We start from the raw sequence: 115,343 nt of genomic DNA, 5'->3' as shown, positions 1-115,343 counted from the left end.
ATTCGCAACGTGTTTCCTTGAAGATTTTCGTCCTCGCCCACGACCAGTGAATTAGCATCGGGGTAGAATTTAAAAAACTGCGACCTCAACCGATCATCGAGCGGCTTTGGACAAACACTGCATCTTCATCGGGCAATGCCTTGCCGTCGCGTTCTTCCAAAGCTTTTGCACGCTCAAGTTCGGCTTCAAGCTCATGCAGCTTCATTTCGCCGGATGCTTTCTGGATTTGCAAATCACGGATGGAATTCATGAGGTTTTCGCGCCGTTGACGGGCCGCACGTGCAAAAGTGGGATAGGCAAAATGGTTGACATCGGTAATACCGGATTTGCGCTCTTCATTAACAATCTGCGCTTCCAACTCGCTTGCCATACGATTGAACTCGCCCATCATCATATCAAGTTGAGAAATCTGGCGACGTTTTTCGCGCACCTGGAACATCTTCAACCGAACCACACTTTCACGCGGTTTCATACGCAATACTCCTTGACTACCGTGAACAAAAACACGTTCACACCTTGATACTCATACACTCACCGGACAAACGGTTTATCTCCATTTGTTAAAGGAACCATGAACGCTCCCCGAAGAGATGGCAGGTTTGTTCACGGCTTTCCTCACCCGACGCTTATAACGAACGAAATCGGGCAGGATTTTTAACCATTTGTTTACGGTCTTTGAGCACTATAGCGGATGTCCCTTAAAGCTCGGTAAACAAAAGGCCATTTTCCAACACAAAAAAGCCTTTTTTGAAACCGGAAACAGTGAGTCTGTTGAATCGGTTAGAGCAATTTCTTAAAGTAAAAATTAAGCATATCTGTTCAGTTTTTATCACCTTGAATCAAGGTAATACAAGGTTTTTTTCACAAAATTTTATTAACTTCTTGCCAACGAGAATCATATTTTGTTAACCATTTTGATGCAGATTGGTTAAAGAGGCAACGAATTGTTCTGAGTGCTGCCGAAATGTAAAATCATGGTTTCGGTTAAAATCATGATTTTATGGTGTTTTTTAAATCAACTGTGCACGTTCATGGCGCAGTTGTTTGCATTGACCGCGATAACGCCTGATTCGGCTAGTGGAAAGGGGATATAGGATATGCGCGTTTTATTGATTGAAGATGACCACGCGACAGCGACAAGCATCGAGCTTATGCTCAAATCGGAAAGCTTTAACGTCTACACAACAGACCTTGGAGAGGAAGGTGTAGACCTTGGTAAATTATATGATTACGATATCATTTTGTTAGACCTCAACCTGCCTGATATGTCGGGTTACGAAGTTTTGCGCACTTTGCGTCTTTCCAAAGTCAAAACGCCAATCCTCATTCTTTCCGGCATGGGCGGCATTGAAGATAAAGTGCGCGGCCTTGGCTTTGGCGCCGATGATTATATGACCAAGCCATTTCATAAAGATGAATTGGTTGCCCGCATTCATGCTATTGTTCGCCGTTCGAAGGGACACGCCCAATCGGTGATTGCGACCGGTGACCTTGTTGTCAATCTTGATGCAAAAACCGTTGAAATCGGCGGTCATCCGGTTCATTTGACTGGCAAAGAATACCAGATGCTCGAACTTCTCTCCCTGCGCAAGGGAACAACTTTGACCAAGGAAATGTTCTTGAACCATCTTTATGGTGGCATGGACGAGCCGGAACTAAAAATTATCGACGTTTTCATCTGCAAACTGCGCAAGAAGCTGGATGCTGTTTCCGGTGGCGTCAATTACATCGAAACTGTTTGGGGTCGCGGTTATGTGCTGCGTGAACCGACAGAAGAACCGATGCGCGAAACTGCTTGATTTTTCTTAAAAATTTGGTTTCACGACAGATGATTTGAATAAATGCGCCGGAGACTTTTCCGTTTTTAAAAAAAGTCTTCGGCTTTCTTTTTTGCTTCACCTATAATGTTTCACCTATCATATTGGTGCACCATCATTTTTTGCCGGTGTTAAGGCTCTGTTTTCCGGCACCCAAATTTCTGCCTTTGCCTCAAGTTCCCGGCTATAAATTTTTCTGTTTTTTATCACTCATTATCAATCCTGCTTATCAATAAGGTGATCTTCCGCCTAAAGAAGGAAAATCCCTTTAATCAATTCTTATAAAAACTCAGAAGTTGTTTAACGATCCGGCATTTCCAAACTGGAGTTTTAAAAAAACGCGTGAAAGCACTCTTCAAATCAATTTTTAAGTGGCAATTGTTCAACGGATGGAAATTGCTTGGCTGTTCCAACTTTTAAAACGCAAGTTTTAATACTGGAAAAGAAAAATGCTTGAAGCTTTTTATTCATTCGCAAACGCAGCTTTGGAGATCGAACCAAAAGAAAAATTTGATAGGCAAAGCAAAAACCATTCGGCACGGGAAAATTATTTCGCCCTCGCCCGGCTTAGCGCCCGTCAACATCTGCTTTTTTTCTACAAGAAAAGGGGAATGATAGCATGAGAGAAAAACGTTTTGCCCATGCCGATTTTTTAACCGGCATGTTTTTTAAAAAAACGGTATTTTGCAAAAACAGTGCAAAATGCGATACAGAAATGTCCAAACAGTTCTCTTGTCAGCCGACTGTAAAAGTGATGATTTCCGGCTGGGCCTGAACACCGATTGTCATATTGGCCATTTGTGCCAAAAGCAAAGTGTAATAAAATTGTACGCTATGGGCATCAATCGGTTCTTCAGGAACCTGACCATTATATAATTCAAGGAATTTCGGCGGCACACGCAACATTTTTCCGCTTACCTTGAGTTGGAAAGCGCGTTTACCATTTTCTTCGCCGATCTCGACGACAATATCGCCACCGCGTGGAATGGAAAGGTTAGCCACCAGAACAAGATTGAGCAACAGCTTCACTTCATTCTTTGGCAAAAGTAGACGCGGTGCCTTCCAATCAAGATTGCCTTTTTCGTTTTCCATGTAATTTTTGGCAACTGTTTCGGCATCACCGCTATCAATCTCGCTTCCGGCTGATCCGGCCGCACCGAAAGCAATGCGGGCAAATTGCAATTTTGACGATGCATTGACCGCCGACATGCGGATGAGTTCTATGGCATCTTCCTGTGCGTCACTTTCGTCATAAAGTTCGACACCGTTATTGATTGCCCCGACAGGTGAAATAAGGTCGTGGCAAATGCGGCTGCATAACAATGCGGCAAGATCGGCGGGGCTCAAAGTGACAGCTAAAGGCATAATGAAAAACTCCAAAAACTACGTTTTGGCTTTGCTCTAAATCAAAACCCTTAAGATTCCATGGACAGAACTTAAAAAAATATGAACCGTTGAAAATTACATTTATCCCCATATTCTCCGGCTTTTTGCAAATTATCCCGCCTATTTTTAAGCGTTTTTATGGTTTTTAAGAATTTAAACAACTTTGCCCGTTAGAATCAGAAGAAACCGGGTCTTTGCATCATGAAAGACCCAACCATTGAGTGACCAGAAGAGGTGAAACACTATGACCGGTTCCATCCGTATTCAGTGGCGTAAAGTCGTTTTTCTCTTTGCGTTGGCTTTGTTTACAACATTGTTCGCAATTGGCGGATTGACCCCGTTGCAAGCTCAAACCCAACAGCAAAACGGGCGCTATACGGCTCAGGAAATTATCGATTCCGGACATCGCTTTTTCGGCGATGCTGCCGGCAGTATGGCCACCGCAATCGAAAAAGTATTTGCCAAATATGGATTGCCGAACGGTTATATCCTCGGCGAAGAAGGTTCCGGCGCCATTATCGGCGGGCTTACCTATGGTGAAGGCACGCTTTACACAAAAAATGTCGGCGATCACAAGGTTTTCTGGCAGGGGCCGACAATCGGCTGGGATATTGGCGGCCAAGGCTCGCGCTTGATGATTCTTGTTTACGAGCTTGACAGTGTCAACAATCTTTGGGGACGTTATGCCGGTATTTCCGGCTCTGCTTATTTTGTTGCAGGTGTGGGCTTTCATGTGCTTAAGAAAGGAAATATCCTTTTGGTACCGGTCAGAACCGGTGTTGGCGCACGTTTGGGGGTCAATATCGGTTACCTGAAATTGACACCGGCAGCCACCTGGAATCCGTTTTAAACATTTGTCGGGCATCCGAGGCCTTTTATGCTTATCCAGTCGGTACTGTTTTTCATTCTTGGCATAGCTGCCACGACACTCGTTCTAATCCTGCTTGCTCCGGCAATCTGGCGGCGCGCGCTTTATCTTGCCCGCAAACAGATCGCGCAGGGTGTGCCGCTCTCGCTCACCGAAATCGAAGCAGATAGAGATTTTTTGCGTGCAAAACAGGCAGTAGAACTCGTCAAGCGCGACGAAAAATTCGAGCGTCTTAGCGAAAAATATGCAAGTCAAAAGCGCGAACTCGATCACGCAAAAGAAGAGCTTTGGCGCCTGAGCGGTGCCGATGAACGCGCAAACTTGTTGTCGGAACAATTGGCAGACGGGCAAGAGGAACTTGAAACCGAAAAACAGCTTGTTGCCACACTCGAAAGTAATAAGGGAAAGACCGTGGAGGAAATTCGCGACCAATTGATTGAAGAGCGTAAAGCCCGAGCGGCAAACCGTATCGAGGACGATGAAATCAAACGTCTGGAAGATGAAGTTGCAACTTTGAAAAGCAAGCTTGCCGAAGCAACACGAGACTTGCAGCAAAACAAAATCACCAAAGCCGATATGGATAAGCTGCGCGAAGAGATCATGGATACTGCGGCAAAATTTACGGCCAACGTTGCAATATCGGAAGGTGCATCTTCTCCCATTCCCGACCTTGTCAAACAGGCTCGCGGCAAAAAAAGCCTTGCCGCCCGCATCAAAAACGATTTGAAGGCAGAAAAACAAAAACAGAATAAAACATCTGCCCCCAAAAAGCCTGCAAAACGCAAAACTGCAACAAAAGCCAATAAAACCGGAAAGCCAGAATAGCCCCAAGCAAATAGTATGAAACAACCAAACAAAATCGTTTCAGAAAGATAGCGCCTCATCGCGCATCTGAAGCTTAGTTTGTTCGCCAAGCCTTATGACTATTTTGTTTATGTTTTCCAAACCGAAAGCTCAAGTTCTGCGAGAAGCCATAAAATCTTTGCTTGAAACAATTTCAGGCTTGAATTCCGGTTGCGCTCGATGATTTCCGGCACGCTCCCCAATTTTATTGTTGTGGCCTTTTCGTTGTTGAAAACTTTTGTTACGCTATTTTGGAAAACCGGCTTTCCGTCAGCAGAAAGCCTTCAATTCTTTGCTCGTGATGGTTTTGAAATAAAATCCACCCCGACTGATGTTTCAAAAGTGTCCAATTGCCGAAAAAACAAAGCACAGCGCTTTGAAAACGTCATGGCGTAAGCTTTTCCCCATTTGCCAAAAGCGCCCGAAGGCTCGTTTTAAAAAACCGGAAGAAGCAGTTTTTTCAGATAATGAAGCCTTTTGTTACACTTCAAGGAAGTCTGCATTAAAAAATTACGAAGGTCCGGATTTATAAATATCAAAACCTTCTGTTCAGCTAGCCGGCTTTAAACTTTGGCGAACTGTTTTTAAAAAAATGCGTAGGCCACAACTGGTACGCATGCAGCCGCATTTTTGTGAGGAGATGTTCTTCCCCACCCGAAACCGGCAATGATTGGAGAGAAAAACTGTGAATCAAAGCCGATATGTTTGCCTTGAACACTTTTCCCCTTATAGCCTAAAGCCGACAAAATGGTATAAACGTAAAGCCGGACAGGTAGCGGCAATAAAACGGCAAAACCACCTTTAAAGGGTGATCAAATAGGGATCGGCAGGATGCTTGAGAAACTATTTCACTTGAAAGCAAACAATACGCGCATCGGCATTGAAATCGGCGCCGGTCTTACAACCTTCCTCACTATGTCCTACATCCTTGCTGTTAACCCCACCATTCTGGGGGCTGCCGGAATGGATAAGGGGGCGGTTTTTGTTGCAACCTGTATTGCTGCCGCAGTCGGCTGTTTCATCATGGGTTTGCTTGCAAATTGGCCGATCGGCATGGCGCCCGGTATGGGGCTCAATGCATTTTTTGCCTATTCGGTTGTCATTACTATGGGCTATAGCTGGCAACAGGCTTTGGGAGCGGTTTTCCTTTCGGGCATTGTCTTTCTTGTTTTAACAGCAACCGGCGTCAGACAATGGCTGATTGCCGGCGTGCCGAAGTCGTTGCGCAGTGCCATCGGCGCCGGTATCGGCATGTTTCTTTCTATTGTGGCATTCCAGAGTGCGGGCATTATCATCAAGAATGATGCCACTCTGGTGGGGCTTGGCGATGTAACCAAAGCAGGTCCTGTGCTTGCCGGTATAGGGCTTTTTATTATTGTTGCGCTTGATGCTTTCAAAATACGCGGCGGCATTCTGATCGGCATTATCGCTGTAACCATTCTCTCTTTCATCTTTACCGACGACGGCTATAAGAGTTTTCAAGCGCTTGTTCATTCGGGCGGAATTGCGCTTCCTCCTTCTGTTGCACCGACCTTTTTAAAGCTTGATATTGTGGGCGTATTACATACCGGTATTTTCCATGTGCTTCTGGTTTTCGTACTGGTTGAAATATTCGATGCCACCGGCACACTTGTGGGCGTTGGCAAACGCGCCGGTCTTATTCCCGATGATAAACCTAATAATCTCGGGCATGCATTGTTTGCCGATAGCACGGCCATTCTTGCCGGCTCCCTTATCGGCACCAGTTCGACCACCGCATTTGTTGAAAGTGCCTCCGGCGTTGCTGCCGGCGGGCGCACAGGGCTCACGGCAATAACTGTTGGTGTGTTTTTCCTGCTTGCTCTGTTTTTTGCACCCGTTGCGCTTTCAATCCCCGCCTATGCCACCGCACCGGCATTGATTTTTGTTGCCTGTCTGATGATGCGTGAATTTGCCGAAATCAATTGGGACGACATTGTCGAGGCAGTTCCGGCAGCACTCACTGCACTTTTGATGCCGTTTACCTATTCCATCGCCAACGGCCTTGCCTTCGGATTCATCAGCTATGCTATTTTGAAAACAATTACGGGAAAATGGCGCGAGGTGCACCCTGCAACGTGGATTATCGCTTTCCTCTTCATCATACGTTTTCTGATTGAAGGCGGAGTGTTCTAGAAAGACTGTGCCGCTCATCCCTTATTGAGACGGGGGATTCCAAAGGGTCGATGCCCTCTCCCCTTCTTTGCAATAGAACACTTGCCGATTGTAACCTTTTCAGCCTTTCCGGTTGTCAGGCAGAAAGCGCAGGTTTTTATTCGAGTGCTTGGTCTTTTCCATGCTTTTGCTTTTCATCCATTCATTGAACAGCCTGCCCGAATTCTGAATTCAATAAAGCTGAACAAATTTTTTTGGGACCAAAAGCGGGCCTCAAAATTTGCGGCCAATGTTTTGTTGAATAAGCGATTTCATCGCCTTTCCTTTCACACTGGATAAAGACATGTGTGAGGAGAAAATCATCAAGCGGAATTGAAAAGACAAGCCCAATCAGAAAGACGCTTTTGAGACGAATAAATTCATTACGCGATAAATTTGCTAAATAATAAATTTGTTATCCAATAAATTTACTATCAGATAAATTTGTAGCCCGATAAATTTTTTAGGGAATAAAAAAGACCGGTATGAAACCGGTCTTCTTCTTTATGTCTAATCGTTCGGTCGGCGATAGCAAAGCTGTTCTCACTTGCCACAAAATTCCCGGATCAAGCCGATAATTTTGTCCTGATCGCTTTCCGGCAAATAAGGATGCATCGGCAAGCTCAAAACGTGATCGGCGGCATGTTCTGAAACCGGCAGCCCGCCTTTGGCTTGCGGGAAATGACGGTAGGCTGTCTGCAAATGCAACGGCTTGATGTAATAAATCATGGATGGAATACCGGCATTTTTGAGGTGCGCCTGAAGCCCGTTACGGTCTTCGACAACGATTGTGTATTGGGCAAAGGCCGAGCGCGACCCTTTTTCGATTTTCGGAGTTTTGACAACGTCTTTCAGACCGTCGCTATAACGTTTGCCGATAACGGCGCGTTTTTCCATCTCGTCTTCAAGAATATCGAGTTTCTGCAACAAAATAGCGGCCTGAATGGTATCAAGACGCGAGTTCAAGCCGATGCGGACATTGTCATATTGGGATGAACCTTTGCCGTGGAAATAGATTGAACGCAAACGTTCGGCAAGGTCATCATCATCGGTAAACATTGCGCCGCCATCACCATAACAGCCGAGCGGTTTTGCCGGATAGAAGCTGGTTGCGCCGACATTGCCAAAAGCGCCGCACATGGCATTTTCATGTTTTCCGCCAATGGCTTGCGCCGCATCCTCAATAACAAAGAGATTTTCTTTGGCAGCAATTGCCGAAATTCTATTAAAGTCGGCAGGAAGACCGAAGAGATCAACAGGAATGATCGCCCGTGGTGTCAGGCGGCCTTCTTTTTTGATCATTGCAATGGCTTCTTCAAGTTTTGCCGGATCCATATTGAAAGTATCGGGCAGAATATCGACAAAAACCGGTTCTGCACCGGTCAATGCGACAACTTCGGCGGTTGCAGCAAATGTAAAGCTTGGGCAGAAAACAGCATCTCCCGGTCCGATATTTTCAGCCATAAGGGGCATCAACAATGCGTCAGTGCCGTTCGAGCAGCCGATCACATGTTTGACGCCGATATAATCGGCCATACGTTTTTCGAATTCTTCGACTTCCGGCCCGAGAATATATTTGCCACTTTCAATCACATGGGCAATAGCCGTATTGATTTTATCTTTAATACGCGCCCTTTGCGCTCCAAGATCTATAAATTGCATATTCACTCCGTTGCTATCAATTGTTTAGCTGGCCGAATCATTCACTGGCACGGCTTGCCTAACATAACGCCTTAGACGAACAATATGTAATCAAAGTTCTATGACGCATGTAACAGCTTTTTACATTATTTCTTTGCCGTATCTTTATTTTTTGGCTGCGTTTTACCAGCAATTTCCTTTGCTTTATGATGGACACTGCCGGCAGTCAGAATACGCAGAACGGCAATGGCCTCATCGCCATTGGTGCGGGGTTCTTCGCGGGTTTCGATGCAGTGCAGGAAATGCTGCAATTCGCGGGTGAGCGGCATTGCTTCCTCAACCGGAATATATTCCGGCTCGTCTGCGGTAAATGCCCATTGATTATTATCCTGCCAAACCTCGAAACGATAAATGGCAAGCTTTCTTCCCCACGGCTCGACATCATCAAACACGGCCATGGCTTTGGTGCCAACCACCGTCAAACGACGTTCGCGATAGGGATTGAGGCGGGAAGCAAAAAGGTGGCTACGCATGCCATTGGGAAACTTCATATGGACATGGGCAAAATCGGACAAGTTGTCGATAATCGCCGCGCCCTCGCCATGAATTTCCGACGGTTCACATTTTGTTATAGCCAGAATCATTGAAAGGTCGTGGGGCGCGAGATCCCAAAGTGCATCACTTTCGGTATGGAATTTGCCAAGCCCGAGACGGTGGGCATGAATATAGCGCACTTCGCCCAATGCCCCTTCATTGACAAGTTCAAGCAATTTTTCAAATGCCGGATGGTAGCGCAAAACATGCCCCACCATAAAAATACGCTTATGTTCCTTTGCAATGCGCACTTCACGCTCTGCATCCTCGACATTGAGCGCAATCGGTTTTTCAACCAGCACATCCTTGCCGCCTTCTATCGCTCTGATAGCGTTTTCCGCGTGAAACTGCGGCGGCAGTGCCAGAACCATTGCATCTATGTCTTTACGGGTAAAAATCTCGTCAACGGGGATTGCCTCGACATCGTGTTCTGCTGCAAACCCTTCCGCACGATGAACATTCACGTCGGAAACGGCTGCGAGCGCTCCCAGACTTTTCAAGGTACGTATGTGATTGCTCCCCCAATAACCACATCCCAAAACTGCTACGCGTGGAGCCATTGTCTATGCCTTATCCTTATTGCTGAACTAAAAAGCAATATCTTATCTGTTCAATATCGGTCATGAACGCCATTGACAAGAGAAAAGCTCAAAAACGATGCTTGACAGAGTGGGATTGAACCCCTTATATCGCCGCCACGGCTAAATGTTTTTTAAAAAGACATTTTTTGTGGCGGAGTAGCTCAGTAGGTCAGAGCAGAGGAATCATAATCCTTGTGTCGGGGGTTCAAATCCCTCCTCCGCTACCAAAGCCGCCGTTTTTCCCCTTTTTGATCGTTTTCCGCTTAATCGCTTTTAATAGCTATCCGCTTGATCGCTTCCTTCATAACGATAAAGTCTCTGGTGACGGCTTTCGTTTCGGGAAACAGGTTTTTTTGATTTTTTAAAAAATTTGGTCCCGAGGTGCTGCCTCCAATGCTTGCTGTTTCAACTTAAAAAACGCCGCGACACCGTACTTTTTGCTGATTAAAAGCACAAAACCGGTCGCCGTGGCACATCAAGATTTCATCCGCTTTATGGGGAAAGCAGCGCGTTTAGCAAAAAAGTGGCGCAGTTATTGAAGAAGTAGCGTGTTAAGCGAAAAATCTGAACATTAAGCGAAAAAGCAGCGCGATTATTTGTCTCCAGCACGAGAAAGTCTATTAAATCCGGCTAAAACGTCCTTTTAAAAACTCTCTTAAAAAATCCGTTCAACTATTCAAAAAAGCGTTATTCTTTTTTGAATAGAAAAATTGCCGATATTTTCTTTCCTCATCAATTTTAAGTAATCTTTGTATCATTATGGGGCAAATCAACTGGTTTTGATATTTCCCGTTTGAAGCTTTCCGCCATTTGTGCATTGAGGCACTATTCACTACCTTTCTTGCAATTATGCGATTTCCGGCTTGTTTCCCTTCTGTCTATCGTTACTTTTGTTAAGCTTTTAAATCAGCTCATCCGGTTTTCTTGAAAAAAAGGCGCGTGTTGAGCTTGAAACCTTAAATTTCGAGATTCTTGAGATTATCTTTCATAAAAAACCGGCAAAATGAATGAACCAATCGGGATGGCCTTATTGTTCTGTTTCTGCTGCTCTCATTTTCTGCCCACCCCCCATGTGACGGATTGTGATTCGGTTTGTTTTCCTCGTTTGTCGTCAAAAATATGCGCTTCGGGAGAAAAACCTTTGACCTTTCATTTTCTCCCCTATCCCCTTATTTTCCCGATTTTCTCTCTCCACCGATTTCTAGCTATTTTTTGACCTGTTTCCGTCTGACATATGATTCTTCCAGAGAGTGGTTTTCTTCAAAAATAAATTGTCAGAAAAGAACGGTGCCACGGCGGAGTTAAATTTTTGGCATACGAAATATCAAAGCGGTTTTCGCGCCATTTGGCCGTTTTCTTGCGGTTTTTGTTTAAAATTATTTCCATTCAATAGTTTTGCGGAATTAAGCTTGGTCCGGCCGATCAAGCCCTGTAAAGGCAATTTGTCTTGATTAAAGCCCAAGAGAAAAGACAATTTTTATTGGAGTGTCATGTTTATTGCCGGTTAAAAATGGCATTATTGTTAAATGTGGGGTAAAAAACCCCCATTGATTGACAAAATGGCGATCATTTTGCCAAGGCGAAAAGAATGACCGCAATTTTTACCTGTTGCGCCTGATAATAGAGAATATTGATGAATCTTTCAGATATTGAAATAGCCCGTCAAGCAACCAAACTGCCTATTTGTGACATTGCCGCCAAGCTTGATATTCCTTACGAGGATATTGTTCCTTATGGTCATGACAAAGCAAAAATCAGCGCAAAATACATCGAGACGCTCAAAAACAATAAAAACGGCAAACTCATTCTGGTGACTGCCATTAACCCGACGCCGGCAGGTGAAGGAAAAACCACAACAACAATCGGTCTTACCGATGCACTCAACCACATCGGCAAAAAGGCTGTCGCATCGTTACGCGAACCATCCTTGGGCCCGAATTTCGGACAAAAAGGTGGAGCCGCCGGTGGAGGACGTTCGCAAGTCATTCCGATGGAAGACATCAATTTGCATTTTACCGGTGACTTTCATGCGATCACATCGGCCAATAATCTTCTTGCTGCGATGGTGGATAACCACATTTATTGGGGCAATGAACAGAATATCGACTCCCGCCGAATTACATGGAAACGCGTTGTCGACATGAATGACCGTGCGCTTCGTGACATTGTTCTTTCCCTTGGCGGGGTAAAAAACGGGTTTTGCCGCCAAAGCGGTTTCGATATTACGGTAGCCTCCGAAATCATGGCAATTTTCTGTCTTTCCGAAAACCTTGCCGATCTTACGAAGCGTCTCGGTAAAATCATTATCGGTTACCGTTACGATAAAACGCCCGTTACCGCTTCCGATATTCATGCAGAAGGTGCAATGGCGGTTTTGTTGCGCGATGCATTGGCACCAAATCTGGTGCAGACAATCGAACATAATCCGGCTTTTATCCACGGTGGGCCTTTTGCCAATATTGCCCATGGCTGCAACTCGGTCATTGCAACAAAAACAGCGTTGAAGCTTGCCGATTATGTGGTCACGGAAGCGGGCTTCGGTGCTGATCTTGGAGCCGAAAAATTTTTCGACATCAAATGCCGCAAAGCCGGATTGGAACCCGACGCAACCGTCATTGTTGCAACAATCCGTGCGCTGAAAATGAATGGTGGCGTTGCAAAAGGCGATCTTGCTCATGAAAACGTTTCGGCATTGAAAAAAGGCACCGCCAATTTGTTGCGCCATATTTCTAATATGGAAAAATACGGTGTGCCGGTCATTGTGGCAATTAATCATTTCAATTCCGATACCGATGCGGAAATAGACGTTTTAAAGAAAGCTGTTGCCGAAACCCACCATCAGGCCATTATTTGCCGCCATTGGGAAAAAGGTGGTGAAGGTGCCGAGGAACTGGCGCGCACTGTCGTGCAGATGATTTCCGAAAACAAAAGCAACTTCCACCCGCTCTATGCCGATAACTTGTCATTGGAAGAAAAGATCAACACCATTGTGCGCGAGATTTATGGCGGGCGCGGTGCCGATATTCCGGCCAATATTCTGAACCAATTGAAGGCCTGGGACGAGGAAGGCTATGGAACTTTACCGGTCTGCATGGCAAAAACGCAATATTCATTTTCTGCCGACCCGAAATTGTTGGGTGCACCGGAAAATTTCACCATTCCTGTACGCGCGGTCAAACTCTGTGCCGGTGCCGAATTTGTTGTGGTGATCTGCGGTGATATCATGACCATGCCGGGGCTTCCCCGCCACCCTATGGCCGAAAAAATCCATCTTGACGAAAACGGTAATATTGAAGGTCTTTCGTAACCCCCTCAACCATTTTCATAAAAACTTTCATACCGTCGGCTTATATATTTGGCTGACGGTTTGCGCATCTTTATAAAACACGACTGCTCACGGCTTTAAAACGCCCGAATGCGCAAGGCCTTATAACGCTCAAATGCTTTAGATTTTTTGGATTTACCTGATTTCAGGCTGCCTTTCCTCATTTCAACGCAAAACGTTCAGGTTTTGCTTTTTTTCGGCTGCCTTTGCCTTCAATAGCTTCTATAAACGCCATCGCGCGGGTCTCATGGCGTTGCCGTTCCCGCGTCTTATTCTTCCGTTCCTTCGCTTTTCTATTCGTTCTCCTTCCCGTTCCTTCATCCGCCTGTTTTCGCCTTGTCGTTTCTCCCCTATCAATGCGGCGCGCCTGTCCTGATCGGCTTGTGCCTTTTCCACGCCTAGCTGTTCTGCCACCCTTCTATTCCTTGGTCTCTCTATCTCTTTGCCTTACTGTCCCTTCATTCATTTGTTCCTTTGCCTTTCTATCCTTTGCCTATCGCACCGTGTCTGGCCCGAACGGCTTTTGCCTTTTCCTGTCTCCCCTTCTGTTTGACACTTTCAAATTTTACCCGCAGGTCCTTGCCTTTGTCCTGCGCCTTTCTTGGTGGCATTTGCTGTTTTTCGACCATGGGAATGATTGCGACACTTTAACCGGACAATAAAAAACCCCGGTTGGAAACCGGGGTTTTGTTTTTGGCTTTGTCAACAAGCAATCAGGCTTGCTGAACATTATCGCCGGACTGTTTGTCGGGTGCGGATTGAGCTTCCGGTGCATCGCCGCCATTTGTCGGCTCTCCACCAGCAGTTCTTCCGGCACGGTTTCCGCTAAACAGCCTGTAGAACATCGGGATAAAGAAGGTTGCAATACATGTTGCAGCCAACATACCGCCGATAACACCGGTACCAATTGCGTGACGGCTAGCGGAACCGGCACCGGTGGATCTTGCCAAGGGGACAACACCAAGGATAAACGCCAAAGATGTCATCACAATCGGACGGAAGCGAAGACGTGCTGCAGAAATCGCCGCATCAATAGCCGATTTGCCGCTTTCACGCTCGAGCACAGCAAATTCGACAATCAAAATAGCGTTTTTCGCAGCGAGCCCCACAAGTGTAACGAGGCCGATCTGGAAATAGACGTCGTTGCTCAAGCCCCTTAAATAGGTGAATGTCAACGCGCCGGCAATCGCAAATGGCACAGCCGTCACAACTGCGAAAGGCAGGCTCCAGCGTTCATATTGCGCAGCCAAAATCAGGAACACCATAATGATACCGAAGATCATAGCAGTTGAACCGGCACCACCGGCCACAACTTCCTGATAGGCCGAACCTGTCCAGGCGATCTGGTAGGTATTCGGCAAAACTTTGCCGGCAATATCCGTCATGGCCTTGATCGCATCACCGGAGGTAAAGCCGGTACCCGGATCACCCATGATCTTGGTGGCATAGAAAGCGTTGAAGCGTTCCAGCTGATCCGAACCGGTAATACGCGTTGTTTGGACAAGCGTGTTCAACGGGATCATGCCGCCGGAATTCGACCGCACAAAGACCTGCTTGATGTCTTCCGCACTTTTACGGAACTCGCCTTCAGACTGGATTTTAACCTGATAGTTACGTCCATAAAGGGTGAAGTCATTGATATAGATGTTACCGAATGTTGCCGAAAGGGCATCGTAAATCGAGTTGATCGGCACATCCATCGCACGGGCTTTGACACGGTCGACATGGAAGTCATACTTCGGCACATTCGGGTCAAAGGTTGTGCGGACATTCTTCAATTCCGGACGCTGGTTGGCAGCCTGAACGAGTTTCATCGTCATCTTATAGAGGTCATCAATCGAGCCACCGGCACGGTCCTGCAGATACATTTCAAAGCCGCCGGTTGTCGAAAGGCCGGTAATCGGAGGCGGGTTGAAAGCAATGGTGACACCGTCCTTGATGCCTGACGTCATGCCGATCACTTGCGGGGCAATCACACGCGCATCATCCTTCGGATCGGGTCTGTCTTTCCAATCCTTGAACATGACAAACATGGCGCCCGAACTTGTCTTCAAACCACCTGAAAGCAGGTCATAACCGGCAAGCTCTGCAATGTTTTCGACCGCAGGGTTCTGCTTGAGAATTTTATAGGCCTTGTCAACCACACCTTGCGTTCTTTCAAGCGAAGAAGCCGAAGGCAGGAACGAAACCGCAAGCACATAGCCCTGATCTTCATCCGGAACGAGGGAGGAAGGAACCTTCTCGAACATGAAGACAGCAAAGACACAAACCAGCACGAAACAGACAATGCCGTACCAGAATTTATGGACGAAGAAGCTGACGCCCGAAACATAAAGATTGGTGATCTTCTGGAATGTCTCGTTAAACCAGCGGAATGGTGCAATCGGTTCGCTATGGCGCGGCTTCAACAACAGCGAGCACAAAGCCGGTGTCAATGTCAAAGCAACAGTACCGGAAATAACGACTGAAATCGCAATAGTAACAGCAAATTGCTGATACATAACACCGGCCATGCCGCCCATGAATGACACAGGAATGAACACGGCGCACAGAACGAGCACAATAGCGATAACCGGCCCTGTAACCTCGCTCATCGACTTGATAGCAGCATCATGAGGCGAAAGCTTTTCTTCCGACATAACGCGTTCGACGTTTTCCAACACCACAATCGCGTCATCAACCACAATACCAATGGCAAGCACCAGCCCGAACAGTGTCAACATATTGATCGAGAAGCCGAGCACGTAAATGCCCGCAAACGTTCCGATAATAGATATTGGCACCGCGATGATCGGAATAAGCGTCGCTCGCCAGTTCTGCAGGAAGATGAACACAACAACGATAACAAGCAGAATGGCTTCGATAAAGGTGTGTACAACTTCCTCGACGGAAACCTGAATGAACTTGGTAGTATCATAAGGTACCGAATATTCGATCCCCGGAGGGAAGGCAACTTTCAATTCATCCATACGTTTCTTGATCGACTGCATGGTGGCAAGCGCGTTGGCACCAGGTTGCAGGAAGATCAGGATCGGCACCATCGGGTTGCCGTTCAAATTGGATTCAATGAAATATTGCTGGGTACCGAGTTCGATACGCGCAACATCTTTCAGACGCAGAGAAGCACCTGTGTCATCCGAACGCAGAATAATTTCGCCGAATTCTTCTTTTGTTACAAGACGGCCTTGCGTCGTTGCCGAATAGGTGAAAGCACCATTGATATCCGGCTGTTCACCAATACGACCAACAGGATACTGGTTATTCTGTTCCTTGACCGCATTGATAACATCGGTCGGCGTCATATTATATTGGGCAAGCTTGTCAGGCCGCAACCAGATACGCATCGAATAATCAACGTGTCCAAGAACCTGCGCATCGCCGACACCGGGAATACGTTTCAAATCGTCAACAACGTTAAGCAATGCGTAGTTGCCGACATAAATCCGGTCATAAGCGCTTGTTGTCGAACGCATGGCAACAAGGCCAAGGATGGATGAAGACCGTTTATCGGCAACAACACCAAGACGTTGCACTTCTTGCGGCAAAGTTGTCAAAGCACGCTGAACGCGGTTGTTGACGTTAATGGTTGCCTGATCAGGATCAGTCCCGAGCGCAAAAGTAACAGTGATCTGCAATGTACCGGACGCGTTGCTGATCGATTGCATATAGATCATGTCTTCAACGCCGTTGATCTGCTGTTCGAGAGGAACAGCCACGGTCTGGGCAACTGTTTCGGCACTGGCACCGGGGTACTGCGCCGAAACCACCACCTGCGGTGGCAACAAGTCAGGATATTGGGCAATCGGCAATATGCGCATACACATAAAGCCGGCCAATACGATGATAATGGATATAACCGACGCGAAAACCGGTCGGTTAATGAAGAAACTATAGCTCATTGTGCGGGCCCCGAAGCTTTTGCATTGCCCCCGTCAGGTGCCTGTTGTGGCGCATCGTCGGTGACATTGACCATCAGGCTTTGCCCCTGAGGAATACGCATCAGACCCTGTTCGATATAAACCTGGCCTTCGGTGACAACTTCCTCTCCGTCACGAAGCCCCTGAACAACCTTGTTTTTGTCTTTTTCATCGAATTTGACACTGTCAATCAGCCAGTCGCCGTTTTGCATTTTACGCACGGCTTTGACCGGACGTTGCTCGACAACCATCAAACGGCCAGTCGCCTTTTGCGGCTGTCCATTGGCGGCGGCCGGTGCGGCAGGTTGTGCACCTTGCGGAGCATTCTCGCCGGCTTTCGGTGCCTCGGGCTTTTTCAACAGATAGACAAACTGGCCACCACTGTTTTGGACCAGAGCGGATTCCGGAATGGTCATGGCATTGGCCATTTTGATACCGGTAACTGTTACGCGTACAAACATACCCGGAACCAAACGACGATCGGGATTGGCGATAACCGCACGGGCACCCAAGGTTCCTGTCTGCTTGTCAATTGTCGGTGAGGTAAAATCGACCGTACCTTGTTCGGGATAATCAACCCCTTCACCAAGACGGACAATAACTTTCAGATTATCAATCTTTTCGCCGCGTTGCTGCATTTCGTCCATCAAATGGCGAATCTGGTCATATTCACCATCGGCAAACGAGAAGTTGACATAGATCGGGTCAAACTGAGTGATTGTGGTGAGCAGACTCGATGACGGGTCGGTCCCGATAAGAGAACCTTCCGAAACAGCCTCGCGACTTGTCAGTCCACTGATTGGCGCTGCCACTTTTGTGTATTCGAGGTTAAGTTCGGCGGTGCGCAACTCGGCTTTTGTCTGCATCAATGTTGCTTCGTCGGCATCGCGCTTGGCAAAAGCCTGATCGCGCAATGAAGTTGACTGGACTTTTTGCTTGACCAGTTCCTCGGCACGGTCGGCATCACGAACCGACTGGTCGTAATTGGCTTGCGCCTGCGCGACCTGTGCGCGTGCCGAAGCGACAGCAGCCTCGTATTTGTCCGGATCAATCTCGAACAATATTTCGCCCTGCTTGACTTCCGAGCCTTCAACAAAGTTGCGGTGCAAGAGAATACCACCGACACGGGCACGGACTTCGGTTTCACGATAGGCAACAACACGGGCTGCATATTCGTAATTTAACGGAACCTCTGCCTGATGAATAACCTTGCCGCTTGCCTGCGATGGAGGCGGCATATGCTTTTCCTGTTTGCCACAGGCAACGAGTCCAAAAGACAGCACGCCGACAACAAGAGCGGCCGATAATTTCCTTAATAGTGTCATAGGATGTCAGACCTTGATATTTTTTTCGTGTCCGGTAAAATATACATACATGGATGTTTGTAAATAGCCAATCAGCTAATAACCACTTAATAGCAGCAATAATAAGGCGTCACAACCGGCAGAAAACACTTAATTGAACATTTTTCAATCAAGATTTCGCGTTTTTCAAGACAGGATTTCCTGTTTTTTTAAAACAGAATTTTATGTTTAAAGTGTGATGACGGGACAAAAAGGGGAAATAATATGCGCCGGACAAAAGCCGAAGCGAGCGAAACACGTGAATCGATCCTTGATGCGGCAGAAATGGCTTTTTTAACCAAAGGTGTTTCCAAAACTTCGCTCAATGAAATTGCCGAACGGGCTGGCGTCACGCGCGGCGCAATCTATTTCCATTTTCGCGATAAACCGGCCATTTACAATGCAATTATCGACCGCATCAAATTTCCGCAAGAAGACCTTATTGATGAAGTAAGCCGCAATGATTCGATCAATCCGATTGATGTATTGGAAAAATCGGCTTGTGCTTCGCTCAGCCGTTTTGCTGAAGACGAGCACCAGCAGCGTGTCATGACAATTATTACTTTGCGTTGCGAATATGTCGATGATTTTTCGCAAATGATATTACGCTTGAGGGAAGCCCATGACAGCATGCTTGATCTTTTTACGCGCATGCTCTACGTGGCGCGAAGCCGCGACATGCTTTCCGATGACTGGGAACCGGAAGATGGCGCGCGCGTGCTTGTTTGTGTGGTGGGCGGCATTCTTCATGAATGGTTGAATTCGGCAAAAAATTTCGATCTTAATGCACTTGGTACAAGATTGATTCTAAGCCAGACAAAATCTTTCCGGAAAGATTCCCGACAGCTCATGGGATGAAGCGCCTTTAACCCTTGCACCCCCTGTCCTTAAACACAAATGTGCCACGCCATCAAAATTTCCAACTTCAAAACAATCCCCCTACTCTATAGATAAATTACTACGCTTTTTAAAAATCATACTGGCTTATAAAAATCGTCGCGCTTTTTAAAAAGCAAAGCAATCACCCCATTTCCCGTTTTTTGCCATCCCCCCCGTTTCCGGCTGTTTCACTCGACACTTTTTTTGAGTGCCCCTTAGTTTTCGGCTTTGCCATCAAAAAAGAGGTTATCGGAAAAACACTTTTCTATTTTTTCTTTTACTTAAATCCCGCTGCATCGAAATGTGACAAAACAAAAATACCGCTCTTTGGGCGAGATTTGTTCACATGGCTTTCAAGTTTCCATGAACCGGAGTTTTTCAAAACCGGAATTTTAAAAATATACGCCGATCACGACCGTCGGCCATTTGCCGACCATTTTTTGCCAGACCAAAAAACGGGAAAAAGCCCTCGCGGGAAACAGCTTTGGCAAAAGTCATCCTTGTTCATTGCACTATCACGTGACTCTTTCAAAGGCAGAATGAGTTAACTTTGTAAAGCATGATTGCAAATTCGCGAAACGCAACCGGAAAGCCGATCTGCCAGATAGGCCAATATATCGACAAAATGAAATATCGCAAAAGGCTTATTGGACAAAACGGGATGTAGGCGTGAGCGGGATGTCACAACTGAAAGTAAAATGTGACGGAAAAGAAAAATAGGATTTATAGACAAACCCGATATAAAGGCAGCGCCTTCTTGGATACGCTGCCTTCTATCTTTTCAGATTCTCGTTTTCAGCGCGTGCGACGCTCTTTGACATAAGCAATCAAACCGCTTGTCGAACTATCGTGGCCGTCGGCACTTTCATGTCCGGAAACCATGGGTAACAATTCATTTGCGAGTTCCTTACCCAATTCCACACCCCATTGGTCGAAGGAATTGATGTTCATGAGTGTGCCTTCAACAAAAACCCTGTGTTCATAAAGTGCAATCAACCGCCCCAATGTGAAGGGGGTGAGCTTGTCATGGACGAGCGTCAGTGTCGGACGGTTACCGACAAAGCTTTTGTGCGGGGCTAGCTTTTCGGCCTCCGCTTCACTCATGCCGCCTTTCATCAACATTGCTTTTGCTGCTTCTTGGCTGCGACCACGCATCAGTGCTTCCGATTGGGCAAAGCAGTTGGCAAGAAGCATATCATGCTGGTGGCGCAAGTTTTCTTCGTGCCCGTTCACAGCAACAATGAATTCGACCGGAATAATATCGGTTCCCTGATGCAAAAGCTGGAAGAAAGCATGTTGCCCATTGGTTCCGGGCTCTCCCCAGACAACAGGGCCTGTCGGCATTGTAACCGGTTTGCCGTCAATGGTCACATGTTTGCCATTCGATTCCATGTCGAGTTGCTGGAGATAGGCGGGTAGACGCGACAAACGATCCTCATAGGGAATGACAGCGCGTGTCGGATAACCGCAGATGACGCGATTATAAAAACCGATAAGCCCCAGCCGGACGGCAAGGTTTTCAGAATAAGGTGCTGTGCGGAAATGTTCATCCATTGCATGGCCGCCAGCGAGAAACTTTCTGAAATTTTCCGGCCCGATTGCCATCATCACCGAAAGGCCGATTGCCGACCAGACGGAATAACGCCCGCCAACCCAGTTCCAGAAGCCGAAAACACGCGACGGGTCAATGCCGAAATCAGCCACCTTATCAAGCGCAGTCGAAACTGCGGCAAAATGTTTTGAAACGGCCATCTCGCCCAGTTTTTCAGCAATCCACTGGCGCGCAATATGCGCATTGGTCATGGTTTCGGCTGTGGTAAAGGTTTTTGAAGAAACGATAATCAGTGTTGTTGCGGGGTTAAGCCGCGACAATGTATCGGCAATATCGGCGCCATCCACATTGGAAACAAAATGGCTATCCGGCCCGTCGTGATAGGGCTTCAAAGCAAGCGTTGCCATTTTGGGCCCAAGATCGGAACCGCCAATGCCAATATTGACAACATCGGTAATTTTACCACCATGTTCGCCTTTGAAGGCACCGGAGCGCACCCCTTCACAGAATTTTTCCATATGCGAGAGAACCGACTGCACATCCTCGACAACATTTTTGTCGCCAAGCATGATTGTGCTCCCCTTCGGCGCCCGCAAAGCAACATGAAGAACCGCACGATTTTCGGTCAAATTGATCGGCTCGCCGGAAAACATCGCCTCTCGCCGCTCCTTCAAACCGGCAGCATCGGCAAGATTATCAAGAAGCTCCAAGGTTTTCGCCGTAACCCCGCATTTGGAAAAGTCGAACAGCAAATCATCTAGCCGCAATGAAAAGTGCTCGAAACGCTGCGGGTCATTTTTAAAAAGTGAGCGAATATCGCCAAGCTCCGGATCTTTTGCATGGGTTTTCAATGCGTTAAAAGCGGCGCGGAATTTTTCTTCGTTGCGGAACATGGCAAGCTACCCTCCATTGTGTAAATAGAATTTAAGATGAAACACATTGAAGTGAAAGAGGTAAAATTGCCTTTATCCATTTCGCGTGAAAGAAAATTTAACGGGCCTTATAGTGCACCATTATCAACGGCTTTTCTGGCGGCTTGCGATGATGCCGTTTTTAGCCGGAACCATTCGCTAAATTGAAATCAGATAAATTTTAAACAGCCTCTTTCAAAGCCCGACATTGTCTTGTTTCAAATGTTAAAAACCGCAGAGCGTCAAAATGCGGCAGCGTCCGGTAAAATGACCGGTATTCACAAACAACCTTCAACACATACCAACATTGGCAAGATACGCAAACATTCGTAAGATAGGTAAATTGACGAGACCGGTAATAAGTTGGCAAAAGAAATTTCTTCTTGCAGCTATTATCTTGACCACGCGTTTTATTTTTTATCGTTTGATTATTATGAACACTCGTTTTAGCGGTGCACGATTTAGAAAAATTGGTGTCCTTTTATAAAGCAGGCGCATCACCGCCGATATTTGTTTCTCTCGTGTGACGCTCGTCATTCAGCCGGTTGTTTTGGCATTTTGTGCGGCATCAAGTTCCTCCTCAAGTTCGAAATCCTCTTCGGCTTTCGGGCGGATAAAGCGGCCAAGCAAGAGATAGGTAACAGGTGTGACATAAAGCGTTGCAATGGTTGCAAGGCCAAGCCCGCCGACAATGACAAAGCCTAAAGAAATTCTCGCTTCCGCACCCGCCCCGCTTGCAAGGATCAGCGGTACACCGCCAAGAATGGCGCAAATCATTGTCATTGATACCGGCCGCAAACGTATATTGGCAGCATTTTCCACCGCCTCGCGCAAGGTCTGATTGCGGTTTCTGAGCTGATCGGCAAATTCGACAATCAGAATGCCGTTTTTGGCCATAATGCCGACAAGCAGCACCAGCCCGATCTCGCTATAGACATTCAGGCTTACCCCGCTCACCATCATGGCAAAAACGGCACTGCCAAGGCCGAGCGGCACTGTTGCCATGACTATGAGGCCGGAAATGAAACTTTCAAATTGTGCGGCAAGAACAAGAAGAATAATGACCAGAGCAAAGCCGAAGACGATAATAAGGCCGGAAGAGGTTTCGCTCAATGTGGCAGCCTCGGCAAGCGGGATGATATAACTTCCCGCAGGCAATATGGGTTTTGCAAGTTCAAGCGCCTGCTCAAAAGCTTCACCGAGGGCAAAACCCGGTGCAAGACTTGCCGTCAAGGCGATAGAGCGCATACGCGATTCCCGCCCGAGTTCAGGCGGAACCGGCTTTTCTTTAACCGTTGTCACCACCGACATCGGCACGAAACGGTCATCTGCCGTTTTCATGAAAATATTTTCAAGATCGGTCGGGTCATTAACGGGTGTGCTATTCGACACAAGCTTCACATCATAGGAGCGGTCGCCAATATAGACCGAGCCGATCTTGCGCCCGTCAAGCATGGATTGCACGGCATTGGCAAGGCCGGTAATGTCAATACCGAGATCGGTTGCCCTTTCACGATTAATGTCGATGAACAATTGCGGCTGCGTTGCTTCAACACTTAAGCGCGGCTGCACAAAACGCGGGTCCTCCTGCATTTTCCTGACAAGTTGATCGGCAACCGGCTGGAGTTTGGCATAATCGGTGCCGAGAATTGCAAATTGCAAGCCCTGTCCTGCCCCCCTAATGCCAAGCGAATTGCCTTCCGCCGCAATGACACGCACAGCCGGAAAACCCTTCATTATTTGATTGATTTCCTGAACAATTTCCTGCTGGCTGCGGTGACGCTCGCCCCAGGGAGCAAGATTGAGCATGAGAAAACCGTTATTGGACGAGCCGAAAGTGCCTGATACCGAATAGGTATTGATGATTTCGCCCCTTTCTTTGAACGGCAAAAGCGCATCCTCGATCTTGCGCATTTCATCATTGAGATAATCGACAGAAATTCCTTGTGGCCCGTTGATGCGCAAAAACACCTGTGCGCGGTCTTCCGACGGGGTCAATTCCTGCCGCAAGGTGAGGTATCCACCCGCACTTAGGATAACAAAGCCGATCGAAAGCAAAACCACAATCCACGGATGGTCAAGAGCACGGTGCAAGCTGCGGGCATAGAAATTCTGTAATGCATGGGCAAATTTCAAAAGCAATGCCGGTTTGGAATGCCCGTTGCTTAAGGCCTCCTGCCCTTTGTTTTCCTGATTATTCCGGCTTTCCTCGCTGTTCCGGTTTTCCTCATTATCGGCAATGGCTCCGGCAGGCTTTTTGACATCTTTCAGAAATCTTGAAGCAAGCATCGGGCAAAGTGTCAAAGCCACAATTGCCGAAAGCAGAATGGCAATTGCCAGCACAAAACCGAATTCACGGAAAAGCCCGCCCGCTTGTCCCGGCAAAAAGGAAATTGGTACAAAAACCGCAACAAGCGTCAGTGTTGTGGCAATCACGGCAAAAAACACTTCTCTTGTGCCGATGACGGCCGCAGCTCTCGGCCCTGCCCCGAGATTGCGGTGACGCACAATATTTTCCAGAACCACAATCGCATCGTCAACCACCAGACCGGTCGCAAGAACAAGCGCAAGGAGGGTTAAAATATTGACCGAAAAACCGGCAAGATAAATAGCGGCAAATGTGCCGATCAAGGCGACAGGAATAGAAAGGGCGGGAATGAAAGTGGCGCGCAAATCCCACAAAAACAGAAAAATGATAACCACAACGCTTAAAACCGCAACAATAAGCGCCACCTCGACTTCGTGAATAGCGCCTTTGATGAAGCTTGCATCGTCACTTGTAATGGTAATATGCACGCCTTCAGGAAGTGTTTTGTTGAGATTGTCAACAGCCGCTCTTATCCCTTCGGAAATATCGAGTGTGTTTGATTGGGCCTGCCGCACAATACCAAGCCCGACACCGGGTTTTCCATTGACCCGCACAATCGAGGTTTCCACATCCGGCCCCAGAGTGACATTGGCGATATCACCGATACGCACACGGTTGTTGAGATAGACGTTCTCGAATTCTTCCGGCGTGGAGATATTGGCGGTTGCTCTCACCACCAGCGCCTGACTGGAACTTCTGAGCGAACCGGCCGGCGCATCAAGTGCCATATCGGAAAGTGTTTTCGTGACATCGGCAATGGTCAGGCCGTAACTTGCAAGTTTCGCCGGATTAATGTCTATTCTGAAAATCTTGTCACGGTCGCCATTGACCTGCACATCCGCAACACCGGAAACGGCCGAAAGCGTGTCGACGATCTGGTCTTCGGTCAAAACCGTCAAATCATCAACACTCATTGTTGTTGACGTCACGGCAAGGCGCATCACCGCGTCGGCATTGGAATCGGCCTTGATGATGCGGGATGAATCGGCATCATCGGGCAAATCATTGGTGACACGCGAAATGGCATCACGAATATCGGCTGCCGCCACATTAAGATCAACACCGTCATTAAATTCGACCGTTACCCGCGAACGGGCAAAAGAAGAACGCGATGATATGGTTTTGACACCTGAAACACGCGCCACCGCATCTTCAAGCTTCTGGGTGATTTCACGGTCGATTGTTTCAGCCGCCGCGCCATCAAAATCGGTTGAAACTGTCACCACCGGCCGGTCGACATCCGGCAATTCACGCACATCAATGCCCTGAAGTGCGGCAAGCCCCGCCACCATGATGAGCACATTGAGCACAAAAGCCGAAACCGGCCGGCGGATGAAAAGCGCAACCAGCCCGCCTTTATCCTTTTCGCGATTCTTTTCGCGCTCGCCGGATTTCTGAAAAGCGTCCGCCATTACCGGCTTGCTCCGTCAAGAGTTTTCTTTTCGTATCCCTTCACTTCGTGAGGTTCACCGGCGGCTTTCTTGGTTTCATCCGAGGTCGCTTCTGCTGCTTTTTCATGGTGTCCAATATTGCCGCCGGATTGAGCAGAACGATTATTCTGATTGCCGAGAGAAGCGCTTTTTCCCGCCTCTTTCACCCCTTCATCCGGCAAAATATCGACGGTACTTTTATCTTGCAGATTTTGCACACCCTTGGTGACAACAAGATCTCCTTGATGAAGTGCACCTGTGACCAGCACCGAATCCGCATTGCGCTGGACAATGCCGACACGCACATGTTCGACAATACCACTTTTCATTGGACCGTTTTTCACCCGCCAGACATAGGCACCCTCGGCGTTCCACTGGATTGCAAGCGGGTCTACTGCCGGATAAGGGTCACCCGGAAAAGCAAGCGACACAGAAAAAGACATGCCCGATTGAAGCACACCGGAAGCATTATCGACTTCCGCACGAATGCGCAAAGTGCGGCTTTGCTCGTCGATCATATTGTCAATGGCGCTGATGCGGCCGACAAATTCTTCACCGGGGCGGGCAATAGATGTAGCTTTCACTTTTTGGCCGATTTTAATGAGCGGGGCAAAACGTTCCGGCACCCAGACGTCGATCAGAATATGGTCGCGATTATCAATGCGGGCAATTGTTGTATCGGATGTCACGTAATTTCCCGCGTCAACCGGTAAAATGCCGACAATGCCGCTTACCGGCGCGCGGATTGTGCGCCGATCAGCTGCAAGCTCGGCATCGCGCAGGGTGAGCCTTGCCTTGTCGAGTGCAAGTTTTGCCGACAATTCCTGCACTTCAGTTGCTGTATTGGAGGCGCGCAACTTGACCGTTCTTGCCATGGCCAATTCCGCATCATCGACTTCCACCTTGGCGCGCTCGACAGCGATTTCTTCATTATCGGAATCAAGCTTTGCAACCGGATCGCCGACATTGACGTGCATTCCCGCACTCACATAGAGCTTGTCCATCACGCCGCTAGACCAGGGGGTGACGGAAACCGTTGCAAGTGCCCTTCCCGTGCCGATGGCACTTAACCGGTCATTGATCAGCTTTTGGCTTACCGGTTTTACAACGACCTCGTTTATTTTCGAGGTCGATGTTGAGGTGTGCCCGGCATTTTTTCCGTTCTTTAATCCCTGCCAGACAAACAGGCCGACGATAACGAGAACAATAATGACGATGATGGTAATTTTCGACGGGCGTTTCATCGCGCTGCTTTCATCAAAGGATGAGAAAACCGGACAGATTATTATCCGATACTGTTTTTTGTCACTCTGTTTTTAAGTTCTTCTACAAATTTTAACGTTCATCAAAGTTTTAACGTTCATCAAAGCCGCATCAAACGGGTTACAAAAGTCTTTAATGACGTTTTTACCCAAAAGTCTTTAATGACGATTTTTCATTGTATTTCATGCAAATTTGCGTTTTTTCGTCCAGTTAAATTTCGGTAATAATTCCAACCGGAAAATAACCAATTGGATAAGCGCAAAAAACAATTTGTTCTTAATCAATGATTTTTATAGACTGGATTTAAAATGCGGGTTTTATAAGGCAGCACTGACTCGTTATCGGTCAAAAACTGACGCGACATTTCGCTAAAAATGCCGCTCGTCTGAAGAGGTTGAATGACTAACGAAGGAATAACCGGCGAACCGGCGCCTATAACAACGGGTATGTCGCTTGATCGCGAACATGAGAAAATACCCTTCTATCGGCGTATGCGTGTCCGGCTGTTATTGCTCATTACGCTTTCGGTTTTCATCACGGAAATTATGGTTTTCATGCCCTCTATTGCCAGCATGCAACAAAGCTGGCTTGGAGACCACCACCAGTCGGCCAAAGCCATCAGCATGATTCTGGCTTCAAGCCCCGAAATCACCCTAAGCCCGAATTTGCAAAAAAATGTTCTGACCGCCACTGATGCCTTGGCTATAAGCATTATCAGAAATGACGAGAGAATGAACCTTGCCACTTCGCCGGACTTGAAAAAGGTCAATGAAACTATTGATCTTCCCGATTATAGCGAAACCAAAGCTTTGCTTGATTCTCTCACAACGCTCTATTTCGGAGGCAGCAATATTTTGCTTCTTCGCGGTCCTATCGAAGGAACAGACATCACGCTTGAAGTCACCGTTGCCGACAGGAAATTGCGGCAGGCGATGATCGATTTTTCGTGGCATTTTGTTGTAATCTCTCTCACCATCGCAATTGTCGCAGCAACGACGATTTACTTGATTGTCCATGAACTGCTGGTGCGCCCATTGCAGAATATCTACACCAATATGCTCGATTTTGTGATAGAACCGCATAATCCCAGCAAAATTCTGGTGCCCGAACCCCGCAGGGATGAACTCGGTATGACGCAAAAACGTATTTCGGTTATCGAAAGCGAATTGCAAAAAAGTTATGCCCATCAGAAACACCTTGCCAATCTCGGGCTCGCGGTTTCCAAAATCAATCATGATATGAGGAATATTCTCGCTTCCGCGCAATTGATGTCGGATCACCTTGCCGACGCAAAAGACCCGATGGTGAAGAAAATTGCTCCGAAACTTATCCGCGCTATCGACCGCGCGGTCATTTATAGCCAGACCGTTATCACTTACGGGCGCACGCAGGAAGAAGCGCCAAAGCGTAAAAAACTTCTCCTTCATGACCTTGTGGCCGATCTCCTTGAATCGCTCACCCTTCCCGGTTCCGATCAGGTGGAATTTGTTAATGAAGTACCGGTTGATATGACAATCGACGCGGATGAAGAACAGCTCCACCGCGTTATCACCAATTTATGCCGCAATGCTGTTCAGGCAATGCTGGAACGGGAAGACAGTGCGAAACTTCAAAACAAACTCACCATCAGCGGACACCGTATTGACAATGTAGCAGTTATCGATGTTGTAGATACCGGCCCCGGTCTGCCGGCAAAGGCCAAGGAACACCTGTTTTCACCATTTCAGGGTTCAACCAGCCGCAACGGTTCGGGCTTGGGATTGACCATATGTGAAGAGCTCGTCAACGCCCATGGCGGCAAAATTACATTGATTGACGAAGAGCGCGGCGGCGCGCATTTTGAAATCCGCATTCCCGATCTTCCCTCGCATGGCGAAGATCGACAAAAGAATGAAATAACCGCCTGATCAAGCTGTCGGATAAGAGTGACGCTTAACGCACGAGTTCTTTCAATTATTCACGCGTATTCACGAGACGTTTTCCTGAAAAGGTTATTCACCAAAACGAATTCCAATTAACGAACATCAATTGATGCCATAAAGCCAAACAAGCTGGCAAAATTTCGCGTGTAAAAAATTTTCAGCTGACCTTTTATGCTGCCTTTCAACAGGCATCTCGGCAGGCTGTTTCAACCGATATCTTCCGTAGACATTCAGGCAATGCATACCCACCGTTTTGAGCGGAGTTTCCGCCTTTCAAGCTTTTCCGAGCGTCTTTTTTGAAAATGCACGGTTTTCGAGTAAATACCGGTTTTTTTTAAAAAAATTCGGCTTTATAAAATTTTCTAAAAATGCGGTTTTGTTATTAAAGCAGTTTTTTTTAAAACCTCTTGCTTCTCCTCAACCGTTGTTTTTTTAGCTCCCTTCATTTTGAACATAAAAATTTCCGACAGAGATTTTCCGGTTTCAAAGCGCTTAGCCGCAAAATTCGCGTCACAAATGAACAAAAAAATAAAATCTTCTCTTGCATTTCTTTCGCGAACCAATTAGGAAACCGCTTGTCAGTCAATTGAAGATGTTCAAATCCGGATGTCGTTGATGGAACTGGCTGGAAACATCATTTTGGTGTTTTTCAAAAGTGCACCCGTAGCTCAGCTGGATAGAGCACCAGACTACGAATCTGGGGGTCAGGAGTTCGAATCTCTTCGGGTGCGCCATTTAAATTTTGGCATTTCACTATAGCTTCCAAACACCAAACTTTTCCATTTTTTAAAAATAAACACCAGTCTCTACTATTTTTTAAAAATATGTGAGGGGAATTGCTTTTGATTGATAATGCTTTCAATCAATCATGATTTGAAACCATCCTTCAAATTTCCTTCGAAAGCCTGGCCATCTGAAATTCTGTGGTCTTTCTGTTTTAAGGTAGAAAAACAGCATTTTGTTTATTGTATTTAAAACCAAACGAGACTGATCAATCGCACTCATCATGAGTGCCTTTAAGTGGATGTTCCCCCTTCCTTTTTATGAAGCTCCTGATCGAAATGGAAGAACCGACTGACGTCGGTGCTATAATTTTTGCTTTGCGCGATCTTGAGTGCTTCCGTGCAGTCCATCGACGTAAATTGCGAGCCTTTGTCGGTGTTGGATATGTCGGGTTTACCCTAACGTAAGAGCCTCTTCGACTGCATCTATTGAGAAAGCATTTTCCATTGTGATTGATAGTCTTGATGATAAAACCCTTCGGCTAAACCAGTCCACAAAACCACGCGGATAAACAAAACCACGCGCCATCGGAATATAGCTCATGTCTATCGCCCAGACCCGATTAGCGCGTGTTACTGCCAGATGCCACAGCAGCTAGGGATAAACTTGGTGACTGGTTGCCGGCTTCAAGGTAATAGCCCGCCGGTATATTGTTTCTATACTCTTTTTCTTCATAAGCTTGGCAACATGCAGTCACGTGACTTCATCGCGCTAAAGTCACCACCATGAATGTATCTCGTCTTTAAAGGGTTAAGTCTTTGCCCAAGTACAACTTTATTTTGACAACGCCTCTAAAGGCCATGAAAATAACTCAGAATTATGGGTGATATGTCACATGACACCCTAGTCGTTCACAAAGCTTTTCGCTTTTTTTTACCATAGCCGGTTTTTCTTGAGACGACGTCGCAGTGGTTTGTTGACAAGCGGTGAGGAATAGACCTGAAACGATGAAAACAAATATAGTTATTGCAAAGTTTTTCATTTTAACATCATTCCTAATAAAGACAATTTTTCTACATGCTGAATAATTAAAAACCAACCGATAACAACTGTTTTACTTTAGCGAGTTTCTAAAACTAAGAGCGCAATTAGCTCCTCTCGAATAAGTATCCAGCCTTGTAATTTTGCCGTGGTCGTCATAGAACGCGCGGGTTTCACAATAAGCTAACTCATATCCTGTAGGTGTACTTTTTTGAAAAGATTGTTCCCAGTATATATATTTTTCTCCCTTTTTATTTTGTGCGGCATGGAATGGGCCTAACCGGTTGATGATATTTTCAATAGGTTGCCCACGCCATTTATCTTGAATTTCCTGACTAAAGTTCAGAGAAAGCCAACAGCCACTCAGCATAAAGACGACACATAAAAGAGATAGAAGTTTTCTCATTGAATCTTCACCTTGGATTATTTTTTGATAATATCATTTTCATGCATGAACGCCACTTGTAAGAACTTTCGCTTTTTATCTCATTGCCCTTATCGGCATCAGTAATGCGCAAAGCCTCACTTTTAAGGCTCGAACAAACGCATTGCGCACTCGACAAATACCATAACCGTGGGCAGAATACTGAATTCTACTTGTTATTTCTTTTCAATTGGCGTCATAAGCCTCAAAACAGTAATTAACGCTCAATGCCAAACAACCGCCAACCTTTATCCCTAACCGAATGATCAGCGGTCGTTTTTTTCATTTCAATTTCCTCAAAAAATATACGAATTGTAAAATACAATTTATACTTTTTTAATAAGCGCCCCTTGCCTCACAAATGGGAACTTTTGGATTACGAAAATTTTTACAAGACTTTATCGCTCTGGTTCCACTCTTTGGAAAATATCCTTGATCTTCCATACAAAACCTTTGTTTAAAGTAGATATTCAGTCTAACATTTTGGTCGAGTTTCATATCATCTGGATAACGTTCGTCACATTTGTCATATGCTTCAGATATTTCTTTTGGTGTTGCGCCTGGCTTTTGATACCATGCGGCACCAGATAGTGGGGGGCCGGGATCTACATAACCAGGCTCAAATACAGTACCACAACCACTAAAAACACTTAATGAAGACAAGCATAGTAATGTAATAATTTTATTCTTCATATTTGTTTCCACATTTTAAAATTAGCGTCCTTGAGCTTTGATAATTTTAGATTTTGCATAACCATAAGTAGCCCCACAATCACTCTTTCCAAGACCATAACAACTATGAACAGAGTAGTGTTTGCCATCAAGATCAAACATACCGCCAATCGCTTTTAATTGGTTATAACCTTCGGGTGCCTCATACATTGTTGCAGGATTGCCACCAATGAGCCCACCGACAAAATCATACTTATGACGTTGCAGCTCAACACTATATTTGTTTCCATTACTTAATTTATTTAATAGATCTGCTGTTTTTTCACGCATTGGCAGCAGGTCCATAATAATGAACATTAGCATCGGATAAAACGCCTGTCTCACCACCTTTATCAAGTGCTGCTTTTTCCATAGCATCCTTTAGATGCTCTTCTCCTTTTTCCTGCACTTTATCTATAATGAACGGTCTGATCGTCACATTCTCTCTAAAACCGTTACCGACTTTGAAGGCGGCAATGCGCTCACTCGGCTAACTTCCATTTCCACATCAGCCGCGAAGGTTGCATCGATATTTTCGCTCTTTTCATGTTTTGCAATGTTTTTGAGACCAAGTCTGACTATTGGTGTTAATTCAAGAAAACTCCCACTTCTTTGCGATTAACCAAGCACACTGGCATGCATTTTCTACGAATGAGAAAAGAAGTCGTTAATCAGCTATCGGGATCTAAAAAATGGATAAAGATTGCGAAACAAACATCAACAAAAGATAAACAAATGATTTTGTAGAAATATTATAGTCTTGATACCGAGCCGCAACGTTTTTTACGACTTCATAAATTTCATAGAAAGAATGAAAGACAAGCTTTTATAGACCTTTTGCTCAAGCACTGGTCATTTCTTTCCTAAAATAGACCTCGATGCTATCCCTATCCAGACAAGCACTTAAAGTGCTTGAAGAAGAAATGACCTGCACCTCATCTCCAAGCCGTGAATAACTTGCGCCTTCTTTCAATCAACTGTTCAACATTGAACGTAATGCGCCTCACTGCCGCATAGAAATGGCAAGTCTGTTCATTCCATTCATGAGCGATATTGCAAATGTAAGGTCTGATATTTCTTTGTCACTAAAGACCTTTTTTAATGCCTCGTATGACTCGTCATCGGCGTGGCTTGTCGATATGTTTGTTAACTGCTCGGCCCAGTTCAGCGCTGCTTGTTCTTTTTCAGAAAATTGGTCACTCACACGCCAACCGGCCACTTCGGATATGCGGCGCTGTGTTTCACCAGCTTTTAGCAGGGAATTTGTATGGAGATTGAGGCAATATGCGCATCCATTGATTTGAGAAACTCTGAGATAGACCAGTTCAATCAATTTTTGTTCGACTACGCTTTTCTCAAGGGCGACTTTCACGGCTCTAAAACCGCTCATCAGTTCCGGTGACAAGTCAAAATATTTCAATCTGAGATTTTTCATATTCTCTTCTCCTTATTCTCATTATTGTCTGCAAAATATATTAATAACGAAAGTGCAAAACAAACTATAAAATTAAAATTAATCATAATTTTTATACTTTGAAAAAATGACATACCTATAATAAATAATATTAATATAAATATATTCGCAATGTTAATGAATTTGTTCTTTACGTTGATAATATATGATAAAGCGATGACTGCCTCTAAAACTGTGACCACCCAGCCAATAACAGGAATCATGTTTTCCGGTGCCCAGGGACACAGTATTGAGACATGTTTAAAAAATTGGGTCATCGAGCCCCATGAAACACCTGTTTCACCGAAATGACCCCAAAAACCGAAACGGTCAAATACAGCCGAAAGATAGCTGATAGCTAAACTTACTTTAGCAAAATATATTCCCCCTTTAGCAAAAAATATGCCCCGCCTTTGCGTAGACGATTTGCCAAAGTCAAACATGCGTCACCATTCTCAAATTCTGTGAATGAGACAATGTCGCAAACCCTTTGCCTGCGATAGGGACATATCGGGACAATTTGATAGTGACATTCGAATTTTGGTTTCGAACACAAAGAATGCATTTCTATGGGTCGTTCTTCAAAACAAACGTAAAATGTGTTTCTTATGATTTCTGACTTGGAGCGCTGTCATGGAAATTGTAAATCCACATGCCGCCGATCCGGATATTTATCGACACTTGGCATCGCAAAATAACATAGAGAGAAGTGGCTCCGGCTGGTTGAACAATTTAGCATGTTTTTAGCGGTATTCGTGACGCGTTTAAGCAGCATTATTATCTGTGGTCGTATCGACGTAAAACTTGTTCAGGGCTTGTGGTCAAGAAATGAAGGTGGGCATCGGCTTTTATAAAAATTCAACCATTGGATAAAACCGGGGCATGACCTAAAGCCACGGCTTTGCCCGCATGAAGATGAACCTCCTTATATTTGACAGAACACCAAAGAATTGACGGATCGTCAAAGTCGCTCGAAAAAATATTGTTCCGCTGTTTTTTCCAGCCTATCAAATAGTGACAACGGCCTCTAAAAGAATGCCTGTTCCTCCAAGCGATGCCGATAAACCGGATTGTGACGAGCTGCGGATCGCCTCGTCATGATAATCTTTTATTCAAGGCATTAGAGGCAAAGGAAGGCCGGAAACTCACTCTCACGAATGTCTCAAGTTTTTTCGCTCTTCTGTCGTCGGTTTGACTATCCTATGTCAATAACTATTGATTTCTTTCATCAATTGTTATGAATGATGATTTCTGACGGTTAGGAAACGAATGTCAAACGAGCTTATAAACATAGACGAGATCGGCACAAGCTATTCGCCTAAATCGTCTCGTACAGGAATTGGTGATAGCCTCTACCAACAGATCATTTCATTAATCGACAGTGGTACTTTTGAAATAGGAAAGCGCGTTCCCTCGATCAGGGCGCTTTCGCTTGAAATGGGGGTGGGGAAAAATACCGTAGAAAGCGTATATAGCCGCCTCATCGGAGATGGTTATCTCGTTTCCAGAGGGCCTTCCGGCACATATGTTGCAAACCGGTCCCTCGCCCATGCAAGCGTACGAACGAAGACTGCGACCAATTCTTTTAAACATCGGTCCATTTATGCCGAAGGAACGACGTTTAAAAAGCTCCAGATCGGTTTACCTGCCATCGATTTATTTCCCGCAAAATATTGGAGTAGTCTTTCAAAGCGAAAGATTGCTGAAACGCATAACTCGTTATTTTATCCCCATTCGACAGGGCTTAAAAAGTTAAAAGAAAGCATCACACGTTATGTGGGACTGTCCCGTGGAATCGTTTGCGAACCCGATCAGGTCTTCATTACCAGCGGCTTTCGCGGCGCTTTAAATTTGCTCATGCAAGCTCTTGGTAAACCGGAAGACACAGTATTTTTAGAAGACCCGTGTTTTCCGCCCACTTTGGACATTGTTAGAAGCTCGGGTGCACATGTTGTCGCTGTTCCTGTCGATCATAACGGAATGCAGATTTCTGATGCTTTAAAAAGCCATCCCGACGTTAAATTTATCATCGTCACAGCCAATCATCAAAGCCCTCTCGGCTACGTTCTGGGAGACGATAATCGAAATACATTATTAGATTGGTCTGAGAAAAATGGTACATTTATCATAGAAGACGATTACGATAGCGAATTCCGATATGATAATAAACCGCTGCCGGCTCTCGCTAGTCTCAATAATCATACAAACGCCAATATGATCTATATTGGTAGTTTCAGTAAATTAATTAATCCCGACTTACGGTTAGGCTATTTTATTGTTCCAAAGTATATGGTTCCGAAAATAACGGATTTTTATCAGAGATGGATAGATGGATTTCCAATATTAACCCAATCTGTATTATCCGAATTTATGGATTCTGGTAATTTTGCCAAACATTTGAACAAAATGAGGCTTAATTATAAAAAACGACAAATATTTTTACAAAATGCATTGAATAGATATGTTTCCGATATATTCCATGTAAAAAATTTCAATCACGGACTTAATACATTATTGCTATTAAAGAATTGTTTTAAATGTAACGATCTGGCATTAATGAAAATCGCACAAAAAGAAAATTTTGGAATTGGATGCATTTCAAACCGTCAAATAGAAAGAAGAGATTTGAGCGGATTAATATTATCCTTTTCTAATTTGAAAACCCAAGAAGAGGCCTATAAAATTATCTCGGATTTTAATCAGGTCATTAGACCAAATGTTTCTTCTAAATAACGTATTTCTATAATTCAATATATTTTACATTTTTGATTTGTTTAAAGAAGCTTATTCCACTTGACGTTTTGTCAGATTGTCGTTGCAATTAAACAGCATTTTCGAGACTTTCATCTGTCAAAGTGGCTTGTTTTCGAGAACTTCGTAACCTCATCGGAAGCGTTTCAGGCTTAAAAGCATGACTTGATAAAAATACTCCCTTGCCCTGGTCATTCATGACTTTCATTCATCGTTCAAATGAACAATTATGCCTTTTTCGTTTTTGAAAGCTCGATTATACTTGCACTCAACAAAAATAGGAAAGGCGCTAGAATGGACATAACACGTCGACAGTTTGCTATCGCCTGTGGTGCAGCTTTCATGGTTAGCCCGACAATTTCGGCAAGAACACAAGCCACAGCTATGAAAAACCCTTTAATCCGTCTTAAAACCGGCCGGATGATCCCGACGCTTGGCATGGGAACATGGACACTTGCAGCAGGCCAAAGACCTCTTAAACAAGAAGAGGAAGCGCTTGCAACCGGTCTTGATCTTGGCTTGAACCTCATTGACACTGCCGAACTTTATAGCTCCGGTAAAGCTGAAGAAATGGTTGGCCGTGTGATCAAAAAGGCCGGAACGAAACCATACGTGGTTTCAAAAGTCATGCCGTCGCACGCAACAAAAGCCGAAGACATTCGCAATGCTTGCAAAAACAGCCTTCAGCGCTTGGGTTTAAAGCAGATGGATCTTTATCTTTTGCATTGGCGTGGCGGAATTTCAAACCTCAAAACCGTGGTTGATACATTTGAAGAATTAAAAAGCGAAGGTGCCATTGTCGATTGGGGCGTTTCCAATTTTTCCGTTAACGACATGAATGATCTTTTCAGCCTTGAAAAAGGCGACCAATGCGCAACCAATCAGGTGGAATATTCACTTGTTGACCGCACTATTGAAGGAGGCCTTCTCGATTGGTCAAAAAATAACGCTATGCCGATTATGGCCTATTCTCCACTTGGTTCGGGCAAAACCCCGCTTTTGCAAAATGCGGTTTTGAAAGATATTGCGCAAAAACATCAAATGAGTGCTGCGGCCGTCGCAATTGGCTGGACAATCAGAAACAATTTTACCATTTCCATTCCCCAATCAGGTTCGCCCGCACATTGCCGTGAAAACAGTGCCGCACTTTCTCTTCATCTTGATGAAGAAGATCTTGCACGACTTGATAAGGCTTTCCCGATTTGAACAAGAAGGTTTCCCGTTCTGGACAACAAAGTTCAAGACAAGAAGGTTCAACATGTCTCTTGATCGTCGTTTTATGTTGAAATCTGCTTTGGCACTGTCTCTTGCCGAGATTTTTTCGCTGTCCAATGCTTTTTCACAAAATACAGAAAATTCGGCGGGGAAGACTTCAAATTCATCCAAAGCGGAAACAGTCAACGATAGCCCCGCAACAAAAACGGAAGCCGATGTCAAAAAACTTAAAATCGGGGTTATTGGCGCCGGCTCGCTTGGCGGAACCGTTGCAACCCTCCTCGTCAAATCCGGCCATTCGGTGATGTTTTCTTCGCGCCATCCGGATGAGTTGCGACGCTTGACAAACCCGCTTGGCGAAAAAGCTTCAATTGGCACTCCGCGCCAGGCGGCACAATTTGGTGATGTTATTCTTGTTGCAGTGCCGTTTTCAGCCTGGCCAGAAATCGGCAAAGATTTTGCCGCCGAAATGAAGGGAAAAATTGTTATTGATGCGACAAACCCGCCTTTGTGGGGAGGAGATTTAGAGCCTCTTTCAATTGAAGCAAAGAAAAATGGCATTGCCGAAACGGTTAAAAAATATGTGCCGGATGTGCGCCTTGTCCGTGCTTTTTCGGCAGTTGACGCCACAGTCATTGAAGATTGTTTCAATAAAAGGATAGAAGCTGTTGGTATGCCGATCGCTAGTGACGATGAAAAAGCGTTGGACGTTGTAGCTGAGCTTGTGCGCGAAACCGGTTGCGAACCTGTCATGACCGGAAAACTTGAAACAGCGCATATTTTTGCCCCCGGTGAGCCGGGGTTTCGTGCTCACCTTCCGGCAGATAAATTGCGAAAACGCCTTGGCCTATAATGATAAACAAACTGCAACATATATTTGAACGTCTGTTCGCGCTAAAAGCGCATGAAACAGTTGCCTTTTTGGGCGGCTTTTTCACGCTTTTTCTCGTCTTTTGCAGCTATTTCATGTTGCGGCCGGTGCGGGAAACATTCGGCATTGCCGGTGGTGTCGATCATCTCTCATGGCTTTTTACTGCCACTTTTTGCGCCATGTTTCTCGTTGTGCCCGTTTTCGGCTTTATCAGCCAGAAAGTAAAAAAGACCAATCTCTTTATCTATTCGACGCTTCTTTGTAGCCTTGTGATGCTCGGCTTTACGATAAGCCTTTATTATAATAGCGGCAATGTCTGGGTAGGGCGGGCATTCTTTGTCTGGGTTTCGGTTTATAACCTGTTTGTTATTTCCCTCACGTGGAGCTTTTTGGCCGAGGTTTTTACCAAAGAACAGGCACAGCGCCTGTTTGGCCCCCTATCGGCAGGCGCAAGTCTTGGCGGCATAACCGGCCCGCTGATAAGTGCATTTATGGTTGAAAAAGTGGGCTATGCCGGCCTGCTTTTAATTTCGACAGCGCTGTTTTTATCAACGCTTTTTCTCTGGTTTTTGCTTGTGCACTGGCGAAGTGATTTCGGCCGCGGCAAAGACGTGAAACAAAATATTCCCAGAGTGACCGAAACGGAAAAAGAAAACGGTGAAACCTATTCCGGCATATGGATTGGCTTGAAACTCATCGTAAAATCGCCTTACCTCCGCCAAATTGCCGTTTATGCCATTTTCACTTCGGCCGGAACCACCTTTCTTTATTACGCGCAGGCGCGCCTTGTTCAGGCTACCTTTAGCAATCCCAATGAACAGACACAGTTTTTTTCCATTATGGATACGGTTGTGCAAACCTCGTCCATTCTTATCCAGATGTTCGTTACCGCCCGCCTTGCAAAAAAATTCGGCGTAACATTCTTGCTTGTGAGCTTGCCTGTCATGATGGTGCTCCTGTTTGGACTGCTTGGCATATTCTATTGTTTTCCGATTTTGGCAATCGCAATGATATTGCGGCGTGTGGGAGAATATGCACTTGCCCGCCCTGCCCGTGAAATGCTCTTTTCGGCAGTTGATGAAAATTCGCGCTTCAGTGCCAAAAACGCCATTGATACTTTTGTCTATCGCGGGTCAGATGCATTCTGGGGCTGGGTTGATACGCTTATCCGCAACGTTGTCCAGCCGCCGGTCATTATGCTGCTTGCACTTGTTTTATCCTGTCTCTGGGCAATTTCGGGAAAGAAAATCGGCAAGCGTTACGACGAACTTTAAAACCGATAATGCTAAAAAATATTCAACAAGCCTGGAACAAGTGCTCACAAACTTATGCCTGAAAGTGGCGGCGAGAATGATGTGCGCGTCTCATAATATCCGGTCATAATATTCAGCCTCGTTTTTTAACTGCATATCGAGCCTGATTTTTCAACTGCCGCGATAGGTCGAATAGCTCCACGGGCTTACAAGAAGCGGCACATGATAATGGGCGATGTTATCCGCTATTGAAAAGCGGATGATGATTTCATCAAGAAAAGGCGGATTATCAAGTTTTGCGCCTTGGTTTAAAAAATAGGCAGCTGTGAAAAAGTGCAATTCATATTGCCCTTTTTCCATTGCCTTTTCATCAAGAAGCGGTTTTTCCGTTCGCCCGTCCTGATTACTCTTTGTTTCAACAAGCAATTTTTTGACGACGGATTGCGTTTTTTCGTCCGCCAAATGCGTTTCTTCGCCCATTTCATGAGGTTTGTTTATTGTCCTGTTATTTTCGTTTTCCGGAACATTTTTCGCGCAAAGCTTGTAGAGCTGAATTTTGACGCCGGAAGCCGGTTTACCGGATGCCGTATCAAGAATATGGGTTGTCAAACCGGTCATGATTTATTCCTCGCTATCGATGAGATCTTCAAGCCGCAAGCGCGCAATGCGGAAGATTTCCGTCAACGCTGTGGCTTTTTCTTCCTCTTTATCATTGTTCAGCCGCTTTTTCATATTGGCGAGAATGGAATATTTGTCATGGGCTTTTCCGCCATGCCCCCGCACGGCAATAATAAAGGGGAAGGAAAATTTTGCCCGATAGGCTTCATTCAATTTCTGAAATTGATCGAATTCATCTTCGCTTAAACGATCAAGCCCTGCCCCTTTTTGTTCTTTTTCCGATTGCGCCGTCAATTTTGATGAACGGGCAAGTTTACCCGCAAGATCGGGGTGAGCCAAAATCAACCTGTCTTTCAACTCTTCCGGAGCTTGTCGAACCGCTTCGACCATGGCTTCATAAAGCGCATCGAGATTTTTAAATGGCCGTTTTCCTGCAACACTTTCCCCCACCCAAGGGGAATGCTCGAAAATGCCGCTTAAACAACCAATAAAAGCGGTGGTTCTAAGAGTGTTCAATTGTTCAATTTTCACGGGGTCTTTTTTCCTTAATTTGTTTGCCGGTATTTTTGTGTTCTCAATTTTGATATTTTGCTCAATTCCGTTTTTTAAAACGCAAGTTCGCCGAGCCTTTCCGTCATTTATCAAAATCCGGCAACCGGCTTATTTGCCAAGCCTCGTCTTGATAAAAATATTCTTCAAGATTGTTTTCGACACCACCGCGATCAACCACATAGAAATCGCTTGTCTTGAAAAGTGCCAGAAGCGGAAAATGCCAAACATTTTTATGATAATTAACGCCGACACGTGGCGGACAATAAAAGGCTTGCGGGGCGGAAGGTTTGCCCCCGTCATCCTTTGCCACAACAACGAGAAACGGATTGTCGCCCACTGGCAAAAATGCCTGCGAGCCATAAGGGTGACGCTCCATCATGTCGATGATTAAGGGAAAGCTGATCGGCAGAGACCGGAAGACATTGATGAGAACGCGCGGCTTTTCCCCCTCCGCTTCAACCTTTGCAAGATCATGAAAACGGGTTGCCCGCCCCTGATTGATCGGGATCATAACCGGATTTTTCTTGGGAGTTGAGCCTCTATTATTTTCTTTACCCATTTGGTCGGGCGAAATTGTTTCTTCCCTCACGTCGATTACATCGCCAAAAGGAGAAAATTCGGCTTTCCCGATTTTTAAAACGGCAAGCTCGTGCAATTGTTTTTTATGATTTTTGTGCTCGGCCATTGTATCCTGTTCTCCGGTTTTCTTTAGTCTGTTTCAAGCTTACTTGGCCGGATGCACTTTTTGCCAATGGCGGGCAATATCAATACGCCGCGCAATATAAACCGACTTTTTAGCTGCCACATAATCGAGAAATTTTTCAAGCGCTTTTGCCCGCCCCGGATGGCCGACCAGTCGGCAATGTAAGCCGATAGAAAGCATTTTCGGCGTGCCTTTTTCGCCCTCTTCATAAAGAACATCGAAACTGTCTTTCAGATAGTTAAAAAATTGTTCGCCGCTGTTAAAACCCTGCGCGGTTGCAAAGCGCATGTCATTGACATCCAATGTATAAGGGATCATGAGAAACGGCTTATCAATGCCTTTCACCCAATAGGGAAGTTCATCGGCATAACTATCTGACGAATAGATAAAGCCCCCCTCTTCCATGGTAAGACGCAACGTGTTGATCGACGGTTTTCCCTGATAGATTCCATATGGGCGTTCGCCCGTTAGTTCTTTCTGGATGCGTACCGCTTCGCGAATGTGAAAACGCTCTTCTTCTTCATCAACATCCTTATATTCAAGCCAACGAAACCCATGGGTGGCAATTTCCCAATCGGCCTCGACCATGGCTTTTGCAACAGCCGGATTGAGCTCCAAAGCCTTGGCCACGGCAAAAACTGTAAGCTTCATATTTCTTTCGGTAAAAAGCCGGTAAAGCCGCCAGAAGCCGACACGCGCCCCATATTCATACAAGGATTCAATATTGAGGTTGCGCTGCCCTTCCCAAGGAATTGCACCAACAATTTCGGATAATAAATATTCGGAGGCCTTGTCGCCATGAAGAATATTGCTTTCTCCCCCTTCTTCATAATTGATGACAAATTGTACCGCTATTTTTGCCCCGTCCGGCCATTCGGGGTCTGGCGGGTTCGGCCCATAGCCATAAAATTCACGGGCGCGATAGTCTTTTAGTGATTGCATGGATTTTCTTCCCCAAACAACAAAATTGAAAACACTGTCCGGAAGTCGAATGGAATTTCCGCATCTGAACAGTTGCTGAAAATATGAAAAGCAAGAGCCATGCCACTTAACTTTCGGGGCATAATCGCGCCGATATTTCAGGAAAAATTTTTGTGCGTGATTTTCCATTCCGGCAGTGCTTTTTATCTGCCCGCTTTCATCCTTTCCTCCAGTGCTATTTATGGGAACTTAATGCCCTTCCGGTGTTTCACGTGTTATCGGAGCCCCACTTAATTGCGGCGCACCGCACTGATTGTTTCCGTTCCTTTATTGAACCCCGTACGAAATCAATACTATTGAACGAGTGACGAACTGACGAAAAAATACAAAACAAATCGGAAAACAAGCAAAATAGAAACCTATTTATACGTTCTAACCAGTGGGTTATGCTTGAAATAACAGCAAATTATATTTGATTTTGCCTAAATTTTAATCTTGACAGTTTTTTGCCTTATATTTAGCCTTTCAACCACCGGCATAAAGCGTATTGCGGGTCGATCGGGTCGATCCGGACAGAAAGTGTCATCCCCGCTTTTAAACCGGCAGCCAAGGTTCTTTTAAAAGCCGGAGCTTGTTCCTTGGCCTGCCAATAATGGGGAATAGACATGCCAGAAAATAGCGAAATAAATCTTGCCAAGCTTGAACGGCAGGCAAAATACGATCTTGAATGTTTGAACTATCCTGCTCGCCAATGGGTAAAGCCGAAGACATATCACGGCAATCCGGTGAAGGATGTTGTGATTATTGGCGGCGGACAAAGCGGTTTGACATTGGCGCTACAATTGCGGCGGGAAAGCGTTACAAACATTGCCATTCTGGATAAAAATGAAGCCGGTTTTGAAGGGCCATGGCGCACTTACGCCCGCATGCATACATTGCGCACACCGAAATATGTGACGGGGCCTGATCTCGACATTGGCAGTTTGACAGTGCGTGCCTGGTGGGAAGCGCGTTTCGGGCATAAATCCTGGGAAGAGCTTTATAAAATCCCGACCAATCTTTGGGCAGAATATCTCGACTGGTTGAAAAAAGTTACCCATATAGAGGTGACAAACCGGACAATTGTCACCGATATAGAGCCGGTGCAAGAAGATGTTTTTGCAGTTCATATCGAAAGAAACGGCAAAGCCGATATGATCTACACGCGCCTTGTGGTTTTAGCGACCGGTATCGAGGGCAGCGGCCAATGGGTTGTGCCGAATATGTTCAAGGATGCTCTTGACAAGAAGGTTTATGCCCATACGGCCGAAGCAATCAATTTTGACAAGCTTGCCGGCAAGCGTGTTGCCGTTGTGGGTGGTGGCTCGTCTTCTTTCGACAATAGTGCCACAGCTTTGGAACATGGGGCAAAATCGGTAACGCATTTTGTCAGACGTTCCATTTTGCCGACAGTCAACCCTTACCGTTTTATGGAATATAGCGGGTTTTTGCGCCATTTTGCCGATCTTGATGACGACAAGAAATGGCAGTTCATGAAATATCTCTTTGATGTCAACCAGCCGCCAACACAGGATTCCTATTTACGGTGCACAAAATTCGACAATTATGAATTGAAACTTGCAAGCCCCATTAAAAGCTGCCGGATGGATGGTGAAAAGCTTGTTCTTGTCACACCGCATGAAAGTGATGAATTCGATTTTCTGATTGTCGGCACAGGCTTGATTATCGACCTTAAAACGCGGCCGGAAATTGCCCGTTTTGCCGATAAAATCGAAACCTGGGGCGACCATTTTACCCCGCCAGCGGGCGAAGAACATGCGGTGATTGCAAGCTGTCCTTATCTTGGACCAAACTTCCAATTTCAGGAAAAGGTGAAAGGTGAAGCGCCTTACCTCAAGCGCATTTTCACTTATACTTTTGCCGGTATGCCAAGCCTTGCCGCATCGGCGGGAATTTCGGCTTTGAAATTCGGCGTGAGAAGACTTGCCTATGGGGTGAGCAGTGAACTGTTCTGCGAAGATGCCGATTATCATTATGAACTTCTGAGATCATTTGACGAGAAGGAGCTCACCGCACCCCAGCCTGTTGCAATGGGAAAAGCCGGTTAAAAACCCTTGGGCGACCGGATAAAGTGGCTGTTGCCAAAACCGGCTTACCCGAAAAGTAACTGAATTTTTTCATTTTTCTTTGAATATCATTGAGAATCGCGCCCGTTGTGGCGCGATTTTTATTGTTCTTATGTTTGATTTTTTAAGCCCTGAATTCACTCTTCCCCCGCTCGAAAGTCGAAAGCAATATTAAGAGAATTTAGATCAACCCGTGCGAATTTTAAGAACGCTTAATAAAAGCGCAGAGACTGCACCGGAGCCGGTCAATAGTGTTTTTTCAAATCATTGATTTTATTTGATCTTTTTATTCTTTCATTTTCTTATTTGTAAAATTGCATAAAATTTAATCAATAAATAAAACCGCCTAATTTTTAAGTTTTTTCTCTTGTTTTCACTTGTTGTTCGTGTAAATCTTGGGTCGTCGGAAATAAAACCGGTTTTCTTTCTTAAAAGAAGAAAAGAAACATCTTCAAAGAGAGAGAATAAGGTTTTCCGGCAAATACAGGATGACACTATAGGTTAAAAAATACGCTTGGTTTCGTAAGTTGAATATCTATACGCCGCCTTTCTTGTGCTGATTATCCGGTTTTCAAAAAAAAATTAAACGGATAATACCCGACAGCACAAATGGCAAAACCGGAATTTGTTCATAATGCCCGTTCGGTTTTTAGGGTTTCTTTTTTTAAAAAACCGGAATGCTTTTTAAGCGGGAGAGGAAAAGTTCATGCAGGCGAAATGTCGAAACAACAGCGACAATGCTTTTTATTCCTTCCCTCGCACCGGCTTTTCACGGGACCTCACTTTTTGCCCCGAAGGCCAAAAGACAATTGCAGCGTCAAAAATACTGCGCCTCAAAAAGGCGGATATAAAAAGTTTTATTCGCAAGCAATTCAAACAAGCATTTTCGAGTTTTAAACACGCTTTCCAGACTTTTAAACAAGCTTTTCCGATTGCTAGTTTTTCATCGGTCAAATTTTCTTTTAAAAGTCTTTTTCCAAGTAGTCTTCTTTCATCTAGTCTTCTTTCATCAAGTCTTATCTCGGCAAATCTGACACTTCTTTTGTTTTCTCAAACGCTTGAGGCCAAAGAGGTTCAAAAGGCCCCTGACAAAGTGCGTTTTCAACTCGACTGGTTACCCGGTGGCGATAAAACCGCGATTTATGTTTGTGTGAACAGAGGCTTTTGCAAATCCGAAGGGCTTGATGTTGCCATTGAACCCGGGCGTGGCGGCAATGACGCCATTACCCGCATTGCTGCCGGAGTGAGCGATGTGGGGGCAGCCGACATCACCGCGCTGATGGCCGCGCGTGTAAGCGCAAATGTGAAGGTGAGCGCGGTTATGGCAATCTTCAACAAAACGCCGCATGCGTTTTATGTGCTTTCCGATAGCCCCATTCATTCAATTGCTGATATAAAGGGAAAAGCCGTTGCCACCTCGCCTTTTACCGCTTCCAACCTTTTCTTGCCGCCTTTTCTGAAAACCCAGAATTTATCCATGGATGATATTGCGCTTACAAGGGTCGATTCCGGTGCTTTAGGGCCGATGTTGATAACCGGAAAGACCGATGTGATTATTGCGTGGCTCACCGATTATACGCGCTATGAAGAACAGGCGAGAATTGCGCATAAAGAAATCAGATCCTTTCCGTGGGTGGAAAGCGGACTTGATCTTTATGGCAGTTCGCTGATTGCCGCCGACAAATTCATTTCCGAACGCCCCGAGGTTCTTACCCGCTTTATCAAAGCCTATCGCCAATCAATCATATTCATGCATGAACATCCCGATGAAGCGGTCGATGCGGTGATGGAAAGTGTTCCCGAACTTGATCGGCAGAGTGTTAAAGGGTCGCTTCAGGATACATTGAAGCTCATTTACAATGACGAGACAGATCAATACGGCCTTGGCACTTACCGCCGCGACAAGCTTCAACGCACATGGCAAAAAACGGCCGAAGCTTTAAACCTCGACCCGAATGCGGTGACCGCTGAAAGTGCTGTTAAAACCGGTTTTTCCGAAAATCTGGAGGGCTTCAAATGACAACAAGCCAATTGCAATCCGTAGAAATGAAAACCGGCAATGCGATTTCTCCCCCCTCTATCCGTTTTGAAGGGCTAAGCCAGTTTTTCACAACATCAACAGGGCGAACAGAAGCCCTTCACAACATTAGTTTCGATGTTCGCTATCATGAATTTCTTGCAGTATTGGGTCCTTCCGGTTGTGGCAAATCCACGCTTTTGCGGTTGATTGCCGGACTCTTGAAACCAACACAAGGCAAGGTGGAAGTTTTCGGTATGCCGGTTACGGAGCCGCGCGAAGATGTCGGCATTGTTTTTCAACGCCCGACATTGCTGCCATGGCTCAATATTGTGGACAATATTACTTTTCCCATCAAACACAAATTCGGCAAGGTCAATTCCGCCGATATTGATAAGGCCCATGAACTTGTGCGCATGATCGGGCTTACCGGTTTTGAAAAACGTATGCCGGATGAATTGTCGGGCGGTATGCAGCAGCGTGTCGGCATTGCCCGTGCGCTTCATCTCGACCCTGATATTTTGTTGATGGACGAACCGTTTTCCGCCCTTGATGCATTAACCCGCGATGAAATGGGTTTTGAACTTTTACGAATTTTTTCCGACCGGCCTAAAACCGTGATGTTCATTACCCATTCTGTCAATGAAGCTGCCATTCTTGCCGACCGTGTGCTGGTTCTCGCCGGTCGTCCGGGAACCGTTTTAACCGAACTCGACGTGCCGCTCGGACGGCCACGCAACGCCGAAACTGCAAACCAAAAGGTGGTCCATGACTTCGCTCACACCCTCAGAAACCTCCTCATCAAGCCCAAGCTCGCTTAAGAGGAAGAAGATAAAGCTGTTTCACTTCTCCTCGCTGCTCTCTGGCTTACCGGCAGTGTTGCTGATTGTGGCTATTCTTGTGATCTGGCAAATAGCGGTGACGATTTTTGCCGTTCCCTCTTTCATCCTGCCGGCGCCGGTTGAAATTTTCAAAGCTTTCCATGTGATTGATGGATCGCGTTGGGCTGTTCATATATTTGCAACCTTGCGGGTGGCACTCCTCGGCTTTTTCGTATCTATTCTGATTGCCTTGCCGCTTGCTGTCTGTCTTATCCGCTCGCCGCTTTTATCAAAAACGGTTTATCCGTTATTGGTTATTATCCAGTCAACACCGGTTGTCGCCATTGCGCCGATTGTCATTGTCGCCTTCGGTTCGGGTGATTTTCCGCGCATTCTCATCACCTTTCTTATTTCGTTTTTTCCGCTGGTTATTGCCACTTCGACAGGGCTTCTTGCAACACCGCCCGAACTTATCGAATTGTCAAAATCGCTCCGCGCACCGGTTCGCCGTGAAATATTGCAAATCCGCCTGCCCTATGCCGTGCCTTATATTTTCTCGGCCTTGAAAATTTCCATTACTTTATGCGTCATCGGTGCGGTTGTTGCCGAATTCGTTTCGGCCGACAAGGGCATCGGTTTCTTCCTCCAGCTTTCCACCTCGATTTATAAAATACCGCAAGCCTGGGCGGGGCTTTTTGTGCTGGCTGCCATTTCGCTTATCTTGTTCCAACTTGTTATTCTTACCCAGAAACTTCTCTTCCCGTGGAGTATCAAAAAGGGTTGAAAATAGAAAAGCTCCAAAACATAAAAAACGGACAAGGGGGGATTAAACATTTTGCAACACCGTTTGATGAAATATCTTGACGAGGTGGCGCGTTCCGGCTCGATACGGAGTGCCGCACAAAAGCTTCATGTTGCCGCTTCTGCCATCCAGCGGCAAATAAAGCTCTTTGAAGAAGAAATCGGCACACCGGTTTTTTCCCGCAGCCATAAGGGGCTGGAACTCACGGCCACCGGCGAACTGGTGCTTGGCCATATCCGCGAAACAATGCGCAATGAAGAGCGGATGATGAGCGAGATTAAAGCTCTCAAAGGTGTTATCCGCCAGAATTTGACAATTGTATGCGAAGAAAATCTCGCTGGCACCCTTCTTTTTTCGGCAATTGTCGACTTCCAGCAAAACCATAAATCTACAAAAATCAACGTATTGACCGCGCAAAACGACAATGTGCAAAATGTGCTTCTTGATGGCAAAGCCGATCTTGCTTTGGCCTATGACATTGAAAAACAACCCCGTTTTACGATTGATAAAAAGGTGAAATGCCCGCTTGGGCTTTTTCTTCGTAAAGGTCATAGTCTCGAAAAACGTTTCAAAGGAAAAACCAAAGTCAATCTTGCCGAAATTATTGGCGAAGCTCTAGTTCTTCCCGAAAAGGGCACAAAATTGAAATCGCTCATCGAAACGCTTGGGCCCCCGCTTGTCACCGCCGTTCCAATTGTCGAAACATCATCCATTCCATTGATTGTTCAACTCGTTGCAACGGGAAACTATGTTTCCATTTTAAGCCGCACAGAATTGCCGGAAGGGTTTGACAATGAATTTCTCTTCATTCCCGTTATTACCCATCCTGCCTATCGCATTTTGACATTGTTTCACCAGACAAGCCGCGTACTCAAACCGGTTGAACAACAGTTTCAACATGTATTGATGGAACAAATGAAAGAAAGTCTTAGCCCACGCAATCCAAACTTTTCCGGAGGGGAAGAAAAAGAGGCAGAGTGAACGTTATAACATCTGTTTGCGACAGCGCGAAACTGGTTCAAATATTGTCAGATGAAATATTTTTTAAAAATCTTGAAGAACAAGACGAGTAAACACGAAAAAATTGGAGCAAATTTTTGAAGGGGTTTTAAAAGCTTTTTGACGAGCCGGGCTTGCGACGAAAGAGACTTTTTGACAAGTGAGACTTTTTAAAAAAGCTTTCATAAAAGAGGAGATAACAATTCGATGAATGAGAAAGACTATTATTTTCCGATGGGCGGATTACAACCACGTTCCGAACTTTTAAGCAGCAAAGCGACCTTCAAAGACGCCTATATGGTGATGCCCGCTTCTGTCATGACGGATATTGTCACGAGCCAATTGCCGTTTTTTACAAAATCCCGCTTCTGGGTTTTGGCGCGCCCGATGACCGGTTTTTCAGAAACATTTTCCCAATATATCGGCGAGATCGAACCTTCGGGCGGCTCCACACATCCGGAAAATGACAAGCGCGCGGAAGCGGTCTTTTTTGTGACCGATGGTGCACTCACCATTGTGCTAGAAGGCGAAAAACATGTTCTTCACAAAGGTGGTTTTGCCTATCTTCCAGCGGGACAAGATTATCAATTATGGAATGAAGCAAAAACCACCGCGCGCTTTCACTGGATCCGCAAGGCTTATGAAAAAGTGGAAGGGCTTGACAAACCTGATGCGATTTTTTCTTCCGACGAGCAAATAACACCTGCCGAAATGAAAGGCCATGAGGGTGTATGGCTGACAAGCCGTTTCATGGATATGAACGACATGCGCCATGACATGAATGTTGCTATTGTCACCTTTATGCCGGGCGCCCACATTCCTTTCATGGAAACCCACGTTATGGAACACGGGCTTTATGTCTTGCAAGGCAAAGGCGTTTATCGGCTGAATGATGATTGGGTGGAAGTCGAAAAAGGCGATTTTATGTGGTTGCGCGCATTTTGCCCGCAAGCCTGCTATGCCGGCGGGCCGGAACCATTCCGTTATCTCCTCTATAAAGATATAAACCGGCACGCAAAACTCTGGTAAGGTAAAACTACGGGCTGTCGAGGCGAGACTTTGCGAAGGCAAAATTTTGGCGGGCAAAACTTTAGTAAAGCGAAAATTTTCGAAGCCAAAACTCTACTCATGTTTTGAAATTGCGAGTTTTGAATAGCAAATAGCCGTTAAAGCTAACCATGCTTTAAAAGGCTCATCGTCGTCGTGAGGAATCGCCACATCTTGTCTTCAGGATGTTCAGGTCACCTCGTGGCAGTTTTCGATAAGCAAATTGGGTGAACGGTTGTTATAACTCATGCAAGCTCTCCTTGACTTGTCTTCAATATTGGTTATTTGTAATACAGTAAAGGAGATCGCATGGCTCGCACAACAACAATGACGGTACGCATTGGCGAAACACTGGGTGATTATGTTGCCCGCCAAATAGGCGACAACGGGCCTTATGAAAATGTCAGCGAATATGTGCGTGATCTCATAAGAAAAGACAAGGAACGTCACGACAAACAGGCGTTTAACCGGCTGAAAGCCGAATTGCAGCTTGCGTTTTCCGAACCTGACGAGAGTTACGTTACTGTTTCGGCGGCAGACATTATTTCCAGAAACAAGAACAGGTCATGAGCGGTTTTCGGCTGCAACAGGCAGCAATTTTCCGTCTTGACGAGATCTATCGGTACGCGTCAAACAAATCGGGCCCGGCACGGGCGGAAGACTATTTGAATGGTTTATTCAACTGTTTTCAGGCTATTGCCGATGGTCAGGTAATGTCCCGACCGATACCAGCCGAATTTTCCGTTCACGGCTATTTCTACCGTTATAAACATCATTATATCTATTGGAAAAAGCTGAAAAACAACGATACAGGTATCGTCACAATATTGCATGAGCGTATGCACCAGATCGACCGTTTTAAAGATGATTTTATCTGAAACGCGAAAAGAGTGCCCGTGTGAAGACAGCTTTGATTGGCTGGATTCTTGATGACGAGCTTTTAAAATTTTCATAAATACAAGGCTTGGCATAAATAAAAATCTTTATGAAACCCAAGCTTTCACTGTCCCACGCTTAAACAGGCAATGACGGGAAGTCAGCACCTCAAGCATGTCACCGTTATCAGCGCGGAGTGTGTTGTCTCGTTATAATCAAACTTTTGTCAGTTGCTGTTTTAAATCTCTATAGTGGCGTATAAGAATAATGATTGAAAACACATTCAGATAAGGCAATTTTTATGGCTGAAACACTCATCCAATGTTTTGACGGGCACAATGACATTCTCTCCAAAATCCGCGACGAGAAAAACCTTGACCCTTCGGCTTTCATCAATGGTTTTGAAAGTGCAGAACTTGACCTGCCAAAGGCTGAAAAAGGCGGCCTTATTGGCGGACTTTGTGCAGTTTATCCGCCATCGGTTGATCTTCAGCCCGATAAAAACGGTGTCTATCCTGAATTATTGTTAAAAGACGCTACAAAGCCCACCATGGAAATGGCAAAGCTTCTCCATGACATTGAAAAGCTGAAACCCGAACGTTTCAAAATTTGCAAAACCGCGCGCGATATTAAAGAGGCAATCAAGGCTCACCAGTTTGCTGCGGTTTTTCATATTGAGGGTGCGGAAGCCATTGGCGAAAATCTGGAAGAGCTTGCCCGCCTTTATCAGGATGGATTGCGCAGCCTCGGCCCCGTCTGGAGCAGACCCAATATATTCGGTTTCGGAGTGCCGTTCAAATATGGTTCGACCGGCGACATCGGACCGGGCTTGACAGATACGGGTAAAAAACTTGTTCGCGAGTGTAACAAGCTCGGCATTATGGTTGATCTTTCTCATATGAATGAAAAAGGCTTCTGGGACATTGCAAAATTGAGCGATGCGCCGCTTGTTGCTTCCCATTCCAACGCCTATCACTTGAGCCATCAAAGCCGTAACCTCACCGATGAGCAATTGCGCGCAATCGGAAAAAGCAAGGGGTTGGTCGGCATTAATTTCGGTGTCAAATTCCTGCGCGAAGATGGCGAACGCAACCGCGACACACCGCTTAAAACCATTATCAACCACATGCGCTATATTGTCGATATTGTCGGCGTGGAACATGTCGGCCTCGGTTCGGATTTCGATGGCACAACAATTCCGAATGAATTGCATGATTGTTCACAATTGCCGAAACTCGTCGCCGAAATGGAAAAATCCGGTTTCAACCATGACGAGATCGAGAAAATCACCTCGAAAAACTGGATCTCGGTCCTGGAACGGACTTGGGGCGAATAAAGCTTTTTTAAAAGCCAATGCGTTTGGCCGGTTCGTCGCATTGGCAAAATATGTGTTCGCAATTCACGTTATAAAGAAAGACAAAAGACAACACTGGTACGTGAACCGGCGTTACCTGCATTGAAATACCACCGCGCATGAAAAAGCTACAGTTTTAACGGGAATACATTTTGTCTCACTAAAGTTCTGGCAAAGATAGTTTTTCCTTTAACAATCTTGAGGCTCACAACACTCGCGCCGTTCAGGAAAAGAATTTTTCAGGTATGGCTTTCAAAGCCCATTGCGGCAAATCTTTCCGGATGAATTCGACATGCCCTTTTTCACTATGCAGCACAAGCGAGTAAGCGCATTATATTTACATCTTTCCAATAAATCGAATGGGACTGTCGCGCTTTTTTTTCTTCCCGCCGATAGTCTTAGCAAAATGATCAGGATTTTAATCCATCAATCGGGTTCTTAAAAACAATCAGTATATTTTAAATGGAATTCATGACGCGTTTCAGTCGAGCAATACACGCTTGAGTTTCTGCCATATTTTTTGAGATAATTTTGCTTTTCCCCTGCCAATCAGGCAGAATGGATAAATAGTTTTTCAAGCAGCTATTCATCCCACAATAAACGGCATTCATTTAAAGGCTGCAAAAATTGACATAAGCACGTGATGTCAATAGATGAAGGAAACGCCTTTGAAGGGCGCTTGAGGACATTTGTCATGGCCAATATATATCGTGAATTATTCAGAAAACCCGGCACTGTTGCCTTTTCGGTAACGGGGGTATTCGCACGTATTCCGATATCGATGATTTCAATCGGCATTATGACAATGTTTGCCATTGAAGGTTTGGACTATGCCACCGCCGGTCTCGTTTCGGCAAGTTATGTCCTTGCTAATGCCATTATTACGCCGCAAATATCAAAACTTGCCGATGAATACGGGCAAGCCCGTGTCGCGCGGCCGGCGCTTTTGATTTCTTTCCTGTCGCTTTGCGGCTTGTTGATTGCCGCCCATTATAAAGCCCCGCTTTTCATCTTGATTATTGCCGCAATTCTCATCGGTTTTATGCCGAGTTTCGGTTCTTTCGTGCGCACACGTTGGTCGCAACTCTATCATGGTTCGCCGCTTTTGCGTTCGGCCTTTGCCTATGAATCGATTGTTGATGAATTGATCTTCATGGTCGGTCCCATTATTGCAATCGAGCTTACAAACCATCTGTTTCCGGCTGCCGGACCGCTTGCTGCCGGTCTTATCATGCTTGTTGCAGGCTTGATCTTTACCTTGCAAAAATCGACAGAACCGGTTGCCCATGGCAAGCGGCAAAAAGGCTCCACATCGGTTATCCGGCTTTTTTCGATCGAGCTTTTAACAGTGATTATGTTTTGCGTCGGTACCATTTTCGGCACTGCGGAAATTTCGGCCGTGGCCATCGGCAAATCGCTGCAACAGTCAAATTACACTGCGCTGCCACTTGTGCTTTATGCGGCAGGCTCTTTCATTGCCGGCATTGTTTATGGTGCACTGCCCGCGCGCATAACATTGTCAAAACAGCTTCTCGTTGCCACAGCCATTGCAGCGGTTACAACATTGCCACTCTTGTTTGTTACAAACTTATGGAATTTGAGCATCGTACTTCTCATTGCCGGTGCCGCCTGTTCACCCACAATCATTATCGCGATGTCATTGATCGACACAATTGTGCCGCCCGAAAAACTCACCGAAGGCATGTCGTGGGGAATAACCGGAATGGCAATGGGGGTCGCTGCAGGAGCTGCCATTTCGGGAAAACTGATTGATGCTTTTAACCCCGAAAGCGGCTTTTATGTTTCCATTGTCGGCGGCTTTCTTGCGCTAATTTTAACGATTTTCGGGCAAAAATATCTCAAACCCAAAACACCAAAGCCAAAAACCATTCTAGAAAATTCCTGAAAGGTGCACGCTTCCGGCCTTTCGCTGTTTCGTCACTCTGTTCAAAGTCCACCGGCTTTGGCAGATATTGCCTTAAGCCGCTTATTCTTGGGCCTCCCTTCAAGCAGCTTTTTATCCCTTGCCACAAAAGAGCTTTTCTCCCTCTTTTTTGCTCTCTTTTGAAGCAAGCTTTTCCTGTTAAATTTGCTTGAAGAGCCAAGCGCGATCAAGCCGTTGCTGCTTCACACCTTATAGAAAGCTAAAGCACTTTTTGTTTTTTCCATGTGCCCGAAAGATAATAGCAAAGCGCCAGAATGAGTGAGGCAAAAGCACCGACGGTGAAGCTCCACCAGATGGCATCAGCCTTCATGGAACCATAAAACATGTAATAGAAGCCAAGCCGAACCGGATAGACAGCAATGAACAGGCAAATGAGCGGCACAAGAACCGCGCCATTGGCACGAACTGTTGAAAAGAGCACCATTGCAAGGCCGAAAAACAGAAAGCTCCAGCTTGCAATCGCCTGAATGTGCTGTGCCATTGGTACGGCCGAGCTATCATTTCCCAAAAACAGGATAATGACCGGACGGTCGAAAATGAGCAATAGGCCAAGCAGAATGGCTGTCATGACAAATGTTGCAGCGCAGCCGATCAATGTGGTTTTTGAAATCCTGTTCCAGCGACCGGCGCCAATATTTTGCGCAACCATTGCGCTAACCGCCGCCCCCACTGCCATGGAAGGCATTTGCAGATAGGTCCATAATTGCTGCATGATATTATAGGCAGCAATGGTGGTGACACCTTCCTGATTGACAAGACCAATCATGACAAGTCCGGATGTCGCAATGATGACCATTTGCAGACTCATTGGAAAGCCTTTCAGCACGATGAAGCGCATCAGGCTGAAATCCGGCCAGATATAGGTGAGTTCCCGCCCTTTAAGCCGCAAAGGCAATTTCTTCACATAGATATAAATAATCATGGCAAAAAGCGCGAGATAGCCCGCAACAGATGTCGAGGCGGCAGCCCCTGCAATGCCCATTTTAGGAAAAATCCACAAGCCCAAGATGAGCACGGGGTTGAAAATGATATCAAGCACAACATTGACGCACATAAAAATGAGCGGCGTCATGGAATCGCCCGCCCCGCGAAGCCCCATCATAATCATGACCATCAAAAGATCGGCCGGTGCAGCAAGGAAGATAACCCGCAAATAATCTTCAGCTAGCGTAAAAGCATCTGCCGGTGTTTCAAGAAAGCGCAGGATTTCGGGCGAAAAAAACCAGCCCAAAACGGCCAGAACCACCGAGAGAAACAGACAAAAGCCGATAGAAGCGCCGAATGCCTGTCGCGCACGGTGCAAATCTTTGCGCCCTATGGATTGACCAACCATAATGGTTGCCGCCATGCCGAAACCGAATACAAGGGCAAACAAAAGAAAGGTGATGATATTGGCATTGGCCGTTGCCGCAAGTGCACTTTCGCCTAAAAACCGCCCCACCCAGATTGTGTTGATCGAACCGTTGAGCGATTGCAAAACATTGGAAAGCAATGTCGGAATGGCAAAGAGAAGCAACGTTCTGGTGATCGGGCCTTCAGTCAGATTAGTGAGAACAATTGTTTTTTTATGCGGCAAGTGGACGCTCCATCAGCGCTTTTTTTAAAATGATTGACCCGAAGCGGATAAAACTTCGTTTTTTAAATAATGATATAAAACATATAGGTGTCGTAAATGTCATGTGTAGCCCTTTCAGAGCAATCCATGAACACATGTGATGAAGAATTTATTTTTCCCTAAAGGTCAAGAATGAAATAAAAAACCACAATAAAGTGAAGCCGGTTTTTGTCGCTCTCACTGTTTTTCACAATTAAAACCGGTCAAGATAATGTCGGCCTAAATGATGGTATCGGGATCGTCGCGATTTTCAGTCATAAACAGTTTTCAGGTTCTATCGGTTTTTTTGGCATATACGATTTTTCAGCTATAAAGGTTTTAAACTAAATAGGCACACTGTTTTAAAGGTTCCACCGTTCAAAAATCGGGTTCAGGTTATTTAATGCACATTCTTCCTATGGTTCTGGCTGTCGCTTTGTTTATGGAACATGTGGATTCCAATGTGATTTCCACATCTCTTCCCGCCATTGCCGCCGATTTGAACACAAGCCCCATCGCACTCAAACTCGCCATGACTTCCTATCTCGTGGCACTTTCGGTTTTCATTCCCATAAGCGGGTGGATCTCCGACCGTTTTACCGCACGCATTATCTTCCGTGTTGCCATTGTGGTTTTTCTTGCCGGCTCTGTTTGCTGTGCTTTTTCCTTCTCGCTCCATTCCTTTGTTTTGTCGCGTTTTTTGCAAGGCATAGGCGGGGCAATGATGACACCTGTCGGCCGGCTACTTCTTGTTAAATCCACCCCGAAAAACCAGCTTGTCATTGCCTTTCAATGGTTCTCCATTCCCGCCCTTGTCGGCCCGCTTGTGGGCCCGCCACTTGGCGGCTTCATCACCACCTTTTTTACCTGGCACTGGATTTTTCTCATCAACATCCCGATCGGTTTTATCGGGCTTCTTCTTTCATCAATCTATCTGCCAAAAAATGAAAAGAGATATATCCGCCCGCTTGATTGGACAGGCTTTTTCCTTTCGGCAATCAGCCTTTCCGGCTTCATTTTCGGCCTTTCGATTGTGAGCCTTCCCGCCTTGCCGCAAAGTGTTGGCATCAGTGTCACCATTTTGGGTGTGATTTTTGGCGCCATCTACATTAAACACGCCAAAAACCGCACCGCACCGCTTCTCGACCTTAAGCTTTTTTCCGATCCGGTTTTTGCACGTGCCATTATCGGCGGCAGCGTTTTCCGGCTTGGCATTGGGGCCGTGCCTTTCCTGCTTCCCATGATGTTGCAACTTGCCTTCGGCCTTTCGCCGATTGAATCCGGCCTTATGGTTCTTGCTGCGGCCATCGGCTCGCTTGGTATGAAATTCGGGGCAAAAGAAGTTTATGCCCGTTTCGGCTTTCGGAAGGTGTTGATGGCGGGTTCTCTCGTCTCGGCAATGTTTACCGCTTCCAATGGCTTGTTTTACCCCACCACGCCCTATTTGCTGATGATTATCGTGCTTTTGTTCGGCGGCTTTTTGCGCTCGCTTTTCTTCTCCGGTGTCAATGCGCTTGCCTTTTCCGATATTGCCAAAGAAGACATCAGTCAGGCAACGCCGATTGCCGCCGTTGCCCAACAGGCTTCAATGGCGCTCGGCATTGCAATTGCTGGCGCGGTTCTGGAAATTGCGAGCTCCTTTCACGACAATATATTGAAACTTGGCGATTTTCATACGGGCTTTTTCGTCGTCGGCTTTATCTCGGCACTTGCTTTCTTCATCTTCCGAACATTGCCACGTGATGCAGGCCATGCTTTGAACGAAAAAAGCAAACAATCCACCGCACAACATTGATGAAACCGAAACATATTCTACAGCCGCTTGACCGCATTTTCTAATCTGTTATAACACAGTCTATGCCTACACCTCAACCTGTTCAGTTGCGGCTTGACCGCGTTTTCTACTCTGTTACAACATTGGTTTCGCTATCTTCGAGCAACGACTAGTTGCGGCTTGACCGCATTTTCTAACCTGTTACAACACATCCGCTTGTCGCAACTGCTTCCGTTCTGTTGCGGCTTGACCGCATTTTCTAATCTGTTACAACCAAGCCAACGCGCATACTCGGCGTCGTCCCTGTTGCGGCTTGACCGCATTTTCTAATCTGTTACAACCGATATCCACTTACCCCTTTGTTTTATAAGGTTTAAGTGGATATTTTTTTTAAAAAAAATGCTGTTTTCCATTAAAATAACACCGGTAATTTTCGATTTTTTTGACGTGTCTTCCACGTTTTCCCTGAAAATCTAACAATATTTTCACATAAGAGCACGATCAATTTGCTTATCTGTAAGGTAGAAAAATATCGAACTTTCATCGTTCAGGCAAAGGTGTTTTAATCCGCAAACGTGAGCATCCTATCAAAGCGACATCGGAAATTTATTCATCAATCACTGAACACGCAATTCCGGATGCCGACTTTTTAAAAATCAAAATGGCTATATTTCCGCATTCAATTATTATGGCAGTAAACATTGGCTAAGCGATCTGCAAAAGACACGCTCGGAAGTAATATTTATAACGACTTTACTTCAAACGATGCCGGAAATTTTGAGAAAGCGGAAAAAGAAAAATTTGACGACACCGTTGGGTCGCCCCCCCCAACACCAAAAAGGTGGCGTTCCGGATGGCTCGGTGTCCAAGAAAAATATAATGTAATTGAAAAATAAATTCAACAAACAGTATCAAGAAGTAAGTAAAGATTGATTATGACGAAGTTTTACCGGCGTTCCGTCGCAACTTGACCCCATTTTCTAATCTGTTACAACTTCATCAATTCAAGTGCCTTACTGGTTAAGTTGCGGCTTGACCCCATTTTCTAATCTGTTACAACAAACCCGCACCCTTTTGCTGGCGAAAAAGAGTTGCGGCTTGACCGCATTTTCTAATCTGTTACAACAACTAAAATGAGCACAAACCGCCCATGGTAGTTGCGGCTTGACCGCATTTTCTAATCTGTTACGACTACAGTGTCGCGTGGCGTGTCCTTGACGCTGTTGCGGCTTGACCGCATTTTCTAATCTGTTACAACGCGTGTAAAGTGAACGCCCTTTATCAAATGGTTGCGGCTTGACCGCATTTTCTAATCTGTTACAACCCAGTTTCCTTAATTGCGTTTGTTGATGCTGTTGCGTCTTGACCGCATTTTCTAATCTGTTACAACCAAAGGCTATCTCGTTAACCTCATTGTCAGTGTTGCGGCTTGACCGCATTTTCTAATCTGTTACAACGTCTAGCGCGTCGTTTATTTGGGAAACAGTGTTGCGGCTTGACCGCATTTTCTAATCTGTTACAACTTTCTAGCAGATGCAAAAAGGGTGCTGTATGTTGCGGCTTGACCGCATTTTCTAATCTGTTACAACCGATGTCCACTTAACCCTTTGTTTTATAAGGTTTAAGTGGATATTTTTTTTAAAAAAATGCTATTTTTCATTAAAATAACACCGGTAAATTTCGATTTTTTTGACGTGTCATTCACGTTTTCCCCGAAAATCTAACAAGATTTTCACATTGCTTGGCAATTCTGAAAGGTGGTTAAATCTCTCACCGTTTGAAACACCTTGGAACACCTTTAAAATTAGCATTTGCTAACAACGAACAACCTATAATCAGGCCTTATCGTCTCTGCTGTTCCAGAAGCCACTTATATTCCCGATGAAATCGGGAGATTGACGATGATGAGCCAGTATCAAAGCAAAAAACGGGTAACCGATATTCGATTGAGAAGAAACCTGCCGCAAGCCACGACAATTCACGAAGTATAAAGCGCACAAATCACGGTAAAGGCAAGCAAAAGAAGTATATCACAGAAAGGAAAGTAACACGCCGGGGGGCCGGAAATGCAATCCCCACATCGCTAAAAGCCATGGCGTTCCTTACTCGGCGCAGCTTAAATATAACAGAATAAGAGGAACAAATCAATGAATAACGTAATTAAGTAAGTAAAGATTGAGTATAGCGACGTTTTATCAGCGTTCTATTGCGGTTTGACCGCATTTTCTAATCTGTTACAACGTCTCGTGCATACGGGAACGCAAATCTATCGTTGCGGCTTGACCGCATTTTCTAATCTGTTACAACTTTGGCGGTTAGTGATGCGGCGTCGATTGAGTTGCGGCTTGACCCCATTTTCTAATCTGTTACAACTTTTCCATCAGGCGCGTAGCGACTGTGGTAGTTGCGGCTTGACCGCATTTTCTAATCTGTTACAACGGCAGGGGAAAACAGAGAAGCCTAACGATGGTTGCGGCTTGACCGCATTTTCTAATCTGTTACAACAGCGGACAAACCGGCGCCAATGTCATCAAAGTTGCGGCTTGACCGCATTTTCTAATCTGTTACAACCAAAGACAACAATCCGTTTGAGTTTTGGTAGTTGCGGCTTGACCCCATTTTCTAATCTGTTACAACATCTGGTGATGTTCCCGTCAACACGCGGCAGTTGCGGCTTGGCCGCATTTTCTAATCTGTTACAACCGATGTCCACTTAACCCTTTGTTTTATAAGGTTTAAGTGGATATTTTTTTCAAAAAAAATGCTGTTTTCATTAAAATAACACCGGTAAATTTCGATTTTTTTGACGTGTCTTCCACGTTTTCTCTAAAAATCTAGCAAGATTTTCACATAAGTGCACGATCAATTTGCTTATCTGTAAGGTACACAAAATATCGAAATTTCATCGTTCGGGCAAGGTTGTTACGATCTTCCTAAAACAGGATAAGCCGGCATGTTCGGGCTTTTTTTTTAGAAAGACCTCAAGCCATTTTGTGAACCGCTGTTTCCATTTTTTAGGAAAGCTTTTGATAATATACTGGTGAATGCGTCGTGCTACTTAACAAGAAGTCCGCTTTGATAAAGCGGACTTTAAGATAGCGTGATAAACCGTAAGACAGCGAGTTAAACCGGTTTGTCGCATCCGTTTTGCTTTTGTCAATTTTTAAGCGTGGCTAAAATGAAAAAGCCTGCACCACTCGGCAAGGCTACCCCAATCGGCTCGATTAAAACGGCCTCATCAGGCCTTTTTTATAAAAGGCCTGATTGTTCGATCAAGCTTTTAAGGCCTGCTTGTTCAGCCAAGCTTTTAAGGCCTCATTATTGAAGCGGGCTTGCTCAGGCGCATTTACTCAACTGGCCAATCCATTTTTCGCGTTCGAGGACATAATTGTCGGCGATAACCAGACCGGAAACCAGCGAGTTTTGTTCAGATGTTCCGATATATTCAAAGCCCTGTTTTTCGATAACGCGGCGGGAAGCTTTATTGGCCGCGAAATTCGAAACATAAAGCGCATCAATATCGGTTGCGCGGAAAGCGGCATCAATCAGGCTGCCAACCGCTTCAGTTGCATAGCCTTTATTCCAATAGGGTTTGCCAATCCAGTAACGCAGGCTCAAGCCTTCGCCCTCTTCGCGGTCCTTTATATGACAGGCGCCGATAAATGCGCCATCTTCGGCTTTTGTAATGGCATAGGCGCAATAGCCCATCTCGCCCGCCACCGAACGAAGAATGTATTCTGCTGCATGTTTTCGTGTGAATGGAAAAGGCACAGATTGAAGCATGGCAGATACATTCCGGTTGTTGGCGAGATCGGCAATGGCGTCCATGTCTTCTACATTGGGTGCGCGTAAAACAAGCCTTTCAGTTACCAGAACCGGGCAATCCAAGGTTCTGGGCGGCCTCTTTCTTATTTCTTCTAATAATTCAGTGCTCATAGTTACCTCCTGGAGCAAAAGAAAAAGGGAAGGATGGTGTCCCATCTTTCCCTTTAATTTGCTTTGGAAGCTAACCGGGGTCCAACGGGACGCCGGTTTTATTTAAGAGCTCCGGCTTACTCTGCTGCCTCCGCCATCGGAATCACCGACACATAGGAGCGGTCATTCGCTTTGACGCAGAAAGATACTTTGCCCGCTTTAAGGGCAAATAATGTATGGTCTTTACCCATGCCGACATTTTCGCCAGGGTGCCATTGTGTGCCGCGTTGCCGGATAATGATGTTACCCGGAATAACTGCTTCACCACCAAATTTTTTAACGCCTAGGCGTTTTGATTCTGAATCGCGACCGTTACGCGAGGAACCACCAGCTTTTTTGTGTGCCATGGTTGTTCTCCTTTAATCTCTCTTACTTTTCCGACTTTTTAGCGGCTGCCTTTTTCGGCGCTGCTTTTTTTTCGGTTGTTTCTGTTTTGGCTTTCTTTGCAGCCGGTTTTTCAGCCTTTGGTGCTGCCTCTTTGGCGGCTACCGGTTTTGCTGCTTTTTCAGCCGGCTTTGTTGCAGCCTTGGAAGGCTTTGCACCACCTGTAAGAATTTCGGAAATGCGAATTGTGGTGAATTCCTGACGATGACCACGAATGCGCTTCGAATTCTGGCGGCGGCGCTTTTTGAAAGCAATAACTTTGCGTGCACGTGCCTGTTCAACAACCTCTGCTGTTACCAACGCATCGGCAACCACAGGAGTTCCGATTGTTGCTGTTTCACCTTCGCCAACAACGAGAACCTGATTGAACTCCACAATATCGCCGGCATTGCCAGCGACCTTTTCAACTTTCACAAGTTGGCTGGGGGAAACACGGTATTGTTTACCACCCGTCTTGATGACTGCGAACATTTTTTACCCTTTCGTTCCATCCGGATCTTGTCCAACACTTCAAAGCGATGAGACAGCCCGTCTTTTTATCAGTCGTTAAAACTATCAGTCTTTTAAAATTTGCCAGCCCTAAAAACCCACCGGCATAATTTTAAACAAGTGCAGATACATTTTTTCACATAAATGTAGACACACTACGCCTTTGGCCGATTTATGCAGAAGTTTTCTTCACTTGTCAATCGACTAGCTTTAAAAAACCGGAAAGCTTTTTGTGAATTAACCGGCAATCATGGCAAAAAACCGGAAGCTCTCTAAAACAAATAATTTTTTGTCGGGTAAACAGCAATAGGCCGGAAAAACTCTGATGCGTTTTAAAAAACGCGGCCCGGGCCCCGCGCAAAAATGAACAAAACAAAGTTGAAATGGTGAGCGGAATTTTCCAAAAAAACAAAAAAGGGGCTTGTGTCAAAGCCAATTGCCAGCTATTTAGCCGCTAACGCGCTCGGATGTTTGTTTAACAAATAAAGTTCGCCTTTTATGGAGAGGTGGCTGAGTGGTTGAAAGCACCGCACTCGAAATGCGGCATAGGGGCAACTCTATCGGGGGTTCAAATCCCTCCCTCTCCGCCATGATTTTCCTTTTCTTTGAAACGACTTCTTTAGTTATGCGCCCGTTCGGAATGGCCGCGCTTGACCGCATTTTCTAATCTGTTACAACGTGTTGCCATACATCCTTAACGCGTATCCGGTTGCGGCTTGACCGCATTTTTTAATCTGTTGTGTTCAGGCTGCAATATTGGCTTTCTTGACCATGCTTGCAGCCTGATCGCATTTTATAGGCTGATATAACTTTCATTAGCATGTGTTAGAAAGGTGTTGAGTTGCGGCTTGACCGCATTTTCTAATCTGTTACAACGTTGAGGCGTTAGGAAAAGTCGCGGCTGTAGTTGCGGCTTGACCGCATTTTCTAATCTGTTACAACTCTCGAATGTATTCGATTTTCCACGTGTTTTGTTGCGGCTTGACCGCATTTTCTAATCTGTTACAACCGCCCGTATGGACGCCGACGAAGATGATCCGTTGCGGCTTGGCCGCATTTTCTAATCTGTTACAACGATATCCACTTAACCCTTTGTTTTATAAGGTTTAAGTGGATATTTTTTTAAAAAAAAATGCCGTTTTTCATTAAAATAACACCGGTAAATTTCGATTTTTTTGACGTGCCTTTCACGTTTTCCCTGAAAATCTAACAAGATTTTCACATTGCTTGCCAATTCAGAACCGATGTTCGTCGCTCACCGCTTGGAACACCTCCTGTAATTGGCATTTGGTATCAACGAGCAACCTATAATCAAGCCTTATCGTCTCTGCTGTTCCAGAAGCCATTCATATTCCCGATGAAATCGGGAGATTGACGATGATGAACGACTATCAAAGCAAAAAACGGTTAGCCTGCATTCGATAGAGAGGAAACCTGCCGCAAGCCACGACAGTTCCTGAAGTATAAAACAAACAAATTGCGATAAAAACCAGAAAAAGAAGTATATCACAGCACGGAAAGTAACACGCCGGGGGGGCCGGAAATGCAATCCCCACATCGCTAAAAGCCATGGCGTTCCTTACTCGGCGCATCTTAGATATAACAGAATAAGAGGAACAAATCAATGAATAACATAATTAAGTAAGTAAAGATTGAGTATAACAAGATTTTGCTACCGTTCTGTTGCGGCTTGACCGCATTTTCTAATCTGTTACAACCTGCTGCTGTTGCTGTTGAGCAAACTGTTGGTTGCGGCTTGACCGCATTTTCTAATCTGTTACAACGCACCACGCAGGCGACATCGATGATCGCATGTTGCGGCTTGACCGCATTTTCTAATCTGTTACAACTCAAAATTAAAACCAAAGATGCCGGCGTTATGTTGCGGCTTGACCGCATTTTCTAATCTGTTACAACGCAACCATATATCGAGCATTTTACCAAAGAGTTGCGGCTTGACCGCATTTTCTAATCTGTTACAACGAGCATCAAGACCATTCCGCCAAGCACTATCGTTGCGGCTTGACCGCATTTTCTAATCTGTTACAACAAGGATTGCCATTGATACCCCTGCCTCTAGGTTGCGGCTTGACCGCATTTTCTAATCTGTTACAATGTGCTTGTTATTGACGAGTCCCATATGATAGTTGCGGCTTGACCGCATTTTCTAATCTGTTACAACGCTGGTCAATTCCAGCCATCGGGGCCATCAGTTGCGGCTTGACCGCATTTTCTAATCTGTTACAACTTTGAAGAGAATTTTTCGCGGGGGATCGCGCGTTGCGGCTTGACCGCATTTTCTAATCTGTTGCCAGCACAATCCAAAATCATCCTGTCAGGCAACCACTAGCCGCGCATTGACAACACGTCAGATGGTATTTAGCGACGCGTGTTTTTCGTGCCTTTGGAAATCCGAGTCCCAAAAGAAAACGTTGGCCATACTTTGCCAAACAACAACACGCGGCGATTTTGGAAAGTAAAAAGGGCACGACTATTTGTAAAGGCATTCGCGTCAAGTCGGAGTTTGTCCAACCCGCAGGCTGTGAAGCGAACACATGAAGAGAGTAACTTCAGTATCGCTCCCACAAATAGCGTCCAAGGTTAGCAATTTCCTGATTATTTTGCATGTCGCGTGCCGACAGAATGCGATCGTTGCGAAAGCTGCGCATGGCATTGCGGACAGTGCAAAAAGCATCAATATAGATTGTTGCTTTGCCGGCTATCCGATAGATATTCAGAGGCTCTATTACACGCTCGGTTATCACGCCGTCCCTGTCAACATATTCAATCATAAACTGAATATTATCGGTGATGCGATGGTTCGTTGCCTCGCCCGGTGTGACAAATTCTAGATTTTCAGGACGGATGGAAGTATCAAGTAGATTAGTCTGATAATTCTGCCGTGGTTCAGGATTGATGGGGTGCTCGGTGCGCCGTCTTATCACGTGCCCAAGCTTTCCTATTGCAGCGAAGCAGCACAGTATAAAGCCAACCAGAAGCCATATGCTCACTATTACATCCATTTTGTTCCTCCCCCTGCAATGCTACACCGTTTAAACATTTACACACAATAGCGTTGCGGCTTGACCGCATTTTCTAATCTGTTACAACCACGCGACATGTTAGATGCCGCAGATATTAGTTGCGGCTTGACCGCATTTTCTAATCTGTTACAACCGATGTCCACTTAACCCTTTGTTTTATAAGGTTTAAGTGGATATTTTTTTAAAAAAAATGCTGTTTTTCATTAAAATAACACCGGTAAATTTCGATTTTTTTGACGTGTCTTTTACGTTTTTCCTAAAAATCTGACTATATTTTCACTTAAGTGAACAATCAATTTGCTTGTCCCTTAAGGCAAAAAGAATATCGAACTTTCATCGTTCAGGCAAAGGTGTTTTAATCCGTAAACGTAAGCATCCTATCAAAGCGACATCGGAAATTTATTCATCAATCACTGAACACGAAATTTTGGAAAACGAATTTTAAAAAGTCAAAATGGCTATGTTTCCGCATTCAATTATTATGGCAGTAGACATTGGCTAAGCGATCTGCAAAAGATACGCTTGCAAGAGCTACTTATAATGACTTTACTTCAAACGATGCCGGAAATTTTGAGAAAGCGGAAAAAGAAAAAATTGACGACACCGTTCGGTCGCCCCCCCCAACACCAAAAAGGTGGCGCTCCGGATGGCTCGGTGTCCAAGAAAAATATACTGGAATTGGCAAATAATATCAACAAACAGCATCATGAAGGAAGTAAAGATTGAGTATAATGACATTTTTCCAGCGTTCTATTGCGGCTTGACCGCATTTTCTAATCTGTTACAACTTTGCAGAGCAACCAGTTCCGCCATTTCTTGTTGCGGCTTGACCGCATTTTCTAATCTGTTACAACAACCTTAAGCATAGAGACGGTTATCATTTTGTTGCGGCTTGACCGCATTTTCTAATCTGTTACAACCACCCAGTCGATGTCTACCAAGAACGACGAGTTGCGGCTTGACCGCATTTTCTAATCTGTTACAACCGGCGGCGAGAAAACTTGCTTCAAGATCAAGTTGCGGCTTGACCGCATTTTCTAATCTGTTACAACTAGCGTCGGTAATTGATGCCGACAGTCATAGTTGCGGCTTGACCGCATTTTCTAATCTGTTACAACTTATAATGACGGCGGCGGCTTTGCATCTTTGTTGCGGCTTGACCGCATTTTCTAATCTGTTACAACTTGCAAAATATTCGGCAAGTTTGTCGCGGCCGGTTGCGGCTTGACCGCATTTTCTAATCTGTTACAACTCAGTTGCAAATAGTGTCTTTGTAAAATTCGTTGCGGCTTGACCGCATTTTCTAATCTGTTACAACGCCCTGCCACGAGTGGCGTAGGTGCGAGTAGTTGCGGCTTGACCGCATTTTCTAATCTGTTACAACGGGATTGGTCTTCACTTCCTCGATCATTCTGTTGCGGCTTGACCGCATTTTCTAATCTGTTACAACAGCTTTGGGAATGTTGAACAATAGCGTTAAGTTGCGGCTTGACCGCATTTTCTAATCTGTTACAACCCCACTGTTTCACAGCACCAAACGAATAATGTTGCGGCTTGACCGCATTTTCTAATCTGTTACAACCGATGTCCACTTAACCCTTTGTTTTATAAGGTTTAAGTGGATATTTTTTTTAAAAAAAATACTGTTTTTCATTAAAATAACACCAGTTGGGCGGGATTTTTTTGACGTTTCCTACGTGCTTGATCGGAAAATCTTACGATATTTTCATATTGCTTGTCGGTAAATTGGAAAATATAGATGTTCCCTCGTTCAGGCAAGGAGGATTCGATCTTCCTAACATAAGATTCGAATTGTTCTTTTCCGTTACAGAAACGCAGATAATTCGAGAACTGGCTCATCTCGAAGCCAATATCCAATAAAAATTGTCTGAATTTCGTTGCGTCGTGGCGCTGTTTTCTTGTCTCTACCGGTAAGTCGAAAGTAACTCATATCCACATTAATCGATACCCGCTTAAATGTTTAGGACCCGATGTTGCACGCTCAAGATAGGCTGTCATAATTGTCATTTTCTCCCCATGCGTCATCAATTTGGACCGGATCGTTTTGCAAAGAAAAAATTGAACGTTCATCGGGTAAAGCCAACTTGACCTTTCCCGTTTCAAAACTTTCCGCAACCGAATGTACAAAGTATTGAACTTGCTGGCTGACAGGCGACGTTCCCACATGACTTTTCAAATCAAGTGTTGAAAGTGAAGCAAGATAAGTTTTTACCTCGGCATCAACTTTTGTTTTTCCTTTAAGTAAGCAGGTGGAAGACCAGGCGATCAACAAAAGGACGATAAGGTTCCATCAAATCATCAGCAAGCGCGAAGGCGTTGGCACGATGTGAATGAAAAACGCCCAATGTTGGATGACAGCACAAATGGCGCGTGAAACAAGTGCACGTAGAACGATGTAACCATAATTTAAAAGGCTGTTGATACCTCCTTGTGCTATGTCACGCTTGAAGGCGGTTCCGAATAATGCTTTCCAATATTTTCGGGCGGCCTGTGCTTCCTTATTTTCCGGGTCACCGCTACGCACCTGACGGGCAATGGAGACAAAAGCCGCCCCCTCTTTGCCACAAGCTTTGAGCACTGCGCCTTGTAGCCTGATTTTACAACGAACGATTTCTGCCCAAATCTGTTTTTGTATCGGCTTTGGTGCCGAAGCCTTTCGCTTTCATCCGCACAGCTTGAACAGAATGGCCTTCTACCGGCCAAACGATAGCAACCGGACGGTGGTTATTTCCACATAAAACGATTGGAATAGAGCGTTCGGACAATTCGATAAAGACGTGATTTGTTGAGCTCAAACTCATAAGAATGAGTAATTAAGGCTCCAATATCATCAAGTGCAACCCGTCCCACTTCCGCTTCTCGATTGGAAATGGTTAAAAAACCTCTTTTTATGGCAAGGTGTAAGCCATCAGCAGGTATGTCAACTATTCTTTCCATGAAAAGAGCATGCCGCAAAACGGCATGTTCTCAACAGTTTTTTATAAACAGGGTTAATTTCCTATGACCTTGCCTGTTTGGACTCCCGGTCCTGCGCACCGGGGTCGAAAACGCGCCCCATTTCATCCACACGAATTTGCCGGAATTGCATTTTTTTCAACCCCGTTGCTGTTTTAACAGTCAATTTAAAGGGGTCGTTTTTGTTGGAATCCCTCGCCGATACATCCGCTTCATTATGGGGAGCAAAAAATATTTGACCGTTTTGACCGAATTTGACAATGCGGGCAATCACATGTCCTTTTTCCGGATCATTATAAGCCACCATATCATTTTGTTGCAGGCTCAACACTTTGCGCGCTGTGGGGTTATCTTTATGAAATTGCGAACTCCATTTTGGTTGGTGCGCATCAAACATTGAAACAACTTCGCTAATCCATTTGCCATCCAAAGTTTCCCAAACATCATAGCGATAGTTTGAATTTCCCATATAGCCTTTATAAGCTTTGCCATTTTTGTCTTTTATTTCAATGACATTACGAGGCAGGAGCACCCTGACATGGCGGATACCCTTATAAAGCTTATGGTCACGTGCAAAACGGAGCAAAGCTTCCTGAAATTCTTTTTTGTCCAAACCTTGCGTTGCACTATAAAGCTCGGCTTGTAAATTCTCGTCACGAATTTTTGGAATATCTGTACTTTCGAGCGACAAGAAATTCTCTCTCGTGACAACAAGTTTATTGTCCTTGTCATCCTTTTCATCGGTTAGGCCGTAGGCTGTTTCATTGTGCAACTGTCCGGCGGTTTTGCCCTTGCCTTGAGCGTAACCGGCACGGCTTATTGTGCCGTGATCCTGCTTATGGCTGATGATGATTTTGTCGACAACGTCTTTCGCGTCGTTCCTGAAATTCTCCCACGGCAAAATTTCGGAAACTGCCTTTTTGACAAAATTCTCGAAATCTTCGCCCTCGAACCTTCCGGCAGCCGTTGCAATACGTTTTAAAAGCGAGCGCGTTGTGACGCCGATCACCATGGCATCAATGGCATGATGGCGGTGATCCTTACGGTTTTTGGGATGATTTGCGTTTTCATCACCTTCAGCTGCAAGCAGAGAATTTAACCCCCAATTGCGACGAAGCAATTCTGTTAACTTGCCAGGAATTGCCCATACATGTTGAACTTTTTTGAACTCGTCATCCGCATTCACCTCTTCCCCCGGATAAAGGCTATCAAAATATTCGCGGGCAAGCTTTGCCAGATATTGGGTATCTGTCAATTGACGGGCAAGAAAGTCCCGATTTTCTTCGGCTTTTTTCATTGCACCGCGTGTAAAACGCCATTGCTTGTTTTTTGGCAATATTTTTGCCCGTTCGATAAGTTCGTCATAACGGCCTTGCCATTCTGACACTTCATCCGGTGCGCGATTGCGTTTCACTCTGTTTTCTTCGCGCAAACAGAGAATTTTATTGGCGTTACTATCATCAAGCGTGCGTGAAAAAGGCAATATATGATCGATTTCCACTTCGCCGGAAAACAGCATCGGTTCGGTTATAGGTATTCCTGAATAAATGGACTTTCTATCGTTCGGGTCATCTCCGAGTTCTTCCCAGAGTTTCAGTAATAGCCGGTTATAACCATTGTCTCTTTTGCCGATTTCCCCAAGTTGTTCGGACCGTCTTATAGCTGCATCAGTATTATTCTTGATCGTTTTATTAACTTTACGTTTTTGCTCTTGCGACAATGGCAGGTCGCGCGCAAGTTCAACCACAATTTGCCACGGCTTGCCATAAGCCTTGATGAGACGGTTGGTGAGGCGACGAACCTGATTGAGCCCGATATGAACTGTGGGATTGGTGAGCCTGCCCTTATAAATGTCATAAATATCATTCTTGTCGCCGGTTCCCGGAACAATATGGCGTTCCAGAACCTCCTGATAGCGTGGTAACTCGTCCAATCCCTTCCAATTGCGATTTGCCAATGAATGATCGAAACCGCTACGATGGGCCGCTTCGGCTTCGCTAATCACATCCTTCTTCAATTGTTCCAGAATTTTCGATGTTGCTGTAATGCCAAAACGCCCATAACCGTCAGGCAGATTGGCATTGATGATTTCAGCCCGCTGTTCATCCGACAGTTTCGGGAATTTGCCCTTCAACCATTCTTCGAGTTTATCGGGATTTTCTTCATTCTCCAGTTGGTCAATAATTTCGCGCTGTTGCTCTATTGAAAATTTTCCCCAATCGGCCCCGAAAAGTTCCGGTTTTGAAAAGACCGAATAGACTTCATCGCCCGTTAACTGCTTGCGATTTTCGGTTTCTTTATTAAAGCGCCCGCCTGTCGGAATTTTCAACGCTTTGCGAAGTGCCGCAAATGTTTTTGTTTTGGCCGGACGCATCAATGTGATGAGTGTATCGCGCTCTTCCATGGTCAATTTGCGTTGTGACAAATCGGGAAGGATAATCGCCAATTCATTGATTTCTTTATAGAGGCGGAATTGTTGAAAAAGCGGGTCGGATTTGGGAAGTCTCAATTCGCCTTCAACCAAAGTGCAGAAGCCCACTTTCTGTTCTTTAAGCGGGCGCTGGAAGAACATGACATGGAACAATTCTTCTTCCCGCTCTTTTGTTAAAACATCGGGATAATATTCCGCCTGCGCTTGCCAGATTTTGTGAAACTCGTCTTCAAGCATGGAACGTTCGGGATAAAAGGCGTAAGCCTTATCTGTCAACGCTTCGGAATTGGCGCGAAGGCGCACGACATGCCCCTCTTCCCGCCTTTTGGCAAGATAAGCGCCCAAAGTCGGCGCGTGGCTTTGGTGCATCAAGCCTGACAATTCTTCAATACCGACAGCAATTTTGCCTTTTTCATTGCTTTTACGGTCGGCTTTACGGTTGGATTTGAAGCCGCGCCTTTGCCCGATATGGAAAAGCGCACGCGCCACATAAGCCAAGGGTAATTTTTCTTCAAGTGCTCGTGCTCTTAACGAATAGGGGTCGGTCTTTTTATCTGTAGAACCGGATGGTTTGTCATTCGTTTCAAGAAGTATTTTATCCCGCTCGGCTTTATCTTCAGGCAAAAGGCCATAGCCTATCAATTTATCCAATGTTCTTTTCCTGCGACGGAGATAACGGTCGCGCATGCGGGAAGCCGAACGAACGGTACGCCGCCTTACCGCTAACGGGTCACCACTTTGCGGATCCCGACCATCACTAAAAATACGTGCACCGGCATTGAGAATTTTTACCGCTTCCTGCTTGTTGTTTAATTGAAAAACCGCCCAGCCGATAGAATTGGTGCCAATATCGAAAGAAAAACGAACATTGGAATAATTTTCTGCAGTCATAACCGCTCCCCTCACGCAAAATCGTTGAAAAATTTAAACAAGAGGAAAAAATAAGCAAGAATAAAAAACTATTGACAACTGGTTATTTTCATATAGTTTAATGTTCACAGATTAGAAAATGCGGATCTGGCTGTTAACAAGCTAGATATGCACCAAATAAGACAGCTCCTCAGGGGGCTGTTTTTTATTGTACTTTCATTTATTTTCTTGGATTTTTTCTCGCACGGGTTTCGTGGTTGTTTACGTATCATTTATTTAGCGGACTAGTCATCATTCCGGCCACTTTGTGCTTGGTGGAAAAAAAGAATGCTATCTTTTGAAGGCGGAATAGCTTTTGCCCAAAAATAGCGGCGGGAAATATCCGGCTTTTTTTGCATTCTTTCCTGTTAAAAAAGCGCGTAATGACTATTTGTGAAATTAACGACATTCTTTCGAGTGGAACGACGATTTTTTGAAGCCGGAGCTTGAAGGCGATTAGCACATGAAAAAATCAACCGACATGTCTATTGCGACAATCCGTTTTTTGCGGGCCAAAATATGTCGCTTGATGGCGGTTTTCATTGTCGTTTTGTTGTTGAGTTTGTCTATATCAAAACCGGAGGCGATAGCCGGTGATGATTTTTCCGATTACACATTGGACAAGGTGGTGGTTTTGATGCGCCATGGCGTGCGCCCGCAAAACGACACCGCAAAACTCGATCACGCAACCGGCCGGAATTGGCCGCAATGGTTAGTTCCCGACGGCAATTTGAGCGGTCATGGCTATGCGGGAATTGTTGACCAATCCCGCTATATGTTTGAAAACTGGAAAAGCGAAGGCCTTGCACTCTCCTCCCCTTGCCCGAAGAAAAATGAAGTCTTCATCTGGGCAAGCCCGATCGAGCGAACTGTTGCAACAGCGCAAGCTTTAACCGACGGCATGTTTCCCGGTTGTGGTGTCGTGGCTGATCATTTGCCGCTTCAGAGAAAAGACCCGCTTTTTCAATCTGTGGAAATGGGGCTGGCGCACCCTGACCCGAAAAAGGTTGACAATGAAGTGCTGGAGGCCATGGGCGGTTCGCCCGAAAAAGCCGCGCAAAAATATGCCGATGATGTGGAGCTGTTGCGCCAAACCGTGTGTGGAAAAAACCCGAAAGACTGCCAATTTTTGGATGAACAATGGGGTTTCAAAAAAACAAAATCCGGAAAATACAAATTGACCGGCCCTGTCTCGTCTGCCAGTGCAATTTCGGAAACAATCCGCTTACAATATAGTGAAGGATTACCCCTTCAGGATGTGGCATTCGGGCACGTCAAAAATGCGGGCGATGTGTTGAAGCTCATGAGCCTTCATGCAGCAAAATATGATCTTCTCGACAATACAATGGAAATTGCACGAACCGGCGGCAATATTTTAATGCATGAAATAACAAATAGCCTTACTGCCGGTAGCGTGGCGAAAAACAAAGAGAGCTTTCCGGAACTCAGTTTCCCCCTTGTTATATTTGTCGGCCATGACACCAATATTTCACAAATCAAAACCATATTGGATTTTCATTGGACACTTGCTTCCTATCCGGCAGATGATATTCCCCCCGGTGGCATGTTGATATTCAAGCGTTATAAAAATAACAAAACCGGCCGCTTGGCCGTGCAATTGTCATTTGCTGCGCGAACACTTGATGAATGGCGGTTTTTAACGCCGCTTTCTGAGAAAAACCCGATTGCCCGCGAAATTTATACCAATCCGGAATGCAGTTTATCCGGAAAAGATGAAAACAGCAGAAGGGACGAGAAAGGGGATAAAACGCCGGAAAAAGCAAAAAATGCTGAAACGCCCGAAAAACAGGATGGCACCAAAACAACGCAAAAAAACGAAAGCGCGAAAAGTGGTGCTTCTGATCTTGGGACGCTTTGTGATCTTGAAACTTTTATCAGCCTCTATCGTGATAAACTTGACGATATTCCCGATGACCTTCCGCTATTCAAATGAGACTTTATTGGTTTGAAGATGGTTTTACAATTTTTTTAAAGAGGCGTTGCACGTTTGGCAAAAAGAAGCGGATATGGCTCACATTAATTTAGTGCGGTTTTTTGAAAATCAGGCAAGCTACAAACAACCGCAAAACAATTGACAGTGTTTGAAAGACTTTTGCAGTGCAATTTTCCAGTGGCTTTTCCGGAAAGATTTTGCCCCCCCAATCAAAAAGATTGGATTGTTCTGACTAACATTTCCCGCTTTCAAAATTGGCGGGGTTGGCAGAATTTCGGGCTCTTGAAAAGAGGTAACTATTGATCGCTCTTTTTGGCACGGGCTTTTCGCGGTTGTTTTTTATGATAGAGCAGATTTTTAAGGGCAGCGCGTGCGGCTACAACATCAATATTTGCCTTGATGACCTCTTCAAGTTTGCTGCCTTCCGAATAATTTGCCGGTAAAACACATTGGACACGGCCATCATCAATATATTTCAATGCTGTTTCGTGCGCACCATTTTTATTGGCTTTATAAACCGCAATAGAAAGCCCGCCCTGATCTTTGACAAGGCGAAAACAGGGAACATCTGTTGTTCCGTCGCCAATATAGACCATATTTTCAAAGGGAACGGGACGGTCTGCCTTGTTCACATATTGATTGACCTTGACATCGTCGCTCAGATCGAACGCGCCTTTATTGATGCGGAAAAGATATTGTGTTTTGGTTGTGTAATTGACGGCCAAGGCTGGAGAAAAAGCAACACCATTTGCGTCGAACAAGAATTTGGATGCGTAAATTTCAGTAAACTCTCTTGCGATCGCCGTTCCGGCAATAATTTCATAATTTCCTGAAGAAAGCAGGTAATGTTTAACCTCTACCCCTTTTGATTTTCCGTAAATGTTGATGCGTTGAAACCAGCTTTTCACGCCATTGAACAATTTGACCGTTTCGCCAAGTTTCTTGAAATCTTCGCGCCGTACCGGAACTTCGGCGGCATCAGCTTTGCGGAGCATCCGGCTCATATAGATGAGCACGTTATCGCCCTGATTTTCCTTTGCCAGTTGATTGACCTCTTCCCAGAAATCCTTCGGCTTCATACCGATATTGGGCAAAAACTGCGCTTCTTGCATGTTACCGTCGGCCAATGTGCCATCAAAGTCATAGGCGATTGCCATTTCCGGTTTGCTATTTGTCATCAACTTTGCCTTTCAGATTGCCTTACTGGCTAGCGTTTTGAGAGCTTTTTCAAAAGCCCGCCACGGTGCGCCAATTAATAAAATCTCTCACCGGAAAAAAAGCAAGTAAAGGCAATGTTTCCATTGTATTTCTTTATTCAACAACGTTTCCACAACTTAAGGTTTTAAAACGAATGTTTTTAGTACAGGTTGTAAACTTTCGCCTCCGGTTTTTAAAGGCAAAATGAATTGGTGCAGCGAGTGCTTTTGACTTACTAAATGAAATTTTTGAAACTTTTTTCTGATAAGCTGTTCTACTTGATTATCGCCAAAATGCCAGATTTCATTGTGGCCAATTGAAAGCAAGTTTGAAGGGAGCAAGGGCAATGAGCGTCGCACCGTCAAGGCGTTTTTTCCAACAAAGCTGTTCCGGTTTTGTGACCTCGCGCCCCAAGCAAAATTTTGTAAAACTCGTTTTAGTCAATCACTTTCCGCGTGAAACCGCTTTCTGCATGAAAACATTTTCCGCATGAAACCGCTTTCCGCCATAAACTCCTATGGCGGAAAGGAAGCTATATTGTTCAGGACTTTTTTTCTGCCGCAACAAGCGGTTGTTTCAAAACCCCGAGCACAATTGTGGTGACAATGGTACCAATAATAAGGGCTGCAAAATAGCCGAGATAATTGATAACGACACCCGGAATAAAGGCAAGGAAAATGCCGCCATGGGGAGCGCGGAGGCCCGTGCCGAGCCCCATAGCAATGGAACCGGCAACACTAGACCCCACAACAAGCGCGGGAATGACACGGAACGGGTCGCGCGCGGCAAAAGGAATGGACCCTTCGCTAATGAAAGCAAGCCCCAGAATGAAGGTTGATACTTTCGAGGAGCGTTCGTCGGTTGTAAAGCGGTTGGGAAAAATCCATGCGGCAAGTGCCAAAGCCATAGGCGGAGTCATACCGGCAATCATGGTTGCGGCAATCGGCCCGTAAACGCCAGATGAAATGAGTGCAACCGAAGTTGCATAAGCCGCCTTGTTGACCGGCCCGCCCATATCAACCGCCATCATGCCGCCGATAATGGCGCCAAGGAGATAGGCATTGGTGCCTTGCAAGCCTTTGAGCCATTCGGTGAGGAAATTAAGCAGTGCTGCGACCGGCGTTCCGATGGCAAACATCATCAACAGGCCGGTTATCAATGTGGCAATGAGTGGCAAGACCAGAACCGGCATCAAGCCTTGCAAGCTTTTGGGCAATTTGATCCATTTGATGGCAAGGCGAACCGAATAACCGGCAATGAAACCGGCAAAAATGCCGCCAATGAAACCGGCACCGATATTTTGCGACAATAAACCGCCGATCATCCCCGGCGCAATGCCCGGCCGGTCGGCAATCGAATAGGCAATAAAGCCCGCAAGTGCCGGCACCATTAAAGCAAAACCGCCCTTGGAGCCGATAACAAAAAGTGCATTGGCAAATGTGCCTTCCTGACTGGTGACACCGACGCCGCCAATGGCAAAGGACAACGCAATCAAAAGCCCGCCCGCAACAACAAAGGGAAGCATGAAGGAGACGCCGGTCATCAAATGCTTGTAGACACCGCCGGCAGTTTCGCTCATTTCAGCACTTTCCCCGTCCTGAACCGCTTTCTGCTTTTGCACTTCAGCGCTTTCAATGGCTTTTTTTATTAAAGCTTGGCCATTATTGATGGCCGGTTTTGTCGGGCAGGAATAAACACGCTTTCCCGCAAAACGGGCACGGTCAACTTCGCGGTCGGCGGCAATAATAACAAGATCGGCTGCGGCTATTTCGGCCGCCGTCAAAGGTGTGCCGGCACCGACCGACCCTTGCGTTTCAACCCTGATTTCATGGCCTAAAGCTTTGGCCGCTTCTGTAAGCCCCTCGGCTGCCATGAATGTGTGGGCAATACCTGTCGGGCAAGATGTAACACCGACAATTTTAAGACTGCGATTGGCATCATTGACATCCTGATGAAGTTGATCAGAACCTGCCATTGTTTCTGTCGGGTTTTCTACCGGACCATTTTCGCCATCTCCCGAAAAAATAATGGCAGAAGGGTTTTTGAAGAGTTCTTCAAATGTCAGTCTTTGTAGTTGTCCTTTGAAGCTTTTCACGTGATCGCTTTGCCAATCATGATTGTTGCTCACAAGCAGCAAACTGTCGGCACCGGCATCTTTGGGAATGCGCGGCAAGGTTCCTGTCTCGACGATTTCAAGGCTTAAAGATGTGCCCCTTTCGCTTGCGGCTTTTTGAAGAACTTCACGGGCAAGCAAACTATGCACACCACCGCCCGCACCATCTATCAAGGCTATCAAAGTCATGTTGTTCTCCTCGTTCAAATGCGGCGATCAACTGACCCGCCGACATTCTACCTTTTGAGCCAAATTTTCGATTATCGTCTTTTCCGGCAAAGCCGGTCCGAATTTTTGAAGTTTGCCAACCGCAAAGGCTGTGCCAAGGCGCGCAATATCTTCAAGTTTTGCATTATCGGAAATACTTTTTGCAATGCCTGCAACCATGGCATCGCCCGCCCCGACTGTGCTTTTGACGCCCGAAAGCAAATATTGCGCGTGGATTGCCCCTTCACGCGAAACAAAAAGCCCGCCTTTTTCGCCCATAGAGACGGCAACAAGTGCCATTCCACGCTCAATCAAGGAGCGGGCAATGTTTAAAACCTCTCCCTCATTTTCAAGCTGTTGACCTGAAAAGGCCGAAAGCTCGTCAATATTGGGTTTGATAGCAAGGGGAAGTTTTTCCGCTTTCAACAATTCCTGAAGCGCTTTTCCGCTGCAATCGACAATAATTTTTGCGCCTTTTCCCGCCCTTTCAACCTCGTTTCTATAAAAACGCGGATCCATTTTCGGGGGAAGGCTGCCACTCATGACAATAAGCGCGCCTTCGGCGACAAAATCATCGACAATATTTTGTAATTTCGAGATTTCTTCCACCGTCGGGCTTACCCCTTGCAAATTGATGTCGGTGGTTTCGCCCTCGTCAACGATTTTGATATTGGTGCGCGTTTCCCCCTCATAGCGGATAAAGCGGTCTTCGATATGATGGCTTTGAAAAAGCTCTTCAAAAAGCCGGCTATTGGCATTTCCGAGAAAACCGGTGACCGCCGTTTTAACAGAAAAATCGGCAAGGCAGGCTGCCACATTAATCCCCTTGCCGCCCGCATTGAAACGCGCCTCTTCGGCACGGTGGACATGCCCGCGTTCAAGCTTTTTCAAATGGATTGTTTCATCAATTGCCGGATTGACGGTGAGTGTTGCAATTTTCATGACTTGGCCTCGTCAAGGGCGCGAACCTCTTCGGCGGTTTCACATTGCAAAGCCTTGTTGGCAAGCTTGCGCATATCGGCAAGGCTTTTTGCCCTGAGCCTTGCCTTGACCGTTGCAATATCGCGCGGGGTCATCGACAATTCATTGACACCAAGACCGGAAAGCAACATCGCCCCGAACGGGTCGCCGGCAATGCCACCGCAAACGCCCACCCATTTGCCTGCTTTTTCTGCTCCTGCAACCGTTCTTTCCACCATCCGCAAAACCGCAGGGTCAAGGCTGTCGGCTTCGGCTGCAAGATCGGGATTTTGCCGGTCAACCGCCATGGTATATTGGGTGAGATCATTGGTGCCAATTGAAAAGAAATCGACATGGGGAGCAAAAATATCGGCCATAATGGCAGCAGCCGGTACTTCGATCATAATGCCGATTTTCAACACCGGTGCGGCAAGATCTTTGCGGATTTCTTCGGCAAGCGTTTTCAACTCTCTGATTTCGGTGAGAGACATAATCATCGGAAACATAATCCATGGGTTCCCGCCTTCTTTGGCGGCGCGATAAATTGCGCGCAATTGCGGCACCAGCAGGTCTTTTCTGCGTAATAAAAGCCGTGCGCCCCTCACTCCCAAAAACGGATTATCTTCTTTCGGTAAATCAAGATGGGCAACCTGTTTATCACCACCAATGTCGAGTGCCCTGATAATGAGCGATTTGCCATTTAATGCCGAAAGCATATCGCGGTAGACCTTAAATTGCGTCTCCTCGTCGGGCGTTTCGGTGCTTTCCAGAAACAAAAATTCCGTGCGCATCAGCCCCACACCTTCACCCCCTTCATCCAATGCAAAGGCAACCTGATCGGGGCGGTTGATATTGGCGGCAATGTCGATCACATGGCCGTCGGTGGTTTTTGCGGGCTTTGCCCTTTCGGCAACTTCCTTTTCACGCTCTTCTGCCAATTTGACGATTTGTTTTTGTGCAGCCTCGACATCTTCCTTCGTGGGCGAAAGATATAAAATGCCGTTATAGCCGTCGACAATCGCGCTTTCGCCATTCTTTGCTTCAAAAACCTTGTTTCCTGCTGCAACCAGCGCAGGAATCCCCAAAGTGCGCGCAAGAATGGCCGTATGAGAGGTTGGCCCGCCCGATGCGGTGATGAGACCATGGACTTTTTCAGGGTCAAGATTGGCCGTGTCGGAGGGTGTTAAATCTTCCGCAACAATAATCGCCCCTTCACCGATATTCTCGAATGAACCTTTGGCATAAAGCGGGTCGATTTCGGCAAGGACACGCCCGCCAACATCGCGCAAATCCACCGCGCGGGCGGCAAGCAAAGGATTATCCATATGTTGAAGGGCATTGGCCGCCTCTTCCACCGCCTTGTTCCAGCTCCATGCCACGCCATGGCCTTCCGCCATCAAATGGCAAGCAGAAGAGATAAGATTGTCATCATCAAGAAGGGTGGCCTGTGCCTTGAAAATGGCAGCATCCGACGCGCCGATACGACGGGTTACATCATCGACAATCGCTTTCATCTTGTCTTTGGTGCGCCCCAAAGCGTTTTCAAGCCGTGCGGCATCTTCAGAAAGTTTGTCGGGCTTATCTTCGACTTCACCTGCCCCGTTTTCGAGAATGAAAATTGTACCGACAGAAAGACCGGGGCTTGCCGAGAGGCCGTCAATTCCCGCTTTTCCTGAAGGTGGCCGGAAGCCATAGATTTTCTTCGGTTTCACTTCCGCTTTTTCGGCCACTTCCCGCTCGCTTAAGGTGATTTTTCTTGCCATTAAAACCGCATCGCCCAGAAGCTGTTCACCATTTTCCGCATCGGTTGAAAAAACGAGCGTGTCACCATTTTTGCCGCCAAGTTGCAAGAGGCCGGCAAGGCTTGTCATATCGGCCTGACTTTTTCCATTGCGGACGAGAATTTTTTGTCCGCTTTTTTTGGCAAATTCCACCCAGATCGACGCCGGACGCGCATGAAGACCGGACGGATAATCAAGCACCCATTCTTTGGTCACTTGAAGATCGGCAGCCTCACTTTCTGGTGCATCATCATTTTCGACAAGGGCTGCCATAATGACCGATTTGTCGCCCGTCGTTTCAAGTTTTTGCAACGCGTCGGGATGGCTGAGAAGGCGGGTCAATCTTTTTAAAATTTCAATATGGCCGTCGGAATTGGCGGCGATAGCAAAAATCAGTTTTGCCTTTTCGCCATTTTGCCAATCCACCCCGTTTGGAACCTGAATAACCGAAATCGCATCACGGTTGACAAGGTTGCGGTCTTCCACCATGCCATGGGGAATGACAACGCCCGAACCAAGCCACGTATTGGCAACCTTTTCACGCGCCAACATGCTTTTTCCATAAGCCGGTTCAATTGCGCCTTCATCAACGAGAAGTTGAGCGGCGGCAAGAATGGCCGACTCCTTGTCGGGAAAATCCGCATTCAACAAAATTGCATTTTCGGAAAGAATTGCTGTCTTTTCAGATGCTGCTGCCACGGGTTTCCTCCCTCGGGCTTTTTCAAAATGAATTGAAAACGTTTTCTTGAAAAATATCAAGCAACTGTTTAATTCTGTCATATAATTTTACAGCAAATTCTGGAAACGTTTTCAAGGAAAAAACGCCTATTTATCGTGTTCAGGCACGAAGAAAGAAAGAAAAATCGAATGGCTGCCACAATTAAGGATGTTGCAAAACTTGCCGGTGTTTCGGCTGCCACCGTTTCGCGTGCTGTTTCCGGTAAAGTTGTGAGCCATGAATTGAAAAGCAAAGTGGAAGAGGCAATCCTTGCCACCGGTTACCGGCCGAACCTTGCCGCCCGCCGTTTGCGAGGGCATAGCAATGATATGATAGGCCTTATCATTGCCGATATCAGAAACCCGTTTTTTACCCGCTTTGCCCGCGCAATCGACGATATTGCCAAAACGAAAAACCAGCATGTGATCTTATGCAATACGGATGAAAATTTCGAGCAGGAAAAGGCCTATCTCGACTTGATGGAGGAAGAAAATGTTGCCGGCATCATTCTTTCTCCCACGCTTTTAACAAGCCGCAAACACATAACAAGCCGCAAAACGAGACCGGCAAAACTCCAACGCCCGCTTGTTCTTGTTGATCGCACGCCCGATGAAATGATTTATGATTCAGTGCTTATCGATAATCATGCTGCCGCCAAAAAACTTGTGCACCACCTTTATGAAAATGGCCGGAAAAACATTCTTTGCCTTTACGGAGCGGATAGCCGAACCGGTTTTGAACGGCAAAAAGGCTTTGATGAAGCAATCAACGCACTTCACCTTTCCGGTGAAAGTGTAGCCATAAAACACGGAAAAGATAATTTGGCGAAATCTTTAAAAAATGCGCTTGCAAAAAATCCCGATAGCGATGCGCTCATCGTCACCAACGGGGTTCTCGCTTTAAAAGCAGCGGCATTTTTAAAAAAAGCCGGTCTTGTTGTGCCCGATCAACTGGCTTTTGCCGCCTTTGATGACGAACCGTGGATGGAACTCGTCTTTAACGGCATTACAACCATTGCCCAGCCGGTTGGCGACATTGCCCGCGAAGCCTATCATTGTTTGATGGAAAGGCTCGAAAACCCGTTAAAACCGGTGCGGCAAACCGTTTTGAAAAGCAAATTGATTGTTCGCGGTTCAACCTTGAAAGCCCGCACGAGACAGATATGAAATACGGCACGGGGAAATAAGGCACGGGTTTTCTTGTTTTGGCACATTTGGAGCTTCCGGAATTGGGTTCACGCCCCGGATTCTTCTCTTCGACCCACGCTTTCAATGAAATACGCATGGGTGTTGAACCGGCCGATTTTGCCGCGCGGGTTCAAACGGCGAATAAAGCCGCCGCTTGCAAGAATGGTTCAGGCAAAGCAGGCGGCTTGTTATTTGACCGGCAATGAAAGCGCAGCGCATTCACCGCAACGCCTCGCAGCCAATTGCAACAGATAAACGGCTGCTACAGGATTATTGCGGGAGCCGTTTGATAAGGCTTGACGTATCAAGCCGGCCGCCATTTTCTGCCTGAATATCGGCATAAAACTGGTCGATCAAAGCAGTGACCGGCAAAACCGCGCCATTACCCCGCGCTTCGTCAAGGCAGATGCCGAGATCTTTTCTCATCCAGTCGACAGCAAAGCCGAAATCGAATTTGCCTTCAACCATAGTTGTGCCGCGGTTCGACATTTGCCATGAACCGGCCGCCCCCTTGGAAATGACATCAAGAACCTCGTTCATATCAAGGCCGGCTTTTTTACCGAAAGCAAGCCCTTCGGCAAGCCCCTGAACAGCACCGGCAAGGCAAATCTGATTGACCATTTTGCACAATTGCCCGCTACCGCTTTTTCCCAGCCGCTTTACCGAAATACCATAGGCTTTCATGACATCGGCGGTTTTTTCAAATATGTCCTTCTTGCCACCGCACATAATGGTGAGTTTGCCGTTCTCTGCACCGGCCTGACCACCCGAAACCGGCGCGTCGATAAAACCGATGCCGCATTTTTCCGCTTCCCCTTCAAGCTCGCGGGCAACCTTTGCCGAATCTGTCGTATGGTCGACAAAAACGCTCCCCCTTGCCATTGTCTTGAATGCGCCATCCTTGCCGGTTGTGACTTCTCTTATGTCATTGTCATTGCCGACACAGGCAAAAACAATATCCTGCCCCTTTGCCGCTTCGGCCGGTGTATCGGCTTTTTTGCCGTGAAACTCCTCTACCCATTTTTCAGCCTTTTTGGCCGTGCGGTTATAAACCGTCACATCATGGCCGGCCTTTTTCAAATGCCCTGCCATAGGGTAACCCATTACACCTAAACCGATAAAAGCCACTTTTGCCATTTTGCTACTTTCTATTTTGCCGCACGATTGTTTTTTTGTTCGATTGTTTTCTATTGGTCGGGTTTTATGAAAAAAATTCATAAGCCCAATGATCTTGATAGAGCTTATCAAATTCGTCTTGAAGAATATAGTTGTTATCAACCGGAAAAAGAATTGAGTCCAAAAAACAACCCGAAATAGAATTGTTGATTGCTATTTCCGGTTGAAACACTTGGATTTTGACCGGAAATTTTATTTGAAAAAATTGCGTTTTTAAAACCGGTAAAAAAGAGAATAACTGCTTGTAGAAGGTTAAGAAAATGCAAGCGGACGAGTGCAATTGCGAATGAAATATTGCCCTTTTAAAAAGCCGGAGAAGTAAAAACGGTATTCAAAACCGGAAAATAAAAAAGTAAAAAAACAAAAAAGCAAAATGAAGCAAAACCGATAGTAAAACGACTATTCAAAAGGACATTTCCTATATGTTTACATGTGATGCATTTGCCGTTGACGGCCCTGATAAGACATTCCATCCTTTCACATTCGAGCGACGTGACCCGCTTGACCATGATGTGGACATTGAAATTCTCTATTGCGGCGTTTGCCACTCCGACCTTCACACCGCGCGCAGTGACTGGGAGGGCACACTTTATCCTTGTGTGCCAGGTCATGAAATTGTCGGCAAGGTGCGCCGCGTGGGTAAAAAAGTAACCCGCTTTAAAGAGGGTAACACGGTGGGTGTGGGTTGCATGGTCAATTCCTGCGGGACGTGCGATTGCTGCCGTGCCGGACTTGAACAATATTGCGAAAAAGGCAACACGCTTACCTATAACAGCCCAGACCCTGAAACCGGAAAAGACCGTTATACTTTCGGCGGCTATTCCAAACGCATTGTGGTGAACGACAATTTTGTTTTGTCGGTGCCGGAAAATCTTGATCTTGCAGGAGCAGCACCGCTCCTTTGTGCAGGCATTACCACCTATTCTCCATTGCGCCACTGGAAAGCCGGAAAAGGTATGAAAGTGGGTGTTGCGGGTCTTGGCGGTTTGGGACATATGGCGGTGAAACTTGCCCACGCTATGGGAGCTGACGTGACGATGCTCACCACCTCGCCTTCCAAAGAAGCCGATGCGCGTCGTCTTGGTGCCCATCATGTGGTTTTGACACGCGACAGCGAGAACCTCGCAAAAGCGGCAAAAACGCTTGATTTGATTATCGACACCATTGCGGCCAAGCACAATATCGACGCTTATCTCGACCTTCTTAAAGTCAATGGCACATTGGTGCAGGTCGGTGCACCGGCCGAACCTTTGCCGGTTGGCGTTTTTAACCTCATTATGGCACGTCGTTCGTTTGCCGGCTCTTGCATTGGCGGCATTGCCGAAACACAGGAAATGCTGGATTTTTGTGGCAAACATAACATTACCGCCGATATAGAACTTATCAAAGCACAAGAAATCGACAAGGCTTATGAACGCATGCTCAAAAGCGATGTGAAATACCGCTTTGTCATCGACATGGCGTCATTCTGAAAACCTTATTGTCCGGGAGCCTTCATTCCGGAAAAAAGGTTTTAAACTCGAAAGCGGGGCGCACAACAAGCCCCGCTCACAACAAACCCCGCTGACAACAAGCCTTGTTCGCGCTTGGCTTGACCGAGCGAGCGAAAGCCCAAACCGGCAAAGCCCCTGCTCTTTCAGCCAATCATGTTTATGCGCTTTGAAAGACTGTTTGGAAAAGTGTTTTTGCGGGTACTGTTCATGCGCTTTCAAAGAACGTTCGGGAAAAATGTTTGGGAGAATGTTTTTGTTGGCAGCGCGCTGAAACAGCCATTCCAAAGCAAAGCCGGAACTCATAACCAACCACATTTCAGGGAAGAAAAACAATGGAAATTAAAAGAAGTGGCAGCCGCCCTTCCGGCAAAGTGCCAGAAGAATTTTTTACCGGTCGGGTGAGACTTGATCCGGCAATCGACCCGCATCAAGGGTCAAACCTTCTTGCCGGTCATGTTACCTTCGAGCCGGGAGCACGCACGCATTGGCACACGCACCCGAAGGGGCAGGCTTTGATTATCACATTCGGGCGCGGGTTTATTGGCCGCGAAAATGGAGAAGTCAAGGAAGTTTTTGCCGGTGATATTGTCTGGTTTGAAGCGGGTGAAAAACATTGGCATGGTGCTTCCCCTGACACGGCAATGTCACATTATGCCATACAGGAAACAGTGGATGGCAAAAGTGCCGACTGGATGGAAGAAGTGACCGATGAGCAATATAAAGGAAAATAAAGAAAGCTGAATTCCAAAACCTTGTACTTCATCACACTTCTGCATTTCATAAAATGCTGAAATTATAAAACACTACAAAACCGGCAAGAAACTAGATTGCCCCCCTTTGGGCAAATGGTGGGCAAGTTTTCTTGAAAAGTGTGACAAAGTTTCTTGTTTTCCTTGGAAACTGTTACAAAGTTTCTTGCCGGAAATGAAAATCACCCATCGAGAGCCTATTGCCTTCGGCGGGCGTGCATAAAACCAAAGCAGTTTTTTAAAACCGGTTTTTTAAAAATTCGGGGTTTTTGAAAATTCGGGTTTTTTGAAAATTCGGGCTTTTTGAAAATTCAAACTTTGAAAAGCCGCTTTCCTTTTTGCTGTTCCGCCCGCCTGTTTTTTAAAAGCCAAATCGTAACCGATTGAATCAAGTGTTAGGTTGCAAACTTGCCGGGCACAAAGCCCTGATTTTTGACCGACAAGAACGAAAAAGAACGGATCATGCCGGATTATAGAGGTTTAAGTTCTTCGGCTCTTTTCATGGACTTTCTCTAAATTTATCTCCGATTTTCTCGCCGTTTTTTGCTATTTTTTCTGATTGTCGTTCATAATATTTCAACCAAATAACAGGCACTCTATCGAGTGAATTTCGTATCTGATCAAAAATATAACGATCGTTCCCTTAGCGATTCGAAAATATATTTTATTTCACCCCTATAAATAAATAGTAGAACGATAAATGAAAAACTATCCACATGCCGATAGTTGCATTCTATATTTCGTGAATTTATTTTTTTTCGCGTCTAAGCTCCTATTATTAAATGTTTTTTACAGTATATTCGAACTATTCTAAAACTTGAGTGTTGACATTAGGTTTAAATATTTTTTTAACTGTTTCTCAATCTATACCTTTTTTATCAACTTTAAAATTCGAGGGATTGCGTATGTCGATCGGGTACGGTGAAGGAGAACATTTTTCATACGATCAGGAATTTTCGGCTTGTCAGAATGTGATGACGGAAAAGAAAATTTTGAAAAGCCACCGAGACATGGCTGCCCAAAGCTTCAGAGCGGAAAACGAAAGCGGTCGGGGGAAAGAATTCAGTGCGGGTGAAAGCTTCGGTGAGGCAAAGAGTTTCAGAGCGGGTGAAAGCTTCGGTGAGGCAAAGAGTTTCAGCGCAAGCCGGAAAATGTTGGTTGCACTTGCTTGCAGCAGTTTTTTTTTCAACGAGCCTATTTTTTGATGGCGCAGCCTTTGCCGAAACCGTCAATAACGAAGTAAAAATTGCCAAAAATGGCAAGCAGAGCAAACCGGTAACTTCACAAAACAACCAGAAGGCCGTTAAAGGCAACGGAGCACAAGAAAACGGCGGGGCGACTGTTGAAACTGCTTCTTCTGCCTCTCCTGCTGATAATGCGCCACTAGCCGATGAAGGTACAATGTTGCGCCAAGTGGTGGTAAGTGCGACCGGCTTCGAGCAGAATGTGAAAGATGCACCGGCCAGTATTTCGGTGATCCCGCGCGAGGAAATCGAAAAAGGTTCGTTCCGCGATTTGACCGATGCCTTGAGGAATGTTCAAGGTGTTGCTGTGACGGGGACAGCGGCCGAACAGGATATTTTCATTCGCGGGCTTCCCGGTGCCTATACGCTTATTCTGGTTGACGGCAAGCGCCAGAGTACGCGTGAAGCACGCACCAATGGCAATTCCGGTTTCGAGCAAAGTTTCATTCCGCCGGCTGCCGCAATCGAGCGGATTGAAGTTGTGCGCGGGCCGATGTCGTCACTTTACGGCTCGGATGCAATGGGCGGGGTTATCAATATTATCACCCGCAAAGTGCCGCACAAATGGACCGGTTCCTTTACCATTGATGGCACGGCAAACCAGTACAGCAAATTCGGTAATACCGCTCAAGGAAGCTATTATGTTGGCGGCCCTGTGGCGCCCGATGTTGTGGGAATGCAGCTTTGGGGAAGAGGTTTGGGGCGCGAGGAAGATGATATTATTTCCGGTACGCCGAAGAAAAAGGAAATCGACATTACCGGCAAGGTTACCGTAACACCGGACGAAAACAATGACCTCACCTTTGAAGCCGGTCACACAAGAGTGCGCCGCTATAGTTCGGTGGGGCACAATATCGAGCGAACCGAAAATATCAGCCGCGCACCTGTTGACACCTATAACAAGAATGATCGTGACCATTGGGTTGTCGGCTATACCGGCCGTTACGGCTTTACCACTGCCGATTTTTCCGTGTTGCAGGAAACCGCAAGCCGCACCAATTACACATGGGACAGCCCGACCCACGATTATGTTGCCAATTTGCGTTCGCCGGAAATACGAAACACCGTTGTCGATGGCAAATTTACCACCCCGTTCGACATTTTTGGCCGCCACACATTGGTAACCGGCGGGCAATTCAACCGAGGGGCATTGACCGACCAGAACCCCGGTATGCGCACCGGACTTGATGAAGAATTTACCATCGAACAATGGGCCGGTTTTGCCGAAGATGAATGGTGGCTCACCGATACATTCTCGCTAACCGGCGGGTTGCGTATGGACCACCACCAGATTTATGGCGAACATTGGAGCCCGCGCGGTTATGCTGTTTGGCATGCCACCGACAATCTGGTTTTCAAAGGCGGTGTTTCAACCGGCTTCAAAGCACCGGAAATTCGTGAAATTGCACCAGGATATGCTTATACAACCGGAGGTGGTAACTGCTTTTACGGGCGCAATCCCCCGAAAGGGCGCAACCGCTGTGGTGTAATTGTCGGTGGCGACAATCTGGAAGCGGAAAAAAGTACCTCTTATGAATTTTCTACCATTTGGGATAATCTTGATAATCTCGAATTGGGGGCAACCTATTTCTACACCGATTTCAAAGACAAAATCACCAACCGGCAGGTTCTGGATAGCAAAGGCAATCCGGTTGAATGGTCGGTTGACCCGAATTATGTGCTTTATGAAAACCTCAATATCGACGATGCTGTGATGCAAGGGGTGGAGCTTACCGGTTCATGGAAACCGATTGATGTTTTGACTATCCGTTCCAACTACACCTATACCCATTCCGAACAAAAGAGCGGCGATTATGAGGGGCTGCCTTTGGCAAGAACGCCAAAACACATGGCCAATCTGCGTGCCGAATGGCAAACACCGATTGAAAAGCTCGAAAGTTTTGCGGCTGCAACCTATCACGGCAAGGAAACCAATGCGGGTTTTAGAACCGGTAGTGCCGGTAAGGCGGTTTACAAAGACGGCAAAATTGTCGGCCGTGAATATGATGATTATGTCACCTTCGATATTGGCGGTTCTTACGCTTTTTCCGAAAATGTCAAACTGAATGCCGCAATCTACAACCTGTTTGACAAGCGTGTGGGTGTTGACCAGTTCAATGATGTGGTGGAAGGCCGACGCCTCTGGTTGAGCATGAACTCGCAATTTTAAAGTCCGGATGAACAGAGTGATGAACTCTTGCAGGACAGGATTAATTTTGAAAGTTTGCGTTTGATGAAAAACATCAAAAACATCATGTGCCGGTTTTTTAAAAACCGGCCTTCCCTGTTTCCGGCAAATGGCCTTTTTACAAAGAATGTTTTTGCTCCGGCAAATTCTTTAACTCTGGAAAACGCTCTTTTTCAGGCAATTGTTTTTGTTCGTGAAAAATCTTTGGCTTTGGCAAAACTTGAAAATTTGGCGGAAGCCCGAAGTTTGGAAAGCTGCTTCTCCGGAACACGCCGGTTTATTTCAAGCCCCCGCTTTGTGAGGGAAAAACAGGGGGTAAATGTTCGGGTAGAAAGAATGGGAATTGTTACGGGAGAAAGAGCGGGAATTGTTCCGACTGAAAAGGCAGGAGATATTCGCGCAGAACAGGCAGAAAATGTTCCGGCTGAAAGGACGGGAATTGTTCCGGGAGAAAGGGCGGGAGATATTCGCGCACAACGGGCGGGCGTTTGCCACTTGCAAGCCTTGCCATTTTTTTGCTTTTCATTTTCCCGCTTTTCATTTTCCTGCTTGAAGATGTCTGCTCTTGTTGTTGCCGGCCTTTTTTTCGGCCTTTCCTGTAGTTTTGCGAATGTGACAAACAAAAACACAGGAAAAATGAGCATCCACACCAAAGATATAGACGTTTCTTTTGTGGATGGACATATTGCTTTGTTACCAACTGAAGAAGCGCAAAATCCGGCTGGCAACCAACAAAATGAAAAGAAAAACAAAGCAGAAAGCCCGACAAAAACCGGCGGGGAAAATTCGGGTAAAATGAATCCAAGCGTCGGGTTTCATGGCGCCGAAAATAACGGTTCTGAGAGCGCCGTGCTTGAAAATGCTGATGAAAAAAGTGATCAAGGGATAAACACCGCACAGGCAACAAGCGAAGAAACAATCAAGGCCGGAAAGGATAGCGAAAACAGCGAGATAAGGCGCTATCGCCTGTTTATTGCTGTGCCGGAAAAGCCGGCACCAAGAGAGGGCTTTCCGCTTGTTTTGCTCCTTGATGGCAACACGACATTCAAGCCCGCAATCAAGCAAGCACCCGATGCCGTAATTGTGGCAATCGGCTATTCCACCGACGAGAAAAAAGAGATTGTAAAACGCCGTTTTTATGACCTCACCTCTTATGCACCGGCCGATAAAATTCCGCTTCGAGAAGGCATGGAAGCACCGAAAACCGGCGGTGAAGAAGAATTTCGCAGCATTATCGAAAACAGGATTTTGCCCGAAATATTCAAGCACCTGCCGGTCAACCGCAACAATATCACGTTCTTTGGCCATTCGCTGGGCGGGCTTTTTGTGATGAAGAGTTTTTTATCGGCCGAGAGTCACGGTTTTTCTACCTATTGCGCTGCCGACCCGTCTATCTGGTGGAACGGGCATGAATTTATGGAAAAACTTGCCGCCTATAACAAGCCGGAAGGGTTAAAATCACGACTATTGATTGAAACATCGGGCATTAAAACCCATCATAAGAATGTGACTGAATCGAATAAAAAGCCGGTTAAGGATTTACATTCAGGCCCGAATGGCAAAGATGTTTCAGAGATTTTGAGAAAGGCAAAGGCAGTTGACAACACGTTTTACAGCTTTTCCGATAAAAACCACGGCACAATGCTTGCGCCTGCGATCAAAGACTGTCTGCACTTCGCGTTGAATGCGAAAAATTTCAAACAACAAAAATTTCCCCACAAACTCCCTTCAACCAGTCGAAAAGAAATGAGGTAAAAATGATTAATAGACGCAATACTCTCGCCGCACTACTCTTTGGTGCACTGGCTTCCGTTTTGTCATTTCAATCACCGGCAAGTGCCGATGTTGTCATCAAACATGCCGCCGGTGAAACCTCTATTCCCGATAATCCGAAACGGGTTGTGGTGTTCGACCTTGCCACGCTCGACAATATGAACCGGTTAAAAATTGATAATATTGTGGGTGTACCGGAAGGGATAAAGCCGAAATATCTCGAGCAATATAATGATGCAAAATACACCAAGGTCGGAACCTTGTTTGAACCCAATTATGAGACAGTGGCAAGCCTGAAGCCTGATCTTATTATTATTGCCGACCGTTCGGCACCGAAATTCAACGATCTTGCAAAAATTGCCCCGACAATCGATTTGTCCGTCAACAATAAACAATATCTTGCCGATGTTGACCGCAATGTGACAATTTTGGGCCAGATTTTTAACAAGCAGAAAGAAGCAAAAGACGAAATCGACAGCCTTAACAAAAAGCTTGAAGAGGTGAAAAAACTTGCGGCTGACAAAGGAACAGGCCTTCTTGTTCTGACCACCGGTGGCAAAATTTCGGCCTTCGGGCCGGGATCGCGTTTCGGCCTGTTGCACTCCGGTTTTGGTGTCAAACCGGCGAACGACAAACTGGAAGTAGGAAATCACGGGCAGATGATTTCACCCGAATTCATTTTGGAAACCAATCCCGACTGGCTCTTTGTGATTGACCGTGATGCAGCCATTGGCCGCGAGGGGGAATCGGCTGCAAAATTGCTTGATAATGCCCTTATCAACAAAACCAACGCGGCCAAGAACAAGCATATCGTTTATCTCGACCCGCAAAACTGGTATCTTATCGGTGGTGGACTTTCGGGTCTTCATGAGACAGCCGATCAACTTGATGACGTATTTTCAAAAGCAAAATAAGCATTTAGCCTGTTGTTGACTGAAAAAGTCATGAAACGGGTTGATTGTTTTTAGCTTTAACGCTTAAACATCGGAAGCAGCAGATTGGTCTGCCGGCTTCTGATGTTTTTTAATCGGGTAAAGATTGAAGTGCGCGCTCTTATTATTGGCATAACGGTTATTATCGTCCTGTCGATTATCAGTATGTTTCTGGGGTTTTCCAGTGTTACCCTCTCCGGCCTTCTTGCCGGTGACGAGCACAGCTTCCTTGTATTTTTCCAAACCCGTGTTCCGCGCACCATTGCACTTATTCTTTCGGGCGCTTCTCTTGCCCTTGCCGGCATGATTATGCAAATGCTGACAAGGAACCGTTTTGTCGAACCTTCAACAGCCGGAACTGTTGAATCGGCCTCGCTCGGCATCCTTGTGGTGATGATATTTGCCCCCGGTCTTGATGTGATTTTAAAAATGCTGGTGGCAGCCCTGTTTGCGCTTTTCGGCTCGCTCATTTTCATGTTTTTATTGCGGCAAATACCGCTTAAATCCGTGCTGATTGTGCCGCTAACAGGTATCATGCTCGGCTATGTGATTGGCGCGCTCACAAATGGCATTGCCGATCAGGAAATGTTGTTGCCATCGCTGCAATCCTACCTTTTCGGCAGCTTTTCCATGGTGGTTGAAGGCAAATATGAATTACTGTGGCTATCGCTGCCACTTTGCCTTGTTGCCTATCTTGCGGCCGACCGTTTTACCGTTGCCGGTTTTGGCGAGGATTTTTCAAGTAATCTCGGCCTTGATTATAAAAAAGTTATGCTTTTCGGCCTTGTGATTATTTCCATGATAACGGCAACCGTCATTTGCACTGTCGGGCGGATTCCCTTTATCGGCCTTGTTGTGCCCAATATCGTTTCCATTGTCATGGGCGACAATATGCGCCGCACAGCACCTTTTGTTATGATGACTGGTGCGGGACTGGTACTTACCTGCGACATTCTCGGCCGGTTGATGAGCAAATCGGCAGAAATACCGGTTGGAACCATTATGGGGGTTCTTGGCAGTGTGCTTTTCATCGCACTTCTCTTGAAATGGAGAAAGCGCCTTGGCTAGAAAAACACCGGACAATAAAAAGCCCGCTCTCAAAGGTGAAAAGCCACAAAATGCGGCCGGCAATAACGTTACCGAAACAAGTACGGTCGAGTCCGGCATTGCCACGCCCGGCCTTCTTGAAACCGATCAAATCGAAACTGCAATTGGCGAGAATAATTTCACGAAAACAGAAATTATCGAAACGGATGCCAGCACGCCGGATGAACAAAAAAATGCTTCTGTTCAAGCGGATATTGTCGAAGCAGAAATTGACGAAAAAGATATTGGCGAAGCCGGAATTGGCGAGGCAGGCTTTGACGAAGTCAAAATTCCGGCTAAGAAAACAGACAAGGATTTAGGCAACGAAACAAGCAGGGGAAATGCAGCTGTTCAATCCGGCTTTATCAGCACAAAAGAAGCGGATTCTTTCAAAACGGCTATTACCGGCACAGGTGCTGCACGTTTGAGCATCAGCAAGCCTGAACACATGAAAGAAATCCGCTCGACACTGCCGCTTCTCATTGGCCTTGGTGTTGTTGCTGCCATTTTTATTGCACTTTATCTTTCATGGAATATGTCGGTTGTGATCTGGCCGTTCCGTTTGGGTAAACTCGTTTCGCTTATCCTGATTGCCTATACCATTGCTGTGTCAACGGTGCTTTTCCAGACGGTTTCCAACAACCGCATTCTTACCCCCTCGATTATGGGGTTTGACCAGCTTTATATCCTCATCCAGACGGTGGTGGTTTATTTTGTTGGCTCGACCGTTATTTACGGGGTGAGCGACGAAGTGCGTTTCATCGCTGTGGCACTTATTCTCACACTGTTTTCGACAAGCCTTTTTACATGGCTCTTTTCCGGAACCATCAAGGGGCTGCACATGACACTCCTGATTGGCGTTGTGTTTGGCGGCTTGTTCTTCAGCTTGCGCATGTTGTTGCAATTGCAATTGAACCCCGATGAGGCGGTCAATCTCACCGATGTGATGTTTGCCAATTTCAACCGCTTCAACACCAATCTCATCGGCATTGCAGTGATTATTGTTGTGATTGTTTCCCTGATTGGCTGGCGTATGCGCTATCTTTTCGATGTGCTGGCGTTAGGCCGCGATATGGCAATCAATCTCGGTGTCGATTATAAACAGGCCGTCACGCGCATTCTTGTGCTGGTTTCGATTATGGTTGCCGTTTCAACTGCACTTGTGGGGCCGGTCACCTTTTTCGGCCTTCTGGTTGCAAGCCTTGCCTACCAGTTTACACCGACTGCCAAACATATGAGCGTGTTACCGGTTGCCATTCTGCTTTCGATTATTTTCCTTGTCGGCGGCCAATTCATTCTCGAACAGCTTTTCAATATGGCAAGCCGGTTGAGCTTTATTATCGAATTTGTCGGCGGCATTGTGTTTTTGACCCTGCTCATCAAGGGGAAATTGAGATGATTGAAATTAGCCATGTATCCAAAAGCTATGACGACAATAGCATTATCGAGGATTTGTCGCTTCAAATTCCGAAAGGCGGAATGGTTTCGATTATCGGCCCCAATGGTGCGGGTAAATCCACCCTTTTAACCATGATAAGTCGCCTGCTGCCGATCACAAAGGGAAAAATTACGGTTGACGGAATTGATGTGACAAAGGCAAAAGGAGCCGATTTTGCCAAGCGGCTTTCTATTTTGCGACAGGAAAACACGCTCACAGCGCGCATTACCGTAGAAGATCTCGTAAGCTTTGGCCGCTACCCCTATTCGCACGGTGTATTGACCAAAGAAGACAAGACATTTGTCGATAATGCCATAAGCTATCTGGGGCTTGACCCTTATCGCAAACGTTTTCTTGATGAATTGTCGGGCGGGCAGAGACAACGCGCTTTTGTTGCCATGGTGATTTCTCAAAATACCGATTACATCTTGCTTGACGAGCCATTGAACAATCTTGATATGCGCCATGCCGTTTCAATGATGAAGCGGCTTCGCAATGCGGCCGACGAATTGGGCAAAACCATTATTATGGTGATGCATGACCTCAATTTCGCCTCCTGCTATTCCGATCTCATCATTGCTTTGAAAGAAGGAAAACTCGTTTATTCCGGTACGCCCGAAAATGTCATGAAAGATGAAATCCTTTCGGCAATTTATGATATCGACATCAAGGTCAAAGATATAGACGGGCAGAAAATCGCTGTTTATTACCGCTAGATCGGCTTTTTTAAAAAACTCTGCCACCCGAAAACATTGTAGGGTGTTAGAGATAAAAACTTAGAAAAAGCGGCCGCTCAAACAATTCAGAAACATTGTAGGCGAAAAGACGGGTAAAAAAGAATAAATAGGGAAAAATCAATAAAACGGTCGAAGAACAATAAAACGTAAGAAAATAAGGGCAAAAAACAATTGCCCGAAAAAGGTGTTGGAATGATTTTCTTCACAAAAATATTCTTATGCTTTTAGAGCCTATTCATGTTTATAGTCATGTCGAAAAAGCTTGGCCGAAAAGATGGCTGACCCAAGTTTGAAGTCCGCATTTTTAAAGAGACGTTGCAAGTGAATACAAAAGCTGAAGTAACGAAATCCTATAAATTGGCCGCTATTTTTGCAATTTGCCTCGGCGTTATTATGGCAATGATCGACACCGGTATTACCAATACCGCCCTTCCCACAATTGCACAGGAATTCAAAACCAGCGAAGCTTCAACCGTTTGGGCGGTGACAGCCTATCTTCTCGCCATGGTTGCAATGACACTTCCCTTCGCAAGCCTTGGCGAAGTGATCGGTTTTCGCATTATTTTCATTGTCGGGCTCATGGTTTTCACCCTCGCTTCGCTTCTTTGCGGGCTTTCATGGTCGCTTCCAACACTGGTTGGCGCACGCATTTTGCAAGGTATTGGTGCGGCCGGAATATTGAGTACCAACCTTCCCCTTATCCGCTTTACCTTTCCGCCGCAAAAACTGGGTGTCGGACTTGGTATCAATGCTATTTGCATGGGAGTGGGCTTTTCTTTGGGACCGACACTCGCTTCGCTTATTTTGTGGTTTACCACCTGGCACTGGCTGTTTTTGATGAATGTTCCACTTGGCCTTGTGGCGCTTGCCATATCCTTCCATTCACTGCCGAAAACGCCCTTGAGCCACTATCGTTTTGACAATCTTGCCGCCTGTTTTTGCGGCATCGGTTTTGCCGCGCTCATTTTCGGCATTGGCGAATGTGCACACCGCCAGCCGCTTTCCATGATTATTCCGACCTTTGTCATTTCATTTGTTGCCATTTCCGCCCTTGTCATCCGCCAGAAAAACCACCCTGCCCCGTTTCTTGCCTTTGATCTTTTTTCCTCGCGGATTTTTACCCTGTCCATTCTTGCAGTCCTTTTTGCCTTTATCGCGCAAGGGATTGCTTTTGTGGCGCTTCCCTTTTCGTTCCAGATGTTGATGCATAAAAGCCAGTTTGCCACCGGCTTTCTGATTGCACCGTGGCCTGCTTGCGCGGCACTCACCTCAACCTTTACCGGTAGGCTTTCCGACCATTTTTCACCGGTTCTGCTTGTTGCTATCGGTATGCTTTTATGTGCAAGCGGCATGTTTTCGTTAAGCCTTCTTGGTGAGGGAACGCCGGTTCTTGTGATTGTGATCTGCATGATGGTGTGTGGTTGCGGCATGGGCTTTTTCAACGCCCCCAACCAGCGCGTTATCATGCTTTCAGCCCCTGCTGACAGAAGTGGCGCTGCCGGTGGTATTATGGGCATAGCAAGGCTTATCGGCCAATCGGTAGGAAGCACACTTGTTGCTTTCTTCCTGATTGTCTCTTCCCATTACGGCTCGCGCTATGCTTTGTGGTGCGGCACGGCCTGTTTTTTACTTGCTGTGCTGACCGGCGGCTTGCGGCTAAAAACCGGAAAAGCCAAAATATCTTGAACTCTGCTTTCTGTTTTTGGCTGTTCTTTTTAGGCCAGTCTTTTCTACCATTTAGGCCGCACCCTGCAGGCCTCACGGTTTGAACCGCCCGGGCAATAAAGCCGTTTCAAAATTCTACCCTCAACCGTTTGAAAAGCGGGTTTCCAGAAGATCGACTTCGCGGATCAATTTTGCGGTTGTTTCTTCCGAAAGCTGGTGACGACGGCCGAAAGCAAAATAGGTCTGGCGTTCGGCTTTCAAAGCTTCAAGGCGCAAACGTCGCTCGATTTCGGCAACCTTCTGCGTATTGATCGCATCGGCATCCGAAACATTCTGGTCGGCCAGTCTTTCACGATAGTTCGACATGACGCGCGCACCGGCTGTCGTATAAAGGTCGGCATCGCTGCGGCCTTCGCCCCAATTGTGCACCGCCTGTTCAACCGCTTTGATGGCCGCCTCGGCAGCGGCAATATGGGCACGTTCTTCTTCCTTTTGATGGGAAGGTTCGGGCGGCAATTCCAAACCTTTGAGGAGATAGGGAAGCGAAACGCTTGCCATGACAAGCGAAATCAGGATGACACCGGTTGCCAGAAATATTGCAAGGTCGCGTGCAGGAAATGGTGAACCGTCGGGCAAGAAAAGCGGCAATGTCAAAACACCGGCAAGAGTGACCGTGCCACGAACACCGGCAAGCGATGTCACAGCAACCAGCCGCCAGCTTGGCACAAACGGTTTGAAACCGCGCCGATAGGCACGTGCAAGCGTAAAACGCAGAGAGACCCAAACCCAGATAAATCTGAGCAAAGCCAATGCCAGATTGATCGCTATGACATAGACCACAAGCCAGATCGGTTCATGATGGCCGGTTTCCTGAACCACAATTGCCGCGCCGCTCACAATATGGGGAAGTTGTTCACCCAAAATGACGAAGATGACACCATTGGCAACAAATTGCACTGTGTCCCAAACGGCAAGCCTGCGAATGCGCGTTAAAGCAAGGTTGCGCAAACTGTCTTCGGTAAAGCTCATGGAAATACCGGCAGCAACAGCGGCAAGGATTCCCGATGCATCCACCTGTTCGGCGGCAAGATAGGCAGCAAAAGGTGTAAGCAGGCTTACGACAATGTGGGAACCGGTTTCTTCACCGAATTTATTGTTCCAGAAAGTGCTGACCCAAGTGACACAAAAGGTCGTTGCTGCCCCGATAATAAGACCGGCAACAGCTGTCCATAAAAAGGTTCCGAAAGCGGCAAGGAGCGAAAACGAGCCCGTCATGGCAGCAGCAACAGCAAAGCGCATACTGACAAGGCCGGACGCATCATTCAACAGCGATTCACCTTCCAGAATATGCATCAGGCGCTTCGGGATAGGCGAGCGTTTGGCAATTGCTGTAACGGCCACAGGATCGGTTGGCGAAACAATGGCGGCAAGTGCAAAAGCCACCGAAAGCGGCATGGCCGGAATCATCCAATAGGTGAAGAAGCCGACGCCCAGAACTGTAAAAACAACAAGCCCCAGTGCCATTTCAAGCACTGTCCAGCGGTCGCGCTTCAAACCATCTTTCGGGATGCGCCAGCCGTCAAGAAATAAAAGTGGCGGCAAAAACAGAAGGAAAAACATTTCCGGCCGCAATTTTACGCCCATGTCGCCAGCAAGTGAAACCAGTACACCGACAGCAATCTGGATAAGTGGTAACGGAATGGGCAAAGGAAGTGCGCGCGATATTGCGCCGCTGAAAACAACAGCAACAAGCAATATCAATATCACAACAACCGATTCCACCCTTGAACCCTTTCATAGACAAAACGTTTCGATGCAATTTAGGCAATGAACAGTTTCAATAAGATAAACAAAAAACCGGAACTCATGAAAGAAGCCTGAAAAAATTCTTCTGCTTGATCCGGATCCATGTCATGAGCGGCAATAATGGTAAATTGTAGGCAGTCTTTCTTCTATTCAATGAAAAATAATGGTACTTCATCAAAATTCTGTAACTCTTTGAAATCTGACTGTTACCCGAAAAAACATCCACTCAAAGAAACGCGCCGTCAGTTGCGGCTTCTTCAGACTTTTCAAAAAATGCTTAATCATGATGTTTTTATGTTGAGAAGAGTTTGCCCGACTTTTTAAAAGCAATGCGCCATGTTCCATATTGTTGGCTTGCTGTACAATGTTGCGGATGTTTAAAAAACGCATAATTGGAAAAGGCTTTTATCATCTTGGGCTTTTATATTTTGAATAAGTCTGCCCGGCCTTCAATCAAAAGAATGGAACACAAAAAAACGGCTGAGTCCGCGGCTTGCGGGTCAAAGCCATGAAGGATTTTAAAAAACGAAATCGTAATATTTCCCCTCTTGCCGACACCCTGTTCAAACTTTTTAAAAAGACCGATAAAACAGGAAGCCCGTTAATCGGTCTTCCCCTTCCCCGTCATCAAGAGGTTTTATCGTTTTTGATGCGTGGGGAAAAGACCGGTTTTTACAGGGAATGCAGGCTATTTTCACTTTTCTATTTCTTTTTTATTTCCCGCAATTTTTCACCTTCAAAACAAAACAGGTTAGCGTGTTTAAGGCTTTATCATAGAAATGCCGGTCTTATTATCCGCACAATAGCTTTAAGTGAACAGTAATAAAGAACTTCATTTCATAATTTCGGCATGATTGTTCAAGTGTTAATTTTATTAAAAATGTATTTTATATTTTATACTTTGTTATAAAATTAAAATATGATAGTATTTATCAGATGTTTATAGGTTTAACAATATTGTGTAGCATGTAAATTCGGGTAACAATACGGGAGAAACAGTGATGGCGATGACACCGGTTCAGAATTTGAAATTCGCTTCTGTCAAAATCTTGCAAGAGAGAATTGATCAGGTCGAACAACAGGCCAAACGCGCTCCCACGACGACGGAACAGATTTTTAAAGCCAAAGAAACAGGCTCTCCTTTGAAAGCGGAAGAAAAGTCGACTTATGACAAAATCCGCAGCAAAATTGCCGGAGCTACGGTATTTGATAATAGCCGTATGAGCAAAAGCGAATTCAAAGCAAAAATACTGAAAGAAATAGCAAGCAGCCTCGGCATTGATCTTGATAAAGGTGGAGCAGATCTCAAACGTCTGGCCAAGTTTATCCGCGGCAAATTGGCTTACATGAAATCTCAAGACCCGGTAGGTTATGAAGAATTTATGGAAGGCATCACTAAAAGGCTCGGCCTTGATAAATTAGGCTTGAAGGCGGAAGACGTTGTCGAGGCAATGGCTGACCCATCTTCACAAAAGGCGGAAGAAGTTGACCAAATGCTTGATGTCTATTTCGGGAAAGATGGTGAAGCCTCTTCTGAGGTTGACAGTGAACTCAACGATATCAAAGAAGTTCTGAACCGGAACGGCGGCACTTCCACAAACGGAAAAGCTGCCGAACAACTTGTCAGTCCTCAATCCAATGCTTCCGGGCCAAACGAGATTTTGACCGATCAGCCGACCGGCACTTATATGCCGAGAAACTTCCCTCCAGCACGTAAATAACTGCTTTTGGCATAGACCGGACGACCGCTTGTTTTTTAAAAAACGGCATTTTCCGAACGTTTGTGCTTACGGATGAAAAATCGGCGTGAGGAATGGCAGCAGCTTTGTGTTCAATAAAAAAATTGCAATGGCCGGAATGGGCAAAAACCGGAAACCGGCGGAACTAAGCTTTTAAAACCGAAAAACAAAACGTTATATGCAGCAAGCCATCAACATCATGGACAATCGGTTCGGGTTTGAACAATAGAGTTTCTATTCAAGCTCGATAATTTTTTCTACCCGCGAATGGTTCTTCAAGCTTTTCAGATAAGGCTTGTTATTCCCTCAAAAAAAGCGATTTCCGGAAATATTGGCAGATTTTACGAAGTTTTTTGTGGCGCCGATAAACAACCGATTATTTCGTTTCATCGCATATATTCTCATCACTCATGTGACGTCCGATCGGCTATCGCTTCTTCGTCCATTCAATCGATTTCATGTAAACTATGTGCACAGTCAAACTGTTCATCAATTAAAAGCAAAAATTATTTTTCGCATATTTTGTATAAGCGCGAATGCTAAACTTGTTAAGCGGTTATAGGAGACCGAAGCAAGGCAATAAAAAACCCCGCAAAAAGCGGGGTGGATTGATTTCTTTAAAAAAATTAATTTATTTGCTCGGCTTGATCTGGTATGGGATCGTTTTGTTTTGAGCCTTTCTTATTGCGTTTATTTGCTCGACTGTCAGTTTTCTTGTCTGCTCCATTTGCAACAGCAGTTCCTTCATGGCCCCGTTCATCGTCACATTCTTCCTCTTTAGATCCATATTGTTCATCACAATTCTCCGAGAGCTCGCAAAAATATTCTACTTGTGGAATTCCTTGAAAACTGAAATCCCTTTTGTGAAAGCGGCTATAAAACGTATCATAAAGGTCAACGATCTCACGCGTTTCAGGTTCCACAACCCGCTTGAACAATTCTCTAGCTTCTTTTCTATCTATCACATATCCATGCGATGGATAATTTGCAATAATTTTATTTAAAACTCCTGGCTTAAGATTACCAAATTTTTGGTTAAGGTTGGCCCCATATCTTGTTGCAATATTCAAGATTCTTTGGTGTTCTCCAAATTTTATAGGGTCAATTTGTGCAGTTATCGGCGATATCATCGCTTCAATAATCTTGGCTGCCATATCCCCCGATAATTTAGCATTTATTCTGGTGTCATCGTGTATGCTTTTCATCGTTTCTGCAAAACAGTCAGCGGACACCGCCTGCAAACTATTCAGAGCCGTCATTATGTCGAGGCCAGAATTAGACTCGTCCAACTCGTCATTCTTTTTTATTTGTATATCCAGAGGGCCAAGTTCGCCCGTATCACCTATTATAAGTTTGTTGGCTGCAATAGCTAAAAGTGTGCCTGCACTCTTGCAAAAGCTCGATATTAATACAGAAAAATCCTCGTAATTGTGCTGTAGCGCGCGCCCAATCCTATAGCCCGCATCGGGATCGCCTCCTAAAGTGGTTATACCCAAAATAACACTTTTATTTAAATCCGATTCCTCTTTCCGCTTTTTAATTTCTTTTGTCAGCAACCAATAGCCTGGGTAATTTATGGCGCCACAATAATAATATACGTCGCATCCCATGATAATTTCTCTCCCTACATATCAAAAGCTGAGCGCCATGTGCATTATAGACCGAATAACTCTGTAATTTCCAGTATTTTATGAATAGCCAAAATATTTTTTATCAAAACTGATGATTTTGTCGGGGATATATTTCTGTTGAAACACTTCGTGCGATGTTCGTTTCGCCAAAACGGCAATCATGGCCTCTATTGGTTCATCTATAGTTTTGGCAATCTGCACCATGACTGAATCGCCAATACGCACCGGTTTATTCGGGTGGACAAAAACCAGATCACCCGCTGTAAAACGTGGTTCCATAGTGTCCCCTTCCACGTATAAGGCATACAGATCCTTGGTCATCAACAGAGCGGGTGACCTATGAACGTAATCAATGATTGATGTATCAAGCTTGAACGATCCGTTGTCGCTGTTACAAGCAGCAGTTCCCATCACAGGAACCTCCTGCGGCATGTATTGGCGCGGCGATAAAGTACCATTAGTGAACTTCACATCGCTCATTTTGCTATTTGTTCGGGTCTTTTCAGTTTCAGCAACATTCGGGGTGTTACCGGTAAGAAGCCAATCAACCGAGACTTCAAGTGCTTCCGCAATTTTTTCGAGGGTGTTCAAGCGCGGACGGGATGCCCCGGATTCCCACTGGGTAACCGCGTTACGTGTCTTGCCAACGGCTCTTGCTAACTCTTCTTGAGTCATCTTCGCTGCAATGCGCAAATTTTTTATACGTTCTTTCAAATCCATAGTTTTGTTTAGAAAACGTACATTTTGCACCATCAGTTTTATTTATATCGTGTAGAATGTCATTTCACTACTAAAATATCCATTAAAAGCGATTGGCGTCGTTGGCTTTTATACAAACAATCAAGCAAAAATGACGTTGTTGGTCATTAACTTAAAAAATCGGCACTTCCATTGAGCGTAATGAAGCAATAGGAGGTTAGGATAACGCCGGAATATATAATTAACCTATAATGAAAGTCGGGAAGATTATTATCCTCCGTTTATTTTTTGAAGCCGGTTCCAGTTGGCTGTGTTGTTGAACCTTTTGTGTGATGAAACAATACAGTCTTTTTAGAAAAGACTATTCAACGCGATTTTGCCTCATCCGCTGAGAAAAACGAAAGACGCTACCAATTAATGTTCGTCCGGTCTGGTGGCGCAGTCGGAACCGATAAAGAGAATTTCTTTACGCGTCATAGTGATCGGCGGGTCGTTTTCGTGGTCGACTTCGCCTTGAGCCGTGCGCATGAAAAGGGTAAACCTTGAAAGATCGAATGTCTCATCCGTCATCGGGCTTGAACGATAAAGTTTCCAAGCAAGCGCCATCACTTTTTCTGCCCGCGAATGGTTTTTCAGGCTTTTCAAAAAAGGCTTTATATCGCTCCATGAGAAGCGCTCTTTTTCCTTGTGCTTTGTTCCTGCATTGTCGGCTTGGTTATCCGGATTTCTTTGATATGTCTCTTCGGGTTTTCGACCATCCAGAGTTTTACTTGTTACATCGGCACGTTTGCTCTGCCCTTGATCTCTTTCTGCGCGACTTGTTTCTTTGCTAGAAACATCGGTTTTATTAAAAGGCGGTTGTATTTCTTCGTCAGTGCTTGAACCATTGTCCGGCGAGCCTTTTTGGTCGTTAGAGGGTCGAAGAAATCCGGCTTGTGGCTTTAAAGTTTTTCCATGATTTTTAGGCTTTTTCATTCCACCCACCCCTCGCCTGTTTGGACACAAATCCATCAGCTTCAACACGCTTAACGGGGGAATCGTAAAAAAATGACATGAATAATGTCAACATATTTTATGTTGAAAATTTACTGGACTTCATCAACAAACGAATCGTTTAACCATGAAGACTTGGTTGTTTTGATGGTTTTGCTTTAAACTTTTATATTTTTTAAAAAACCGGATGGTTGCCGTAAGACATCAAAGTTGAACCGGCTAATTAACCGGAAGCGAAGAAGAATATCGACGAAGTTTTCCTCGAAATAAGGAATTTTATAAATGAATGCGACTTCCAAGCGGAACAACAAGTCAATCAGAACAACAAAAAACTATTAGAGGCTGTTGCTTGGACGATTGACTAAAAATGAATAGCCCGTGGAGAGTAATGAAAAATAGCGATCAACAAAGTATTTGAAACATAAGTCTTCCGTTTATCCAGCAATGGAAGCCCGGACATCAACAAGTTGAGCGTGAAAGCAACCGATGTTTAAAAAAATCGGGAGATAAAAATAAAGCGTGATGCCATTGACAAAGGATAATTTATCACCCCGTTTTCAATAACATAATCGAGCAAAAGCAAGTTTGATACCGGCAATACGGATTTAAAATTATTTCGCTTCGAACGACGGCATTACCAATTGGATATTGGAAAATTATGCGCCCGACCGGCTCCATCCGGTGTGAGAAAATCCGGCTATGGGAACTTTTGTTTGACTTAATCCGACAGCAATAAATAGCGCATCAAGAAACACGATGTTGGAAAAACCGACACTGAAAAATCAAACAGAAGGAAAATCAGAGCGGGGAAAATGTGCCAGCGGCAATGTGTGTTTGAAATAAGCATATAGCGATCACAATAATTGGGTAGCGATCAATAGCGTATCCAAGACATGTGAAGTGAGAAAATCATCTTTCCAAAAGCGCCGTTTCATCAGATCGGTCAGCGAACAATTTTCGCACAGTCAAATCGGATGCTAAAATATAGGCCTTAAAAATATCGGGCTTAAAAACATCGGTCTTCAAATGAATGATCGGGTGCACGAAAACTTTTGGTCTTGGATATCCGGCTATGATGACGCTCCCTTGATTATCCGGCTCGGATGCCAGCCTTGGATAAACATAAGCTTTGACATGCCGATGCTTTTGGCACCTATTTTATGTCAATTTTTTTTAGCGGGTAAAACGGCCGATATAGCGGCCAAGAATAGTAATTTCGCTTAAATTCAGAATGCGCGGTTTGTGGTGGGGATTATCCGATATGACCTCGACCTCGATTTCATCCGCACCGGGACGGGAAACAACTTCCAGCCGTTTAATGATAACCCCGCCAAGCTCGTCAGCCAGTGCATAAATTCCCGGCGGTGACGGAACACGGTGCGATATGTCGGCGCATCCGATAGGACAATGTTTTGTAAAATGTTCCAGCTTTAGCGGGTAAAACGGCCGATATAGCGGCCAAGAATGGTGATTTCGCTTAAATTCAGAATGCGCGGTTTGTGGTGGGGATTATCCGATATCACTTCGACCTCGATTTCATCCGCACCGGGACGGGAAACAATTTCCAGCCGTTTGATGATAACCCCGCCGAGCTCGTCAGCCAGCGCATAAATTCCCGGAGGTGACGGAACACGGTGCGATATGTCGATAAACACCGCATCGCCATCATGAATGGTGGGCGACATGCTATCGCCATAAGCAGGAAGAACGGCAACATTCGACGCAACAACATTGAGTTTTGCCAACAGGCTTTCGGGTAAACGCCAAAAATCCCGTATGACTTCAGTCGAAATTTGAACAGCATTCTTGGCACCGTTGACGATCATAATTTCCCCGCCGGCCCCCATGCCCGCCTTGACATCAATTTCGGGAATTTCACCATCTTTCAACTGCAACCTTGTTTTGACATCACTATCAATCCGGTCAGGAATATCAGGGTCAAAACTCGATACAATCTTGTGTTTTGCGGCATTTTCACCTGTCAAAAGATAAGATGCGCTCACGCCGAATTTGCGGCCATAAATTGCCGCGTCTTCAGGGCTAAAATCATTCTGCCCGTTTTCGTGTGCCCGATAGGTCGAATGGCTCACGCCAATTGCATCCGCAGCTTTCGTCGCAGATGAAAAGCCCGCTTTCAGCCGTGCTTCGCGCAATCTTTGTCCCATCGTGTCCATAACATACATTATGTCAGAATAATAAACATAAATCATGTTGACAATCTGATATAAATGATGTTGTTATACAACTATACGCTACTTTTGAGTGTATTATAACATTATTAGTGTTTAAAAGTGGCGGGTAAAGGATGGAAGGTGCAGTGTGCGCTTTCCTGCAAGTTTTTTAGACGGCGTATTTGCCATGTTTCGGGGTGGAACAAATGGACAAATCAGATATTTGCGTGTTGTCAGATATTGGCGTGTCACAATTATTCGACACTGATGTTTTGCATGAAAAACAGCTGGTGAACTGCTTTAGCCGCAAGACCGCACTGTTGACTTGGCCTTTAGAAGCTTCACCCAAGAATGAAGCAGCAGACAATGAAGCCGCATTTAAAAGTGTTCTTAAAAGCGAACAGACCTTGAAGTGCGGCTTTTGCGTTGCGCCTTCCTCCGGCAAGCTTCAAAGCATATTTAAACTTCAAAGCGTATTTCAAACTGCTGGGGGAAGCACTTGTTGCGGGCTGACGGTGCTTGCGCCCCGTTCATTATGCCGAACGTTTTTTCCCCGCACTTCTTCTTTATCCCGATTTTTTCTTAAAAAAAGCAAATTATGCTTATTCGTTCTTGCTATTCTCGAAAGCACTGTCTGGCGAGCCTGCACCTTCTGCGGGCGTTTTTCTGGCATTGGTGTTTTCGAGTGTCACATCATATTTCTGCGGCTCGGCAAGGATATTTTCCGGTTTGCCGACAGCAATCATACATTTGGCAAAAAGCGGCAGAATATCTTTGCTATCAATCGTATTTTCGGAAGCACCGGCAATAATACTGAACAAACGGAATGCGACTTCTTCCGGTGTGGCTGCTGCATTGACTGTGGCAGATCTTATCGGGTTAATAACGGGCATTCTCTTTCCTTTGTCTTTCATCAATCACTTGATGAAATAGTTAAACAACTTGTTGTTTTTATCAAGGCAATAGCAATCGCCATTTTTAAACCGGTGAGCCTTTCAGCTTTCTGGGAAAGGCTTCGTTTGAGCGCGTCAATTTTTGCCCGTGCAGGACAACAAAATTCAAACCGAATTTTTAAAAGCATTGTTTTAAGCGCTGCAAAAGTCTGCTTGTCAGCAAAAAGCGCAAGCGGAAAAATCAAATCTGTGACCCGAAAAATCAGTGCTTTGACACCTGAAGGTGAAAGTGTTTTCAAAGCTGTTTTTCCTCCGGAATTATCGGGGTTTTTTGCGCGTCAATTGTGCCACCAACCAACCTTTTTCAAGGCAGAGAAGAGAGTTTTATAAAATGGATTCGTCAACACTACGTCGCCTTGCCGGTTTGAACCTTTCTACCGAACAAATGTCGGCCATTCTGGAACTTCTTGCCGATATAGACGAGCGGGAAGACTTACGCCGTGCCCGTACACGCGAGCGTGTGCGCCGTTTCAGGCTGACACGGAAAAACAATGTAACGTTACAAGAGGAAAATTGTAACAGCGAGGAAACATTACCCCTTTCCCCTAAAAGAAAGGTTCCCCCACACCCCCTTAAAGAAAATAACCCCTTTCCCGCTTTCTCTGAAACACCTTCTGATGCGCTTGTCGAAGAGCCAACAGAGAAAAAAAGCGGGCATGGTTTCTCCCCTTGCGGAAATGAAAATTTACCGGAAATCCCTACGGAATGCGAGCCGGAGAAAGCTTGTTCTTTTGCCGTGAGTTTGCCCAAGGACAAGGCTTGCACTTTGTCAGAAATTTCCGCTTTGCCGCAAGCGGAAAGTGAACCACTTTTAGAAATCACGGGAACGATGTCTGCGGCTGAAAACGGCACGGCTTCGGGCGCAATGTCAGCTTCCGGAGAAAGCGCGGGTGTGCCGCTTTTGCCTTCACCTTCGGGAATTTTTTCAAGCCGGAATTTTGGAAAAAACGAAGTTTCAGAGTTTGCAATAAGCCGCCCCGACAAAAGGGGTTTTGAAGCCGAATTTCATGAAATTTTCTGGCCTTCTTTCCCGAACAAATGCGGCAAGCCGAAGGCACTAACGGCGTTTTTGAAAGCGCGCAAAAAAGACAGTCTTGCCGCCATTATGGCGGGGCTTCAACGCTATATCGCCGACAAGCCGCCCGACCGCCCCTGGCTTAACCCGACAACGTTTCTCAATCAGGAACGCTGGAATGACCAACCGGCCCCCGTAATGGAGCGAAAAAATGCAAAATTTAAATATGATAAAAGATCGACAGCCAGAAAAGTTACCGATGCGATGGCCCGTCTCGCACCTCGATTTGACGCTTGCCAAACTCGTTTCCCTCACGACAGGTGAAGGCTTTCCACCCCGCTTCAAGGCGGGGGAAAAACCGACATGCGCTCAAATTGCAACAATCAGGCACACACTCGAGGACGCAAAAAACACACTTTTAAAAAAGGCACGAAGTGACGAAATCATGGACCAGTTTTTGCTGCTTTCGGGCGGTATGCGCCTGCCCCGTGATATAGACGGGGAAAGTGCGGCCAAATCCTATATGATTGCGCTTTCCGGCTTTTCCAGCTTTGCCATTATGCAATCGGTGCTTTTGATTATTCGCGGCAAGGCGGAAGGCTTCAACAAAACCTTCATGCCGACAGCGCCGGAACTTGCCGCTTTTTGCGAACATATTGAAAAAACCGAATGGTTGAAAATCGACCATGTGGAGCGGCTTTTAAGAGCCGGAGAAGAAGGACCAAACGACGTTTTAATTCCGGAGGCGCGGGAAGAAAAACTGACTTTTCACCACCAAACCACGATGACAAGCGGAAACAAAACAACAGAACATGAACCAGGGCGACACGCTTCCCGCCCGCAAAAGAAATGCGCGCTCGATGAAGCTGAATGAAACGGAATGGGACAATGTGGGACGAGATGGGACGACGTAAGACAATGTGGGACGATATGGGGCGATAAGAGACGGTATGGGACATTTATGAAAAGGCCAATGTTTTTTGGGCGGCAAAACGCGAACCACAAGAATTCAAACAACAACACTTCAAATTCAACACTTCAAACAACCACCCGAATAAAAAAGATCATGAAAGGCTTAAACCATGCAGGAAGTTGAAATTATCAGATTGAAAGCCCGTTCAAAAGCAGGAAAACTCCGGCTCAAGCGCGGGCGCGGAAGGCCGCGTATCGAAGGTATTGCGCGCGAACCGAATGGCAGGCGCAGCCGCGCAAAAAAACCGCGCGAGGCGATTGACCGTCTTGCCATTTTGATGCGTGCAAAGCACACAGGCCTTTCCGAAAAACAGGCAAAAGACCCGCGCGCTTCCACCTATATCGGCAGGCTTTTTTTGGCAGGCCCCGAATGCGGCGGCATTAGCGAAGACCAGTACAATGCCGGGCTAAAATTTATCGAGGTTGATAATAACTATAAAAAGGCATTGCTTTCGCCTGCCGCCTATTACGACGATTTTAACAGCACGCCTAATCCCGAACTTTATGAAGCGTTTTGCAAGCGTGCAAAAAAGCAATATCTTGCGGCAAGAGAAGCCATTCAGGAAGCGCAATTTGATAACAGAATTGATAACCTTTATGCCGCCTTGCAATATATCGTGCTGGAAGATCTCGAATTGCCGCACCTTGTCGGCGCAACAAGGCTTGTGCTCAACGCGCTGAACCGGCATTTTTTCCTTGCCAATAAAGGTCATTAAATTTTTAATGACCCTGATGGCGCAACGGGAATTCTATTTTCCAAACGGAATTTCTTAGGAGGTGGGAAATTTATATTGCGACCGGAATTTTATGGTTTTGTTGCAATTTGTTATGCGGCGGGAAAGACTATTTTTGTAAAAAGTCTATTTTTAGCTAGAACTATAGGCTGAAAGAGCAAACTTGGCTTGCAATTTATGAGAGGGGTTACCCCCCGTAAATTTATAAAAGAGGTCACCCCCGTAAAGCGGAAGTCCAACCCGCCTTTTTATCTCGACTTGCAACGCTATTTCTAAAAGGCAGGCAGTCCCCTGCCTTTTCTTTTACACCTCGCACAATTTATCACCGTGCAATGAAGGGATAAGCGAAAACTGGTAAGATAATCGCCCGCCTATAACTGATAGAAATGGCACTGATTTAAACTTAATCGGAAAACTATTTATTTTTACGCGCATGCGATTGTTTGCGCTTACTTTTTATCCTTTGGTGGAGAATATTGCATAAAAGGCATATCTCCGAATATTTTTCTAAATTGTTGTTCTGAATCTATTCTAATTAACAATTTTCCATGATCGTCTTCATTGAAACTTTGTGGCTCGCAATTCGAATAATAAAAGCACTTGTCTAATACGCCATGTTTCTTTACTTTTTTTACAGGAACACATGCATTTATCCAACTCGTGCAATTGCTAAAGTCGCATTCATAGAAAGTATTGTACCTAAAACTATTATCCGGAAGATAGCTTTCAGGTATAATACGCTCGACTTTTGTTTTTTTAGTAATCCCATTTTTAATCGGTATATAAGGAGATGAATATATAAAAGCAATTTTGCAATTAGCGAATTTACAATTGAAAGCTGCAATCTTTGTAATTATTGGAAGTGTATGTTCCACATTTATTCCATAGAATATACAGTCTAAAAACCCAAATCGACAAATAACTTTTGATTTTATGAATCTTTGAATAAATTTGTAACTAAAAGTCAAACCGACATATGTAACATATAAATTTTTAATTTCAAATTCATTCAAATATTTTACATTATCATCTTTCTGAACATGATCTTTACGCGATATTATTACAAATTCATTAATATAAAAATGAAGAGGATTATTTCCAACAAGGTCGTCAGCATAATGAATCGCTCGCAGACGAGCTTTATTCGCTATTGTAACGTCACTAGCACCGGTTATAAAATCTGCTATCAAATCAAATGCTTCTTTTCTAAGAGGACCTTCAGGGTCACTTGCAACTGCATTCAAAAAGGAAAGACCTGCATATTTTTGCGCATCGCTTTCACTGCTTAAAAGTTTTGATGCTTCTGCGATAAGCTGGGCGGTGTCACGCCGTTTTGCCATTTTGATTTCGTTATCGTGGCGCTTGCCATCCTGCTTCTTTTCTTCAAGCTCGATTGATTTATTTTTGGTCGCTTTGGCCGCCCAGAAAAAGGTAACAAGACCGGCAGTGGCCAGCGCTACATTTTTAATATCTATGCCACCGAAAAAGGTTGAATTGTCTTGACCCGGATAAAAATACAGAAAAGCAATTGTCCCGAACAAAGTGCCAAGAATTAAAGTGACGTTCAAAACATCGACGGCAAAACGGTTGCTGGCAAAATCGACACTTTGGCGAGTATACGCATTCTTCGACGGGAAAAAGGCTGCATTAATCCAGCTATTCAAAAGCACAAATAAAAGTGTTGCGACAATCGCAACCAAGGAAACAACTTTCAATCTATATTGAAAGTCCTGAAATGGATAAAAAACCGATAGACAGAGGAAAACAATACATAAAATAGTCGAGCCGAGTAGCGCAAACCAGTTTGTTTCTTTCGTGATGATTGCGGGAAGCAAAATCAATATGTCTGCCAAAACAACGAATAAGAAAATGGCCACACCAAGAATGTTGTTACTTGTTTCAAGAAAAAAATAATTCAGGAGAGAGAAAACTATTGCTGCAATTAAAAAGCCGATACCAAGCCGGAACATGCGCTTTTTAAAAGCAATGAATTTTTCACCCGTTTCACTTGCTTGTTCTAGCTTATCGTTCTGTTTATCGGTATTGGTATTTGAAGGCATTCTTCGCTTTTTCCCCTTCTCTTTTTCCCTAGCGATTTATGCCAAAAATTCAGACAAAAGCAATGTTAGGATGTGTTTTTCCCCTTTTTGCAACCGCTATTTGTGTGATGGTTTTGTGCTAATCATTTCAAGCTTCTGCAAAAATGAGGAAGGGAATAAATGACGGCTATTTATGGCATTATTTCGTGGCACGAGTTTTTCACGGTCAAAGCCGGAATTGTTGGTTCCGTTTAGAATGTCGTTTAAGCGCAAAAAAAGCGGTCAATTTCGTGAAGTGATAAAAGGCGAAGCTATTTTTGAACCACAGAATCTGTTAGTATTTGAAGATTTCTTCGGCATTATATTTTCACAATTCAAAAGAACGTATGACCTTTTAATTATGAGCAATTCTACTGACGATCTTCCGTTTTCCCAGCGCTACGGCTATGCGCCGGTTGTTCAACAGCTTGCTTTGGGAGAAATAACAACCGCATTCAGAGAAGAGATAAAAGCACTTCTCGACGAAACTATTATAGTCGGTCGTTTTAATGCTATTGAAAACGAATATGCGGATATAATTCAGGACATTTTTATAAACTTTTATGAAGGAAATTATAGAAAGTTTTCAAGAACGAAGTCTTTCGTGAAAGATTTCCTAGATGAGTTTGTCGATAAATGTAATTTTTTTAGACTTTTTGATTTATTAGAACAACTAATAAAAGATCTTAAACAATTAAATACAGATAATATTGGTTATAAAAAACGTAATGAAAATTTTGAATTTAAGTTAAAAACAATCGTTAAAAAGCATCACTTAGCCTACATAATTTACGACGGAAAGATCAAGCCTATCAGTAATGAATTTGAGGGTAAGACTTATGTTGCTGCACTCGATGAGACAAAGCACACTGGCCAGCTTGGTGCCCATAGCCATTTACTCAAAGCCGGAGAACAGATAAATCACCAGAAGTGGGCTGATAGCGTTCGGGAAAGCATCAGCGCGGTGGAAGCGGTTTGCCGCCAAATTGTCGGGGAAAATGCAACTCTCGGTTTGGCACTGAAGGAAATTGAAAAGAACTATCCTCTGCATCCGGCATTTAAGAAAGCGTTGAGCGAACTTTACGGCTTTACCTCTGATGAAAACGGAATTCGACATTCACTTTTGGACAAGTCGAGTGCAGCCGTTGACGAGGCCGACGCACTTTTCATGTTGGGGGCTTGCGCATCCTTTGTTTCTTATTTGCTTTCCCGAACAAGGTCGAAAGACGATAAATAAATTTGTTCAAAAGCATCTAAAGGTTTTGCGTTATTAGAGATTAAAGATTTCGCAACACAACAAAGATGTGTAGAAAATGAAGTATGTTTAGAAAAATCTTGAATTTCAAAAAACGGGCTTGTGGTTACAAGAATTGTCGATGAATATAAATGAAATATTAAATCGGAATGTCATCGTTGATGACCACGGAACACGATTCCGGGTTCATATGGAGCTTGATTTAGATAAAAAAGATAGGGACAGAAATATCTCCACTTCGACAAGTGATCAATATTTTATGTATTTGCTTTTCAATCTACATGAAATGAAAATGATTATTTTTGATATTGTGTCCAATATCATTAATAGAGTCAACATATATTTCGATGATAGCGGATTACCACGATACTATCATGGTACCGATAACATCATATTAACAAAACCTAGAAACTACAAATCATTGCATCTATTCTTCTCCGCTATGTTTCATGAGATAACACATTGGATGATACATCGCAAAGAGAGTACTATAGATAAAGAAATAACCTTATTACTCGATGAGGAGGAGATTGTTGCTGAGTTGGTGAGCTTGTGCATAATGGAAGAGTTGGGTTATTCGAATAAAATAAAACAATATAGTTTGGATTATATCGATGAATATTTGGAAGCGCTTCGCGACAACAAAAATATTGATATCCAACTCTCTATTGAGAAAATGGAATCTTTAACAAAACGATTAATCAATCAATTCAAGAGTTTCTTCTATAAAGAGTGTAAAACAAATGAATAAAACTATCATTGTGACCATCTTCACAATGCTCTTCATGAATAATGCCAACAGTGAAACTGTTAATATTGGCAAGATAGATTCACCAATGCATACCGCAATCCGTAGAGGGTTGAGTTATAATAATTCAGTGTGTTTTGAACATGTTTATCAGTCAATTCCCAAGCGTGAACGAAGGAATTGGACAATGACATTCGATGAACAACGTCTTAATAATTATGAGGATATTATCTTGAATAAAAAAGGACAATCGTCTTATCTGGTATGCACAAACGGCCGTTTATTACGGAAGGATGCATACGGTTTTAAACAATTGAATGATTATAGTGATAAAGGTGATAAAAAATAGGAATAATTCCTTTCAACTATAATATCGCAATTATCACCGCCGCTAATCTTTATATATGGAATTTTTTGCGGTGGATTTGTTGTTAGTTTGCCACCTTCCATCAGACCCGACGGTATCACTGTTGTTCGCTTCGGTGCATCCTGAATTATTCGTTGGTCTATATTGAATATAGACTTTTTTATTTGTTTTCGTTTTTCGACAATTCGACAAAACGACCATACTTAACAAAAACACCATACTTAACAAAAACAATTGTCCATACCGTTCTTATCGATATTCTAAATAAACCTTCGGGTGTCCATAAATGCAAAGGACTTTGCCACAACATAGAAGTACCCAGACGTAAGATGGCAGCTTCTTGTCGACTTACCAAAAAAATCCGGCAACGTGCGTTCATTTTCAAGAGGGATAGAAAATGTGAAAAAAGCGTTACGCTTTCCAGTTGAAGGGAGAAGGCCTAGGAAAATTCGGAACGATGGTTATTTAAAAAGCTGACGTAGCGCAATGCCGCCAGCTTTTAAACTTTAAAACACCCGATTAGGGCGTTTGATAAATAGACCTGCGAAATGGCAGGCGAATATTCAGACTTCAGATTTCCTCAACCGGTGCGTTATAAGAAGATTTTACCAGATCAATTGCATGAAGAGCATCAGCCTTGTTTTTATAGCCTTCGCCGCTTGTTGCGATCTTTTCGTGGTTCGCGGCTTTCAAATGCCAATACCATTCGCCGTTGCTACCTTTGAAAATTTCGTATTTCATAGTATCATCCTTATTTCGTGTGGATTATTCATAATTTAGAACCATTACGCAAAAAATTTTAAGAGAAATGGGAATTTTTTTTATTATTTCAAGATAAAAATTATCTATAATAAAGTTTATTTTCGATTTTTATTCTGACGAGTAAAACTCTTTTACACTAAATTATAACTTACCCCTCTTTATTAAAAATTCTCTTTTTAAGTTTGAAGGCATCGGCATTTTTCCAAATGGAAATGATCTATTTGGCAATTGAAAAACATGTGTCGATTGGTTTTGAACAGGAGCGACCAATAAAAATTCACGCGTCTTCCGACCACCTGATTTTTAGAAAAATAATTTTTTAAAATTTCCGATTATTTTTTTCTTGCAAAAATGTGTCACTAAATATTAACTGACACATACGGCACAACAAGAATTGTATCTATGGTTTGGTTGACGTTTATAAATATAAAAACGTTTTATGATCTTTTATATTTTAAATATTCGATTGTTTGTTGAATTTAAATTCCTTTTAAAACGATATTATTCTAAATTACAGATTTTTTCATGAATATTGCTATTGATTGTTGAGGCGTTTGTTGAATGTTTTTAAAAAATCCGCATGGAATAGTTTGGGCCGCAAAAATGCGTGGCGAATGTTTTCAAGCTCGTAGCGCATTTGGCGGTTAAAAATTTTATCCTTGAAAAGGAAAAGGGACTTGGCCGGAACCAAAAAGCGAACATCCCTCAAAACAGAAAAATCCGTGAAAAAACCGCCGTTAAAAAAGCACACCAACAGAAAAAAAGCCGCGCCTTATCGGAAGAAATTGAAAAAGAAACTGTGCGGGTTGCTGATGGATTTTTGGAAAAGGCAGCACGTTCGAGAGTGAGACTTGAAAAGGAAATTGAGCAGCAAATGCTCGGCAATGAGAAAATGGCCGCACGTTCAAGCGTAGAGTTCAAAAAGGAAACGCTGGAAAATGTGTCTGGAAACAAGGAAAAGGCTGCACGTTCAAAAGTGAGATTTGAAAAGGATATTGAGCGGCAAGTGCTGGGCAATGAGGGGATGGCTGCATGTTCAAGCATAGAGTTCAAAAAAGAAACGCTGGAAAATGTGTCTGAAAGCAAGGAAAAGGCTGCACGTTCGAGAGTGAGACTTGAAAAGGAAATTGAGCGGCAAGTGCTCGGCAATGAGAAAATGGCCGCACGTTCAAGCATAGAGTTCAAAAAAGAAACGCTGGAAAATGTGCTTG

92 protein-coding genes, 3 tRNA genes, 2 pseudogenes and 5 CRISPR repeat arrays (1 of these 102 only partly in view) are annotated in these 115,343 nt (G+C 45.2%); of the genes and pseudogenes, 49 read left to right on the top strand and 48 right to left on the bottom strand.

Annotated elements, in window-relative coordinates:
• Window positions 1-85: 85 nt before the first annotated feature.
• Window positions 86-472 carry a flagellar export protein FliJ gene (locus H3V12_RS00830; protein WP_075868938.1) on the bottom strand — a complete coding sequence of 129 codons (387 nt, stop codon included), beginning with the start codon at window positions 470-472 and terminating at the stop codon, window positions 86-88.
• A 625-nt stretch (window positions 473-1,097) separates the two neighbouring features.
• On the opposite strand from H3V12_RS00830, the gene H3V12_RS00825 reads away from it, so the two are divergent.
• Window positions 1,098-1,799 (top strand): response regulator transcription factor CtrA, encoded by a 702-nt coding sequence (locus tag H3V12_RS00825; protein ID WP_075868939.1) that lies wholly within the window; start codon window positions 1,098-1,100, stop codon window positions 1,797-1,799.
• A gap of 753 nt (window positions 1,800-2,552) precedes the next feature.
• Here H3V12_RS00825 and H3V12_RS00820 read toward each other — a convergent pair.
• A complete protein-coding gene (locus H3V12_RS00820) occupies window positions 2,553-3,182 on the bottom strand; it encodes a histidine phosphotransferase family protein (protein ID WP_198212110.1) in 630 nt (209 codons plus the stop codon).
• A gap of 334 nt (window positions 3,183-3,516) precedes the next feature.
• On the opposite strand from H3V12_RS00820, the gene H3V12_RS00815 reads away from it, so the two are divergent.
• The 3 genes from H3V12_RS00815 (at window position 3,517) to H3V12_RS00805 (ending at window position 7,068) form a co-directional block, all read left to right on the top strand.
• Window positions 3,517-4,053 carry an EipA family protein gene (locus H3V12_RS00815; protein ID WP_341462571.1) on the top strand — a complete coding sequence of 179 codons (537 nt, stop codon included), beginning with the start codon at window positions 3,517-3,519 and terminating at the stop codon, window positions 4,051-4,053.
• 27 nt (window positions 4,054-4,080) lie between these two features.
• Window positions 4,081-4,896 carry a hypothetical protein gene (locus tag H3V12_RS00810; RefSeq protein WP_198212106.1) on the top strand — a complete coding sequence of 272 codons (816 nt, stop codon included), beginning with the start codon at window positions 4,081-4,083 and terminating at the stop codon, window positions 4,894-4,896.
• Window positions 4,897-5,745: 849 nt separating this feature from the next.
• Window positions 5,746-7,068 carry an NCS2 family permease gene (locus H3V12_RS00805; RefSeq protein ID WP_198212104.1) on the top strand — a complete coding sequence of 441 codons (1,323 nt, stop codon included), beginning with the start codon at window positions 5,746-5,748 and terminating at the stop codon, window positions 7,066-7,068.
• Between the two features lie 561 nt (window positions 7,069-7,629).
• Here H3V12_RS00805 and H3V12_RS00800 read toward each other — a convergent pair.
• Together H3V12_RS00800 and H3V12_RS00795 are read right to left on the bottom strand one after the other, a co-directional pair.
• On the bottom strand, window positions 7,630-8,748 hold the full coding sequence (locus tag H3V12_RS00800; protein ID WP_198212102.1) for a DegT/DnrJ/EryC1/StrS aminotransferase family protein: 1,119 nt from the start codon (window positions 8,746-8,748) through the stop codon (window positions 7,630-7,632).
• 125 nt (window positions 8,749-8,873) lie between these two features.
• Window positions 8,874-9,881: a Gfo/Idh/MocA family oxidoreductase gene (locus tag H3V12_RS00795; protein ID WP_198212100.1), complete on the bottom strand. Its 1,008-nt coding sequence runs from the start codon at window positions 9,879-9,881 to the stop codon at window positions 8,874-8,876.
• A gap of 171 nt (window positions 9,882-10,052) precedes the next feature.
• Here H3V12_RS00795 and H3V12_RS00790 point away from each other — a divergent pair.
• Together H3V12_RS00790 and H3V12_RS00785 are read left to right on the top strand one after the other, a co-directional pair.
• Window positions 10,053-10,129 (top strand) — tRNA-Met (locus tag H3V12_RS00790).
• Window positions 10,130-11,535: 1,406 nt separating this feature from the next.
• A complete protein-coding gene (locus tag H3V12_RS00785; protein ID WP_198212098.1) occupies window positions 11,536-13,209 on the top strand; it encodes a formate--tetrahydrofolate ligase in 1,674 nt (557 codons plus the stop codon).
• Window positions 13,210-13,449: 240 nt separating this feature from the next.
• On the opposite strand, the gene H3V12_RS11105 is transcribed toward H3V12_RS00785, so the two are convergent.
• The 3 genes from H3V12_RS11105 to H3V12_RS00775 all read right to left on the bottom strand — a co-directional run bounded on the left by H3V12_RS11105 (window position 13,450) and on the right by H3V12_RS00775 (window position 18,469).
• Window positions 13,450-13,641, bottom strand: coding sequence for a hypothetical protein (locus H3V12_RS11105; RefSeq protein WP_210326770.1), 192 nt, complete (start codon window positions 13,639-13,641; stop codon window positions 13,450-13,452).
• Between the two features lie 299 nt (window positions 13,642-13,940).
• Window positions 13,941-17,126 (bottom strand): multidrug efflux RND transporter permease subunit, encoded by a 3,186-nt coding sequence (locus tag H3V12_RS00780; RefSeq protein ID WP_198212096.1) that lies wholly within the window; start codon window positions 17,124-17,126, stop codon window positions 13,941-13,943.
• Complete coding sequence (locus H3V12_RS00775; protein ID WP_198212094.1) at window positions 17,123-18,469, bottom strand: efflux RND transporter periplasmic adaptor subunit; 1,347 nt, start codon at window positions 18,467-18,469, stop codon at window positions 17,123-17,125. Before H3V12_RS00775 ends, H3V12_RS00780 begins: the two co-directional genes overlap by 4 nt.
• Before the next feature lie 243 nt (window positions 18,470-18,712).
• On the opposite strand from H3V12_RS00775, the gene H3V12_RS00770 reads away from it, so the two are divergent.
• Window positions 18,713-19,345 (top strand): TetR family transcriptional regulator, encoded by a 633-nt coding sequence (locus tag H3V12_RS00770; RefSeq protein ID WP_198212092.1) that lies wholly within the window; start codon window positions 18,713-18,715, stop codon window positions 19,343-19,345.
• An 816-nt stretch (window positions 19,346-20,161) separates the two neighbouring features.
• Here the strand turns inward: H3V12_RS00770 and pgi are convergent.
• The 3 genes from pgi to H3V12_RS00755 form a co-directional block, all read right to left on the bottom strand.
• Window positions 20,162-21,811: a glucose-6-phosphate isomerase gene (gene pgi, locus H3V12_RS00765; RefSeq protein ID WP_198212090.1), complete on the bottom strand. Its 1,650-nt coding sequence runs from the start codon at window positions 21,809-21,811 to the stop codon at window positions 20,162-20,164.
• A 555-nt stretch (window positions 21,812-22,366) separates the two neighbouring features.
• A complete protein-coding gene (locus H3V12_RS00760) occupies window positions 22,367-25,609 on the bottom strand; it encodes an efflux RND transporter permease subunit (RefSeq protein WP_198212088.1) in 3,243 nt (1,080 codons plus the stop codon).
• The gene (locus H3V12_RS00755; protein WP_198212086.1) at window positions 25,609-26,871 is read right to left on the bottom strand and encodes an efflux RND transporter periplasmic adaptor subunit; all 1,263 of its coding nucleotides are present in this window, start codon (window positions 26,869-26,871) and stop codon (window positions 25,609-25,611) included. The genes H3V12_RS00760 and H3V12_RS00755 overlap by 1 nt, the downstream gene beginning before the upstream one ends.
• 417 nt (window positions 26,872-27,288) lie before the next feature.
• On the opposite strand from H3V12_RS00755, the gene H3V12_RS00750 reads away from it, so the two are divergent.
• On the top strand, window positions 27,289-28,797 hold the full coding sequence (locus H3V12_RS00750) for a HAMP domain-containing sensor histidine kinase (protein WP_198212084.1): 1,509 nt from the start codon (window positions 27,289-27,291) through the stop codon (window positions 28,795-28,797).
• A 377-nt stretch (window positions 28,798-29,174) separates the two neighbouring features.
• Here the strand turns inward: H3V12_RS00750 and H3V12_RS00745 are convergent, their stop codons facing one another.
• Window positions 29,175-29,375 carry a hypothetical protein gene (locus H3V12_RS00745; protein ID WP_198212082.1) on the bottom strand — a complete coding sequence of 67 codons (201 nt, stop codon included), beginning with the start codon at window positions 29,373-29,375 and terminating at the stop codon, window positions 29,175-29,177.
• Window positions 29,376-29,469: 94 nt separating this feature from the next.
• On the opposite strand from H3V12_RS00745, the gene H3V12_RS00740 reads away from it, so the two are divergent.
• Window positions 29,470-29,546: transfer RNA gene (locus H3V12_RS00740), tRNA-Arg, on the top strand.
• 366 nt (window positions 29,547-29,912) lie between these two features.
• On the opposite strand, the pseudogene H3V12_RS11140 reads toward H3V12_RS00740, so the two are convergent.
• From H3V12_RS11140 to H3V12_RS00710, 7 genes and pseudogenes are all read right to left on the bottom strand, one after another.
• Window positions 29,913-30,300 (bottom strand): annotated as a pseudogene (locus tag H3V12_RS11140) (DDE-type integrase/transposase/recombinase); the annotation flags it as partial.
• Between the two features lie 349 nt (window positions 30,301-30,649).
• The gene (locus tag H3V12_RS00735; protein WP_198212080.1) at window positions 30,650-30,982 is read right to left on the bottom strand and encodes a hypothetical protein; all 333 of its coding nucleotides are present in this window, start codon (window positions 30,980-30,982) and stop codon (window positions 30,650-30,652) included.
• A gap of 354 nt (window positions 30,983-31,336) precedes the next feature.
• Window positions 31,337-31,693 (bottom strand): hypothetical protein, encoded by a 357-nt coding sequence (locus H3V12_RS00730; protein ID WP_198212078.1) that lies wholly within the window; start codon window positions 31,691-31,693, stop codon window positions 31,337-31,339.
• A 21-nt stretch (window positions 31,694-31,714) separates the two neighbouring features.
• Window positions 31,715-32,002 carry a hypothetical protein gene (locus H3V12_RS00725; protein WP_198212076.1) on the bottom strand — a complete coding sequence of 96 codons (288 nt, stop codon included), beginning with the start codon at window positions 32,000-32,002 and terminating at the stop codon, window positions 31,715-31,717.
• On the bottom strand, window positions 31,995-32,150 hold the full coding sequence (locus tag H3V12_RS00720) for a hypothetical protein (RefSeq protein ID WP_198212074.1): 156 nt from the start codon (window positions 32,148-32,150) through the stop codon (window positions 31,995-31,997). The genes H3V12_RS00725 and H3V12_RS00720 overlap by 8 nt, the downstream gene beginning before the upstream one ends.
• 564 nt (window positions 32,151-32,714) lie before the next feature.
• Window positions 32,715-33,146, bottom strand: coding sequence for a carboxymuconolactone decarboxylase family protein (locus H3V12_RS00715; RefSeq protein ID WP_246787456.1), 432 nt, complete (start codon window positions 33,144-33,146; stop codon window positions 32,715-32,717).
• Window positions 33,143-33,607, bottom strand: coding sequence for a hypothetical protein (locus H3V12_RS00710; protein WP_198212072.1), 465 nt, complete (start codon window positions 33,605-33,607; stop codon window positions 33,143-33,145). Before H3V12_RS00710 ends, H3V12_RS00715 begins: the two co-directional genes overlap by 4 nt.
• 826 nt (window positions 33,608-34,433) lie before the next feature.
• On the opposite strand from H3V12_RS00710, the gene H3V12_RS00705 reads away from it, so the two are divergent.
• From H3V12_RS00705 to H3V12_RS00690, 4 genes are all read left to right on the top strand, one after another.
• A complete protein-coding gene (locus H3V12_RS00705) occupies window positions 34,434-35,897 on the top strand; it encodes a PLP-dependent aminotransferase family protein (RefSeq protein WP_198212071.1) in 1,464 nt (487 codons plus the stop codon).
• 312 nt (window positions 35,898-36,209) lie between these two features.
• A complete protein-coding gene (locus H3V12_RS00700) occupies window positions 36,210-37,121 on the top strand; it encodes an aldo/keto reductase (RefSeq protein WP_198212069.1) in 912 nt (303 codons plus the stop codon).
• 52 nt (window positions 37,122-37,173) lie between these two features.
• Window positions 37,174-37,983, top strand: coding sequence for an NADPH-dependent F420 reductase (locus tag H3V12_RS00695; protein WP_198212067.1), 810 nt, complete (start codon window positions 37,174-37,176; stop codon window positions 37,981-37,983).
• Window positions 37,983-39,275, top strand: a complete 1,293-nt coding sequence (locus tag H3V12_RS00690) for an MFS transporter (RefSeq protein WP_198212065.1) — start codon at window positions 37,983-37,985, stop codon at window positions 39,273-39,275. The genes H3V12_RS00695 and H3V12_RS00690 overlap by 1 nt, the downstream gene beginning before the upstream one ends.
• A gap of 150 nt (window positions 39,276-39,425) precedes the next feature.
• On the opposite strand, the gene uraH is transcribed toward H3V12_RS00690, so the two are convergent.
• The 5 genes from uraH to H3V12_RS00665 form a co-directional block, all read right to left on the bottom strand.
• On the bottom strand, window positions 39,426-39,872 hold the full coding sequence (gene uraH, locus H3V12_RS00685; RefSeq protein ID WP_198212063.1) for a hydroxyisourate hydrolase: 447 nt from the start codon (window positions 39,870-39,872) through the stop codon (window positions 39,426-39,428).
• Window positions 39,873-39,875: 3 nt separating this feature from the next.
• The gene (uraD, locus tag H3V12_RS00680; RefSeq protein WP_198212055.1) at window positions 39,876-40,403 is read right to left on the bottom strand and encodes a 2-oxo-4-hydroxy-4-carboxy-5-ureidoimidazoline decarboxylase; all 528 of its coding nucleotides are present in this window, start codon (window positions 40,401-40,403) and stop codon (window positions 39,876-39,878) included.
• A gap of 103 nt (window positions 40,404-40,506) precedes the next feature.
• Window positions 40,507-41,109 (bottom strand): ureidoglycolate lyase, encoded by a 603-nt coding sequence (locus tag H3V12_RS00675; protein WP_198212053.1) that lies wholly within the window; start codon window positions 41,107-41,109, stop codon window positions 40,507-40,509.
• Window positions 41,110-41,148: 39 nt separating this feature from the next.
• A complete protein-coding gene (gene puuE / locus H3V12_RS00670; RefSeq protein WP_198212051.1) occupies window positions 41,149-42,069 on the bottom strand; it encodes an allantoinase PuuE in 921 nt (306 codons plus the stop codon).
• A gap of 496 nt (window positions 42,070-42,565) precedes the next feature.
• Complete coding sequence (locus tag H3V12_RS00665; protein ID WP_198212049.1) at window positions 42,566-42,715, bottom strand: hypothetical protein; 150 nt, start codon at window positions 42,713-42,715, stop codon at window positions 42,566-42,568.
• Between H3V12_RS00665 and H3V12_RS00660 the strand changes: the two genes are divergently transcribed.
• The 10 genes from H3V12_RS00660 to H3V12_RS00615 all read left to right on the top strand — a co-directional run bounded on the left by H3V12_RS00660 (window position 42,714) and on the right by H3V12_RS00615 (window position 53,996).
• Window positions 42,714-44,156 carry an NAD(P)/FAD-dependent oxidoreductase gene (locus H3V12_RS00660; protein WP_198212048.1) on the top strand — a complete coding sequence of 481 codons (1,443 nt, stop codon included), beginning with the start codon at window positions 42,714-42,716 and terminating at the stop codon, window positions 44,154-44,156. The two genes, H3V12_RS00665 and H3V12_RS00660, sit on opposite strands and share 2 nt — an antisense overlap.
• 724 nt (window positions 44,157-44,880) lie before the next feature.
• On the top strand, window positions 44,881-46,194 hold the full coding sequence (locus tag H3V12_RS00655) for an ABC transporter substrate-binding protein (RefSeq protein WP_198212046.1): 1,314 nt from the start codon (window positions 44,881-44,883) through the stop codon (window positions 46,192-46,194).
• A 44-nt stretch (window positions 46,195-46,238) separates the two neighbouring features.
• Entirely contained in the window at window positions 46,239-47,012 is a 774-nt protein-coding gene (locus tag H3V12_RS00650) for an ABC transporter ATP-binding protein (protein ID WP_198213706.1), read from the top strand.
• A gap of 67 nt (window positions 47,013-47,079) precedes the next feature.
• Complete coding sequence (locus H3V12_RS00645) at window positions 47,080-47,796, top strand: ABC transporter permease (RefSeq protein WP_343211703.1); 717 nt, start codon at window positions 47,080-47,082, stop codon at window positions 47,794-47,796.
• A 51-nt stretch (window positions 47,797-47,847) separates the two neighbouring features.
• Window positions 47,848-48,795 carry a LysR family transcriptional regulator gene (locus H3V12_RS00640; protein WP_198212043.1) on the top strand — a complete coding sequence of 316 codons (948 nt, stop codon included), beginning with the start codon at window positions 47,848-47,850 and terminating at the stop codon, window positions 48,793-48,795.
• A gap of 225 nt (window positions 48,796-49,020) precedes the next feature.
• Entirely contained in the window at window positions 49,021-49,842 is an 822-nt protein-coding gene (locus H3V12_RS00635; RefSeq protein ID WP_198212040.1) for a bifunctional allantoicase/(S)-ureidoglycine aminohydrolase, read from the top strand.
• A 327-nt stretch (window positions 49,843-50,169) separates the two neighbouring features.
• Complete coding sequence (locus H3V12_RS00630) at window positions 50,170-50,430, top strand: transcriptional regulator (protein ID WP_198212038.1); 261 nt, start codon at window positions 50,170-50,172, stop codon at window positions 50,428-50,430.
• Complete coding sequence (locus H3V12_RS00625) at window positions 50,427-50,738, top strand: type II toxin-antitoxin system RelE/ParE family toxin (RefSeq protein WP_198212036.1); 312 nt, start codon at window positions 50,427-50,429, stop codon at window positions 50,736-50,738. The genes H3V12_RS00630 and H3V12_RS00625 overlap by 4 nt, the downstream gene beginning before the upstream one ends.
• A gap of 299 nt (window positions 50,739-51,037) precedes the next feature.
• A complete protein-coding gene (locus H3V12_RS00620) occupies window positions 51,038-52,072 on the top strand; it encodes a dipeptidase (RefSeq protein ID WP_198212034.1) in 1,035 nt (344 codons plus the stop codon).
• Between the two features lie 712 nt (window positions 52,073-52,784).
• Window positions 52,785-53,996 carry an MFS transporter gene (locus tag H3V12_RS00615; protein WP_198212032.1) on the top strand — a complete coding sequence of 404 codons (1,212 nt, stop codon included), beginning with the start codon at window positions 52,785-52,787 and terminating at the stop codon, window positions 53,994-53,996.
• Between the two features lie 238 nt (window positions 53,997-54,234).
• On the opposite strand, the gene H3V12_RS00610 is transcribed toward H3V12_RS00615, so the two are convergent.
• Window positions 54,235-55,611, bottom strand: a complete 1,377-nt coding sequence (locus tag H3V12_RS00610) for an MATE family efflux transporter (RefSeq protein WP_198212030.1) — start codon at window positions 55,609-55,611, stop codon at window positions 54,235-54,237.
• A gap of 421 nt (window positions 55,612-56,032) precedes the next feature.
• On the opposite strand from H3V12_RS00610, the gene H3V12_RS00605 reads away from it, so the two are divergent.
• The 3 genes from H3V12_RS00605 to H3V12_RS00595 all read left to right on the top strand — a co-directional run bounded on the left by H3V12_RS00605 (window position 56,033) and on the right by H3V12_RS00595 (window position 60,120).
• Window positions 56,033-57,424 carry a DHA2 family efflux MFS transporter permease subunit gene (locus H3V12_RS00605; protein ID WP_198212029.1) on the top strand — a complete coding sequence of 464 codons (1,392 nt, stop codon included), beginning with the start codon at window positions 56,033-56,035 and terminating at the stop codon, window positions 57,422-57,424.
• Window positions 57,425-57,443: 19 nt separating this feature from the next.
• Window positions 57,444-57,744: direct repeats of the CRISPR family, unit length 36 nt; unit sequence GTTGCGGCTTGACCGCATTTTCTAATCTGTTACAAC.
• Between the two features lie 360 nt (window positions 57,745-58,104).
• A complete protein-coding gene (locus H3V12_RS00600) occupies window positions 58,105-58,299 on the top strand; it encodes a hypothetical protein (RefSeq protein ID WP_198212027.1) in 195 nt (64 codons plus the stop codon).
• Between the two features lie 63 nt (window positions 58,300-58,362).
• Window positions 58,363-58,992: direct repeats of the CRISPR family, unit length 36 nt; unit sequence GTTGCGGCTTGACCGCATTTTCTAATCTGTTACAAC.
• A 732-nt stretch (window positions 58,993-59,724) separates the two neighbouring features.
• Complete coding sequence (locus H3V12_RS00595; RefSeq protein WP_198212025.1) at window positions 59,725-60,120, top strand: hypothetical protein; 396 nt, start codon at window positions 59,725-59,727, stop codon at window positions 60,118-60,120.
• Between the two features lie 619 nt (window positions 60,121-60,739).
• On the opposite strand, the gene H3V12_RS00590 is transcribed toward H3V12_RS00595, so the two are convergent.
• From H3V12_RS00590 to rplU, 3 genes are all read right to left on the bottom strand, one after another.
• Complete coding sequence (locus H3V12_RS00590) at window positions 60,740-61,339, bottom strand: GNAT family N-acetyltransferase (RefSeq protein ID WP_225868304.1); 600 nt, start codon at window positions 61,337-61,339, stop codon at window positions 60,740-60,742.
• Window positions 61,340-61,455: 116 nt separating this feature from the next.
• A complete protein-coding gene (gene rpmA, locus H3V12_RS00585) occupies window positions 61,456-61,725 on the bottom strand; it encodes a 50S ribosomal protein L27 (RefSeq protein ID WP_075868982.1) in 270 nt (89 codons plus the stop codon).
• A gap of 22 nt (window positions 61,726-61,747) precedes the next feature.
• Window positions 61,748-62,233, bottom strand: a complete 486-nt coding sequence (gene rplU, locus H3V12_RS00580) for a 50S ribosomal protein L21 (protein ID WP_075868983.1) — start codon at window positions 62,231-62,233, stop codon at window positions 61,748-61,750.
• Window positions 62,234-62,751: 518 nt separating this feature from the next.
• Here rplU and H3V12_RS00575 point away from each other — a divergent pair.
• Window positions 62,752-62,841: transfer RNA gene (locus H3V12_RS00575), tRNA-Ser, on the top strand.
• 184 nt (window positions 62,842-63,025) lie between these two features.
• Window positions 63,026-63,326: a CRISPR direct-repeat array (repeat unit 36 nt; unit sequence GTTGCGGCTTGACCGCATTTTCTAATCTGTTACAAC).
• A 607-nt stretch (window positions 63,327-63,933) separates the two neighbouring features.
• A CRISPR array of direct repeats spans window positions 63,934-64,566; the repeat unit is 36 nt; unit sequence GTTGCGGCTTGACCGCATTTTCTAATCTGTTACAAC.
• A gap of 255 nt (window positions 64,567-64,821) precedes the next feature.
• Here H3V12_RS00575 and H3V12_RS00570 read toward each other — a convergent pair.
• Entirely contained in the window at window positions 64,822-65,274 is a 453-nt protein-coding gene (locus H3V12_RS00570; protein ID WP_198212023.1) for a WYL domain-containing protein, read from the bottom strand.
• A 561-nt stretch (window positions 65,275-65,835) separates the two neighbouring features.
• On the opposite strand from H3V12_RS00570, the gene H3V12_RS00565 reads away from it, so the two are divergent.
• Window positions 65,836-66,021: a hypothetical protein gene (locus H3V12_RS00565; RefSeq protein WP_198212021.1), complete on the top strand. Its 186-nt coding sequence runs from the start codon at window positions 65,836-65,838 to the stop codon at window positions 66,019-66,021.
• A 26-nt stretch (window positions 66,022-66,047) separates the two neighbouring features.
• Window positions 66,048-66,877: a CRISPR direct-repeat array (repeat unit 36 nt; unit sequence GTTGCGGCTTGACCGCATTTTCTAATCTGTTACAAC).
• Between the two features lie 71 nt (window positions 66,878-66,948).
• Here H3V12_RS00565 and cas2 read toward each other — a convergent pair.
• The 5 genes and pseudogenes from cas2 to cas9 all read right to left on the bottom strand — a co-directional run.
• Window positions 66,949-67,230: pseudogene (cas2, locus tag H3V12_RS00560) on the bottom strand (CRISPR-associated endonuclease Cas2); the annotation flags it as partial.
• Between the two features lie 67 nt (window positions 67,231-67,297).
• Complete coding sequence (locus tag H3V12_RS11100; protein WP_198215819.1) at window positions 67,298-67,588, bottom strand: hypothetical protein; 291 nt, start codon at window positions 67,586-67,588, stop codon at window positions 67,298-67,300.
• Entirely contained in the window at window positions 67,554-67,661 is a 108-nt protein-coding gene (locus tag H3V12_RS11135; RefSeq protein WP_246713125.1) for a CRISPR-associated endonuclease Cas1, read from the bottom strand. Before H3V12_RS11135 ends, H3V12_RS11100 begins: the two co-directional genes overlap by 35 nt.
• Before the next feature lie 252 nt (window positions 67,662-67,913).
• Complete coding sequence (locus tag H3V12_RS11130; protein ID WP_246787454.1) at window positions 67,914-68,111, bottom strand: hypothetical protein; 198 nt, start codon at window positions 68,109-68,111, stop codon at window positions 67,914-67,916.
• 203 nt (window positions 68,112-68,314) lie between these two features.
• Window positions 68,315-71,593, bottom strand: a complete 3,279-nt coding sequence (gene cas9, locus H3V12_RS00550; RefSeq protein WP_210326769.1) for a type II CRISPR RNA-guided endonuclease Cas9 — start codon at window positions 71,591-71,593, stop codon at window positions 68,315-68,317.
• A gap of 481 nt (window positions 71,594-72,074) precedes the next feature.
• Here cas9 and H3V12_RS00545 point away from each other — a divergent pair, with 481 nt between their 5' ends.
• Entirely contained in the window at window positions 72,075-73,565 is a 1,491-nt protein-coding gene (locus H3V12_RS00545; protein WP_198212019.1) for a histidine-type phosphatase, read from the top strand.
• A gap of 296 nt (window positions 73,566-73,861) precedes the next feature.
• Here the strand turns inward: H3V12_RS00545 and H3V12_RS00540 are convergent, their stop codons facing one another.
• The 5 genes from H3V12_RS00540 to ptsP form a co-directional block, all read right to left on the bottom strand.
• On the bottom strand, window positions 73,862-74,743 hold the full coding sequence (locus H3V12_RS00540) for an HAD family hydrolase (protein ID WP_198212017.1): 882 nt from the start codon (window positions 74,741-74,743) through the stop codon (window positions 73,862-73,864).
• A gap of 322 nt (window positions 74,744-75,065) precedes the next feature.
• The gene (locus H3V12_RS00535; protein WP_198212015.1) at window positions 75,066-75,206 is read right to left on the bottom strand and encodes a hypothetical protein; all 141 of its coding nucleotides are present in this window, start codon (window positions 75,204-75,206) and stop codon (window positions 75,066-75,068) included.
• A 97-nt stretch (window positions 75,207-75,303) separates the two neighbouring features.
• Window positions 75,304-77,064, bottom strand: a complete 1,761-nt coding sequence (locus H3V12_RS00530) for a fructose-specific PTS transporter subunit EIIC (protein WP_198212013.1) — start codon at window positions 77,062-77,064, stop codon at window positions 75,304-75,306.
• Window positions 77,065-77,091: 27 nt separating this feature from the next.
• Window positions 77,092-78,024: a 1-phosphofructokinase gene (gene pfkB / locus H3V12_RS00525; protein ID WP_198212011.1), complete on the bottom strand. Its 933-nt coding sequence runs from the start codon at window positions 78,022-78,024 to the stop codon at window positions 77,092-77,094.
• A complete protein-coding gene (gene ptsP / locus H3V12_RS00520; protein WP_343211704.1) occupies window positions 78,021-80,522 on the bottom strand; it encodes a phosphoenolpyruvate--protein phosphotransferase in 2,502 nt (833 codons plus the stop codon). Before ptsP ends, pfkB begins: the two co-directional genes overlap by 4 nt.
• A gap of 168 nt (window positions 80,523-80,690) precedes the next feature.
• On the opposite strand from ptsP, the gene H3V12_RS00515 reads away from it, so the two are divergent.
• Both H3V12_RS00515 and H3V12_RS00510 read left to right on the top strand, forming a co-directional pair.
• The gene (locus tag H3V12_RS00515; protein ID WP_198212007.1) at window positions 80,691-81,707 is read left to right on the top strand and encodes a LacI family DNA-binding transcriptional regulator; all 1,017 of its coding nucleotides are present in this window, start codon (window positions 80,691-80,693) and stop codon (window positions 81,705-81,707) included.
• Window positions 81,708-81,745: 38 nt separating this feature from the next.
• Window positions 81,746-81,934, top strand: a complete 189-nt coding sequence (locus H3V12_RS00510) for a hypothetical protein (RefSeq protein ID WP_078039863.1) — start codon at window positions 81,746-81,748, stop codon at window positions 81,932-81,934.
• A 64-nt stretch (window positions 81,935-81,998) separates the two neighbouring features.
• Here H3V12_RS00510 and H3V12_RS00505 read toward each other — a convergent pair whose 3' ends face one another.
• Window positions 81,999-82,946: an NAD(P)-dependent oxidoreductase gene (locus H3V12_RS00505; RefSeq protein WP_198212005.1), complete on the bottom strand. Its 948-nt coding sequence runs from the start codon at window positions 82,944-82,946 to the stop codon at window positions 81,999-82,001.
• Window positions 82,947-83,326: 380 nt separating this feature from the next.
• On the opposite strand from H3V12_RS00505, the gene H3V12_RS00500 reads away from it, so the two are divergent.
• The 10 genes from H3V12_RS00500 (at window position 83,327) to H3V12_RS00455 (ending at window position 96,230) form a co-directional block, all read left to right on the top strand.
• Window positions 83,327-84,376, top strand: coding sequence for an NAD(P)-dependent alcohol dehydrogenase (locus tag H3V12_RS00500; protein WP_198212003.1), 1,050 nt, complete (start codon window positions 83,327-83,329; stop codon window positions 84,374-84,376).
• 353 nt (window positions 84,377-84,729) lie between these two features.
• Window positions 84,730-85,128: a cupin domain-containing protein gene (locus tag H3V12_RS00495; RefSeq protein ID WP_078040436.1), complete on the top strand. Its 399-nt coding sequence runs from the start codon at window positions 84,730-84,732 to the stop codon at window positions 85,126-85,128.
• Between the two features lie 923 nt (window positions 85,129-86,051).
• Window positions 86,052-86,351, top strand: coding sequence for a hypothetical protein (locus tag H3V12_RS00490; RefSeq protein WP_198212001.1), 300 nt, complete (start codon window positions 86,052-86,054; stop codon window positions 86,349-86,351).
• On the top strand, window positions 86,305-88,560 hold the full coding sequence (locus H3V12_RS00485; RefSeq protein WP_246787452.1) for a TonB-dependent receptor: 2,256 nt from the start codon (window positions 86,305-86,307) through the stop codon (window positions 88,558-88,560). The genes H3V12_RS00490 and H3V12_RS00485 overlap by 47 nt, the downstream gene beginning before the upstream one ends.
• Window positions 88,561-88,623: 63 nt before the next feature.
• Entirely contained in the window at window positions 88,624-90,333 is a 1,710-nt protein-coding gene (locus tag H3V12_RS00480) for an alpha/beta hydrolase-fold protein (protein ID WP_198211999.1), read from the top strand.
• A gap of 2 nt (window positions 90,334-90,335) precedes the next feature.
• A complete protein-coding gene (locus H3V12_RS00475) occupies window positions 90,336-91,265 on the top strand; it encodes a siderophore ABC transporter substrate-binding protein (protein WP_198211997.1) in 930 nt (309 codons plus the stop codon).
• Between the two features lie 129 nt (window positions 91,266-91,394).
• Window positions 91,395-92,351: an iron chelate uptake ABC transporter family permease subunit gene (locus H3V12_RS00470; RefSeq protein ID WP_198213700.1), complete on the top strand. Its 957-nt coding sequence runs from the start codon at window positions 91,395-91,397 to the stop codon at window positions 92,349-92,351.
• A gap of 466 nt (window positions 92,352-92,817) precedes the next feature.
• The gene (locus tag H3V12_RS00465) at window positions 92,818-93,768 is read left to right on the top strand and encodes an iron chelate uptake ABC transporter family permease subunit (RefSeq protein ID WP_198213698.1); all 951 of its coding nucleotides are present in this window, start codon (window positions 92,818-92,820) and stop codon (window positions 93,766-93,768) included.
• Window positions 93,765-94,523: an ATP-binding cassette domain-containing protein gene (locus tag H3V12_RS00460; RefSeq protein ID WP_198211995.1), complete on the top strand. Its 759-nt coding sequence runs from the start codon at window positions 93,765-93,767 to the stop codon at window positions 94,521-94,523. Before H3V12_RS00465 ends, H3V12_RS00460 begins: the two co-directional genes overlap by 4 nt.
• A gap of 342 nt (window positions 94,524-94,865) precedes the next feature.
• The gene (locus tag H3V12_RS00455; protein ID WP_198211986.1) at window positions 94,866-96,230 is read left to right on the top strand and encodes an MFS transporter; all 1,365 of its coding nucleotides are present in this window, start codon (window positions 94,866-94,868) and stop codon (window positions 96,228-96,230) included.
• 120 nt (window positions 96,231-96,350) lie between these two features.
• On the opposite strand, the gene H3V12_RS00450 is transcribed toward H3V12_RS00455, so the two are convergent.
• Window positions 96,351-97,991: a Na+/H+ antiporter gene (locus H3V12_RS00450; protein WP_198211984.1), complete on the bottom strand. Its 1,641-nt coding sequence runs from the start codon at window positions 97,989-97,991 to the stop codon at window positions 96,351-96,353.
• Window positions 97,992-99,016: 1,025 nt separating this feature from the next.
• Here H3V12_RS00450 and H3V12_RS00445 point away from each other — a divergent pair.
• A complete protein-coding gene (locus tag H3V12_RS00445) occupies window positions 99,017-99,736 on the top strand; it encodes a hypothetical protein (protein ID WP_198211982.1) in 720 nt (239 codons plus the stop codon).
• A gap of 644 nt (window positions 99,737-100,380) precedes the next feature.
• Here H3V12_RS00445 and H3V12_RS00440 read toward each other — a convergent pair.
• The 6 genes from H3V12_RS00440 to H3V12_RS00415 form a co-directional block, all read right to left on the bottom strand.
• A complete protein-coding gene (locus H3V12_RS00440) occupies window positions 100,381-101,364 on the bottom strand; it encodes a hypothetical protein (protein WP_198211980.1) in 984 nt (327 codons plus the stop codon).
• Between the two features lie 78 nt (window positions 101,365-101,442).
• Window positions 101,443-102,138 carry an XRE family transcriptional regulator gene (locus H3V12_RS00435; RefSeq protein WP_198211978.1) on the bottom strand — a complete coding sequence of 232 codons (696 nt, stop codon included), beginning with the start codon at window positions 102,136-102,138 and terminating at the stop codon, window positions 101,443-101,445.
• A gap of 360 nt (window positions 102,139-102,498) precedes the next feature.
• Entirely contained in the window at window positions 102,499-103,059 is a 561-nt protein-coding gene (locus tag H3V12_RS00430; protein WP_198211976.1) for a hypothetical protein, read from the bottom strand.
• A gap of 1,448 nt (window positions 103,060-104,507) precedes the next feature.
• Window positions 104,508-105,242 (bottom strand): S24 family peptidase, encoded by a 735-nt coding sequence (locus H3V12_RS00425; RefSeq protein WP_246784674.1) that lies wholly within the window; start codon window positions 105,240-105,242, stop codon window positions 104,508-104,510.
• A gap of 608 nt (window positions 105,243-105,850) precedes the next feature.
• Complete coding sequence (locus H3V12_RS00420; protein ID WP_198211972.1) at window positions 105,851-106,141, bottom strand: hypothetical protein; 291 nt, start codon at window positions 106,139-106,141, stop codon at window positions 105,851-105,853.
• Between the two features lie 20 nt (window positions 106,142-106,161).
• Complete coding sequence (locus H3V12_RS00415; RefSeq protein ID WP_198211970.1) at window positions 106,162-106,440, bottom strand: hypothetical protein; 279 nt, start codon at window positions 106,438-106,440, stop codon at window positions 106,162-106,164.
• Window positions 106,441-106,532: 92 nt separating this feature from the next.
• On the opposite strand from H3V12_RS00415, the gene H3V12_RS00410 reads away from it, so the two are divergent.
• The 3 genes from H3V12_RS00410 (at window position 106,533) to H3V12_RS00400 (ending at window position 108,904) form a co-directional block, all read left to right on the top strand.
• Window positions 106,533-107,540: a hypothetical protein gene (locus tag H3V12_RS00410; RefSeq protein ID WP_198211968.1), complete on the top strand. Its 1,008-nt coding sequence runs from the start codon at window positions 106,533-106,535 to the stop codon at window positions 107,538-107,540.
• Entirely contained in the window at window positions 107,476-108,090 is a 615-nt protein-coding gene (locus tag H3V12_RS00405; protein WP_198211966.1) for a hypothetical protein, read from the top strand. Before H3V12_RS00410 ends, H3V12_RS00405 begins: the two co-directional genes overlap by 65 nt.
• A gap of 208 nt (window positions 108,091-108,298) precedes the next feature.
• Entirely contained in the window at window positions 108,299-108,904 is a 606-nt protein-coding gene (locus H3V12_RS00400) for a hypothetical protein (RefSeq protein WP_246787451.1), read from the top strand.
• Window positions 108,905-109,371: 467 nt separating this feature from the next.
• Here H3V12_RS00400 and H3V12_RS00395 read toward each other — a convergent pair whose 3' ends face one another.
• Complete coding sequence (locus tag H3V12_RS00395) at window positions 109,372-110,982, bottom strand: hypothetical protein (RefSeq protein WP_198211964.1); 1,611 nt, start codon at window positions 110,980-110,982, stop codon at window positions 109,372-109,374.
• Window positions 110,983-111,154: 172 nt separating this feature from the next.
• On the opposite strand from H3V12_RS00395, the gene H3V12_RS00390 reads away from it, so the two are divergent.
• From H3V12_RS00390 to H3V12_RS00380, 3 genes are all read left to right on the top strand, one after another.
• Window positions 111,155-112,237 (top strand): hypothetical protein, encoded by a 1,083-nt coding sequence (locus H3V12_RS00390; RefSeq protein ID WP_198211962.1) that lies wholly within the window; start codon window positions 111,155-111,157, stop codon window positions 112,235-112,237.
• A 139-nt stretch (window positions 112,238-112,376) separates the two neighbouring features.
• Window positions 112,377-113,006, top strand: a complete 630-nt coding sequence (locus tag H3V12_RS00385; RefSeq protein ID WP_198211960.1) for a zincin-like metallopeptidase domain-containing protein — start codon at window positions 112,377-112,379, stop codon at window positions 113,004-113,006.
• Window positions 112,999-113,352, top strand: a complete 354-nt coding sequence (locus H3V12_RS00380) for a hypothetical protein (protein ID WP_198211958.1) — start codon at window positions 112,999-113,001, stop codon at window positions 113,350-113,352. Before H3V12_RS00385 ends, H3V12_RS00380 begins: the two co-directional genes overlap by 8 nt.
• Window positions 113,353-113,940: 588 nt before the next feature.
• On the opposite strand, the gene H3V12_RS00375 is transcribed toward H3V12_RS00380, so the two are convergent.
• Window positions 113,941-114,111 carry a DUF1508 domain-containing protein gene (locus H3V12_RS00375; RefSeq protein WP_198211956.1) on the bottom strand — a complete coding sequence of 57 codons (171 nt, stop codon included), beginning with the start codon at window positions 114,109-114,111 and terminating at the stop codon, window positions 113,941-113,943.
• 628 nt (window positions 114,112-114,739) lie between these two features.
• Here H3V12_RS00375 and H3V12_RS00370 point away from each other — a divergent pair.
• Window positions 114,740-115,343: the 5' portion of a hypothetical protein gene (locus H3V12_RS00370; protein WP_198211954.1), read on the top strand. It continues 722 nt past the right edge of the window; only the first 604 of its 1,326 coding nucleotides appear in the window; it begins with the start codon at window positions 114,740-114,742; its stop codon lies off the right edge, out of view.

It is taken from the genome of Bartonella sp. W8167 (genome assembly GCF_016100335.1).
Lineage (GTDB): Bacteria > Pseudomonadota > Alphaproteobacteria > Rhizobiales > Rhizobiaceae > Bartonella > Bartonella apis.
Note: the sequence above shows the minus strand (reverse complement) of the source record. Positions and strands in the feature narration are given on the sequence as shown.

What these genes read in the sequence shown, in the direction of transcription:
- H3V12_RS00830 (WP_075868938.1), bottom strand. Translation starts at nt 472, where the DNA reads ATGAAACCGCGTGAAAGTGTGGTTCGGTTGAAGATGTTCCAGGTGCGC.
- H3V12_RS00825 (WP_075868939.1), top strand. Translation starts at nt 1,098, where the DNA reads ATGCGCGTTTTATTGATTGAAGATGACCACGCGACAGCGACAAGCATC.
- H3V12_RS00820 (WP_198212110.1), bottom strand. Translation starts at nt 3,182, where the DNA reads ATGCCTTTAGCTGTCACTTTGAGCCCCGCCGATCTTGCCGCATTGTTA.
- H3V12_RS00810 (WP_198212106.1), top strand. Translation starts at nt 4,081, where the DNA reads ATGCTTATCCAGTCGGTACTGTTTTTCATTCTTGGCATAGCTGCCACG.
- H3V12_RS00805 (WP_198212104.1), top strand. Translation starts at nt 5,746, where the DNA reads ATGCTTGAGAAACTATTTCACTTGAAAGCAAACAATACGCGCATCGGC.
- H3V12_RS00800 (WP_198212102.1), bottom strand. Translation starts at nt 8,748, where the DNA reads ATGCAATTTATAGATCTTGGAGCGCAAAGGGCGCGTATTAAAGATAAA.
- H3V12_RS00795 (WP_198212100.1), bottom strand. Translation starts at nt 9,881, where the DNA reads ATGGCTCCACGCGTAGCAGTTTTGGGATGTGGTTATTGGGGGAGCAAT.
- H3V12_RS00785 (WP_198212098.1), top strand. Translation starts at nt 11,536, where the DNA reads ATGAATCTTTCAGATATTGAAATAGCCCGTCAAGCAACCAAACTGCCT.
- H3V12_RS00780 (WP_198212096.1), bottom strand. Translation starts at nt 17,126, where the DNA reads ATGAGCTATAGTTTCTTCATTAACCGACCGGTTTTCGCGTCGGTTATA.
- H3V12_RS00775 (WP_198212094.1), bottom strand. Translation starts at nt 18,469, where the DNA reads ATGACACTATTAAGGAAATTATCGGCCGCTCTTGTTGTCGGCGTGCTG.
- H3V12_RS00770 (WP_198212092.1), top strand. Translation starts at nt 18,713, where the DNA reads ATGCGCCGGACAAAAGCCGAAGCGAGCGAAACACGTGAATCGATCCTT.
- pgi (WP_198212090.1), bottom strand. Translation starts at nt 21,811, where the DNA reads ATGTTCCGCAACGAAGAAAAATTCCGCGCCGCTTTTAACGCATTGAAA.
- H3V12_RS00760 (WP_198212088.1), bottom strand. Translation starts at nt 25,609, where the DNA reads ATGGCGGACGCTTTTCAGAAATCCGGCGAGCGCGAAAAGAATCGCGAA.
- H3V12_RS00755 (WP_198212086.1), bottom strand. Translation starts at nt 26,871, where the DNA reads ATGAAACGCCCGTCGAAAATTACCATCATCGTCATTATTGTTCTCGTT.
- H3V12_RS00750 (WP_198212084.1), top strand. Translation starts at nt 27,289, where the DNA reads ATGACTAACGAAGGAATAACCGGCGAACCGGCGCCTATAACAACGGGT.
- H3V12_RS00735 (WP_198212080.1), bottom strand. Translation starts at nt 30,982, where the DNA reads ATGAGAAAACTTCTATCTCTTTTATGTGTCGTCTTTATGCTGAGTGGC.
- H3V12_RS00730 (WP_198212078.1), bottom strand. Translation starts at nt 31,693, where the DNA reads ATGAAGAATAAAATTATTACATTACTATGCTTGTCTTCATTAAGTGTT.
- H3V12_RS00725 (WP_198212076.1), bottom strand. Translation starts at nt 32,002, where the DNA reads ATGCGTGAAAAAACAGCAGATCTATTAAATAAATTAAGTAATGGAAAC.
- H3V12_RS00715 (WP_246787456.1), bottom strand. Translation starts at nt 33,146, where the DNA reads ATGAAAAATCTCAGATTGAAATATTTTGACTTGTCACCGGAACTGATG.
- H3V12_RS00710 (WP_198212072.1), bottom strand. Translation starts at nt 33,607, where the DNA reads ATGTTTGACTTTGGCAAATCGTCTACGCAAAGGCGGGGCATATTTTTT.
- H3V12_RS00705 (WP_198212071.1), top strand. Translation starts at nt 34,434, where the DNA reads ATGTCAAACGAGCTTATAAACATAGACGAGATCGGCACAAGCTATTCG.
- H3V12_RS00700 (WP_198212069.1), top strand. Translation starts at nt 36,210, where the DNA reads ATGGACATAACACGTCGACAGTTTGCTATCGCCTGTGGTGCAGCTTTC.
- H3V12_RS00695 (WP_198212067.1), top strand. Translation starts at nt 37,174, where the DNA reads ATGTCTCTTGATCGTCGTTTTATGTTGAAATCTGCTTTGGCACTGTCT.
- H3V12_RS00690 (WP_198212065.1), top strand. Translation starts at nt 37,983, where the DNA reads ATGATAAACAAACTGCAACATATATTTGAACGTCTGTTCGCGCTAAAA.
- uraH (WP_198212063.1), bottom strand. Translation starts at nt 39,872, where the DNA reads ATGACCGGTTTGACAACCCATATTCTTGATACGGCATCCGGTAAACCG.
- H3V12_RS00675 (WP_198212053.1), bottom strand. Translation starts at nt 41,109, where the DNA reads ATGGCCGAGCACAAAAATCATAAAAAACAATTGCACGAGCTTGCCGTT.
- puuE (WP_198212051.1), bottom strand. Translation starts at nt 42,069, where the DNA reads ATGCAATCACTAAAAGACTATCGCGCCCGTGAATTTTATGGCTATGGG.
- H3V12_RS00660 (WP_198212048.1), top strand. Translation starts at nt 42,714, where the DNA reads ATGCCAGAAAATAGCGAAATAAATCTTGCCAAGCTTGAACGGCAGGCA.
- H3V12_RS00665 (WP_198212049.1), bottom strand. Translation starts at nt 42,715, where the DNA reads ATGTCTATTCCCCATTATTGGCAGGCCAAGGAACAAGCTCCGGCTTTT.
- H3V12_RS00655 (WP_198212046.1), top strand. Translation starts at nt 44,881, where the DNA reads ATGCAGGCGAAATGTCGAAACAACAGCGACAATGCTTTTTATTCCTTC.
- H3V12_RS00635 (WP_198212040.1), top strand. Translation starts at nt 49,021, where the DNA reads ATGAATGAGAAAGACTATTATTTTCCGATGGGCGGATTACAACCACGT.
- H3V12_RS00630 (WP_198212038.1), top strand. Translation starts at nt 50,170, where the DNA reads ATGGCTCGCACAACAACAATGACGGTACGCATTGGCGAAACACTGGGT.
- H3V12_RS00625 (WP_198212036.1), top strand. Translation starts at nt 50,427, where the DNA reads ATGAGCGGTTTTCGGCTGCAACAGGCAGCAATTTTCCGTCTTGACGAG.
- H3V12_RS00620 (WP_198212034.1), top strand. Translation starts at nt 51,038, where the DNA reads ATGGCTGAAACACTCATCCAATGTTTTGACGGGCACAATGACATTCTC.
- H3V12_RS00615 (WP_198212032.1), top strand. Translation starts at nt 52,785, where the DNA reads ATGGCCAATATATATCGTGAATTATTCAGAAAACCCGGCACTGTTGCC.
- H3V12_RS00605 (WP_198212029.1), top strand. Translation starts at nt 56,033, where the DNA reads ATGCACATTCTTCCTATGGTTCTGGCTGTCGCTTTGTTTATGGAACAT.
- H3V12_RS00595 (WP_198212025.1), top strand. Translation starts at nt 59,725, where the DNA reads ATGCGGCGTCGATTGAGTTGCGGCTTGACCCCATTTTCTAATCTGTTA.
- H3V12_RS00590 (WP_225868304.1), bottom strand. Translation starts at nt 61,339, where the DNA reads ATGAGCACTGAATTATTAGAAGAAATAAGAAAGAGGCCGCCCAGAACC.
- rpmA (WP_075868982.1), bottom strand. Translation starts at nt 61,725, where the DNA reads ATGGCACACAAAAAAGCTGGTGGTTCCTCGCGTAACGGTCGCGATTCA.
- rplU (WP_075868983.1), bottom strand. Translation starts at nt 62,233, where the DNA reads ATGTTCGCAGTCATCAAGACGGGTGGTAAACAATACCGTGTTTCCCCC.
- H3V12_RS00570 (WP_198212023.1), bottom strand. Translation starts at nt 65,274, where the DNA reads ATGGATGTAATAGTGAGCATATGGCTTCTGGTTGGCTTTATACTGTGC.
- H3V12_RS00565 (WP_198212021.1), top strand. Translation starts at nt 65,836, where the DNA reads ATGACTTTACTTCAAACGATGCCGGAAATTTTGAGAAAGCGGAAAAAG.
- cas9 (WP_210326769.1), bottom strand. Translation starts at nt 71,593, where the DNA reads ATGACTGCAGAAAATTATTCCAATGTTCGTTTTTCTTTCGATATTGGC.
- H3V12_RS00545 (WP_198212019.1), top strand. Translation starts at nt 72,075, where the DNA reads ATGAAAAAATCAACCGACATGTCTATTGCGACAATCCGTTTTTTGCGG.
- H3V12_RS00540 (WP_198212017.1), bottom strand. Translation starts at nt 74,743, where the DNA reads ATGACAAATAGCAAACCGGAAATGGCAATCGCCTATGACTTTGATGGC.
- H3V12_RS00530 (WP_198212013.1), bottom strand. Translation starts at nt 77,064, where the DNA reads ATGACTTTGATAGCCTTGATAGATGGTGCGGGCGGTGGTGTGCATAGT.
- pfkB (WP_198212011.1), bottom strand. Translation starts at nt 78,024, where the DNA reads ATGAAAATTGCAACACTCACCGTCAATCCGGCAATTGATGAAACAATC.
- H3V12_RS00515 (WP_198212007.1), top strand. Translation starts at nt 80,691, where the DNA reads ATGGCTGCCACAATTAAGGATGTTGCAAAACTTGCCGGTGTTTCGGCT.
- H3V12_RS00505 (WP_198212005.1), bottom strand. Translation starts at nt 82,946, where the DNA reads ATGAATTTTTTTCATAAAACCCGACCAATAGAAAACAATCGAACAAAA.
- H3V12_RS00500 (WP_198212003.1), top strand. Translation starts at nt 83,327, where the DNA reads ATGTTTACATGTGATGCATTTGCCGTTGACGGCCCTGATAAGACATTC.
- H3V12_RS00495 (WP_078040436.1), top strand. Translation starts at nt 84,730, where the DNA reads ATGGAAATTAAAAGAAGTGGCAGCCGCCCTTCCGGCAAAGTGCCAGAA.
- H3V12_RS00490 (WP_198212001.1), top strand. Translation starts at nt 86,052, where the DNA reads ATGTCGATCGGGTACGGTGAAGGAGAACATTTTTCATACGATCAGGAA.
- H3V12_RS00480 (WP_198211999.1), top strand. Translation starts at nt 88,624, where the DNA reads ATGAAAAACATCAAAAACATCATGTGCCGGTTTTTTAAAAACCGGCCT.
- H3V12_RS00475 (WP_198211997.1), top strand. Translation starts at nt 90,336, where the DNA reads ATGATTAATAGACGCAATACTCTCGCCGCACTACTCTTTGGTGCACTG.
- H3V12_RS00465 (WP_198213698.1), top strand. Translation starts at nt 92,818, where the DNA reads ATGAAAGAAATCCGCTCGACACTGCCGCTTCTCATTGGCCTTGGTGTT.
- H3V12_RS00460 (WP_198211995.1), top strand. Translation starts at nt 93,765, where the DNA reads ATGATTGAAATTAGCCATGTATCCAAAAGCTATGACGACAATAGCATT.
- H3V12_RS00445 (WP_198211982.1), top strand. Translation starts at nt 99,017, where the DNA reads ATGGCGATGACACCGGTTCAGAATTTGAAATTCGCTTCTGTCAAAATC.
- H3V12_RS00440 (WP_198211980.1), bottom strand. Translation starts at nt 101,364, where the DNA reads ATGGGATGCGACGTATATTATTATTGTGGCGCCATAAATTACCCAGGC.
- H3V12_RS00435 (WP_198211978.1), bottom strand. Translation starts at nt 102,138, where the DNA reads ATGGTGCAAAATGTACGTTTTCTAAACAAAACTATGGATTTGAAAGAA.
- H3V12_RS00430 (WP_198211976.1), bottom strand. Translation starts at nt 103,059, where the DNA reads ATGAAAAAGCCTAAAAATCATGGAAAAACTTTAAAGCCACAAGCCGGA.
- H3V12_RS00425 (WP_246784674.1), bottom strand. Translation starts at nt 105,242, where the DNA reads ATGGGACAAAGATTGCGCGAAGCACGGCTGAAAGCGGGCTTTTCATCT.
- H3V12_RS00420 (WP_198211972.1), bottom strand. Translation starts at nt 106,141, where the DNA reads ATGCCCGTTATTAACCCGATAAGATCTGCCACAGTCAATGCAGCAGCC.
- H3V12_RS00410 (WP_198211968.1), top strand. Translation starts at nt 106,533, where the DNA reads ATGGATTCGTCAACACTACGTCGCCTTGCCGGTTTGAACCTTTCTACC.
- H3V12_RS00405 (WP_198211966.1), top strand. Translation starts at nt 107,476, where the DNA reads ATGCGATGGCCCGTCTCGCACCTCGATTTGACGCTTGCCAAACTCGTT.
- H3V12_RS00400 (WP_246787451.1), top strand. Translation starts at nt 108,299, where the DNA reads ATGCAGGAAGTTGAAATTATCAGATTGAAAGCCCGTTCAAAAGCAGGA.
- H3V12_RS00395 (WP_198211964.1), bottom strand. Translation starts at nt 110,982, where the DNA reads ATGCCTTCAAATACCAATACCGATAAACAGAACGATAAGCTAGAACAA.
- H3V12_RS00390 (WP_198211962.1), top strand. Translation starts at nt 111,155, where the DNA reads ATGGCATTATTTCGTGGCACGAGTTTTTCACGGTCAAAGCCGGAATTG.
- H3V12_RS00385 (WP_198211960.1), top strand. Translation starts at nt 112,377, where the DNA reads ATGAATATAAATGAAATATTAAATCGGAATGTCATCGTTGATGACCAC.
- H3V12_RS00380 (WP_198211958.1), top strand. Translation starts at nt 112,999, where the DNA reads ATGAATAAAACTATCATTGTGACCATCTTCACAATGCTCTTCATGAAT.
- H3V12_RS00375 (WP_198211956.1), bottom strand. Translation starts at nt 114,111, where the DNA reads ATGAAATACGAAATTTTCAAAGGTAGCAACGGCGAATGGTATTGGCAT.